The 115,343-nt window shown below is 42.2% G+C and carries 118 protein-coding genes, 1 pseudogene and 1 riboswitch (1 of these 120 cut by a window edge); of the genes and pseudogenes, 52 read left to right on the forward strand and 67 right to left on the reverse strand.

Features of this window, described 5'->3' with window-relative positions; all coding sequences use genetic code 11:
* Window positions 1-83 precede the first annotated feature (83 nt).
* From ABXS85_RS10795 to ABXS85_RS10810, 4 genes and pseudogenes are all read right to left on the reverse strand, one after another.
* Window positions 84-197: pseudogene (locus ABXS85_RS10795) on the reverse strand (Type I secretion system protein TolC); the annotation flags it as partial.
* A 71-nt stretch (window positions 198-268) separates the two neighbouring features.
* Window positions 269-472, reverse strand: a complete 204-nt coding sequence (locus ABXS85_RS10800) for a hypothetical protein (RefSeq protein ID WP_353666539.1) — start codon at window positions 470-472, stop codon at window positions 269-271.
* 31 nt (window positions 473-503) lie between these two features.
* Entirely contained in the window at window positions 504-803 is a 300-nt protein-coding gene (locus ABXS85_RS10805) for a hypothetical protein (RefSeq protein ID WP_353666540.1), read from the reverse strand.
* 5 nt (window positions 804-808) lie between these two features.
* Window positions 809-1,237 carry a hypothetical protein gene (locus tag ABXS85_RS10810; protein WP_353666541.1) on the reverse strand — a complete coding sequence of 143 codons (429 nt, stop codon included), beginning with the start codon at window positions 1,235-1,237 and terminating at the stop codon, window positions 809-811.
* Window positions 1,238-1,332: 95 nt separating this feature from the next.
* On the opposite strand from ABXS85_RS10810, the gene ABXS85_RS10815 reads away from it, so the two are divergent.
* Window positions 1,333-1,488: a hypothetical protein gene (locus ABXS85_RS10815; protein WP_353666542.1), complete on the forward strand. Its 156-nt coding sequence runs from the start codon at window positions 1,333-1,335 to the stop codon at window positions 1,486-1,488.
* 31 nt (window positions 1,489-1,519) lie between these two features.
* Here the strand turns inward: ABXS85_RS10815 and ABXS85_RS10820 are convergent, their stop codons facing one another.
* The 19 genes from ABXS85_RS10820 to ABXS85_RS10910 form a co-directional block, all read right to left on the reverse strand.
* On the reverse strand, window positions 1,520-2,320 hold the full coding sequence (locus ABXS85_RS10820; RefSeq protein ID WP_353666543.1) for a hypothetical protein: 801 nt from the start codon (window positions 2,318-2,320) through the stop codon (window positions 1,520-1,522).
* 452 nt (window positions 2,321-2,772) lie between these two features.
* Entirely contained in the window at window positions 2,773-3,060 is a 288-nt protein-coding gene (locus ABXS85_RS10825) for a hypothetical protein (RefSeq protein ID WP_353666544.1), read from the reverse strand.
* Complete coding sequence (locus tag ABXS85_RS10830; protein ID WP_353666545.1) at window positions 3,044-3,454, reverse strand: SMI1/KNR4 family protein; 411 nt, start codon at window positions 3,452-3,454, stop codon at window positions 3,044-3,046. The genes ABXS85_RS10825 and ABXS85_RS10830 overlap by 17 nt, the downstream gene beginning before the upstream one ends.
* A 211-nt stretch (window positions 3,455-3,665) precedes the next feature.
* Window positions 3,666-4,202 (reverse strand): hypothetical protein, encoded by a 537-nt coding sequence (locus ABXS85_RS10835; protein WP_353666546.1) that lies wholly within the window; start codon window positions 4,200-4,202, stop codon window positions 3,666-3,668.
* A gap of 65 nt (window positions 4,203-4,267) precedes the next feature.
* Entirely contained in the window at window positions 4,268-4,663 is a 396-nt protein-coding gene (locus ABXS85_RS10840) for a hypothetical protein (protein ID WP_353666547.1), read from the reverse strand.
* A gap of 546 nt (window positions 4,664-5,209) precedes the next feature.
* Window positions 5,210-5,986: a hypothetical protein gene (locus tag ABXS85_RS10845; RefSeq protein ID WP_353666548.1), complete on the reverse strand. Its 777-nt coding sequence runs from the start codon at window positions 5,984-5,986 to the stop codon at window positions 5,210-5,212.
* On the reverse strand, window positions 5,987-6,469 hold the full coding sequence (locus ABXS85_RS10850) for a hypothetical protein (RefSeq protein ID WP_353666549.1): 483 nt from the start codon (window positions 6,467-6,469) through the stop codon (window positions 5,987-5,989).
* Window positions 6,459-6,731 carry a hypothetical protein gene (locus tag ABXS85_RS10855; protein WP_353666550.1) on the reverse strand — a complete coding sequence of 91 codons (273 nt, stop codon included), beginning with the start codon at window positions 6,729-6,731 and terminating at the stop codon, window positions 6,459-6,461. The genes ABXS85_RS10850 and ABXS85_RS10855 overlap by 11 nt, the downstream gene beginning before the upstream one ends.
* A gap of 31 nt (window positions 6,732-6,762) precedes the next feature.
* Window positions 6,763-7,062 carry a hypothetical protein gene (locus ABXS85_RS10860; RefSeq protein WP_353666551.1) on the reverse strand — a complete coding sequence of 100 codons (300 nt, stop codon included), beginning with the start codon at window positions 7,060-7,062 and terminating at the stop codon, window positions 6,763-6,765.
* A 926-nt stretch (window positions 7,063-7,988) separates the two neighbouring features.
* A complete protein-coding gene (locus tag ABXS85_RS10865; protein WP_353666552.1) occupies window positions 7,989-8,285 on the reverse strand; it encodes a hypothetical protein in 297 nt (98 codons plus the stop codon).
* 138 nt (window positions 8,286-8,423) lie between these two features.
* Window positions 8,424-8,822 (reverse strand): hypothetical protein, encoded by a 399-nt coding sequence (locus tag ABXS85_RS10870; protein WP_353666553.1) that lies wholly within the window; start codon window positions 8,820-8,822, stop codon window positions 8,424-8,426.
* Between the two features lie 116 nt (window positions 8,823-8,938).
* Window positions 8,939-9,283, reverse strand: coding sequence for a hypothetical protein (locus ABXS85_RS10875; RefSeq protein WP_353666554.1), 345 nt, complete (start codon window positions 9,281-9,283; stop codon window positions 8,939-8,941).
* Complete coding sequence (locus tag ABXS85_RS10880) at window positions 9,276-9,599, reverse strand: colicin E5-related ribonuclease (protein ID WP_353666555.1); 324 nt, start codon at window positions 9,597-9,599, stop codon at window positions 9,276-9,278. The genes ABXS85_RS10875 and ABXS85_RS10880 overlap by 8 nt, the downstream gene beginning before the upstream one ends.
* 43 nt (window positions 9,600-9,642) lie before the next feature.
* A complete protein-coding gene (locus tag ABXS85_RS10885) occupies window positions 9,643-9,792 on the reverse strand; it encodes a transposase (protein WP_353666556.1) in 150 nt (49 codons plus the stop codon).
* A 76-nt stretch (window positions 9,793-9,868) separates the two neighbouring features.
* Window positions 9,869-10,360, reverse strand: coding sequence for a hypothetical protein (locus tag ABXS85_RS10890; RefSeq protein WP_353666557.1), 492 nt, complete (start codon window positions 10,358-10,360; stop codon window positions 9,869-9,871).
* The gene (locus ABXS85_RS10895) at window positions 10,360-10,602 is read right to left on the reverse strand and encodes a hypothetical protein (RefSeq protein WP_353666558.1); all 243 of its coding nucleotides are present in this window, start codon (window positions 10,600-10,602) and stop codon (window positions 10,360-10,362) included. The genes ABXS85_RS10890 and ABXS85_RS10895 overlap by 1 nt, the downstream gene beginning before the upstream one ends.
* A gap of 156 nt (window positions 10,603-10,758) precedes the next feature.
* Window positions 10,759-10,932: a hypothetical protein gene (locus tag ABXS85_RS10900; RefSeq protein WP_353666559.1), complete on the reverse strand. Its 174-nt coding sequence runs from the start codon at window positions 10,930-10,932 to the stop codon at window positions 10,759-10,761.
* Between the two features lie 409 nt (window positions 10,933-11,341).
* On the reverse strand, window positions 11,342-11,788 hold the full coding sequence (locus tag ABXS85_RS10905) for a TM2 domain-containing protein (RefSeq protein ID WP_353666560.1): 447 nt from the start codon (window positions 11,786-11,788) through the stop codon (window positions 11,342-11,344).
* 124 nt (window positions 11,789-11,912) lie between these two features.
* Window positions 11,913-12,926: a hypothetical protein gene (locus ABXS85_RS10910; protein WP_353666561.1), complete on the reverse strand. Its 1,014-nt coding sequence runs from the start codon at window positions 12,924-12,926 to the stop codon at window positions 11,913-11,915.
* Window positions 12,927-13,645: 719 nt separating this feature from the next.
* Here ABXS85_RS10910 and ABXS85_RS10915 point away from each other — a divergent pair.
* The 5 genes from ABXS85_RS10915 to ABXS85_RS10935 all read left to right on the forward strand — a co-directional run bounded on the left by ABXS85_RS10915 (window position 13,646) and on the right by ABXS85_RS10935 (window position 19,759).
* Window positions 13,646-16,588 (forward strand): response regulator, encoded by a 2,943-nt coding sequence (locus tag ABXS85_RS10915; protein WP_353666562.1) that lies wholly within the window; start codon window positions 13,646-13,648, stop codon window positions 16,586-16,588.
* Window positions 16,589-16,821: 233 nt separating this feature from the next.
* A complete protein-coding gene (gene ahpC / locus ABXS85_RS10920) occupies window positions 16,822-17,379 on the forward strand; it encodes an alkyl hydroperoxide reductase subunit C (RefSeq protein WP_353666563.1) in 558 nt (185 codons plus the stop codon).
* 175 nt (window positions 17,380-17,554) lie between these two features.
* Window positions 17,555-19,102, forward strand: a complete 1,548-nt coding sequence (gene ahpF, locus ABXS85_RS10925; protein ID WP_353666564.1) for an alkyl hydroperoxide reductase subunit F — start codon at window positions 17,555-17,557, stop codon at window positions 19,100-19,102.
* A gap of 151 nt (window positions 19,103-19,253) precedes the next feature.
* The gene (locus ABXS85_RS10930; protein ID WP_353666565.1) at window positions 19,254-19,508 is read left to right on the forward strand and encodes a type II toxin-antitoxin system prevent-host-death family antitoxin; all 255 of its coding nucleotides are present in this window, start codon (window positions 19,254-19,256) and stop codon (window positions 19,506-19,508) included.
* Entirely contained in the window at window positions 19,505-19,759 is a 255-nt protein-coding gene (locus tag ABXS85_RS10935) for a Txe/YoeB family addiction module toxin (RefSeq protein WP_353666566.1), read from the forward strand. The genes ABXS85_RS10930 and ABXS85_RS10935 overlap by 4 nt, the downstream gene beginning before the upstream one ends.
* A 254-nt stretch (window positions 19,760-20,013) precedes the next feature.
* Here ABXS85_RS10935 and ABXS85_RS10940 read toward each other — a convergent pair whose 3' ends face one another.
* The 3 genes from ABXS85_RS10940 to ABXS85_RS10950 all read right to left on the reverse strand — a co-directional run bounded on the left by ABXS85_RS10940 (window position 20,014) and on the right by ABXS85_RS10950 (window position 22,849).
* Window positions 20,014-20,874 carry a delta-class carbonic anhydrase gene (locus tag ABXS85_RS10940; RefSeq protein ID WP_353666567.1) on the reverse strand — a complete coding sequence of 287 codons (861 nt, stop codon included), beginning with the start codon at window positions 20,872-20,874 and terminating at the stop codon, window positions 20,014-20,016.
* A 400-nt stretch (window positions 20,875-21,274) separates the two neighbouring features.
* Window positions 21,275-21,835, reverse strand: a complete 561-nt coding sequence (locus ABXS85_RS10945) for a DUF308 domain-containing protein (RefSeq protein WP_353666568.1) — start codon at window positions 21,833-21,835, stop codon at window positions 21,275-21,277.
* A 165-nt stretch (window positions 21,836-22,000) separates the two neighbouring features.
* The gene (locus tag ABXS85_RS10950; protein ID WP_353666569.1) at window positions 22,001-22,849 is read right to left on the reverse strand and encodes a LysR substrate-binding domain-containing protein; all 849 of its coding nucleotides are present in this window, start codon (window positions 22,847-22,849) and stop codon (window positions 22,001-22,003) included.
* Window positions 22,850-22,975: 126 nt separating this feature from the next.
* Between ABXS85_RS10950 and ABXS85_RS10955 the strand changes: the two genes are divergently transcribed.
* On the forward strand, window positions 22,976-23,887 hold the full coding sequence (locus ABXS85_RS10955) for a DMT family transporter (protein ID WP_353666570.1): 912 nt from the start codon (window positions 22,976-22,978) through the stop codon (window positions 23,885-23,887).
* Window positions 23,888-24,259: 372 nt separating this feature from the next.
* Here the strand turns inward: ABXS85_RS10955 and ABXS85_RS10960 are convergent, their stop codons facing one another.
* Window positions 24,260-24,739 carry an Lrp/AsnC family transcriptional regulator gene (locus tag ABXS85_RS10960; RefSeq protein WP_353666571.1) on the reverse strand — a complete coding sequence of 160 codons (480 nt, stop codon included), beginning with the start codon at window positions 24,737-24,739 and terminating at the stop codon, window positions 24,260-24,262.
* Between the two features lie 138 nt (window positions 24,740-24,877).
* On the opposite strand from ABXS85_RS10960, the gene ABXS85_RS10965 reads away from it, so the two are divergent.
* Window positions 24,878-25,918 carry a zinc-dependent alcohol dehydrogenase family protein gene (locus tag ABXS85_RS10965; RefSeq protein ID WP_353669770.1) on the forward strand — a complete coding sequence of 347 codons (1,041 nt, stop codon included), beginning with the start codon at window positions 24,878-24,880 and terminating at the stop codon, window positions 25,916-25,918.
* A gap of 60 nt (window positions 25,919-25,978) precedes the next feature.
* On the opposite strand, the gene ABXS85_RS10970 is transcribed toward ABXS85_RS10965, so the two are convergent.
* Window positions 25,979-26,293: a helix-turn-helix domain-containing protein gene (locus ABXS85_RS10970; RefSeq protein WP_353666572.1), complete on the reverse strand. Its 315-nt coding sequence runs from the start codon at window positions 26,291-26,293 to the stop codon at window positions 25,979-25,981.
* Window positions 26,294-26,429: 136 nt separating this feature from the next.
* On the reverse strand, window positions 26,430-26,771 hold the full coding sequence (locus ABXS85_RS10975; protein WP_353666573.1) for a zinc ribbon domain-containing protein YjdM: 342 nt from the start codon (window positions 26,769-26,771) through the stop codon (window positions 26,430-26,432).
* Window positions 26,772-26,930: 159 nt separating this feature from the next.
* Here ABXS85_RS10975 and ABXS85_RS10980 point away from each other — a divergent pair, with 159 nt between their 5' ends.
* From ABXS85_RS10980 to ABXS85_RS11000, 5 genes are all read left to right on the forward strand, one after another.
* Complete coding sequence (locus tag ABXS85_RS10980) at window positions 26,931-28,250, forward strand: DASH family cryptochrome (protein WP_353666574.1); 1,320 nt, start codon at window positions 26,931-26,933, stop codon at window positions 28,248-28,250.
* The gene (locus ABXS85_RS10985) at window positions 28,192-29,778 is read left to right on the forward strand and encodes a deoxyribodipyrimidine photo-lyase (RefSeq protein WP_353666575.1); all 1,587 of its coding nucleotides are present in this window, start codon (window positions 28,192-28,194) and stop codon (window positions 29,776-29,778) included. The genes ABXS85_RS10980 and ABXS85_RS10985 overlap by 59 nt, the downstream gene beginning before the upstream one ends.
* Window positions 29,778-31,328, forward strand: a complete 1,551-nt coding sequence (locus ABXS85_RS10990; RefSeq protein WP_353666576.1) for a cryptochrome/photolyase family protein — start codon at window positions 29,778-29,780, stop codon at window positions 31,326-31,328. The genes ABXS85_RS10985 and ABXS85_RS10990 overlap by 1 nt, the downstream gene beginning before the upstream one ends.
* 87 nt (window positions 31,329-31,415) lie before the next feature.
* A complete protein-coding gene (locus ABXS85_RS10995) occupies window positions 31,416-32,246 on the forward strand; it encodes an AraC family transcriptional regulator (protein WP_353666577.1) in 831 nt (276 codons plus the stop codon).
* Between the two features lie 51 nt (window positions 32,247-32,297).
* On the forward strand, window positions 32,298-32,876 hold the full coding sequence (locus tag ABXS85_RS11000) for a LysE family transporter (protein ID WP_353666578.1): 579 nt from the start codon (window positions 32,298-32,300) through the stop codon (window positions 32,874-32,876).
* A gap of 42 nt (window positions 32,877-32,918) precedes the next feature.
* On the opposite strand, the gene ABXS85_RS11005 is transcribed toward ABXS85_RS11000, so the two are convergent.
* Complete coding sequence (locus ABXS85_RS11005) at window positions 32,919-33,437, reverse strand: ACT domain-containing protein (protein WP_353666579.1); 519 nt, start codon at window positions 33,435-33,437, stop codon at window positions 32,919-32,921.
* Window positions 33,438-33,507: 70 nt separating this feature from the next.
* The gene (locus tag ABXS85_RS11010) at window positions 33,508-34,734 is read right to left on the reverse strand and encodes an MFS transporter (RefSeq protein WP_353666580.1); all 1,227 of its coding nucleotides are present in this window, start codon (window positions 34,732-34,734) and stop codon (window positions 33,508-33,510) included.
* Window positions 34,735-34,977: 243 nt separating this feature from the next.
* Between ABXS85_RS11010 and ABXS85_RS11015 the strand changes: the two genes are divergently transcribed.
* On the forward strand, window positions 34,978-35,616 hold the full coding sequence (locus tag ABXS85_RS11015; RefSeq protein ID WP_353666581.1) for an NAD(P)H-dependent oxidoreductase: 639 nt from the start codon (window positions 34,978-34,980) through the stop codon (window positions 35,614-35,616).
* Window positions 35,617-35,796: 180 nt separating this feature from the next.
* Window positions 35,797-36,336, forward strand: a complete 540-nt coding sequence (locus ABXS85_RS11020; protein ID WP_353666582.1) for a DUF3750 domain-containing protein — start codon at window positions 35,797-35,799, stop codon at window positions 36,334-36,336.
* A 48-nt stretch (window positions 36,337-36,384) separates the two neighbouring features.
* On the opposite strand, the gene ABXS85_RS11025 is transcribed toward ABXS85_RS11020, so the two are convergent.
* Together ABXS85_RS11025 and prlC are read right to left on the reverse strand one after the other, a co-directional pair.
* A complete protein-coding gene (locus tag ABXS85_RS11025; RefSeq protein WP_353666583.1) occupies window positions 36,385-36,645 on the reverse strand; it encodes a YheV family putative zinc ribbon protein in 261 nt (86 codons plus the stop codon).
* A gap of 65 nt (window positions 36,646-36,710) precedes the next feature.
* Entirely contained in the window at window positions 36,711-38,738 is a 2,028-nt protein-coding gene (gene prlC / locus ABXS85_RS11030) for an oligopeptidase A (protein WP_353666584.1), read from the reverse strand.
* A gap of 177 nt (window positions 38,739-38,915) precedes the next feature.
* Between prlC and ABXS85_RS11035 the strand changes: the two genes are divergently transcribed.
* From ABXS85_RS11035 to ABXS85_RS11065, 7 genes are all read left to right on the forward strand, one after another.
* The gene (locus tag ABXS85_RS11035; protein ID WP_353666585.1) at window positions 38,916-39,473 is read left to right on the forward strand and encodes a gamma carbonic anhydrase family protein; all 558 of its coding nucleotides are present in this window, start codon (window positions 38,916-38,918) and stop codon (window positions 39,471-39,473) included.
* Between the two features lie 65 nt (window positions 39,474-39,538).
* Window positions 39,539-40,171 carry an RNA polymerase factor sigma-70 gene (locus ABXS85_RS11040; RefSeq protein ID WP_353666586.1) on the forward strand — a complete coding sequence of 211 codons (633 nt, stop codon included), beginning with the start codon at window positions 39,539-39,541 and terminating at the stop codon, window positions 40,169-40,171.
* The gene (locus ABXS85_RS11045) at window positions 40,171-40,365 is read left to right on the forward strand and encodes a zf-HC2 domain-containing protein (RefSeq protein ID WP_353666587.1); all 195 of its coding nucleotides are present in this window, start codon (window positions 40,171-40,173) and stop codon (window positions 40,363-40,365) included. Before ABXS85_RS11040 ends, ABXS85_RS11045 begins: the two co-directional genes overlap by 1 nt.
* Window positions 40,366-40,465: 100 nt before the next feature.
* Window positions 40,466-40,741, forward strand: coding sequence for a DUF2282 domain-containing protein (locus ABXS85_RS11050; RefSeq protein ID WP_353666588.1), 276 nt, complete (start codon window positions 40,466-40,468; stop codon window positions 40,739-40,741).
* 11 nt (window positions 40,742-40,752) lie between these two features.
* Window positions 40,753-41,661: a DUF692 domain-containing protein gene (locus tag ABXS85_RS11055; RefSeq protein ID WP_353666589.1), complete on the forward strand. Its 909-nt coding sequence runs from the start codon at window positions 40,753-40,755 to the stop codon at window positions 41,659-41,661.
* The gene (locus ABXS85_RS11060) at window positions 41,651-42,400 is read left to right on the forward strand and encodes a DNA-binding domain-containing protein (RefSeq protein ID WP_353666590.1); all 750 of its coding nucleotides are present in this window, start codon (window positions 41,651-41,653) and stop codon (window positions 42,398-42,400) included. The genes ABXS85_RS11055 and ABXS85_RS11060 overlap by 11 nt, the downstream gene beginning before the upstream one ends.
* 13 nt (window positions 42,401-42,413) lie before the next feature.
* Window positions 42,414-42,881, forward strand: coding sequence for a DoxX family protein (locus ABXS85_RS11065; RefSeq protein ID WP_353666591.1), 468 nt, complete (start codon window positions 42,414-42,416; stop codon window positions 42,879-42,881).
* Window positions 42,882-42,948: 67 nt separating this feature from the next.
* Here ABXS85_RS11065 and ABXS85_RS11070 read toward each other — a convergent pair whose 3' ends face one another.
* The 9 genes from ABXS85_RS11070 to ABXS85_RS11110 form a co-directional block, all read right to left on the reverse strand.
* Window positions 42,949-44,838: a methyl-accepting chemotaxis protein gene (locus tag ABXS85_RS11070; RefSeq protein ID WP_353666592.1), complete on the reverse strand. Its 1,890-nt coding sequence runs from the start codon at window positions 44,836-44,838 to the stop codon at window positions 42,949-42,951.
* A gap of 175 nt (window positions 44,839-45,013) precedes the next feature.
* Window positions 45,014-46,642, reverse strand: coding sequence for a methyl-accepting chemotaxis protein (locus tag ABXS85_RS11075; protein ID WP_353666593.1), 1,629 nt, complete (start codon window positions 46,640-46,642; stop codon window positions 45,014-45,016).
* 133 nt (window positions 46,643-46,775) lie between these two features.
* A complete protein-coding gene (gene znuB / locus ABXS85_RS11080) occupies window positions 46,776-47,573 on the reverse strand; it encodes a zinc ABC transporter permease subunit ZnuB (RefSeq protein WP_353666594.1) in 798 nt (265 codons plus the stop codon).
* 46 nt (window positions 47,574-47,619) lie between these two features.
* Window positions 47,620-48,387 carry a zinc ABC transporter ATP-binding protein ZnuC gene (znuC, locus tag ABXS85_RS11085; RefSeq protein ID WP_353666595.1) on the reverse strand — a complete coding sequence of 256 codons (768 nt, stop codon included), beginning with the start codon at window positions 48,385-48,387 and terminating at the stop codon, window positions 47,620-47,622.
* A complete protein-coding gene (locus ABXS85_RS11090; RefSeq protein WP_353666596.1) occupies window positions 48,384-48,869 on the reverse strand; it encodes a Fur family transcriptional regulator in 486 nt (161 codons plus the stop codon). Before ABXS85_RS11090 ends, znuC begins: the two co-directional genes overlap by 4 nt.
* A complete protein-coding gene (locus ABXS85_RS11095) occupies window positions 48,869-49,843 on the reverse strand; it encodes a nickel/cobalt transporter (protein WP_353666597.1) in 975 nt (324 codons plus the stop codon). The genes ABXS85_RS11090 and ABXS85_RS11095 overlap by 1 nt, the downstream gene beginning before the upstream one ends.
* A 345-nt stretch (window positions 49,844-50,188) precedes the next feature.
* A complete protein-coding gene (locus ABXS85_RS11100; protein ID WP_353666598.1) occupies window positions 50,189-50,821 on the reverse strand; it encodes a LysE family translocator in 633 nt (210 codons plus the stop codon).
* A 22-nt stretch (window positions 50,822-50,843) separates the two neighbouring features.
* Window positions 50,844-51,407: a DUF1007 family protein gene (locus ABXS85_RS11105; protein ID WP_353666599.1), complete on the reverse strand. Its 564-nt coding sequence runs from the start codon at window positions 51,405-51,407 to the stop codon at window positions 50,844-50,846.
* A complete protein-coding gene (locus ABXS85_RS11110) occupies window positions 51,407-52,366 on the reverse strand; it encodes a homoserine kinase (protein ID WP_353666600.1) in 960 nt (319 codons plus the stop codon). Before ABXS85_RS11110 ends, ABXS85_RS11105 begins: the two co-directional genes overlap by 1 nt.
* A 747-nt stretch (window positions 52,367-53,113) precedes the next feature.
* Between ABXS85_RS11110 and ABXS85_RS11115 the strand changes: the two genes are divergently transcribed.
* The 3 genes from ABXS85_RS11115 to ABXS85_RS11125 all read left to right on the forward strand — a co-directional run bounded on the left by ABXS85_RS11115 (window position 53,114) and on the right by ABXS85_RS11125 (window position 57,762).
* Complete coding sequence (locus tag ABXS85_RS11115) at window positions 53,114-53,929, forward strand: GGDEF domain-containing protein (protein WP_353666601.1); 816 nt, start codon at window positions 53,114-53,116, stop codon at window positions 53,927-53,929.
* 114 nt (window positions 53,930-54,043) lie between these two features.
* Entirely contained in the window at window positions 54,044-56,779 is a 2,736-nt protein-coding gene (polA, locus tag ABXS85_RS11120; RefSeq protein WP_353669771.1) for a DNA polymerase I, read from the forward strand.
* A gap of 59 nt (window positions 56,780-56,838) precedes the next feature.
* Entirely contained in the window at window positions 56,839-57,762 is a 924-nt protein-coding gene (locus ABXS85_RS11125; RefSeq protein WP_353666602.1) for a nucleotide-binding protein, read from the forward strand.
* Window positions 57,763-57,811: 49 nt separating this feature from the next.
* On the opposite strand, the gene ABXS85_RS11130 is transcribed toward ABXS85_RS11125, so the two are convergent.
* The gene (locus ABXS85_RS11130; protein WP_353666603.1) at window positions 57,812-58,303 is read right to left on the reverse strand and encodes a hypothetical protein; all 492 of its coding nucleotides are present in this window, start codon (window positions 58,301-58,303) and stop codon (window positions 57,812-57,814) included.
* Window positions 58,304-58,941: 638 nt separating this feature from the next.
* Window positions 58,942-59,952 (reverse strand): NYN domain-containing protein, encoded by a 1,011-nt coding sequence (locus ABXS85_RS11135; RefSeq protein WP_353666604.1) that lies wholly within the window; start codon window positions 59,950-59,952, stop codon window positions 58,942-58,944.
* Between the two features lie 326 nt (window positions 59,953-60,278).
* Between ABXS85_RS11135 and ABXS85_RS11140 the strand changes: the two genes are divergently transcribed.
* The 6 genes from ABXS85_RS11140 (at window position 60,279) to ABXS85_RS11165 (ending at window position 65,155) form a co-directional block, all read left to right on the forward strand.
* Window positions 60,279-60,404 carry a hypothetical protein gene (locus ABXS85_RS11140; RefSeq protein ID WP_353666605.1) on the forward strand — a complete coding sequence of 42 codons (126 nt, stop codon included), beginning with the start codon at window positions 60,279-60,281 and terminating at the stop codon, window positions 60,402-60,404.
* Between the two features lie 93 nt (window positions 60,405-60,497).
* Window positions 60,498-60,644: a DUF2256 domain-containing protein gene (locus tag ABXS85_RS11145; protein ID WP_353666606.1), complete on the forward strand. Its 147-nt coding sequence runs from the start codon at window positions 60,498-60,500 to the stop codon at window positions 60,642-60,644.
* Between the two features lie 102 nt (window positions 60,645-60,746).
* The gene (gene mtgA, locus ABXS85_RS11150) at window positions 60,747-61,538 is read left to right on the forward strand and encodes a monofunctional biosynthetic peptidoglycan transglycosylase (protein WP_353666607.1); all 792 of its coding nucleotides are present in this window, start codon (window positions 60,747-60,749) and stop codon (window positions 61,536-61,538) included.
* Between the two features lie 164 nt (window positions 61,539-61,702).
* Window positions 61,703-63,343 (forward strand): diacylglycerol kinase family protein, encoded by a 1,641-nt coding sequence (locus ABXS85_RS11155; RefSeq protein ID WP_353666608.1) that lies wholly within the window; start codon window positions 61,703-61,705, stop codon window positions 63,341-63,343.
* Window positions 63,344-63,482: 139 nt separating this feature from the next.
* Window positions 63,483-64,697, forward strand: a complete 1,215-nt coding sequence (locus tag ABXS85_RS11160) for a multidrug effflux MFS transporter (RefSeq protein WP_353666609.1) — start codon at window positions 63,483-63,485, stop codon at window positions 64,695-64,697.
* A 50-nt stretch (window positions 64,698-64,747) separates the two neighbouring features.
* Window positions 64,748-65,155, forward strand: coding sequence for a GFA family protein (locus ABXS85_RS11165; RefSeq protein ID WP_353666610.1), 408 nt, complete (start codon window positions 64,748-64,750; stop codon window positions 65,153-65,155).
* 12 nt (window positions 65,156-65,167) lie between these two features.
* Here ABXS85_RS11165 and ABXS85_RS11170 read toward each other — a convergent pair whose 3' ends face one another.
* Window positions 65,168-66,313: a methionine aminotransferase gene (locus tag ABXS85_RS11170; protein ID WP_353666611.1), complete on the reverse strand. Its 1,146-nt coding sequence runs from the start codon at window positions 66,311-66,313 to the stop codon at window positions 65,168-65,170.
* 162 nt (window positions 66,314-66,475) lie between these two features.
* Window positions 66,476-67,552, reverse strand: a complete 1,077-nt coding sequence (locus ABXS85_RS11175; RefSeq protein WP_353666612.1) for an alkene reductase — start codon at window positions 67,550-67,552, stop codon at window positions 66,476-66,478.
* Between the two features lie 636 nt (window positions 67,553-68,188).
* On the opposite strand from ABXS85_RS11175, the gene ABXS85_RS11180 reads away from it, so the two are divergent.
* Together ABXS85_RS11180 and ABXS85_RS11185 are read left to right on the forward strand one after the other, a co-directional pair.
* A complete protein-coding gene (locus ABXS85_RS11180; protein WP_353666613.1) occupies window positions 68,189-69,262 on the forward strand; it encodes a GGDEF domain-containing protein in 1,074 nt (357 codons plus the stop codon).
* A gap of 82 nt (window positions 69,263-69,344) precedes the next feature.
* The gene (locus tag ABXS85_RS11185) at window positions 69,345-70,250 is read left to right on the forward strand and encodes a hypothetical protein (RefSeq protein ID WP_353666614.1); all 906 of its coding nucleotides are present in this window, start codon (window positions 69,345-69,347) and stop codon (window positions 70,248-70,250) included.
* A gap of 181 nt (window positions 70,251-70,431) precedes the next feature.
* Here the strand turns inward: ABXS85_RS11185 and ABXS85_RS11190 are convergent, their stop codons facing one another.
* On the reverse strand, window positions 70,432-72,837 hold the full coding sequence (locus ABXS85_RS11190; RefSeq protein WP_353666615.1) for a methyl-accepting chemotaxis protein: 2,406 nt from the start codon (window positions 72,835-72,837) through the stop codon (window positions 70,432-70,434).
* 414 nt (window positions 72,838-73,251) lie between these two features.
* Between ABXS85_RS11190 and ABXS85_RS11195 the strand changes: the two genes are divergently transcribed.
* Window positions 73,252-73,923 (forward strand): 7-cyano-7-deazaguanine/7-aminomethyl-7-deazaguanine transporter, encoded by a 672-nt coding sequence (locus ABXS85_RS11195; RefSeq protein ID WP_353666616.1) that lies wholly within the window; start codon window positions 73,252-73,254, stop codon window positions 73,921-73,923.
* A 75-nt stretch (window positions 73,924-73,998) separates the two neighbouring features.
* Here the strand turns inward: ABXS85_RS11195 and ABXS85_RS11200 are convergent, their stop codons facing one another.
* The 3 genes from ABXS85_RS11200 to ABXS85_RS11210 form a co-directional block, all read right to left on the reverse strand.
* On the reverse strand, window positions 73,999-74,733 hold the full coding sequence (locus ABXS85_RS11200; protein WP_353666617.1) for an oligogalacturonate-specific porin KdgM family protein: 735 nt from the start codon (window positions 74,731-74,733) through the stop codon (window positions 73,999-74,001).
* 192 nt (window positions 74,734-74,925) lie between these two features.
* On the reverse strand, window positions 74,926-76,323 hold the full coding sequence (locus ABXS85_RS11205) for a sensor domain-containing diguanylate cyclase (protein WP_353666618.1): 1,398 nt from the start codon (window positions 76,321-76,323) through the stop codon (window positions 74,926-74,928).
* Window positions 76,324-76,518: 195 nt separating this feature from the next.
* On the reverse strand, window positions 76,519-77,244 hold the full coding sequence (locus tag ABXS85_RS11210; protein WP_353666619.1) for a sulfite exporter TauE/SafE family protein: 726 nt from the start codon (window positions 77,242-77,244) through the stop codon (window positions 76,519-76,521).
* Window positions 77,245-77,368: 124 nt separating this feature from the next.
* Here ABXS85_RS11210 and ABXS85_RS11215 point away from each other — a divergent pair, with 124 nt between their 5' ends.
* From ABXS85_RS11215 to ABXS85_RS11230, 4 genes are all read left to right on the forward strand, one after another.
* Window positions 77,369-78,265: a LysR family transcriptional regulator gene (locus ABXS85_RS11215; protein ID WP_353666620.1), complete on the forward strand. Its 897-nt coding sequence runs from the start codon at window positions 77,369-77,371 to the stop codon at window positions 78,263-78,265.
* Between the two features lie 598 nt (window positions 78,266-78,863).
* Window positions 78,864-79,901, forward strand: coding sequence for a TRAP transporter substrate-binding protein (locus ABXS85_RS11220; protein WP_353666621.1), 1,038 nt, complete (start codon window positions 78,864-78,866; stop codon window positions 79,899-79,901).
* A 63-nt stretch (window positions 79,902-79,964) separates the two neighbouring features.
* Window positions 79,965-80,495, forward strand: coding sequence for a TRAP transporter small permease subunit (locus tag ABXS85_RS11225; protein WP_353666622.1), 531 nt, complete (start codon window positions 79,965-79,967; stop codon window positions 80,493-80,495).
* A gap of 3 nt (window positions 80,496-80,498) precedes the next feature.
* Entirely contained in the window at window positions 80,499-81,839 is a 1,341-nt protein-coding gene (locus ABXS85_RS11230) for a TRAP transporter large permease subunit (RefSeq protein WP_353666623.1), read from the forward strand.
* A 12-nt stretch (window positions 81,840-81,851) separates the two neighbouring features.
* Here ABXS85_RS11230 and ABXS85_RS11235 read toward each other — a convergent pair whose 3' ends face one another.
* The 4 genes from ABXS85_RS11235 to ABXS85_RS11250 form a co-directional block, all read right to left on the reverse strand.
* Entirely contained in the window at window positions 81,852-82,655 is an 804-nt protein-coding gene (locus ABXS85_RS11235) for a DUF547 domain-containing protein (protein ID WP_353666624.1), read from the reverse strand.
* 3 nt (window positions 82,656-82,658) lie between these two features.
* The gene (locus ABXS85_RS11240; RefSeq protein ID WP_353666625.1) at window positions 82,659-84,809 is read right to left on the reverse strand and encodes an FAD-dependent oxidoreductase; all 2,151 of its coding nucleotides are present in this window, start codon (window positions 84,807-84,809) and stop codon (window positions 82,659-82,661) included.
* A gap of 173 nt (window positions 84,810-84,982) precedes the next feature.
* A complete protein-coding gene (locus ABXS85_RS11245; protein ID WP_353666626.1) occupies window positions 84,983-86,185 on the reverse strand; it encodes an MFS transporter in 1,203 nt (400 codons plus the stop codon).
* A 191-nt stretch (window positions 86,186-86,376) separates the two neighbouring features.
* Window positions 86,377-87,444 (reverse strand): DMT family transporter, encoded by a 1,068-nt coding sequence (locus ABXS85_RS11250; RefSeq protein ID WP_353666627.1) that lies wholly within the window; start codon window positions 87,442-87,444, stop codon window positions 86,377-86,379.
* Window positions 87,429-87,586: riboswitch (FMN riboswitch) on the reverse strand. Its footprint overlaps the gene before it by 16 nt.
* A 184-nt stretch (window positions 87,587-87,770) precedes the next feature.
* On the opposite strand from ABXS85_RS11250, the gene rarD reads away from it, so the two are divergent.
* Window positions 87,771-88,682 carry an EamA family transporter RarD gene (gene rarD, locus ABXS85_RS11255; RefSeq protein ID WP_353666628.1) on the forward strand — a complete coding sequence of 304 codons (912 nt, stop codon included), beginning with the start codon at window positions 87,771-87,773 and terminating at the stop codon, window positions 88,680-88,682.
* Window positions 88,683-88,705: 23 nt separating this feature from the next.
* On the opposite strand, the gene ABXS85_RS11260 is transcribed toward rarD, so the two are convergent.
* The 6 genes from ABXS85_RS11260 to ABXS85_RS11285 all read right to left on the reverse strand — a co-directional run bounded on the left by ABXS85_RS11260 (window position 88,706) and on the right by ABXS85_RS11285 (window position 94,816).
* Window positions 88,706-89,161, reverse strand: coding sequence for a hypothetical protein (locus tag ABXS85_RS11260; protein ID WP_353666629.1), 456 nt, complete (start codon window positions 89,159-89,161; stop codon window positions 88,706-88,708).
* A gap of 218 nt (window positions 89,162-89,379) precedes the next feature.
* The gene (locus tag ABXS85_RS11265) at window positions 89,380-89,646 is read right to left on the reverse strand and encodes an amphi-Trp domain-containing protein (RefSeq protein WP_353666630.1); all 267 of its coding nucleotides are present in this window, start codon (window positions 89,644-89,646) and stop codon (window positions 89,380-89,382) included.
* A gap of 3 nt (window positions 89,647-89,649) precedes the next feature.
* Window positions 89,650-90,993 (reverse strand): metallophosphoesterase, encoded by a 1,344-nt coding sequence (locus ABXS85_RS11270; RefSeq protein ID WP_353666631.1) that lies wholly within the window; start codon window positions 90,991-90,993, stop codon window positions 89,650-89,652.
* Window positions 90,994-91,183: 190 nt separating this feature from the next.
* The gene (locus ABXS85_RS11275) at window positions 91,184-92,290 is read right to left on the reverse strand and encodes an HprK-related kinase B (protein WP_353666632.1); all 1,107 of its coding nucleotides are present in this window, start codon (window positions 92,288-92,290) and stop codon (window positions 91,184-91,186) included.
* Window positions 92,287-93,180 carry a GAK system ATP-grasp enzyme gene (locus ABXS85_RS11280; RefSeq protein WP_353666633.1) on the reverse strand — a complete coding sequence of 298 codons (894 nt, stop codon included), beginning with the start codon at window positions 93,178-93,180 and terminating at the stop codon, window positions 92,287-92,289. Before ABXS85_RS11280 ends, ABXS85_RS11275 begins: the two co-directional genes overlap by 4 nt.
* Window positions 93,173-94,816 (reverse strand): phosphotransferase, encoded by a 1,644-nt coding sequence (locus tag ABXS85_RS11285; RefSeq protein WP_353666634.1) that lies wholly within the window; start codon window positions 94,814-94,816, stop codon window positions 93,173-93,175. The genes ABXS85_RS11280 and ABXS85_RS11285 overlap by 8 nt, the downstream gene beginning before the upstream one ends.
* A gap of 249 nt (window positions 94,817-95,065) precedes the next feature.
* On the opposite strand from ABXS85_RS11285, the gene dgt reads away from it, so the two are divergent.
* Entirely contained in the window at window positions 95,066-96,589 is a 1,524-nt protein-coding gene (dgt, locus tag ABXS85_RS11290; RefSeq protein ID WP_353666635.1) for a dGTPase, read from the forward strand.
* Window positions 96,586-97,167: a DNA-3-methyladenine glycosylase I gene (locus tag ABXS85_RS11295; protein ID WP_353666636.1), complete on the forward strand. Its 582-nt coding sequence runs from the start codon at window positions 96,586-96,588 to the stop codon at window positions 97,165-97,167. Before dgt ends, ABXS85_RS11295 begins: the two co-directional genes overlap by 4 nt.
* An 84-nt stretch (window positions 97,168-97,251) precedes the next feature.
* On the opposite strand, the gene ABXS85_RS11300 is transcribed toward ABXS85_RS11295, so the two are convergent.
* Complete coding sequence (locus ABXS85_RS11300) at window positions 97,252-97,818, reverse strand: hypothetical protein (protein ID WP_353666637.1); 567 nt, start codon at window positions 97,816-97,818, stop codon at window positions 97,252-97,254.
* Between the two features lie 23 nt (window positions 97,819-97,841).
* A complete protein-coding gene (locus ABXS85_RS11305; protein ID WP_353666638.1) occupies window positions 97,842-98,357 on the reverse strand; it encodes a hypothetical protein in 516 nt (171 codons plus the stop codon).
* Between the two features lie 181 nt (window positions 98,358-98,538).
* Between ABXS85_RS11305 and ABXS85_RS11310 the strand changes: the two genes are divergently transcribed.
* The 7 genes from ABXS85_RS11310 (at window position 98,539) to ugpC (ending at window position 106,282) form a co-directional block, all read left to right on the forward strand.
* Window positions 98,539-99,357, forward strand: a complete 819-nt coding sequence (locus tag ABXS85_RS11310) for a DUF6502 family protein (RefSeq protein ID WP_353666639.1) — start codon at window positions 98,539-98,541, stop codon at window positions 99,355-99,357.
* Window positions 99,350-100,399 carry a DUF5666 domain-containing protein gene (locus ABXS85_RS11315; RefSeq protein WP_353666640.1) on the forward strand — a complete coding sequence of 350 codons (1,050 nt, stop codon included), beginning with the start codon at window positions 99,350-99,352 and terminating at the stop codon, window positions 100,397-100,399. The genes ABXS85_RS11310 and ABXS85_RS11315 overlap by 8 nt, the downstream gene beginning before the upstream one ends.
* 212 nt (window positions 100,400-100,611) lie before the next feature.
* A complete protein-coding gene (locus ABXS85_RS11320; RefSeq protein ID WP_353666641.1) occupies window positions 100,612-101,610 on the forward strand; it encodes a LacI family DNA-binding transcriptional regulator in 999 nt (332 codons plus the stop codon).
* 35 nt (window positions 101,611-101,645) lie between these two features.
* On the forward strand, window positions 101,646-103,001 hold the full coding sequence (locus tag ABXS85_RS11325) for an extracellular solute-binding protein (protein WP_353666642.1): 1,356 nt from the start codon (window positions 101,646-101,648) through the stop codon (window positions 102,999-103,001).
* 125 nt (window positions 103,002-103,126) lie between these two features.
* Complete coding sequence (locus ABXS85_RS11330) at window positions 103,127-103,993, forward strand: sugar ABC transporter permease (protein WP_353666643.1); 867 nt, start codon at window positions 103,127-103,129, stop codon at window positions 103,991-103,993.
* Window positions 103,994-103,998: 5 nt separating this feature from the next.
* The gene (locus tag ABXS85_RS11335; protein ID WP_353666644.1) at window positions 103,999-104,958 is read left to right on the forward strand and encodes a carbohydrate ABC transporter permease; all 960 of its coding nucleotides are present in this window, start codon (window positions 103,999-104,001) and stop codon (window positions 104,956-104,958) included.
* Between the two features lie 193 nt (window positions 104,959-105,151).
* Window positions 105,152-106,282 carry a sn-glycerol-3-phosphate ABC transporter ATP-binding protein UgpC gene (gene ugpC, locus ABXS85_RS11340; protein ID WP_353666645.1) on the forward strand — a complete coding sequence of 377 codons (1,131 nt, stop codon included), beginning with the start codon at window positions 105,152-105,154 and terminating at the stop codon, window positions 106,280-106,282.
* Between the two features lie 291 nt (window positions 106,283-106,573).
* Here the strand turns inward: ugpC and ABXS85_RS11345 are convergent, their stop codons facing one another.
* The gene (locus tag ABXS85_RS11345) at window positions 106,574-106,774 is read right to left on the reverse strand and encodes a hypothetical protein (protein WP_353666646.1); all 201 of its coding nucleotides are present in this window, start codon (window positions 106,772-106,774) and stop codon (window positions 106,574-106,576) included.
* A 177-nt stretch (window positions 106,775-106,951) separates the two neighbouring features.
* On the opposite strand from ABXS85_RS11345, the gene ABXS85_RS11350 reads away from it, so the two are divergent.
* Window positions 106,952-108,040 carry a linear amide C-N hydrolase gene (locus ABXS85_RS11350; RefSeq protein WP_353666647.1) on the forward strand — a complete coding sequence of 363 codons (1,089 nt, stop codon included), beginning with the start codon at window positions 106,952-106,954 and terminating at the stop codon, window positions 108,038-108,040.
* A gap of 14 nt (window positions 108,041-108,054) precedes the next feature.
* On the opposite strand, the gene ABXS85_RS11355 is transcribed toward ABXS85_RS11350, so the two are convergent.
* From ABXS85_RS11355 to ABXS85_RS11365, 3 genes are all read right to left on the reverse strand, one after another.
* Entirely contained in the window at window positions 108,055-109,089 is a 1,035-nt protein-coding gene (locus tag ABXS85_RS11355; protein WP_353666648.1) for a GGDEF domain-containing protein, read from the reverse strand.
* A 300-nt stretch (window positions 109,090-109,389) separates the two neighbouring features.
* Window positions 109,390-110,871: a PbsX family transcriptional regulator gene (locus tag ABXS85_RS11360; protein WP_353666649.1), complete on the reverse strand. Its 1,482-nt coding sequence runs from the start codon at window positions 110,869-110,871 to the stop codon at window positions 109,390-109,392.
* 155 nt (window positions 110,872-111,026) lie between these two features.
* Window positions 111,027-111,785, reverse strand: coding sequence for a sulfite exporter TauE/SafE family protein (locus ABXS85_RS11365; RefSeq protein WP_353669772.1), 759 nt, complete (start codon window positions 111,783-111,785; stop codon window positions 111,027-111,029).
* A 146-nt stretch (window positions 111,786-111,931) separates the two neighbouring features.
* Between ABXS85_RS11365 and ABXS85_RS11370 the strand changes: the two genes are divergently transcribed.
* Together ABXS85_RS11370 and ABXS85_RS11375 are read left to right on the forward strand one after the other, a co-directional pair.
* On the forward strand, window positions 111,932-112,984 hold the full coding sequence (locus ABXS85_RS11370; RefSeq protein WP_353666650.1) for a methylated-DNA--[protein]-cysteine S-methyltransferase: 1,053 nt from the start codon (window positions 111,932-111,934) through the stop codon (window positions 112,982-112,984).
* Window positions 112,985-113,143: 159 nt separating this feature from the next.
* Window positions 113,144-113,584, forward strand: coding sequence for a gamma-glutamylcyclotransferase family protein (locus ABXS85_RS11375; protein WP_353666651.1), 441 nt, complete (start codon window positions 113,144-113,146; stop codon window positions 113,582-113,584).
* Here the strand turns inward: ABXS85_RS11375 and ABXS85_RS11380 are convergent.
* Window positions 113,559-114,713, reverse strand: coding sequence for an aldose 1-epimerase family protein (locus tag ABXS85_RS11380; RefSeq protein WP_353666652.1), 1,155 nt, complete (start codon window positions 114,711-114,713; stop codon window positions 113,559-113,561). The two genes, ABXS85_RS11375 and ABXS85_RS11380, sit on opposite strands and share 26 nt — an antisense overlap.
* 219 nt (window positions 114,714-114,932) lie before the next feature.
* Here ABXS85_RS11380 and ABXS85_RS11385 point away from each other — a divergent pair, with 219 nt between their 5' ends.
* Window positions 114,933-115,343, forward strand: partial view of a methyl-accepting chemotaxis protein gene (locus ABXS85_RS11385; RefSeq protein WP_353666653.1) — the beginning only. The gene runs 1,575 nt beyond the window's last position; only the first 411 of its 1,986 coding nucleotides appear in the window; it begins with the start codon at window positions 114,933-114,935; its stop codon lies beyond the right edge, outside the window.

A 115,343-nucleotide genomic window follows, 5' to 3' on the forward strand; every position in this document is an offset into this window, starting at 1 on the left:
GGCATGACAAAACCTCTTTTCCATAAGAAATATTCTCTATAAAGAAAAGTCGTCAAATTATGTTGGGTGTCCTACTGAATTCGCTTACCGCTAACGGAATCTTCACCACAAAGAAAGGCTCGACGCACACATCGAGAAATGCAGTGATAGTAAGGGGTGCTGTCTAAACTGATTTGTTGATATCGGGCTCTAGGCATTTGGAAACTCCTTTTCCAACGTGAAATATACTGGATAAAATTACAGTGTATTTTTTAGCCAGTCAACTAAGTTATGCCTTTCCTGTAGTATTCATTACTGTGCCAGCTTCCCAGTGACTTTGGCCAGGATGACTCCTATCAAGTGTTTGTTGTTGGACTGATTTTATTTGAGTTCCACCACCAGGCTTAAAAACTTCATATTGATATTCGCGACCTGATGCATTTCTAGATTGCGAAATGGGCTGTTGGCTGGTTGGAATCTCTTGCTCTTTCATAACCTGTTTTCTGGCTGCGTTCTCTGTAACATCAAATCTGGCTAGATAACTTAGCTACCACTTCCTCAAAAGGCTTTTCCTGCCCGAGCACACTTTCGATATCAAAGCTTTCATCCATGACAGTTTCTTCACTATCACCATTCAATATCTCGATGTGCCCTTGGCCCGAATCCCAAAAAGTAAGCCGACAGAAATAACTGTTAAAGTCGAAATCAACCGTAATGCTCTGCGTGTCTGCGTGCTCAGGTGCACGCATAATTTCAAATATACAACCGAGCATCGTAAATACATTTACGTCAGAGTTAAGCCAATCTAAAACTTTCTGAAGCATCATAATCACCTTATTTTTGTCGCTTTGTGGACTATGTTTTCTGCATCCGGCATTTGTGGAACTGGATTCCCTTTTCTAGCAGCAAACCTACCCGTGGCAGAATTCGGACCTACAATCTGTGCCCAATCCTTATTAGTTTTCTTCAAAGAGGATGCCGGTACATCAAACTCGGCATACACATTTCCAACTTTGGTTTGTTTTATAAATGCTTCAGGATTAGCAGGGTCAGCAACATGCGTCGTACCAGAATAACTTTCCTGCGCTTTCCCCGTCTTTTTCATCTTGGCCAATTCATCAGGAGACATCCAACGACCGACTGTCTTCTTTGTAACCTTAGACTTACCAAATAAACCAGACCATGTTTGCGGTTTCTTAAATAGGGAGGTGAGCAAACCAATCCCGATCCAATTTTCTGGTTCGCTTGCTGCATCCAATAAAGCAATTGAACTTGGTACTCTATTATCTATTTTTTCTAAATCATTTCCATTCCACTAAGTTATGCCTGTCCTGTATTATTATCGGAGTCAGCGTGGATAAACTGATAGGGCTTAAGGATACCTCAGCTAAGCGAGGGCCAATGCCCAAGCTTCAGCGGCAAATTGAACAGGTCGCCTTGTTACCCAAGGCTAAACAGAAGTTTGTCAGTGAGATGTTAGAGACGGTGATACAGCAAGCTACACATTAAAAAGCCCGCGTTTGCGGGCTTAAATTATCACTTAATCAATCTTCAATAACGGATAGAAGGCTACACCCTTAACCTTGTTCTGCTTTAACACAGAATATAAATCCTTAGTTATAAGAACTGGCTTATGTGATTCTGCACCACTACCAAAGTTATCCTTCACTTTAAAAATTGGCGTTTTTACAACTCCTGTCAATGCAGGAAAAAATCCACGCACAATAGGCAAATATTTCGTTACTGAACATTTGGCACATACCTGACCAGGAGTGTCCGTTTTTAATGAAAGGGATACATCCTCTTCAGGCACAATTAATTGAACGACAGTCTCTAGTGGTTTTCCTGACTTAGCATGAAGCACCTCTCGACATTCAACACCTAAAGGCTTAAACAAATTCTCCCAGGTATCAGGTCGAACAAAAAACTCATCAAAAACCCAATTCAATTGCAATATATCTTTAGTGCCCCACTTCGGTTCCTTAGAGAACTTAAAAGGACTCTTCTGGATCAAACCACTGCCACATTCAGAGCAATATTTATCCAAGCAATAAACTTCGGACAAATAACCAAAGTCTTCTGAAGGCTCAGGGTAGCCATGATGCCAATCACCAACTAGACGCAAATAATCAGAATCATTTAGTTCTTTCGCTGAAAAATCGGTTTTTGCTGTATCAACCGCCTCCAGAGACCTAGCCAATACATCAACTTCAGCCCAACGCGGATCCGATTCGTCAATCTTAAAACTAGAAAAACCAACATTTAACTGAATGCCCAACGCTTCAAATTTTTGTTTTGCGCTTTCATCAACTGAAAGCGCAATATTATGTGTAATTTTCATGCCAGACCTTATAAGCCCAATGATTTCAAAATATCGGGGTGGTCTTTATAGATCTGTTTGGCGGCATTCATAACTTGGTCACGCGTAGCAAGTAGACGATACAAGACACCCAATTAAAGGGAAGACTAGCAAGCTATCCGCCTCATTTCTATTTGTTATTGAAAAACTCATGGAAACTCGTATCAGTGAAATATTTCTAAGTAGACTGAGCGGTTTTGATTTGGAAAACGCGTTTTTCAGGCGAGTTGGTACAACTAAGTTATGCCTGTCCTGTATTATTTTCATGTCCTGTATTATTTTCAGGAAAGTGCCCGCTTCGATGCTGCCAGCATTGGCGCAGCTCTTCGGGGTCAGCGTGGATGAACTGGTGGGACTTAAAGATACCGCGACTAAGAGAGGGCCAATGCCCAAACTTCAACGTCAGATTGAACAAGTCGCCTTGCTGCCCAAGGCTAAACAGAAATTTGTGAGTGAGATGCTAGATACTGTGATTCAACAAACGGCACATTAAAAAGCCCGCGAATGCGGGCTTGATTAATCTTTTTATTTTTTTGATCGCGAAGTTCTTTGATCGTTTTGTTCCAATAACGACATGCTTCTATATGCTGCTCACGTGTTAAGGCTGTTTTGTTTTCAGGATCAGTAGGACTGCCGCCAACAATGATAGGAGTAATCTCAAATATTTCTAAGCCTCTGAGCTGCTTTCTATTTTGCTTTCTGGTATCAGAGTAGCGAGCCATCAGAATCTCTCATTCTTTCTAGCAAGTGAGTGAAGTTATCAGCTACTGGTGTAGCATGTTGCAGATCCATTCCAATAAAAGGAATCTCAACAACCTTATAGGGTTTACTTCGAGTATCAAACCCAAAACCTTCCCCACCACCATTAGAGCCAAATAGAAATATCCCTGGCGCGTATTTTTCAGCTTCATATTCCTTGTTGAACGGAATTAACTCTTCAGCCTTCCAGAGGATTAAATACACCTCACCAACAAAGCCTTCTCCACCATTTAATTCAGAAAAAACAGATAAATAATCATTTGATAACGATAATTCAGCCAACTCGGCAAGAGCGTCGCTAGACGCTCCTCCCTCAAAAGAAAAATCATCAAGCAGATCCTTTAAATTTTCGTCCACAGCAATTTAACTTCCAACGTCTTTTTGTAATTTGTACCACCATGGGGTTACTTGTTTTCTGTGCAAGCTTCTATCGATGATTACCTTATTCGCTGGATCGGTCGTCGAACCACCGAACTTCAACGGTTGAACTTCATGCACATCGACTGGTTCAACTAAGTTATGCCTGTCCTGTATTAGCTCTAAGAGCCCGCGAAAGCGGGCGTGAGATTTAACGGGTTAGATCATAATCAACCGGCGATTTAATATTGGCTGTTAACCTATAACCTTCATCTAGCTTTTTGGCTGCTTCATCACCAACATAAAAAGATTTTATTTTTGTAAACCTTTTTTTAATTGATGAGACAATGCCCTTATATAAGGCTATTGACCATTCATCATCCGATACTGTTCCTACCTGGCCAGCAATAATACAAGACGAATCATTAAGCAGTCCTCCCGCTCTAAAAGATACACTTCTTGGATGAGACATTTGGTCATAAAATCTTTTAATGTCTCCATTTCTCTGTTCTACAGATCTTGCTTTTGGCTCATCGCCTGGCGCTATCAACAAATACAACTCTGATTGATTTTGATCACCCACAGAAATAAATCCTAAATCTTCTATCTCTTCAGGTGATTCGTAAACGCTAGGTTCCTCGCTTTTTTCCTGAAAAGAAAAAACGTAAGGAACCTTAAGTCGAACATCGTTTAAAACTAACAACAAATCATTTTGCGTCGCAAAAAATGAAATTTGATTCTTTGCCATGGGTGACCTTTATGATTTTCTTTGCCATGGGTGACCTTTATGATTTTCTTTGCCATGGGTGACCTTTATGGTTTTGGTATCAACAACAAATGGTCACCTGGGGTTTGCGATCTGATTCTAGCCGCGTTTGTTGCTTCACGAATAGTTGGGGTTATGCCATCTGCTCGGGTATCAACTGTGTTGACTCGAACTGTACGTCCATTTTTGGTGGCTGTGATATCTGGAAACGAAGAGCCTTTTCGACCACCGCCAGGTCCTGGCAAATACTCTTCTGGAAGCCGATTAACTCTGCCAGTAATCGTAAAGCCTCTATTCTCCATTTCAGTAGCAACATCATCTATATGCTGTCTGGTACTAGGCTTTCCTAATCGGCCTCCTGGGTTAGGTACACTCTTTGTAACCTTAGACTTACCAAATAAACCAGACCATGTTTGCGGTTTCTTAAATAGGGAGGTGAGCACACCAATCCCGATCCAAGAACTAAGTTATGCCTGTCCTGTATTATTCCGTAATTAACATTGACTTGAGCCTGTAGTCCCAAATAATCGAACAACAAACCCGATAAAATATATGACAATTATAAATATGAAAATGAAACACAATTGGATTGTATTGAATATGAAGAATATAATCCCTTCAAGTCCAGTACCTCCTGAGTCCACTTGCCCATAATAAAGAACATTAAAAGGCAAAACACTGCAAGAAATTACTGATGCCAAATTAACTAACCAGCGTTTTATATTAGAAAAGCCAAGAAAAATCACTATACATCCACCTATAATATATGAAGATGTGACCCAAAGGTTCATAATAAACCAGCTCAGTGAAAAAAATGACGTTGAGGCAAAACTAAACTCAGTATATCCTGCATAATAAATCGCCACTATGTATAGGCTATACAAACATAAAAATATGATTTTCGTCTTAGTAAAATGTCTGTATACCATTAATCTATATTCTCCTATTGTGGATCTGACAGTATCAAGCGTTCCACTTCGTTAAGCATTTCATCTGCAACACTCCACTATCAATAACGAATTTTCTTTTATCGCCGTTCTGGCATCCTCTATCTGAGATTGCGGAACACTCCAACAGTACACCTTGTCCGATAATGGCTTTAGCGACCCGACTTTATTTTCTTCAATCCATCTAGCTAAAGTCATTCCTTCAATCAATGAATTAACATGATTCTGAGATAATATGTTCACTGAATAAATGTCTCTAAAATGCCCTTTCAAATGACGATTTAAAGCTATCCTTTCGTTCATCCAAGCTCCAATGCTGTCAGCTTCTTTCATTTCTTCTTCGCTATAGCCAAGACCAGAAGACATTCCGTATGCATACATATCAGGCCCTTTTGAAAAGGGGCGCTCATATACTATTCCATAGACTTGCGCACTAGTTCTTGTGACTTTAGCAATAATCTCATCTAACAAATCCTGACAAGAGCCATCCAATTCTTTATCAAAACAAAACATCATTGTTTTAGTTTGGTAAGAATTAATTGAAGCGAAAACCGACCAACCAAATGCTAATTGCTTAAAACCTGGAATTGTTAGGAATAGCTCCACTACTTTAGGTAGAGATTTGCCAATTGAAACTTTTTTCTCTAACTCTTCAATTGACGAAGCTTTGGTCTTATCTGGTTGACTCCCAAGCAATACATGATCTGGAAGAACTCCCAATAATTGGAAGAATTTGAAAGCTATTGCGAGCCAATCTTTGAGGCTATATTCACCTTCCCAATCATAAAAAACTATGCACTTAGCTGAACCTTTTCTCATTTAATATTTTACGTTAGGCCAATTTAATCCCTGAGCTTCTACCTCAACAACCTTGTTACCGTTAGGATCAATAGAAAAATCTAAAAGCAACTTGTCTTTCAAATCAGCTGATAAAAACACTATTATTCCTTCATCATTAAGCCCAAAAGGAAATGAAAAGTTAACATCTTTTATACTGCCAACTTTATACAAACCACAAATATTTGTTTTACTAGTCCAGAGATATACTTGCTCATTATTAGTGTCATATAAACCTTGAATATAGCTACCAAACCGAATATCATCTTTTTCAGAAAAATCTACCTTAAATTTTTCGGCAGGTAAATTTACTAGATTCGATGTTCCAGCCCGAACTTCATCTACTTTGTCTACAGACGATAACTCATCCTTACTCACGGTTTTATTTGCAGGTATTCCAAGCTCTAACAGATAAGAAGCAATTTTGCTTAAATATTCACGCTTATTCTTAACGTTAGTTATCATAGTCTACCTTAGACTTATCATTACCCAATTTAGGTCGACCATAGTCATTCATTCGGACTTGGCCAGTAAGCGGATCTGTTTTTACTGTGCCAGCTTCCCAGTGACTTTGGCCTGGATAACTCCTATCAAGAGTTTGTTGTTGGACTGATTTTATTTGAGTTCCACCACCAGGCTTAAAAACTTCATATTGATATTCGCGACCTGATGCATTTCTAGATTGCGAAATGGGCTGTTGGCTGGTTGGAATCTCTTGCTCTTTCATAACCTGTTTTCTGGCTGCGTTCTCTGTAACATCAAATCTGGCTAGATAACTTAGCTACCACTTCCTCAAAAGGCTTTTCCTGCCCGAGCACACTTTCGATATCAAAGCTTTCATCCATGACAGTTTCTTCACTATCACCATTCAATATCTCGATGTGCCCTTGGCCCGAATCCCAAAAAGTAAGCCGACAGAAATAACTGTTAAAGTCGAAATCAACCGTAATGCTCTGCGTGTCTGCGTGCTCAGGTGCACGCATAATTTCAAATATACAACCGAGCATCGTAAATACATTTGCGTCAGAGTTAAGCCAATCTAAAACTTTCTGAAGCATCATAATCACCTTATTTTTGTCGCTTTGTGGACTATGTTTTCTGCATCCGGTATTTGTGGAACTGGATTCCCTTTTCTAGCAGCAAGCCTACCCGTGGCAGAATTCGGACCTACAATCTGTGCCCAACCCTCATTAGTTATCTTCAAAGAGGGTGCCGGTATATCAAACTCGGCATACACATTTCCAACTTTGGTTTGTTTTATAAAATGCTTCAGGATTAGCAGGGTCAGCAACATGCGTCTTACCAGAATAACTTTCCTGCGCTTTCCCCGTCTTTTTCATCTTGGCCAATTCATCAGAAGACATCCAACGACCGACTGTCTTCTTCGTAACCTTAGACTTATCAAATAAGCCAGACCATGTTTGCGGTTTCTTAAATAGGGAGGTGAGCAAACCAATCCCGATCCAATTTTCTGGTTCGCTTGCTGCATCCAATAAAACAATTGAACTTGGTACTCTATTATCTATTTTTTCTAAATCATTTCCATTCCACTAAGTTATGCCTGTCCTGTATTATTGGTCTCCCAATCATAAAAAACTATGCACTTAGCTGAACCTTTTCTCATAATAATACACCTTAAAAGTTATTGTATGGGTGCAATTCGGACATTTCCTCTCATACTTGATGGCAATTGTTGCATAGCATCTAAATTACGCTGATAGAGGAAAGCAGGGTTATCAGTTTTGATGGAAACTCAACGGAATCGATAAGACCATCAGTCCTTCTCCCTATAACGTCCGGTAAACGCCGTGGGGATGTTTTCACCCCTGAGGTCGTACTGTAAGGCGCACCTTCTCATATTGGCCAGACTTGGCCATTCTTACCGCTTCTCTGTAGCTTCTGAATTGATGTCCGGGAGTTCCGGTTTTCTGAGCTTTCCCTTCTATTATGTTTTTCCAGGATTTATCTACATTGTGTATAACATTTAAGTTTCAGAGTCTGAGAAAATTTTTTTAACGATTCCGGCACCTATCTTTTTGCCTTCCCAAAGAGAGATCTCATCTTCTTCATTTAAGTGGCTGAGAACATTCTCAGGATTAAGAAATTTAACAGCTATGTCATATTCCATGCCAAGTTCAAAAACCGTAGTTCCATCCAAGATGAATCGACAATCAAACGCCTGAGTATCATCAATCATCAAAAGGCAACCAATCGAGGATTGGCGACCACCTTCAGCGGCACTAAGAAAACGAACAAGTATAGTTGCTTCTTTCTTCATCATTTTGGTATCGCCATAGAGTTTAAAATTTCAGGCCTTAGACCATTTAAGGATTGGTTTGGTAAAACATAAGCGGGTATCCCTCCATCAACACTCACAAGTTTTGGTAATGTGGTTTTTTGAATTTTTTTCGAATGTTCCCTAGATTTCCTTACTGCATTCACATAAGGAAACAAGAACCCCTGAATATACAATAAGTGGTACCATTAACTCATATAAACCAGAAGAACACTTCAAAATCATAGGTATCAATTGAAAATAATTACCTGTCCGAGATGCCTCTGAATATTTATCCAAAGTTAAAGAACTTTCTACCAAATTAATATCATCATATGTAATCTTAAGTTCTTTGGCTGAATCAGCACTTTCAGATTTATAGTAAAGTCCTTTCGTATAAAGACACAAAGTAATGGAAAACCTATCACACAAGAACACTCCATAACCTAACTCAGTATCTTTTTTGTTTTCTTCCAACCATTTGCCATGCTCACCATAGACAACAGTCTTTAAACTATCTCTGATAATTTCAATCGTATCCATTATCTCAAACTCTTGATAAAGTCTTGTAATCCTTCTTTTGTTGCAGGAAAAAACTTAAGATGGGTGTCATGTTAAATGTTGTTTGTAACATTAAAACTTTACAAAAATCGCTAACTTCACGAGTTCGTCAATATAAAACAATAACCATCGCTTTTTCCAATAGAGTTCATATGCACTACGAAACGATTAGCAGCCTCAAAACAGGCTTCAATGTACTCGCCGAGCCTATCCCCATTTTTGATATCAGAAAAGTCTGCAATCTCGTCTAGATTGGGTTTCACGCTTCCATCTTTTAGCAAGTAGAAACCTTCAATCCCTATAACCGCAAAGCCAGCAGATTTGCTAGCCTGTAAAAAAGCTGCACAATGTGCCTTATACACAATGAATTCACCATCGCAAAAAACACCTTTACCATTAAATGGTTTTAATAAGTCAACTTCCATCATATCCATGTCACTCAAAAGGAGGTTTCCAGTCCGCTTTGTTTACATTTGAAATCTGGACAATCGTACCGTCATTATCATTACGCACAACATAGTGTCCATCCTCAGGGATATAAGCTGTAGCGGGCTCATCACTGTTCCATCGTGTATCTCTTGTCGAAACAGTTTTATTTGGGTTCTCAATCGTACTGTTAACGCTGTCCTTATCCCAATCTCGCTTACCCATTTGCTTCTCGATTTTCTTTTCAAATTGAGTTGTTACTTCCTTTGTAACCTTAGACTTACCAAATAAACCAGACCATGTTTGCGGTTTCTTAAATAGGGAGGTGAGCACACCAATCCCGATCCAAGAACTAAGTTATGCCTGTCCTGTATTATTACTCTTTCCACTTATAAAGTTGGTTTCGCCTTAGCCCAAGTTCTCTAGCGACATCCGCAGCTGGTTTATCAGATGTTTCCATTAAGCGAATCGCTTCCAACTTAAACTCTTTGGTATAGGCATTATAAGGTTTACGTTTTGTTGTCATAAGAACACTCCTAAAGGACTTATTGTCCCTGATTAAAAATGTCCATTAAACTGTAGCAGGTTCAGGGTGACCCCAATTATTCTTCCAAAAAAACAGACTTTCTAACAGATTCTTTTGACGGCAATGATTTAAGATAATCACCACAATCAATATATCCCTTCACATCGTCGTAAGCATAAATATTCTGAATTTTCACTAATGCTTTTACCACACACGCTAACAAAACTTGATCGATTTCTTGCCACCCATCATCTAACTCAAGAGCCACTAAAAAACAATTCTTATTATTAACAGTTAAGCGCAGTTGATTTTCATCCAAAAATTCTCTAACTCGTTCGTCACGATATGTCTCAACCCTAATCCAAGGCTCCTGTTCTTGCATCTCAGACCACTTACCGTTTGCCTCCCATTTGTTCACCTTAAGATCTAAATAAGAGGCATCATTTAATACCTCCGCATCCTGAACAAAGGAAACTGGAATACTTTCTCCCCAAGCATCATTAACTATAGATGCACGACTAGGAAGAGGGACTTTGTTATCTATCAGTACAATATATTTAGAATACACTACATATTTCCTGTTTCTTGGAGGCGCTTTAAGCCTTTTTCAGCATTTTTAATCAATTGATCTCTAGAGGATTTCGGTAGACGCTTGAATGCCTTATTAATTTGAGGAGCTAAGGGCTTTGATAAATCTGGACTAAAATCAACGATCGATCCCTTCCCACTACCAGACTGTATTTGCAGCTTTCCATTAGGTTCGATATCAACTCTTAAAAGTCTTTTTTTTAGTCCCGATAACGGCTTCAACAGGTAGTCCTATGGTTTCACTAGACTTGATTACTCCTTTTGTAACATCACCATGTTCTTCACTATACACCAAGCGAAGACCCAATAGATCAGTATCTGCTGGCTGATAACCGTCTGAAATCAGATCTATTTCTATTTTGCTTCCATCCAATCCAGTTAGAATAGAATAATCGCACCCGTTTCTTCGTTAATTGGAAACGCTGTACTCTGGTCTTCTGTAGCCAAAGGCGAGTCTGCTGGAGAAATAAGAATATTATCCTCTGGGTTAACATCATGTATCTGCTTTCCACCTGAATCTAGTACACCATTTTGCGAATATGTAACAAACAAAGCTATCATCTGTATTTTCAATGAATCACTCATTTCTTGGCATTCAGGTGAGTCTTTAAGTATCTCTATTTGATCTTGTAATGTGGTAGCTGCTGAAGTAGTTCCAATTATGGCTAATGCTCTAGTTAATAAAGTTTCTGTGACAATTCCAAGTACTAGGCTTAATAAGGTGGGTAGTTTGTTAAATTATGCGTCCAAAGGAGAGTCTTAACTTATTGAAAAATGAATGTCATAGGCTGGGTGCCTTGCTAAATTGCCTGTCCTGCTACATCAACTTTCATTAAAAAGCCAATCACTTAATATGATTGGCTTCGAGAGGTGGGTGGCACGTTAAATCCTAGTTAAATCCAGCCAATTTTTATAAAATTTGAAAAAGATACATTTAATTATCTATTAAATTCATTGAAATTTAAAACCATCCTCTATTATTTAATATATAAGTTTCCTCAAAGCTTTCATTAGATTTAAATATGTATATCACACATTCAATAAATGCAATAACCATCATTATCAGTGTTGGAATTCCAATAAAAACATAACCAATAATTGACGTTAATAACATTATAACGCCTTGCATTTTATAGCCAAGATAAAATTTATGAGCACCAAATGCACCTAAAAGAAATGCAAAAAGTATTGCGCCCATTTTTTTAGAAGAGCTTTTTTTAGATGGATTAGTATTTGGATTAATGGTTGTTGCAAAACTCTCATTAATTATAAAATCAACCCTCATATCCACGCTAGGAAATGATTTTATTCTCCATTGTTCTATATCGAATTCATAGCGTTTACCGTCATCTCCGGAAATAATACCTGTACGACTTGAATCATCAAATAATAATATTTTTCCTTTCATTAATTATCTCCTCTAAAGTGAAAAAAATAGATCTACAAAACAATGCTCAAGCATTGAAAAAAACATAAGTCTTAGGTCAAACAGAACAAAACAATCCAACTAAATAAAAAACTGAAAAGTAAAATTAATTTTTATTGAGAAATGAATTTAACATTAATTTTTGATACTCAAGGAATTTTGGATTAATCTCTCTATCTTGATTTATTACAGAAAGAAATAGCGAAATGTAATGATCAGAATTTAATTCATCTTGCTTTTTGGCTTCCTTAAAAGAAGCATATTCTTCTAATATAATCGAATAATATTGATCTACACTTTTACCAACCTCATATTTCAATGCATTCATTCTATCTTTCAATGCATTCATTCTATCCTCATAATCTTTATTATTTTTTTTATTTTGAAATTCCATAATTAGCATATAGCCTGCCATAATATTAAAATCTTTTTCCAATCTGTTTTTTTGTTTTACTAACACCTCATCATCAAACTCTATATCACCAATATTTCCATTTTGAACATCTTCAAATAATATATAAACCATATTATAATAGAAATGCATCAATTTTATATGTTCAACCATTGATAGCTTAATAAAACTACCTTGATAAGAGTTGTATTCAAAAGCATATAATGAGGACATTAATTCTGTATAAGCGACAAAAAAATCAACTGCCACATTCTCTTTATGCGCATCTTTACCACTACCCAAAAATTTGCTTTCAAATGCGGCAATATAATCATATAATTTCCTTCTGCACACTCTGGCTTTTTCTTCAAGCGCCGACATAATTTTTTCATTATATATTGGTGAAAATAATGGCCGAGAAAAGCTCACCTCACTAGAAAGGATTTCTTTATATTTCGTTGTAATACTCTCAACATTATCAACAAGATTTCCTTTATTTTTTGAAAATCCAATTTCACCACTGTAATTTAAAAACACCTTTCCACAAGAAATCCTTAACTTCTCAGAATAAAAATAAAGGCTCATCTGCTCCTTAAAATTCATCGAATATTTATTATTTATAATCGCCTTCTTTGTCAAATCCTCCTCATTTGAAATGGAGCTGTCCACCGAACGAGATGTACATGCAGAGACTAAAATTACGGCACATAATATCAAAACAACTCTCAATCTCTAACCTCCTAATTTACTTGCCTTTGCTTAAAAAGATACACCTAAGACTCGATTATGCGTATGTGAACCTTAACAACTAAACCAATACGATTTTTCAAGAAACCACACTATCACTTAATTTACAATAAGTGAACATACGTCATATTGAATAAACTCACACTAAGAGCAATCAATAAGTCTTTTTTTGATTGTAAAAATCATTTTTCATTTGGGGGGGAATTGATATAAATATCCTACTAATATCTACTAAAAATTATAAAACTTAAACCGCAGGTATAAGTTCAAGATGCATTACAGATTCCAAAAACAGTCACGGTTTTATTTCCGGTCTACCAAACTATTCATAGCAATCAAAAAACAATAATCATTAGGACGCTCTAGTGGTACAAACCAATCCAATCTTCAACTCCATTGCTCTCATCGCAGTCGATCATGCTGAAGAGAAAAATCACCTCCTAATGCCTCGATGTAACAATGATGCTAACTAAAGGCCATCCTCTTTTGCTTTTTTACATTCCGTATCAGCTGGGTAAAAGTGCGCAACATTCCGTCGGTCAATCTTACACATCATGACACATCTCCGTCTGAGTTTTACTCGGCTTTCAATTAACCTTATCCCAATATTGAATGAGGTGAGTTGTTCCTAAGTTAATCACGTTAAGGCTTTTGCTCCCTCTTTACTGTGTTTGATTTCGATTGTTGATCAGGTTATGAATATGCAAATAGAGAAGCGCTTTAAAAATACGAGTTCACTGTTAGTCTGGATAATGACTGGTGTTATTCTGTTGGCCACTGTGGTTAGTGCATTCATTATGATGAGCACCATGTCTAAGTTGCGAGTTCAGCAACAAAGCCTAACGGAACAGCAAAACATCATATTGCGTTCCACTGCACATCTAGGAGACATAGTCCCTGACAAATATAATGACATTCAGCAGCACCTTGTTGATAAAGACTACGCACACGAGCTGGACAACCAAGCTTGGTTAAAAGAATACCAGATCACTGTCGATAATCTGTTGGCAAACGCGACTCAATATGAAGACATTCTTGCACTTGGACAACAACTTCAACAGCAAGGGATGAACACGGAAAGCTTGCTTCAGAAGATTGAAAATTGGCACCAAAGACAGGGGAATTTTGTTTCTCAAAGTCAGTTCCAAAGCTTAGTTGAAAAAGCTCAACTCAAAATAGACGCCTTGCGCAGCTTAGCAAATGCTCTCAATAATCAATATCGCCAAACAGCAGCCAGCGAACTTTATACATCGAGCGATACTGCTACGAATCCACAGGATGGCTTACTTCAATATTATAAAAGTTTACGCAACAGCCCACTAGATACGGCCTTGGTCATAGCGTTAGAAAGCATTGCTATGCTGGATTCCAGTGTATTTGCCTTGCTGTATAGTGAGCAAAAAATGGCAATAGACGAAATCAGTGATAATCTGGTTACACCATCCATATTGATGCTTCAAGACGCCATTACCACCATTCAAACCGAGTACCCAGCGTATGCTGACAGCCTTGTTCGTCAGTTAGAGGAATTAAAGACTCTACTCTATGGCAATGCGTATCAGTATTCTCAGGACGACATGAGTTTTGTCTTTACGCCACAAAGTTTGATGGGCGAGTTGTATCAACAAATGTCATTTACACAAGAAACCCAATTATTGGGTGAGGCCTTAGACAATACCCTTTTGCCGATTGAAAACTATCTTGATCAAATAACTAAGCAAGTACAACAAGCCTCGCATCGTTTCAAACAGCAAGCAGATCAAGAGTGGCAAGCTGCGACCAAGCAAATTGGCGTTATTTGTCTGGTGGCTTTATTGATCATCTTCGTTCTTGCTTGGCTCATTACTCGTAACCTTTGGAAACAAAGCAAACAGGCCGTAGAAAGCGAGGACAGATTCCGCTCTATGTTTGACATGACGCCAGACCCTGCTTGGATCATGATCAATGAACGTATTGTGGAAAGTAACCAAGCGGCTGCAAGCAAGTTCAAAGCCCTACACACTAGTTTAAATGGTCAATCCATTGCCAGCTTATCGCCTTCCATTCAAGCTAATGGCAAAGCTACCTTGGATGAACACTACGCCTTGTTGGATGCCGTCAAAGAAACTGGTAGAGGTAAAACTGAGTGGCTTTTCAAAGGCGAACAACACAAGCCAGTTTATGCTGATATGGCATTGGTTACCGTGACCTATCAGAATCAAGAAGCCATTCTGTGCATCTGGCGTGACATTACCAAGCGTCAACCAACACAAGCGCCTTCGCCTTCTTATCCAATCCCATTAGAGCAAGCAGTCAAAGCTTCAGGGTCAGAACAACAGCAAAGCAAAGAAGCCACTGAAAGTGCTTATCAGACCTCAGAACAAAGTAATAGCAAGCGTGTGTTGCTAGTTAATAACAATAACGCCACACGAGACATGCTGATTGCCGATGTGAATACCCTTGGTTTGGGCTGCGATGCTGTTAAAAATGTCCATCAAGCCATTGATAAAATACGCAAAGCAGAGCAACAAGGTCAGACTTATCAACTGATTCTTATTGACTGGCAGCTGTCTGCAACTGATGGTGTAGAAGCCAGCCGTCAAATTTTATCAAGCATAGCCGAAGCGCCACCTGTGATCATCATGGCACCAACTCACAGAATGAATAGTGTTAAAGCTAATGCGGCGGAGAAAGATCTAAATATTACAGGCTTTCTAACCAAACCTGTGACCTTACCCAGTTTATTTGATGCCATTGCTTTGTCTCACCGAGACACCAACGGCAATCCTGTCACCATTAGTGATGAGGAATATTTGGCAACCGATTACCCCTATCTGTACGGTGCAAAAGTCCTATTGGTTGAGGACAACGATATCAATCGCGAATTGGCAGCGGAACTGCTGAGAAAACATCAAGTCGATCTGAGTCTAGCCACCAATGGCGCAGAAGCGCTAGAGAAGATAGCAGAACAAGCCTTCGATTTGGTGCTGATGGACTGTCAAATGCCGATCATGGATGGCTATCAAGCCACACAAATCATTCGCCAAGACAATCAGTTCGATCAGCTACCCATCATTGCGTTAACTGGCAATGCGTTTAATAAGGATATGGATAAGGTGCATAAAGCAGGTATGAATGATCACATTACTAAGCCAATCGACATTCATTCTATGTTCAACACCATGTCAAAATGGCTATCCTCGGATACATCCATGTCTCATACTTTGTCTTTACCGACAAGAAATGCTGCATTAATCAGTGAATTCAACGCTTATCCTTTACCGGACATGCCTCAACTGGATACTTATATCGGCTTAAAGCACGCATTGAGTCACCATTTATATATCCGCATGTTGCAGCGTTTTACAGAGAAACAACAAGACTTTATAGGACTCTTTGAACAAGCCGTTGCTAAAGGGGCCATGGAAGACGCTCGACGTCATTGCCACACTCTGAAGTCCATCGCGGCAACATTGGGTATGCATTATTTAAGCGAATTGGCCAAACAACTGGAAGAAAATTGCACTCAGCAGGAAGCTAAAATCGCCTTACAAAGCGAACTGGATACCATACTAAGTGGCTTACTGATTTGGCAAAGAGGCATTTTTGGTCCTACAGAAAGTACCGATCCACAAATTCATAAGGATAAACCTTCTGCAAATTAATGGGCGAGGCCATGAATTATCATGGCCTCAAAGCCTGAATGGCTAAATCAAAACAGCGCATACATTAAATAGAAGGCCATAAAGAAAGCAGTTACAAAACGAAATAGGAAGCTCTTTCTATACCGACTATAGCTTTTTTAAATCGACATACTAAATAATAACAATTTTATTAATTTCTCATTCTCTCCTAATATGCCCCCTGTTGGTAACGCAAACACATTAGGAGATAGATAATGATCAACACTCAAATCAAACCTTTCACTGCAACGGCTTTCAAAGAAGGCGAGTTCGTAGAAGTAACTGAAAAGAATGTACTAGGTAAATGGGCAGTATTTTTCTTCTACCCAGCTGACTTCACATTTGTATGCCCAACTGAGCTTGGTGATGTGGCTGACAAATACGAAGAGCTACAAAAGCTAGGCGTAGAAGTATTCTCTGTTTCTACAGACACACACTTCACTCACAAAGCATGGCACGACAGCTCTGACACTATCGGTAAAATCAACTACTACATGCTAGGCGACCAAAATGGCAGCATCACTAATAACTTCGGTGTAATGCGTGAAGGCCAAGGTCTTGCTGACCGTGCGACTTTCTTGATCGATCCAGAAGGTACTATCCAAGCAATGGAAATCACTGCAGAAGGCATCGGCCGTGACGCAGACGATCTAATGCGTAAAGTTAAAGCCGCTCAGTACGTTGCTGCTCACCCAGGTGAAGTATGCCCAGCTAAGTGGAAAGAAGGTGAAGCGACATTGGCGCCATCTCTAGACCTAGTCGGTAAAATCTAAGACGACTCTCCTAATGGTTGGGCGCGCCGCGTCCAACCTTGGGCTTAGCCAGTCTTGGTATTTGGCCCTCAACACAAACATTTCGGATGCAATCGCCTCAAGACGAGCTTGTTAGGCATGGATTTCTGCGCCCGAATTTTACAGTAATCCTCAAGGTTAAAACGGATTAAACACTATGTTAGACGCAAATATGAAACAACAGTTGGGCACGTACCTTCAAAATATCGTTAATCCGATTGAGATTACTGTGTCCTCAAATGGCAATGACAAATCAGCAGAGTTAATCTCGCTTGCTCAAGAAATTGAAGCATTAAATACAGGAAAAATTGGTCTAACTATTGATGAAAACCCGAACGGTCGTGCGCCTCAAATGGCCATTGCACCAAAAGGCGAAACGCCTCGTGTTCGCTTCGCAGGCATTCCAATGGGCCATGAATTTACTTCTCTTGTGTTGGCTTTGTTACAAGCGGGTGGCCATCCATCTAAAGCAGCACAAGAGACCCTAGAACAAATTAAAGGATTAGACGCTGAACTGAACTTCGAGGTGTACATTTCCCTCTCATGTCACAACTGCCCTGACGTGGTTCAAGCGGTCAACCTTATGGCAGTACTGAATCCGAAGATCACTGCCACCATGATAGATGGCGCTTTGTTCCAGAGCGAAGTAGATGAGCGCAACATCATGGCCGTTCCAGCGGTTTTCCTAAATGGTGAACACTTTGGTCAAGGCCGTATGACCTTAGACGAAATTCTAAACAAAGTAGACACAGGTGCCGCGGATAAACAAGCAGCCGCTTTGTCTGAAAAAGACCCATACGATGTTTTGGTAGTGGGTGGTGGTCCTGCTGGCGCTTCCGCTGCCATTTATGCAGCGCGTAAAGGCATTCGCACTGGTGTAGTAGCCGAGCGTTTCGGTGGTCAAGTAGCCGATACCATGGCCATTGAAAACTTCATTTCTGTCAAAGCCACCGATGGTCCAAAACTGGTTACCGGTTTGGAACAACACGTATTAGATTATGATGTTGATGTCATGAAGACACAAAAAGCCGTGCGCCTAGAGAAAAAAGACCTAATCGAAGTGGAAATGGAGAATGGCGCGGTTTTAAAAAGTAAATCCGTCGTTCTAGCAACGGGTGCTCGCTGGAGAGAAATGAACGTACCGGGCGAACAAGAATATCGTGGTAAGGGTGTTGCTTACTGCCCACACTGTGACGGCCCCTTGTTCAAAGGCAAGAAAACTGCTGTTATTGGTGGTGGTAACTCAGGTATCGAAGCCGCTATTGATCTTGCAGGTATTGTTGAGCATGTCACTGTGCTGGAATTTGGCGACACACTTCGTGCCGACGATGTGTTAGTGAAAAAGGCTGAGTCTCTCGCCAATGTCACCATCATCAAAAATGCCATGACCACTGAGGTCTTAGGCGATGGTGAACGCGTGATTGGTTTGAAATACACTGATCGTAAGACTGACGAGGTTCATCTAGTGGATGTGGCAGGTATCTTCGTACAAATCGGCTTGGTACCAAACAGTGAATTCCTCGAAAATACCTTGGAATTGACCAATCGTGGCGAGATTGTGGTAAACGGACACGGCGAGACATCAATGCCTGGAGTCTTTGCCGCTGGAGATGTGACCACTGCGCCTTATAAGCAAATCATCATTTCCATGGGATCGGGTGCAACCGCTGCCTTGGGTGCATTCGATTACCTAATCCGCAACTAAGCGGACTACTAGAAGCCATATAAACCGCCATCTTGCTTAGCGAGATGGCGGTTTTTTTATCGCAAAATTCTGTTAGCACTCCAGAAACAAACTGTTTCGTACAAAAATAAGTACAAGTACAATTTTAGCTACTCAGTTGGAGGAGTAGCTTATGGATACATTAAGTTATTCAGCCTTTAGAACCAATCTGGCCAGTACACTTGATAAAGTGAATGACGACCATAAACCTGTTCTCATTACTCTTCAGGGCGGCAAACCTGCTGTACTTATTAGCTTAGAAGATTTTCAAGCATATGAAGAAACAGCTTATTTGATGGCAAGCCCAAAAAACGCTTCCCGCTTGAACGAAGCCATTGCCGAAATAGAAGCAGGTAATGCAGCAAAAAGAAATCTAATTGAAGAATGATCTTAGCTTGGGCTGAACACGCATGGGAAGATTATCTTTATTGGCAGCTAAAAGATAAAAAGACCCTTAAGCGGATTAATACGTTAATTAAAGCTATTTCACCTCAGCCCTTTGAAGAGGTAGGCGACCCGGAGCCATTAAAGCATAACTGGTCTGGCTATTGGTCACGCTGTATTGATCGAGAGCGCAGACTTGTCTATAAAGTAGAAGGTAATCAGCTATTTATCGTTCAGTGTCGTTATCACTACTAACAGCAGCCCTTGCTGACTATTTCCGCAATGACGCCAACAAATGTCAAAAAACTTCTCTTTCAATCAGCTAGATAATCTGGAATCTAATTGGCGCGGTAACTCAATACTCATTATATCTGGACTATGTAAATTATATCTGGACTATGTAAATTGAGAGAGGTTACAGCCGAGTATTAGTGACCATGCTCTCTGTAAACCAATTAACATGCCATTAAAGCTCTCATCCTAAGAGCTTTAATGGCATTCTGATCAATTTAGTGAGACATGTTGGATAACAAGTCTGGATTCGTGACCAAGTTTCTCACCCCATGGGCGTGGTCTTCTTTGAAGACATTGTCACTGTCACACCAGTCACCAACTGTGGAGATGCTAACTTTCTGGACTTTAGGACGAACATTCCATGTAACTTGATAAGGCGATGCCTTTTCATTGTAACCAGGTCCTGTGGTAGAACCAGCGTAGCTTATAGGTTTTCCAGTATTGCTCGGAATATCCGTGGCTTGATAAAAACCATTACGCTCACCATAAGCTGTCAACTTTCCAAAATCCAATGCATTATCGTCATTAACAACAACGTACACTTGCGCTTCAACACGTAGCTGCGGGTTTTTAATTTCCTCGCTGATACAAGATCCTAAGGTCGGACCAGGTTTTACTTGCGCTGAAGAATAAACATAGTGAACTTCGATGGTATCGCCTGGTGAGACTTTACTGTGCTTACTTTTACACACAGAACCACCTTTAATCGGCCGCAACTCTTGAGCCGTTAACTTGCCATTGTATAGGTAACCAGTTTGGTAGCCTTCACCATCACCATTGCCAGCATAGGTAGTAAATTCTCCACCTTTGTGCTCCGCGTTTTTATGGAAATGAATATTACAAAGGTTCATCTTGGTAACAACAGGGGCTTCGCCAAAGGTCAGAATATTTCGCCCAAACTTACGTTCAATATCCCTTGGGGCTTGAGGCCCATAACCTTTACCATAACTACTTTCAGCCAATTTACTACGCTGTTCGCTAATGACTTCGTCTGAAACGACATTCGACTCACTCGCAAAAACACAACTGGTAAACAGGCTTATACCCACAATACTCATTAGATTAGTTACTTTCATTCACTCTTTCCTATTTTCCCAATTGATGATCTCAATAAGATCTTTAAGTATGACTGTAAACACCAATATCCTGAATAAACTCAAGATATTCGTGTTTGATACTATCAACCGCTTTTCTTCGAAATGTTAAAAATTACGCTTTTTCCATTTATTTCCATGCTTCTTTCACAAAATGTATCTATTTGCCTTATTCCCATAAGATAAATAGGTGTGCGCAAGAAGTGTGATTTAGATGGGTCACTGTTACCAAGCAAGACTGAATCACTTTGCCTTCTCTAAAAAGTAATGCAGAAGTTTTAGGCATAAGTGCTGAGCGTACCTTTTGCTCTTTTAGTGGTAAAAAAAAACGGTGCTCAACTCATGAGAGTCGAAAGTACCGCTTGGATTGGAATCAAGGAGATTAACGAAAGGCTTTCACAAGGGCCAATAAGCCAAAGCCATTCAGAATAAGATTAATACCAACAATCACACTCAGAAAAATCGGTGCTGCCGTTGGCAAATCCCACAACATCAACAGGGCAATCACAATCGACAACAAAGCCGAGAGAGCTAGAGCGACTTGGTAGCTGGTGTTCAGTTCGCCTTTAAACACTCGAATGCCTTTCATTACGCCATCAAAGCCAAATAAGACGGCCATAATAAGACCTAAACTCATGACGCCACTTAATGGATTGCTGAGCAGGATAAAAGCCACCAGCGCAAGGATCAGTCCGTTTAATAAATCAAACGCAACACCTTGCCAGCGACGCATTAAAAACGCATGGGCAAAGTAGGTTACTGCGGCGAAGAACAGGGTCCAACCAAGCACTTTCTCGATACCCAACGCAAAAGTAGTGGGGGCAATGAGGGCATAAATGCCTAATGCAATAAAGACAAAGCCTATGATGTTTAAAAGTTTCCCCTGTTTTTGTACTGCTTGCTGTAAAAGTTCCTTCGCGGATTGACGGTCAAAAGAAGACATAAAAATCCCTCTTTTTAATGACAAATGAATGAGTTAGCTATTTCAGACTTATATGAAACTCTATCATCAAAAATTGGATTCGGGATACGCTCAATCATTCAATCAATGTGAAGTTTCATGACTTAAGTGTTCACAAAACTATCATAAAGGACAACAAGCTACAGACTAAACTGTCGTTGCTAACTCCACAAAAGCACTGATGGCACTGGCAGGATTGTCTTTGCGTGCCACTAAATAAATAGTGGCTTGCGCAATATCCTTGTCCACTTGACGGTTGGCTAAACCATCGGTTTGGTGAAGTGATAACAGAGATTTCGGCACCATGCCTATACCCATGCCAGCCACCACACAAGCCAACATGGTGTAATGGCTAGGAATTTCAATGACGCGTTCACATCTTACATCATGTCGTTTTAGCCAGGTTTCCAATCTTTGACGATAGGAACAACCTTTGTTGTAACTCACCATGGTCAATGGTGATGGTAAGCTTTGTTCATCTTGCCAAACTTGCGGCATGATGAGCACCAACTCTTCTTCACAAAAAGGGGAGCATAACAGTCTCGCATCATTCGGTGGATCAGAGGTCATCACTAAGTCCAGCTCGCCCTTTAATACTTTATCAATCAAGGGCTCTGATGCAGCAGTCATCAGCTCCACCTGCACATCGGGATAGCGAACATGATACTTAGATAATAAAGAAGGCAAGTAGGATGCCGCACTGCTTTCCATGGAACCTAGCCTTAATAAGCCCGAAGGTTCAGATTGCGTTAATTCTGCAATAGCGTTTTTTTGTAGTTGCAAAATTTGCTGAGTGTATTCCAGTAGCCGAAGACCCGCTGACGTCACCACAAGGCGATTATGCTCACGGATAAATAAGTCTATGTTCAGCTCAGCTTCTAATTTCTTAATTCGTGCCGTAATGTTCGAAGGCACGCGATGCAAAGCTTCTGCGGCCCGTGTTACCCCTTTATGCTCTACCACTGCTTTAAAAACAATCAAGTCAGAAATTTCCATAGCAAGCCCCCCAATTACACCAGCAATAATTCATTTAAAATGAACGATATATTCTTAATTATTCATTTTTAATGAAGTCTAATATAGTCTAAACTGATTAAAAGTTAAACAAATGAGGATACCAAAATGACACAAGATACTTTGCCGCTAAAAGGCCTCGCCTATGCCTTGGCCGCTGTGGCGATTTGGACAGGGTTTATATTGGTATCCAAAGCAGGTAGTTTGGCTTCATTAGCCCTACCAGACATGATGATGGTGCGTTTTGGAACCGCCTTCGTATTATTTTCTCCTTTTATTTGGCAACACAGAGCCGCGATTCTGCAATGGCGCATGTTGGTGCTTGGTTTAATTGGTGGATTAGCCTACGCCTTATCAGTATTTAATGGCTTTGCTAATGCCCCAGCAACCCATGCTGCTTTGTTACTTCCGGGCTTAATGCCTATTATGATTGCCGTGTTTGCTTATTTTGTCGCAGGGGAGCGCCACTCAAGAGCGTCATGGCTGGGCATTTTTCTTAGCAGTTTAGGCATCATGGCGTTATTAATAGAAACCTTTACGTCTGGCAGTCAATATTGGTTAGGGGACAGTAGCTTTGTACTGGCTTGTATTTTCTGGGGCATTTTCACCGTATTACTAAGACGTTGGAAATTTGCTCCTTGGCAAGCCACTCTGGGCATCATTGCGGTGACTTTTAGCCTATTCGCTCCTGTCTATGTGCTTTTTTTGCCACATCATATTCTGGACGCTACGTGGCAAATGGTAGGCCTGCAAGCTTTCTATCAAGGTGTCATGGCAACCACCATACAAATGGTATGTTACGGTCGCGCTGTTCATTTAATTGGTGCAACACGAATGGGCAGCTTGATGGCGTTAGTCCCGGTATTTGCCAGCAGCTTAGCCGTACCTTTATTTAATGAAGCTTGGAGCCTAGGACTAACGATTGCTCTAGTGAGCATATTGCTTGGCACTCTCATAGGTAATCTGCCTATCAGCAGAATTCTATATCGTATATCGTCTACACCGTATTACTACAAGTAAATGTTATACTAATTTCGCTCACCTGAAGCATAAGGCAAACCTTTATATTCTGTCATGGCCTGTGGCAAAGACAAAGAATATGCCCACCATCAGTCCCCCTATTGACTGTTTTCTGAAGAAAGCAGTCAATGTCATATGTACTCCTGCAATTAACTTCCCGATAGATAAAAAAACGAATCTTACTGCTTAAAAGTAAAAGCAATACGAATTTTTCACTCTAAATACAGAACAAGTCGTTACTAAATCAAACCCAACGAACTCAATCGGATAATAGATAAAATAATCGCCTAAACAGCCTATAAACATCTTATTTTTACTATGAAAATCTACTAAAATTCACCATGAATAACTACACAAAACATTACACAGTAGTTATTCATAAGTGGAGAAATCTATAGGGAGACGACTCGATGACTTCACCTCACGCAATGAAATGTTAGAGCGAATCGCAGATACGCCGGGAAGTTTGCGCAAACTCTGCTCTACGAAACGACTGTAATCGTCTAAATCTTTCGCCACTACTTGCAACATAAAATCCGCTTCCCCTGTGGTGTTATGGCAAGCCAAAACGTATTCAGAGTTCGCAATTATTCGCTCAAATTCAAGGGTGCTTTCTTCATCGTGACTAGTACAAGAAATTTGTACAAAAGCCATGACGCCAAACCCCATACGACGCCGATCTAAGTTTGCTTGATAACTGGTAATAATCTGTTCTTCTTCAAGCCGTTTTAAGCGACGCCAGCAAGGTGTTTCACTCATAGAAACAGCATTGGCTAACTTGGCATTGGATATGCGCCCATTCTGCTGTATGAGAGACAATATTTGTTTATCAACTTTGTCGAGCTTCGCCAAAAGAAAGATCCTTTTTAAAATTAATAAATACTTAAAAGAAACTGCTAATAAAGTGCCAAATCGATACACAAATAGCAAAGCAATTTCCTCATTTGAGTCTAGACTGTTTCTCAAATACTTTATTCAGAGGGTGTAATGATGAAAGCAGTGGTGATCGAGAAATTTTCTTCTTTACCTAGTATCCAGCAGGTTGCTGATCCAATCCCAGCCTCACATGGCGTGGTCATTAAAGTCGAAGCCACTGGTGTATGTCGTAGTGATTGGCATTGTTGGCAAGGACACGACACTGATGTCGTTTTACCACACGTACCAGGTCATGAATTTGCTGGCATTATCGCGGAAGTAGGCAAAGATGTTACCCGCTTTAAAGTCGGCGACAGGGTGACGGTTCCTTTCATCAATGCTTGTGGTAGTTGTGCGGAATGTCACTCAGGCAATCACCAAGTATGTGGAAACCAAACTCAGCCGGGCTTCACTCATTGGGGATCTTTTGCTGAATACACTAGGGTAGACCACGCCGATATCAACCTAGTGGCACTACCAGAACACTTAGATTTTGCCACTGCGGCTAGCCTAGGCTGCCGGTTTGTCACCTCTTTTAGGGCAGTGGTAGATCAAGGAAAAGTCAGCGCAGGCCAATGGGTAGCAGTACATGGCTGCGGCGGTGTTGGTTTATCCGCCATCATGATAGCCAATGCACTAGGAGCCAATGTTATTGCAGTAGATATTGATCAAGGCAAACTGGAATTGGCTCGCACTTTAGGTGCGGTCGCCGTCATCAATGCCAACCAAGTCGCCGATGTGGCGGAGGCCATTATCGAGATCACCAAAGGCGGCGCACACGTTTCACTGGACGCTCTAGGTCATTCACTTACCGCGTTCAATTCTGTACGCAGCTTGCGTAAATTAGGCAAGCACATTCAGGTGGGTCTGTTGCTGGCCGATCATGCCACTCCGCCTATGCCAATGGCAAAAGTCATCGCGGATGAGTTAGAAATTATAGGCAGTCATGGTATGCAAGCGTATCGCTACGACGCCATGCTAAGCATGATGCTATCAGGGAAGTTGGCACCAGAAAAGCTCTTGGGGCGCACCATCAGCTTAGCAGAATCCATTAACGCATTAATCAGCATGGACACGACAAATACACCAGGCGTTACGGTAGTCACTCAATTTTAGAGAAGTCCTAATGTGGCGGGCATTTGTACATCAAATTAGCGCCATAGGTGTAAATATCAGTCATTGACTTTGCCCCTTACCCACAAACAAATAACACGCCAGCATCGGATCCGCCGGTGCTAAGCTGGTTTTAATGCCAAAAGGGGCAAACACCTTATTGACGATTGCTTGGGCTGGACTGCCTTTGTCTTGCTCTAGGTCACTCAAAGTTCGACGACTGACACCCACCAGCACGGCGAATTGCCCCTGATTCATGTGCAGAAATTGTTTGCGTAAATACTTGAGTAACTGGCCCTGAGTTAATTCCTCTAGCATATGCTGCCGTATTAAATCGATGAGTAAATTCTGCTGAGAAGGGGTGAATGAGTCGGTCATTTTTGCTCCTTTTGCGCAATATTATGCTCAAATATAGACATAAATATCGAGAAATGAGAAAAATTTTGCACAAAATTATTACAGGCAATAAAAATGAGCATAAATATGCTCATTTTTATTGCCTTGAGCTGTCGATTTAAGCGGAGGCTTTTTTCACAAACTGAGACTTCAACATCATGTCGCCCGCCCCATCCACTTTGCAATCAATATCGTGATCACCATCTACTAGGCGTTTGATGGTCGCTTTAGTACCAATTTTCAGTACTTGAGATGAGCCTTTCACTTTTAAGTCTTTTGCCAAGGTCACTTTATCGCCTTCGTGAAGTTGTTTGCCTGTGGCATCTTTTATGATCAAAGCATCTTCGTCCACTTCCACTTCATGCGGATTCCATTCATAGGCACATTCTGGACAGATCAACATAGCTTGATCTTCATACACGTATTCAGAATGACATTTTGGGCAATTTGGCAGACTCATTTTGGCTAAAACCTTTACTTAATTCGTATTAGAAAGGGCGCATTATAACCCTAAACTCCATAAGGTTTTACTCTTGTGAAAACTCTTTTTTATTGCTTCCAAGAATCCAAACAATCAGCTGTTGCGTAAATTTTTTTATACTAAAAAAGGAGATGGACAATGAAAATGGGCTTAGTGTGGTTTGACAAGGATTTACGCTGCGCAGACCAAAAAATGTTGTGGCGAGCCGCACAAGAAGTAGATCAATTGGTTTGCCTGTACTGTGATGCACCTGAACATAAACGCCCCTCACGTTATGCCACCCAAGGCATGTCTAAACTGCGCCGTACCTTTTTATTACAAGGCTTAGACAATTTAGCTCAAGAGTTAGATGCCCTTGGGCAAATTCTCTACGTTAGTCAATTGGATCCGGTAAACAGCCTGACCCTGATACTCAATGAACTTCCCATTTCCCACGTTTTTTTAAATCATTGCGGCGGATGGAATGAACAAACCAGTTTACGCCATCTAGAAAAGGCTTTTTCAGATGTGCATTTCCATACCAGTTATGCTCAAACACTATTCGAACCATGGCAATTTCCTTTCTCTATCGCCGATCTACCTTCTACTTTCTCGAAATTTCGGCGCATTGTTGAAACCATGGAGATTGCCGAACCCATGCCCAAATTAAAGGATTTGCCCAGCGCGGTAATCTTTAGTCTGGCTCAAATCCAGCCTTGGCAAGCAACAAGTATATTATCACAAGGACCTTTTATAGGAGGCGAAGACGCTGCTAAGCAGCAACTAACAGACTACTTCACCACAGATTTGCCCAAACATTACAAAGAAGTTCGTAATGCCTTATCGGGTTGGGAAAACTCCACCAAGTTTTCCGCTTGGTTAGCACAAGGCAGCGTATCCCCTAAACAAGTGCTGGCGGCGTTACGCCAGTATGAGGCAGACCGTGGTTCCAACGAATCAAGCTACTGGATATTCTTTGAACTGTTGTGGCGCGAATATTTCCATTGGTATGCCGCATGCCACGGCAAGCATTTGTTTATGCCAAATGGGGTGACCAAACAGGCTCCTAAGTTGTCCTATTACCCAGAACGCTTTCGTAAATGGTGCCAAGGCAATACACCTTACCCCATAGTCAATGCCTGCATGAAGCAACTTAATCAAACGGGCTTTATGAGTAATCGTGGACGTCAATTGGTTGCCAGTTGTTTGATTTATGAATTGGGTGTGGACTGGCGTTATGGTGCGGCCTATTTTGAGCAACAACTCATTGATTATGATGTTGGCTCAAACTGGGGAAACTGGCAGTACATTGCAGGAGTCGGGGCCGACCCGCGCGGAGGCCGCCGATTTAACCTCGATAAACAAACCGCACAATACGATCCTGATGGTACTTTTATTCGTCTATGGAAAGGTGACGAATTTGATCATCAGTTGGATTCTGTGGACGCGGCAGATTGGCCTCTCTATCCAACACCTTAGTCGCTGTTTTATGACCCAAGCCTGCTTACCTGAAACGTCTTTAGCGCCCGTAGTGGTTTGGTTTAAACGTGACTTGCGTTTAACCGATCATGAGCCTTTACAACAGGCCATCAACAGCCAGCGTCCGGTCATTTTATTTTATGTGTTTGAACCAAGCTTGGTCGCTGACGAACACTATGATGAACGTCACTGGCGCTTTGTATGGCAGTCCTTAATGGACATGCAAACTCAGCTAACACCTTACCAAGCCAAGCTCTACATTGATTATCAAGAAGCGTTAGCAGCCTTAACAAGCCTTCACCAAACAACCTCCTTTCAGGCGTTATACAGCAGTGAAGAAATTGGCTTAGGACTAACTTTTGAACGGGATATTGCCATAAAAAAATGGTGCCAAAAAGCGCAAATAAGCTGGCATGAATTTCCAACCGGTGCTGTGATTCGAGGGTTGAAGAATCGGGATACTTGGGATCAAGCTTGGCAACAAGTCATGCGCCAACCCATTGCCGAAACGGCACTAGAAAAAGCCTCTTGGCACCAGATGACTCCACCTAATATTGCTATCCCAAAACCTTGGCAAACGAGTCAAAAAGGCTTGCAAACCGGTGGCAGCACACTTGCTTGGAAAACTCTGACCAGCTTCTATGAGGAACGTGGGCAATATTATTATTCCTCCTTATCCAGCCCGCTAACCAGCCGCTCCGCCTGCACCAGACTTTCGCCCTATTTGGCATGGGGCAACATCAGCTTGCGAGAAGTGTATCAAGACCTATTAACTCGCTGGCACACCAAAGGCTGGCGACGCACCTTGATTGCTTTGAGTTCACGATTGCATTGGCATTGCCACTTTATGCAGAAGTTTGAAAGCGAGTGCCGCATGGAATATCAACCCGTCAATCAGGCTTATCACGCTTTTCCCTATCGCAATGACGAACAAATTTGGCCGGACTTTGAACGCTGGTATCTCGGTAAAACAGGCTACCCTATGATAGATGCTTGTATGCGCGCCTTACATGCCACGGGCTACATCAACTTTCGTATGCGTGCCATGCTGGTGAGTTTTCTTTGTCACCATATGAATCTGGATTGGCGCATGGGCGTGAAGCCGCTCGCTAGGCTCTTTCTCGACTTTGAGCCCGGCATTCACTACCCACAGTTTCAAATGCAGGCCTCGGTGACGGGCACTAATACCATTCGCATCTATAATCCGGTGAAACAGTCACAAGACCAAGATCCTGAGGGGGACTTTATCCGTCGCTGGGTGCCAGAATTAAATCAGCTACCTGCCCCACTGATCCATACGCCTTGGCACATGTCCCCAATGGAGGAAGCCCTCTATGACTGTCAACTTGGCAATGACTATCCGCATCCTATACTCAACTTAGAAGAGGCGGCCAAATCCGCTCGTGAACGTTTATGGGGATTTCGAAAGCGGCCTGAAGTAAGCGCAGAAAAACAACGAATATTAGCCACCCATGTTCGTTCACCTAATAGTAAAACCAAGAGCAAAACTCAAAATAAGAGGTCTTAATGAGCCAATTTCACACCCTTCGTTTGATATTGGGCGATCAGCTCAACGCCAGCCACTCTTGGTTTAAACAGACCGATTCTGGTGTGTTGTATCTGATTGCCGAATTGCACTCTGAAGCCCACTATGTGAAACACCACATCCAAAAGATCACCGCCTTCTTTTTGGCCATGCAAGGTTTTGCTAATGCCTTGCAACAAGCAGGACATAAGGTCTGCCATCTCACTTTGGACGATACAAAAGGGCTCAGCCTAAGCGACTTACTAACCCAGCAAGCAGACAAAATAGGTGCTCAGACTATTCAGTATCAAAGACCGGATGAATATCGCTTACTCAGACAATTGGAGGATTATCAAAACACCTCTTCTGTTCCAGTAGAGAGCTTTGATACTGAGCACTTTTTATTACCATTTGCGGAAATTCCCCATCATTTCAAAGCCAAACACACTGTACGCATGGAGCACTTTTACCGAAAAATGCGCCAACGCTTTGATATTTTAATGACGGCAGAAGGCCAACCAGAAGGTGGCAAATGGAACTATGACGCCAATAATCGCAACAAGTTAAAAAAACAGGATTTAGCCGACATACCAGAGCCATTGTGTTTTCAGCACCCTGTTGACGATATTGTGGCGCGCCTCAAACAACACCAGATACCTTGTTTTGGGCAAATAGGATCGTACCTCAGTTGGCCTGTAACACGTCGTGAGGCCCATCAATTATTGGATTATTTTTGCCAACATCTGTTGCCCAATTTTGGACGTTTTCAAGATGCCATGACTGACCAATCCGAACATGCATGGAGCCTGTATCATTCGCGCCTATCTTTTGCGCTCAACAGTAAATTGATTCACCCTATGAACGTCATACAAGCCGCTATAGGGCAATTTCGCCAAAACCCTAAAATAGATTTATCGCAAATCGAAGGTTTTGTCAGACAGATCCTTGGCTGGCGAGAATATGTACGCGGCATGTATTGGATAAACATGCCAGACTATCGCCAACAAAATGCCCTCGATGCTCAACGAGACTTGCCTGAGTATTTTTGGACAGGGGAGACCAAGATGAATTGTTTATCGCAAGCCATTCATCAGTCCCTCGAATTTGCCTACGCACATCACATCCAACGCCTCATGGTGACAGGTAATTTTTGTCTGCTGACAGGCATTGAGCCCCAGCAAGTAGACGATTGGTATTTGGGCATTTACATCGATGCCATCGAATGGGTGGAATTACCGAACACTCGTGGTATGAGTCAATTTGCCGACGGCGGTTGGATTGCCTCTAAACCTTACGCAGCAAGTGGCAGCTACACGCATAAAATGAGTGACTATTGCTCCTCATGCCATTACCAAGTGAAAGAAAAGATCAGCGAGCAAGCTTGCCCACTCAACAGTTTGTATTGGCGTTTTATGGTCAAACATCGAGACTGGCTGAGTAAGAACCCGCGCATTGGCATGATATATGGCAATTGGGATAAGCAAACAACCGATCAGCAACAGGCTGTGTTAGACAAGGCTGATTGGTGTTTGCAACATATTGAGCAGCTGTGACGCCCTAATTGCGCAATTTTGTCCAATACATATCCCGTTAAAGAGAATAAGCTAGACTCTATTCAGTACTAAACTAAGGTAAATAGAATGGCAGCAACCAATAATCACTTCCAATTTGCGAAAAGCCAATTGAACGATGAAGTTATTTTGCTGAGCGCCGCGATGAATGATTTCTCCTACGGCACTCACGCCCATGAAGAGTTTTCCTTTGGTATTACTCTTTCCGGTCGCCAAGACTTTTTTGCTTTAGGTGAACATCATAAAAGCCACCCAGGTAATGTCATTGTATTCAATCCAGATGACGCACACGACGGCCACTCAGGCGGCGATGAAACACTGCACTATAAAATGCTTTATATCCACCCTGATCAACTAACACCTATGTTAGAGAGCGCTGGCGTTCCTTATGCAAAGCACTTTCGCATCAAACAATGCGTACAAAATAATCAACCACTAAGACATCAGATTCTGCATTTGTCTCACTTGGTCGAAGCCAAAAACACCTCTACCATCCAATACAAATCGGCTCTGTATGACTTTGCTGAGTTGCTTGCTCAACAGCAAGGAATAGAAAAAAATAAAGGTCTACATAGAAAAGACGCTTTGTTTGAGCAGGTAAGAGACTACCTTCATAGTCACTTGACGGGAGACATTTCATTAGACGAGCTAAGCAAAATGGTGCATCTTTCCAAATACCATTTTCTTCGTTGTTTCCGTGATTATTTTGGTATGACGCCCCATAAGTACTGGCAAAATTATCGCCTTAACCAAGCTAGAAAAGCTATTGCATCGGGAATGCCAATTGCCGATGCCATGTATCATTTTGGTTTTAGTGATTTAAGCTACTTCAATCGCTGCTTCAAACCAAGCTTTGGCACAACGCCGTCACGCTACCGGAACAATTTGCTCGCCAATTAACCGGTTTCCAACTTCATTTCTTTTTTATCAAAGTCAATTTGAGGGTTTCTTATGCTCGAAATACTCGTTTTCGCCTTCACTATTATGTACACACCTGGGCCAGTAAACTTTATTGCACTTTTTGCCGGAGTCAATAATCAAGGATGGCAAGCATTTCGCTTTTGTCTGGGCGTAGGCTTAGCCATGTTTTTCCTATTTCTCACGCTAGGTTACTTAGGCAGTGAACTCGTTACACCCACAATACAAAAAATTATCGCAGTTTCTGGCGGCCTCTACATAGCGTATTTGGCACTCAAAATTCTCTACGCGAGTCGTCATTTTAATCTAGAAGCACAAGATGCTAACCGACTGAATTTTAAGATGGGCTTTGTCTTACAAGCGTGCAATCCAAAGGCATTAGTAGTCATTGTCCCCATTACCACAGTACTGTTTCCTCAAGCCAACATCACAGGCAATGCCATCCTTATTTGGAGTATGATTCTCGCAAGCATGGCATGCGGTGCCTCCAGTTTATACTTACTAATAGGCTCTAAAATGAAAAGCGTCGCCACTGCCCCTAAACGTATGAATTGGATCAATCGCCTTATGGCATTGTTACTCTTAATCGTCGCTGTTGATTTTATTTTTTAGACCATCAGCAAGATAAAATTGAAAAAGAGGGATTCGCCGTCATTAACCAAACTGATTTACCGACAACTCCACCATTAAGTCACTGCTGATGTTTTCCAATGCCGCTTCCAATTCGGATAAGGGCAAACTCGCGGGAACAGACAACACCATTTCGGCTTTGAATAACATTTCAGAACTCATTGGCGCGGGCTCACAACTTGTGGTCAATTCATTCACATTGACCAATAAGGAATGCAAAACTTGCGAGACTTCTTTAATAATACCGGGACGATCATTGCCCACTACCGAAAGCGATAAAGTAGAAGATTCTGAACCACTGGCTTGCGCAGTTTCCACGCGTACATACAAGCCAACTTGTTGAAGACTTTGTAACGCCGAAATCATATTATCTTGCTCAGCCAATGGCACAGAAACCGTAAGAATACCGGCAAACTTATCCGCTAAATGCGCCATGCGGCTTTCTAACCAATTGCCCTGATGTCGAGCGATCACTTCTGATAAACGTTCAACAATACCAGGCTTATCTTCACCAATAAAACTTAATACAAGATGTTGCGACATAATGGTCTCCAAATAAACTAACCCTGCTCATTCAGCCCTTATAGAATAGGTAAAAATCTGAATTACGCTATTATTTTGCTGGTTTGTTAGCACTTCGATGATAATAACAAGCACCTATCCCTACCGCCAACACACCCGATATTCCACATAGAGCGATTGCCGCTCTGGCGCCAAATTGGTCCGCCACAAACCCCATTATAGGGCCACCTAGCGCAGTGCCACCAATGGCAATGGCCAATACCACCGACATAACACGTCCACGATAAATCTTTGCTGTCGCCAACTGCATGAAAGACGCAGTGGATGTGGTAAAGAGTTGCGTCCCCAAACCTAAACAAATTAGCAGCACAGCAAAGGACCAAAAAGTTGGACTTAAGGCAACTGCAAAACAACTCAATGCATAAAAACCCGCCACATAAATCATCGAATAAAAAGACGGTGACGATTTTCTGCTGGCGGTCACTATGGCACCGGTTATAGAACCAATGGCCATCATAGACAGCAACAAACCGTATTGATCCGATTGCCCTTCAAACACATGCACAGTCATGGACGATAAATACACAGAAAAATTCATACCAAAACAGCAAATGAGAAAAGACATAATGCAAATCACGGTCATTTCACCGTGGCGACCTATATAACGGAAACCATCCAAAAAATTAGACAAATTAGGCCTTCTATCCATATTTGACTCAGCCGTTATTGCCAAGCGCGGTTTCATTAAGATTAAAGCGACTAACAAAGGAAGGAAAGACACAAAATTAATTATGAATACCCAGCCGCTCCCCACCAAAGCAATCAAAACTCCCGCGATTGCAGGGCCAATTAAGCGCGCACTATTGAAAGAAACTGCATTCAAACCAACCGCATTCGATAATGCTTTTTCACTGACCAAATCCGATACAAATGCATGTCTTGCAGGCGCATCAAACGCTGCCACACAGCCTAACCCCAATGCACACAAACACACTTGCCATAACGCAACATTTCCAGATAACACCAACAAACCCAGCAGCAACGCCAAGAATGCCATTAATGTCTGAGTAATCAGTAATAATTTACGTCTGTTCATACGATCAGCCGTCCATCCGGTAATGGGTAGCAAGAATATTTGCGGTGCAAATTGCAGGAACACCACTAAGCCAACAGCGGAGGCATTTTTATCAGACAATTCTGCAATTACTAACCAATCTTGTGCAGTACGTTGCAACCAGCCACCAATATTCGAAATCACTGCGCCACAAAACCACAAACGATAATTTGGATTGGCAAGAGAGCGAAAAGTATTGACCAAGCATGACTCCTTAGTTGGTCATTCATTAAGAAAAAAGAGATTGATTAGCAGATCATACTCCTCTGAATAAAAAAAGAAGCCACCAATCTTTGTAAGGGTTTCGGTTTCCTTAACAGAATACGTGACAGCGATAGCCGAATGATGGATGAGACTTCCACAATTTGTTCATAAAGCGCATCTTGCAGTTTCGCCAGTTTGGACCCATATCTTTTGTATTCAAACCTCTATTAATAAGGATTCATGATGTCACACCTATTAGATAAATTAAACTGGCGCTATGCGACCAAAAAAATGGACCCAAGCAAAGCAGTTGAGCAAGAAAAAGTCGATCGCATTTTGGAAGCCATTCGTCTCACAGCAACCTCAAGCGGGCTGCAACCATATGAAGTCATAGTGGTCACAAATAAAGCATTGCGCGAGCAAATTTTGCCACATGCCTGGAACCAAGCTCAGATCACCGATGGTTCTCATCTTTTGGTTTTCGCCGCTTGGGACAATTACACAGAAGAACGTATCAACACTATGTTTGATCTAGTAAACGATGAACGTGGCTTCAAGAACGAAGGCTGGGAAAACTATCGTCAAATGTTACTAAGCAATTACCCCCCACGTGATGCAGAAACCAACTATCAACACGCTGCTCGCCAAGCCTATATTGGCCTAGGTACTGCCTTGATTGCAGCAGCAGAAGAAGGTGTCGACAGCACACCTATGGAAGGTTTCGACCCAGCTAAAGTGGATGAGATTCTGGGCCTAACAGAGCGCGGCCTTCGCTCTGTCGTCTTGTTACCATTAGGCTACCGTGCCGCAGAAGGTGACTGGCTAAAAGATCTGAAAAAAGTACGTCGTGCAAAACAAGACTTCGTTACGGAAATGAACTAATTCGCTATTTCAAACGTAAATAAAGCGCCTTATTACAAGGCGGCTGTTCTACCACGCCGACCAATGAGTCGGCGTTTTTGTTGCTATTTTTGTTTTTTTATAACACCCATTATTCAGGGAACTCTGCCCTAGGGAACCGCTCTATTAACAAGCAACTCGACGCATTTCAAGGAGACAATTATGATGAAGCAATTTGGTTTATTAGTGCTCGCCAGCTTGGTCAGCGCCTGTTCCAATGACAGTTGGCGTACTGCCAGTCGTGAGCCAGCCGGCATTGCACCTTCTCCAGAAATCCAAAAAGACGCCGTCATCGAAGTTTATGCCGCCGATGCTTATAGCTGGAGAGGGTGGTTTGCGGTGCATACTTGGATTGCGACGAAAGAACAAGATGCTGACCGCTACAAGGTGTATGAAGTTGTAGGATGGCGAGTGAATCGTGGTTTACCCGCACTCTCCGAATACCAAACTTCGACACCAGATCGCTATTGGTTTGGCGCCAAACCTGAAAAACTCTTATCGATTCAAGGCGAGCAAGCACGCACTCTTATCCCTCAAGTTGCTCAAGCGGTAAAGGCTTATCCTTGGAAAGACGAATACAAGGTATTTCCGGGCCCAAACAGCAATACCTTTCCTGCTTGGATTGGCCAACAAGTTCCTGAGCTTGGGCTCAAGCTACCCTTTAGTGCCATTGGTAGAGGATACGCAGACAATGCCCCATAAAAAATGGACTCAATAGAGTCCATTTTTATCACCTTAGCAGAGCCATTATCAGTGCTTAGTATCGCCCGGATTGGGAATGAAGTTAATCACCATTTCTTCTGCCTGTGGTGCACTGCTGTGTGGTTTATTCACTCGCGTAGGTAATTCTGGCGCTTGCGCCTGTACATTAGTGGATTGCTCATCCTGATAACCGCAAGCCACACATTCTCTATGTTGCTTCTCTGCAACATCATCACGCCAAGCGCGAATTTTATCCATTTCATTGCAGCGTGGGCAAACGGCCCCTGCAATAAAGCGTTTTACTGTCATCTTATATCCTCATTGGAGTCGCCAAAGCCATCACTCAAGCGACTCAATGCTGCATTATTTAACGGTTACGCGGCAATCCCACTGTGGCGCAGCAAAGCCTCTGTGCTGGGTTCACGACCTCGGAAAGCAGCAAACAATTCCGCTGCGGGCCGCGAGCCACCATTAGCCAATATGGTATCACGGAAGTGTGCGCCCGTATCTTGGTTAAAGATGCCGTCTTCTTCAAATTTCGAGAAAGCATCGGCCGACAGGACTTCTGCCCATTTGTAGCTGTAATAACCTGCCGCATAACCACCCGCAAAGATATGCGAGAAACTGTTTTGGAAGCGGTTAAATTCAGGCGGAATCACTACGGCAACAGCGTCGCGCACTTGATTCAATACGGATTGAACAGAGACACCTGCCTGGTAGTCTTTGTGCAATGTAAAATCAAACAGTGAAAACTCCAACTGACGCACCATTTGCATGGCCGATTGAAAGTTTTTCGCCGCTAACATTTTATCCAACAAATCTTGCGGTAGTGGTTCACCTGTTTCATGATGACCCGCAATGTAGGCTAGTGCCTCTGGTTCATAACACCAGTTCTCCATAAATTGGCTAGGCAATTCCACCGCATCCCACGCCACACCATTAATACCTGATACGGCTGATTCTTCCACTTGGGTCAGCATGTGATGCAAACCATGACCAAATTCATGGAACAAGGTAGTAACTTCATCATGCGTAAGCAAAGCGGGCTGTTCACCAATTGGTGGCGTGAAGTTACATACCAAGTAGGCAACAGGTAATTGCAAACGCGTATCACTCAAGCGACGACGAGTACGACAAGCATCCATCCAAGCACCACCACGTTTGCCTTCACGGGCATACGGATCCAAGTAGAAACGCGCGATATCAGTACCTTCTTTGCTAATGGTAAAGAGTTTGACGTCTTGGTGATAACGGTCAAACTCTTGTTCTTCACGAATGTCCACTGCGAATAAAGTTTGTGCCACGTGAAACAATCCGGACAAGACTTTGTTCATTGGAAAATAAGGACGCAACGCCTCTTGAGAAATACTGTACTTATGCTGACGCAGTTTTTCTGCGTAATACATCATGTCCCAAGCGTTTAATGTCTCTACGCCTTTCTCTTCTTTAGCAAAGGCTTTTAGGTTCGCTAAATCCTGCTCCGCAGCCGGTTTAGATTTTTTGGCCAAGTCCTGCAAGAAGTCGATTACTTGCTGACCATTGTCTGCCATCTTGGTGGCAACCGACAATTCTGCGTAATTTTCAAAGCCTAAGATTTCCGCCATTTCATGACGTAAAGCCAGAATTTCATCGATCAATGGTGCGTTATCATAACTTGCATCCGCTTGATCCGATGCTCGTGTCGAAAAGGCGCGATACATTTCTTCGCGCAAAGCGGCATTGTCTGAATAACTCATGACAGGTAAGTAGGAAGGAAAATCTAAAGTAAATAGCCAGCCTTCTTGCTCTTTAGCCTGCGCCATTTGTTTGGCTTGCGCTAAAGCAGATTCAGGCAAGCCCGCCAACTCAGCTTCGTCGGTAATGAGTTTACTCCAAGCTTGAGTGGCATCTAATACGTTTTCACTGAACTGGCTACTCAGCTCAGACAGGCGCTGACTAATCTCGCCATAACGTTTTTTTGCTTTGCCTTCGAGTCCCACACCTGACAATTCGAAATCGCGTACCGCTTGTTTTAATGTTTCTTGCTGAGCGACAGACAAATTAGCTGCTTCAGGACTGTCTGCTAACGTTTTGTAAGCTTGATATAAGGCCTTGTTTTGACCCAATTCTGTGTAGTATTGGGTTAATTTTGGCAGACAAGCATTGTAAGCGGCACGTAATTCTGGGGTATTTTGCACGGCATTCAAGTGACTGATTGGCGACCAAAAGTTACTCAAATCATCGTCTAGTTGATCCAGAGGCAATACCATATTTTGCCAAGTTGGCTGGCTGTTTCCGGCAACACATGCCGCTATTTGAGTTCGGTTGTTCTCTAGAATGGCATCTAGCTCGGCTTCTATTCGACTTACCTCTACCGCAGAAAAGTTCGGTAAGCTGGTCGCATCCCACACAGATTGTGACATATCGTGGTATCCTTTTTGACAATAAATTAACGACTTGGCGTTCTGATCGATATTGGTCGCCAAGCCAAAATAAAAGACTACCTACTAAGATAAGTGGTCTTTGCAGTTTTTCAATGCATGAAAGACTATTGTCTTAATAGTTACCTTTATAAAAGGGAAATCATCAGGAGAGTCAGCATGGTAATGAAGTCATTTCGTGGTCATACACCACAATTTGGGGAAGGCGTTTGGGTCGATGATCAAGCCGTTATTATTGGCGATGTGTTTATCGATGATGACAGTTCTGTGTGGCCTTTGGTGGCAATTCGTGGTGACATGCACCGCATCCGTATTGGTAAGCGCACCAGCATTCAAGACAATTCCTGCCTACACATTACCCATGCCAGTACTTACAAACCAGAAGGTTATCCACTTACCATTGGTGACGATGTTACCGTTGGTCATATGGCCATGTTACACGGTTGCACTATTGGTAATCGAGTCTTGGTGGGGATGGGCACCACCATTTTAGATGGTGCTGTCATTGAAGACGAAGTCATTATTGGCGCAGGTTCTCTGGTTCCTCCCGGGAAACGTTTGGAATCAGGCTATATGTACATGGGATCACCGGCGAAACAAATTCGTCCTCTCAATGTCAAAGAAATAGAATATTTCCAATACGCGTGCTTAAACTACGTTAAATTAAAAGACGAATATTTAGCCGAAGCGCAACAAGAAGCGAAAAAAATCGATTGATAATACCGCTAAACTTGTAAGAAATATGAACTCACTAGGTCTAATAATAGGGAAAAGAGGTTGAAATGATTGAGGCAAATCCTTCGTTAAGTGCATCTGAGGCGCCAAATGCCGCCTTGTTTTATGACCCAGAATTCATGGAAGCTTTACGTAGCCAAATGCTAAAGTTCGCTAGATTACAGGTTCAGGATGCACAGTTAGCAGAAGACGCAGTGCAAGAAGCCATGCTGTCTGCTTACCTAAATATCGACAAATTTGGTCGGCAGGCCGCATTGAAAACCTGGGTATTTTCTATTCTAAAAAACAAACTTATTGATCTGTTGCGCAAAGAAAAACGTATTACTGCCGCCAGTCAACTTGAGAGCGGGCCAAACTTGCATGGTGATGCACTCATGGATCATTTGTTCAAAGAAAATGGGCATTGGCAAAAAAGTGAACGTCCGCAGAAATGGGATGACCCGGATCATGACGTGGAAAATGAACATTTTTGGCGAATATTTGATGCCTGTCTAACGGCACTGCCAGAAAAATACGGGCGATTTTTTATGATGCGCGAGTTTTTAGAAATGGAAACACCAGAAATCTGCCATAATGAAGACATTAGTGTCTCCAGTCTCAATGTTACTTTATACCGTGCTCGCTTACGCTTGCGTGAGTGTTTAGAAGATAATTGGTATCAGACAAAGGAGTCTGGATAATGATGAATTGCAAAGAGGCGACACAGCTTTTGTCGGAAAAGCTTGATCGTCCATTAGGCACCAAAGAAAAAGTCATGCTGGGTGTTCATACCGCTATGTGCTCGTCCTGCAAGGAATTTGGTAAACAGATGCAAGACATTCGTAGCCTAGCTAAACAGTACTCTAAAGGCCACTCAAGCGAAGAAAAAAAATAATTTTGTGTTTTGACTGTAAGAAATGAAAAGCCGTCTACGTCAAAACCCTGTAACCCAAAGACAATATGTCTTTTTAATCCAAACCAATGAGGCTTTAACAATGAAAAATTCAACTGCTACTCTATCCGTTGCTCTAGGCACTGCAATTGCATTATCTACTGTGGCTATGCCAGCACAAGCAGCTAGTAAGGAAAAATGCTACGGCGTAGCACTTGCAGGACAAAATGACTGTGCTGCTGGACCTGGCACCTCTTGCGCAGGCACTTCTAAAACGGATTATCAATCTGATGCTTGGAAATTAGTACCTGCTGGAACCTGCACAGAAATGTCATCTAAAACATCGCCAACCGGTTTCGGTCAATTGAAAGCGTTTTAATCGCTTCAATCATGTCACATTTCTTATCCAATAAGACCAAAGCAAAACAAGAAGCCGACAGCACGGCTGCTTGTTTTGCTTCTCTGACTGGTATCAGCCTAAAGCCCGCATACTATCAAGCTATTCTGCAACAACATCCAGAAATCGGCTTTTTTGAAATTCATGCGGAAAATTACCTGAGTAAAGGTGGTCCTGCTGCCTATTATTTACGTCAGATACGCCAAGATTACGATATTACGGTACATGGTGTCGGTTTATCGATTGGCGGCGAGCAAAAGCTTGATCTTTGCCATTTAGACAAGGTGGCGAATCTCGTAGATGACATTCAACCAGTCTATTTTTCTGAGCATTTAGCCTGGTCCAGTCATCAGCAAAATTTTTATAATGATTTGCTGCCAGTTCGTTATGACACAGCCAGTTTGCATAGAGTTTGCCAACACATAGAGGAAGTACAAGAACGTATGCAAAGGCAAATTCTTATTGAAAATCCCTCTAGCTATTTAATGTTTGCAGGCAATGAATATAGCGAAATAGACTTCATAAAAAGCATGGTAAAGCGAAGCGGATGCGGTTTATTGCTAGACATAAACAATGTTGAGGTGTCCTGTTTCAATCAAAGCAGCTCTCCATTTGATTATCTTGATGCTTTTCCAATGGAAGCGGTCAAACAAATTCATTTGGCTGGCCATACCTTAGACGATAATCCCCAAGTACCGCTAAAAATTGACAGTCATGATGAAGCCGTAAGTAATGATGTCTGGTCTCTGTATCAGTACGCTTTACAAGGCATGGGAGACTGCCCAACTCTAATCGAACGTGATGGTAACTTACCTGAACTAACGGAACTGATCGCGGAAGCCCAATTTGCCGATCATATTCGCTCTCGCCTTAGCAAAGAGGAGAAGAGTCATGCAAGCTGACTTCATTCAGGCAATTTTGACGCAAGATGCTAACTCACTTCAGCCCTATTTGCGTGGCAATCAAGAAGACAACGCGATACGTTTTAAGGTATATCAAAATAACATCATTGTTTCCTTGCAAGATGCATTAAGTGACATTTTCCCACTAACACTTAAATTGGTCGGTACCGACTTTTTCCGTGCTATGGCGAGGGCCTACTTACTAAAATACCCTCCAAATACACCTATTATCAGTGAGTATGGCGCTTCGTTTGCAGAATTTATTTCGGATTTTGAGCCTGCAAAAAATTTGGGTTTCTTGGCTCCAATGGCAAGCTTAGAGTATCAATTATTACAACTCACCAATGCCGAAGAGTGTGCGCCACTCGACCACCAAACCCTTACCACTTTCTTAGAACAAACTGTCCATCCCGAACAAATTTGCATTGAGTTAACCGTCAACACCCAACTCCTGCATGCACCGTTCGCACTCGGCTCTCTTTTTCTTGCTTGTCAGCAAGATACTCCGTTAAATACCTTAGAGATGGATAAAAGTGAGTATTTACTTCTTCACAAGTCTTTTATTTACGCTAAGATGAATATCATTAGCTATGAAGAAGCTAATTTTATTAAGGCGTTACAAAATAAGTTACCCTTATCACAAGCCATACCTGAATCAAACGACTTTGACTTAGGCCAAACACTTGCCAAGCTGATTGAATGGCAATTAATTACCAAACTCACTTTGAACACCAACTAAAAGAGGCACTGCAATGCTATCAAGAATTATGGACTCCCTAGATGGGGTATTTAGAAAGATACCTGAATCTCTTATCTTGTTCGTTGCACGATTTTCTCTCGCGGCGGTATTTTGGTTATCGGCACAAACCAAAGTAGATAACTTCGCCATCAATCTGATTAATATGACTTTTCATCTAGATTGGCCAAAAATTACTAATGCAACCTATTTCTTATTCGAATACGAATACAATTTGCCTATACTACCTCCGGACATCGCTGCGATACTGGCCACTTTTGCCGAACACATCTTGGCCGTTTTAATTTTAATAGGTTTACTCACCCGTTATGCCGCTTTTGGCCTCGCTATCATGACACTAGTAATTCAGATTTTTGTTTATCCAGACGCTTACGCCACCCATGGTGTTTGGCTCGCCATCTGTTTGCTACTAATGAGCAAAGGCGCTGGTAACTTGTCAGTAGATCATTTGATTGGACGCTAAAAAAGCGCCCTTAATAGCTATTATTAAGGGCGCCAGATTTGCCTCATCTTGCAAAGACTAAGGTCGTTTAAACTTTAAAATAGGACAAGGAGCGTTTTTGTGTTTCTGCTAACTCAGATAATTCGCTCGATGCTTGCATCGTCTCATTGATGGAGGACATATTTTGACTCACAGATTGATAGGTCTGATCCGTAATGCGAGCAATGTCTTCAGTCACGCTTAATTGTTCATGAGATGCTGCCGCCACTAAAGTATTCACGTCAGAAATAGACTGAACCGCAGCAGAAATGTCTTCAAAGGATTCTTTCACCTGAGTAGCCAGGTCAACGGACTCTTGAATCAAGTTTACGTTACTGCCCATGTTATTATTGGCACGCTCAGATTGTGATTGAAGTTTCTCGATGATCTCCTGAATGTTAACTGTCGATTCCTGAGTTTTTGAAGCCAAGTTACGTACTTCATCCGCTACCACAGCAAAACCACGACCCTGCTCACCAGCACGCGCCGCTTCTATCGCCGCATTTAATGCCAACAAATTAGTTTGTTCTGAAATACCACTGATGACCTCCGTCACTGACCCTATCTCAATAGCAAATTGACGTAATTCATCAACAATTTGTGCTGTCTCAGAGAATGAAGCATTAATTCGATCGGTCAGTTCAATATTTCTGTCTAACGTTAGTTGGCCACTGGCCGCATTTTCTTGCGCACGTTTAGCTTCTTCTTCTGCAACAACCGCTTTTTCACTGACCTCCTGAGAAGCAGAATTCAGCTCTTTTAAGGATGATGTAATTTGCTCAATTTGCGATAACTCACCTTGTGCGTTGGATTGAGTATTCTCCATAACGGAATTCAACTGCAAAGAGGCGGCTGCAACGTTTTCAGAGATCCCGTGAGAAGCTTTAATCAAGTTAGTCAGTTGTTCAGACAAATCCACAAAAGACAAATAAATACCCGTTTCTTTACCTGTTTTTACAAAGGTCTTCGTTAAATCCCCATTTGCCATGCCTTCAATCAATTGTGCAATTTCTTGTGGCGTGCCGCCTACGGGTTTGAGCACCAACTTATTTATCACCACATATAAAATGCACAGGGCAATCAAGATACTGACTAGGCCTAATACCAATGCAAATATCAGTTGCTGGTTGACCTTAGCGTAAATATTATCGTCTTCTTCTAATACAACAAATTGCCAACCGACCGTTTCCAATTCGCCCCAAAATCCAGTTAATGACACATCACGACCCAAGCTCTCAACAAACGCAGTGTATTGAAGTTCACGATTATCTTTATTTAAATCTTTGTATATTGGCCGTAATTCAAAAAGATTTTTGCCTACATTTGCAGGGTTAGGAGAGACCAATAAAGTACCATCTGATGTATAAAGATACATACCAGAGCGATCAGCGTATTGCTCCAAAACCGCATTCACTAAGACAGTGGAAACAACCGCAAAGTCGTCATTGACTTTTTGTGCCATAGCGATAATTTCATTACCTGTTAATGCGGATATAAAAGGCTTTGATATATACTCAGTTTTCCCTTCACGGAACAAGGCATTATAAAATGGGCGGTTAAGTTCCTTGGCATTAAAGTTGAAGATCTTACCTTCTGGCCCACCATACAACTCACCTTCTTTGTTCAATATGGCAATAGAATCTGTAATGCCTTGCTGAGAACGAGTAAGCGCATTAAGTTGCGTCAATCCACTAGCAGATAATTGATTTCCTTGAATATCATCATAATTAAGTTGAATTGAGGTCAGCATCTTCTGATAACCTTTGACTCTAGCGGTCAGCTCAGCAGCAATAGTCTGATTTTGCGCCTCAAGTATGGCTTTATTCAGTTCCACAGACTCACTTCTAAAAGAGACATAGTTAACGGCTGTAAACAAGCCAACAATGACCACAATAATGGCACCCAGGGTGCCAAAAATTTGTTTTTGAAATAGATTCATCTACTTTAATACCTTCCTGCTTTTAAAATTCCATTTAAATAAGCAACCGAACGACTGCTCTGCCCTTAATGCCATTGCCTAAATAAATAGTTGAAATGCATCAAATTTATAGCAAAAAAGGCATTTAAAGACAGTTAAAATGTGTGAGAAAAATGTAAGCTTCAATAACTAATGCTTAATTTTTTAGATTGAAGCTAGAGGTTACCTCGTAGGTTTGTTCCGCTGCCCCTGATAAATCCCCCGTTAACGCTCCCAGCTTGACTGAAGTCGCGTCGTTATTGGTCGATACTTTGACAATCTGATCCACATGTTGGGCAATGCCAGTAGCTTCTTCCGCCTGTTTAGCAACCAATTCCACTAAGCCTTCCAAACGCTGCTTAGCTGTTTCAGCGTCAACCTCAAGCTGGCTAAGAGGTGTCACTACCTCTTCAATTTGCTTTACACCCAAGCGCATTTTTTCCTGCCCTTGCGACATTTCAGTCGAGATTTGTGTGGATAAGCCACTGATTTGGGTGATGATAGTATCAATAGAACTGGTCACTTCTGCTGTATTGGTAGCCAAATTACGTACTTCGTCGGCCACCACGGCAAAACCTCGGCCACTCTCACCTGCACGAGCGGCTTCAATCGACGCATTCAATGCCAACAAGTTAGTTTGTTCGGCAATATCACGAATACTGTTTACGAATCCCGTTACCTGAGCAGAGCTTTCATTTAATTTGGCAACCGAACGTGCTGTCTCTTCAATATAAGCAGCCACCTCGGTGATGTCTGTTGAAGCTTGAGTAATAACACTCTTACCATGTTTGGCAAGATCGTGTGCTGATTCCGCTTGTTGACGTGAGACATTGGCATGCTCCACCATAATACCTGCACCTGTGGACAAAACTCCTACCGCGTTTTGGATATCCGCTGCCATTTCCATTTGTGAAGACGCCCCCTGTTGCACATCGCCTACGCTGCCACGAATATCATCCACTGCCAGCACCACAGTTTTGGCACTAGAATCAATTTTTCGTACCAGATCCGCTAAACTGGTACGCATACGATTTAAACTGGCAACAAGGTGGCCCAGTTCACCCGTATAGGATTGGGTAAATTCATTAGATAAATCACCACGGGCCACTTTATCGAGAAAAGCAATGATATGATCCAACGGATTAACAATGCTGCGGGTCATGAGAGTCGACATAACACCGCCTACCAACAAAGCCACCAAGCCTAAACCTATGATCAAGTAAATCGCCAGCTCAGAATCCGTAAGAACACTTTGCTGGCGTGTTTGCATTTCGCTACGTTGACGCTCAGCCAACGTATCGGCGGCATTCAAGAAGGTTTGTAATTGCGTTCGAGTGTTGCCCGCCATTAAGGCTTTAGCTTGTGCCAATTCACCAAACTCAAGGGCTTCTACTGTTTCTTGTAAGGCATTTTGATAAACCACTTTTTGTTCTTTTAATGCATCAATCAATGCCATGTCTTGTTCAGTTCGAACCAATCCGGTCATGATGTCTAAATTGTCATCGAGACTTTTATTACGCGCATCAATTTCTTGGTAAATAGCCACCCTTGCGTCTCTTTCTTCCAATACAAACAAGAGCAAAAGACGGCTCGCCAAACTTTCCGCATCCAGATTCAATTCACCACTGAGTTCAACCAATGCTGCATTTTCATCAACGATACTGCGAATATTGCCAGATACCGCCTGAAAACGAGTCACAGATAAGAGTACAACAAGCGCAAGCAAAGCCAGCAATACCAAGAAGCTAGTTCTAAGCCGCCCTTTGATGGTTGCAAATCCCAGCATAAAAAAGTCTCCAAAAAATTCTCACACATTACGACAAGACCATGGCCAGTCGGTTTTTAAGATTAGACGTTGATGATGAGATTTTCTTACAAAAAAGCCAACATATTTTTATGTTGGCTTTTAAAAGGGATGATTACGCTTTGGGAAAGCGTTTAAACGGTAAGGTATAAGCGATTAAAAACAATAAAGCGGCACAAACTACCACACTGGGCCCAGTGGGCGTATCCCAGCGATAAGAGCTCCATAATCCACTGCACACCGCCAGACAACCAATAATGCTGGCAATGCAAGCCATTTGTACAGGTGTTTTGGACAATTTACGTGCCGTTGCCGCCGGGATAATCATTAATGATGTGATCAAGAGCACTCCAACGATTTTCATTGCAACTGCTATCACCAAGGCCACCAGCAGCATCAAAAGTAAACGAATGGATTCCACTGGGTAACCTTCCACTTTGGCCAATTCTTCATTTACTGTTACGGCTAATAAAGGTTTCCAAAAAACGACCAATAAAGCAATGACCGCCAAGCCACCGCCATAAATCCAGTATACATCCAGCTGGCTAATGGCCAACAAGTCACCAAACAAATAGGCCATCAAGTCGATGCGCACGTCATCCAAAAAACTCACCGCCACCAAACCAAGTGACAGAGAAGAATGCGCTAAAATACCCAGTAAGGTGTCTGTCGCAATGATATGTTTCTTTTGTAAGGTCACTAAGACAGCTGCGAGCCCAACACATAAGACGATAATAGCGAGGTTAAGATTAATGTCTAATAACAAACCTAATGCCACACCCAACAACGCCGAGTGTGCCAGAGTATCACCAAAATAAGCCATGCGACGCCATACCACAAAAGCCCCAAGAGGTCCTGCAACCGAAGCCACTCCCAAACCACCAATCAAGGCTCTGAACAAAAAATCTAACATGTAATATTATTTCTCCGAAAAGCGAAAAACTCTGTATTTTTGGTGATCAATGATGGCAATTTGCGTGATTGTCTCGCTCAAGTATATCGCCGTGATCGTCATGAACATGATCATGATGGTGAGAGTAGATTGCAATCGACTCATCCGCACCAGGCACACCAAACAAGGCCTGATAAGCAGGGTGTCCTGTCACATGTTGAGGGGTACCAGAACAACAAACATGTTGGTTAATGCACACCACGGTATCCGTCTTCGCCATGACCAAGTGAAGATCGTGAGAGACCATGAGTACACCACAGCCTAGTTCGTCACGAATATTTTCAATTAGGTTATAAAGCTCAACTTGACCATTTACATCCACCCCTTGTACAGGTTCATCCAAGACCAGTAAATTGGGGCGATTCAATAAAGCGCGAGCCAACAATACCCGCTGTGTTTCACCGCCAGACAATACTTGTACTTGAGACTGCAGCAAGTGATCAATACCCAGTTTTTCCAAGGTGGGCATAATGGCTTTTTTATCAACACCACGCACCAAAGCTAGAAAGTGCTTTACCGTCAAAGGCAAAGTCGGATCAACATGCAATTTCTGCGGCATATAACCAATGCGCAAACTCTCATCAAGCATCACACGACCACTTGTGGCTCTTTGCAAACCTAATAAAGTACGAATTAAAGTACTTTTACCACTGCCATTTGGACCTATTAACGTAACGATTTCCCCTTCGTTAATAGTCATACTGATCTTGTCTAATAAGATACGACCATCAAATTCAATTCCTATGTCGGTAAATTGGACTAAAGGTTTGGTCATACTCTTACCTCTGTTTGGGCATTACGACAGTCCGCACATAAGCCAGTTAACTCAATGGTCTCTGATCTTAGCTCAAAGCCATGTTGAGCAGCCTTCGCGACTAGAGAGGCATGAATGTCTTGATAATCAAACTCCATGACGTTATGACATTCATCACAAATCAAAAAATACCCTTTATGCTCTTTATCAGCATGAGCGCAACCCAAATAAGCATTCATGGATTCTACTTTATGAATCAAACCGGCATTCAATAAAAAATCCAATGCACGATAAACCGTTGGCGGTGCCGAATTAAAACCTTCTTCCGCCAATTTGGCCAACAACTGATAAGCGCCTAGTGGACGATGACTCTCCCAAATCAACTCCAAAGCGCGACGACGCACCTTGGTTAAACGCTGACCTTGTTCCAAGCATAAAGCTTCTGCCGTTGCTAAAGCGGTGTTGATGCAATCACTATGGTTATGAGATGTGTTTTCACTCATTAAAAAGCCCTGCTAGCATTACTTAGGTAGCTCCATATCATTGAGCTACTGATTAATATCAAAGCCAAAGCCGCGATAAAGCCAAACACTTTAGACACCCGCTGACGCCAAACACTTTGCCCTCGACTCAAAAGAAAACCGGTATCTCGAATCAACACACTCACCGCCGCCAAACCCGCGACCGTAATAGCGGTACCCAAGGACATGGCAATGGTTGCTGCCAAGCCCCACTGAAAAATACCCGCACTCATGGAAAACAAAAGCACCAGCACCGCCCCAGTGCAAGGACGAATACCGACAGCCAGAATCATCGCCCACACGCTTCGCTGAGCCACTTTTGCTTCTTCTTTCGCGTCATGATGCTCATGATGATGTTCACAACCACATGCTTGCTCGCTCTGTTTATCCTGATGATCATGATCATGAGCATGAGCATGAGCATGAGCATGAGCATGATGATCTTGCGAATGATCGTGTCCACAACTGGATTTACCACGCATTAAACGTGACAAAATCCACACACCAATTAACCCCACCGCAGCAAAACTGGCGATTTCAAAAAAGCGAGAAATCTGCATCGCCCGACCGGCCAAAGAAAAAACTTGACCTAACACTAAAATCAAAGCGACCGCCATCAAGCCCTGCACAGCAGCACACAAAAAGGCGATAATAATTCCCTTACGCATAGAAGCACGACTGGCCAACATATAGGAGGAAATCACCGCCTTACCGTGTCCTGGGCCCGCCGCATGAAACACTCCATACAAAAAGCTAACCGAGACCAAGCTCCACAATAAAGCGGTACTGCCGCCTTTGCTGATAGCTCGTACAAGCGACACCAGTTCACGGTGAAAATTGGCCTGCTGCGCGATAACCCATTGAATAAAATCCTGATACAAGGAAAAATCCGCTGCATACAAAGGTGAGGTCAAACAGAAGAAAGACAAAAAAACGATTACAACATGCTTCGCCATACTGGCACTCACTTAAAGGTTAAACTGATTTTGTTATGGTATAACAAGTCTTACCTTAGGAGAAGTCGTTACATGAAATCGTCACACTATGGAATTGACTGCACCATAACCTTTGTTAAATAACCCCTGACACTAGATTAGAACAGAGTCTAACATGACCCTCACCAAGATAATGGTGACTTTAGCAAGCAAACTGATTAGGTGATGCCTATAGATTCACCACGAGCTAGTGCGAAAACATAGATAACATAAAGAAAGGAATACAAGTCTCATCCAAAAGGGATGAATAAACTCAAGCAGGCTTAGCAAAAAACACTAGGGAAGGTACGAACAAGCTCACTGACTTCAGCGTTGGCTTAATGCGAGCTTTACACCGAACCCCACCAGTAATATACCAGTGACGCCATCCATAACTTGCGCCACTCTTGGTCGCGCCAGCCAAACTCGCGCTTTGTGAATCATTAGTGCCAGAAACATTTGCCATACCATAGCAATAATAAAGTGGAGGCTAGCCATGAAAAGCGATTGAACCAAAGCCGAATGAAGGGGATCTATAAATTGTGGCAAAAATGCCATGTAAAAAATAATGGGCTTCGGATTCAACACATTAGATAAGATGCCTTGTCGGAAACTTCCCCAATAACCAGATATTGCCTTCCCCTTAACACTAAAACTCAAGCCTACAGGATGAGCAGCACTGCGTAATGCTTGTATCCCCAAATACACAAGATACCCTGCACCCAATAATTTAAAGGCAGTAAATAATCCGGCCGACCCCAGCAAAATAACAGACAAACCCAGCGCCGAGACAGTGGCATGAGCAAATAGCCCAAGACAAATGCCTAAGCTAGTAAGAAATCCTAAACGCCAACCGCCCAGAGCGGTGTTGCGCATTACCAAAATAGTATCGACGCCTGGACTCATGGTTAACGCACTAATCGCCAATAAAAAAGGCAACCATTGAAAATGCTCTAACATAGAATCCCCTCAAAATGAGCAATTAAGGCTGGCAGGTTACATCCACCCAATAGGCAACAGAGATTATTTCTGCATCACGCTCAACTGGGGTGCAAATCTCTGCCATGGTGCCAGTCAAACGTACAAGACCTTCTTCCATTGGCTCCATAGCGAAATAGAGTTCGTCATCACCAAATGCCAAACTCAGTGTGGAGGTTTGCAAATCCACTTTTTCAGGCAAATCAATGACCATACGCATCCATAACATTTGGTCACGAATACGTACATCCATTACTTGAACCTTCTTTTGTACAAAATCGACGCCATCACGCTTCATTTTGATGAAAAAACCATAGTTTTCGAAGCTTTTTAAGACTTCCAGCATATCAAGTTTTTCTTGCCCTTCTAGCTCACCATTGGCATCAATATCGTATTCTGCAATTAAGCTCGTAGAAGTAAATAAGTCCAAGCTCCAAGTGGCTTCTAAACGGTCAATTTGCGTGGAATCGACTTTCACACGATATTGTGTGTCTACCCAAACATGTGGGTGAGCAAGAGCCACCATAGTGAAGAAAGACAACAAACAGCTAATGGCAAAACGTAACATCACAACTCCGTAATAGCAGGCACAAAACGAACCCGCGCTTCCAATATACGTTGAAATTCCTGTGGATCATGTTGTTGTGCTAAACGCTCAGGATCATGCTTGGCCCCATGCCAAGCTTCCAAACGTGATAACCAAAAACGTAACGCAGCGATTCGCAACATATGAGGCCAAGCTGTAATCTCATCCGCATTAGGCTCACGCTCATAACAATAGGCTTTCATCAGAGCACGATACTTGTCCATGTCCAGTTCACCCGTACTCAAGTCTGAACACCAGTCATTTACCACAATAGCCAGATCGTACATCACCCAAGAGTAGCAGGCATTATAAAAATCAATAATGGCCGATAAATTTTCACCATCAAACAGGGTATTGTTATAAAACAAGTCACCATGAATGGTGGTTTTAGGCAAGGCATCATACTCTACAATAAAGTCATCAAAGGCAGCGATTTGTGATTGTAAAAGTTCGGCTTGTTTTGAATCCAATTCAGGTAACAAACTTGCACTCGTAGCATGCCACCATGCCATGCCTCGATGACTTTCGCGCTGCTCCGGAAAATCCTCTCCAGCAATATGTAATTTGGCTAAAGCAGAACCCATTTGACGACAGGTTTTAACGCTGGTTTGCTCAAGACCTTCTCCGGGAAAACAATCAACAATAATGGCTGGCCTGCCTTTGACAACACGTAAACGTTCACCATGAATGTCAATCAAGGCCGCCGGCACGTTAAAGCCTTTGTGCTTTAAATGAGCCACCACATCCAAAAAATAAGGCACTTCATCGAATTCAAATTCTTCAAACAAAGTCAGCACATACTTTCCTGTGGAGGTAGTTAAAAAGTAGTTTGTGTTTTCGACACCACCGGAAATTCCTTGAAATGACACTAACTCACCTAAGTAATAATCTGCGACCAAAGCTCGCATGTCAGAGTCAGTAAGGGATGTGTATACAGCCAAGTTATGTTACCTATCGATAATCAGAAATTGAAGCAAGATGAAACCGCCTATGCTCCACAATAAGGGCTAAAAGGTCAAATGAGTTCTTGTTCAAAATAGCAAGAAAGCCACTTATCTCCCTATTAATATTCAATAAAAAGACATTTTGATACTAAGATACAACAGAGTTTTACTTTGGCGGGGTATAAAATTGATAAAGCTCAATAGAAAGATGATTGTCTGTTTTTGCCATTTCAGCCTATTCAAATACCATCTTGCTGAGCAATATTAGGTTTTTCGTTGTAAAGTACTCATAAGACAAGCTGTAAGCTTATTGAGGTCGAAGAGGTCTTAAGGAAGATCGAACACATCCACATAGGATGTCAGCTTGTAGATATTTCTCTCTTATTCACACCTTCCTTAACCAATACCAAACTTTCATTATCAAACCAACTGAGCGTATTAAATTTGATAAACGATAAGCATCATAAAATTAACATTCTCATACCAGCGACTTATCGGCTACTTATCGTGACGATAATCTCGAGCTTAATTTTTATTACGCTATTTACTCACATTTCAACGCCTTTTGAACTACATGCTTTTCAGCCTATTAGTATCTTTCTGACCAACAGCTTTCTACTGATTTATTTGCGCTTCGATCCCAAAAAAAGAGTTAATCAAGTCATTAAAATTTATGGCTACATTTTGCTTATCGTGTCTGTGCTCAACACACTGTATTACACAACAAGAGCTTGGCAAGGCGAGATGTCTTTTATTGAAAATTTCCCTCCTATTTCAGGTATGACCATTTTGACCATGACCTTAATCATGCTGATGATTCCTGAAAAACTAAATAAACTCATTATTCTAACCTGGACCCTAAACGCACTGCCTGTTTTGTTACTGTTAGCTACGCATCCTGAAGAATTGCAAACCCCACGCGGTTACGATCTGTTATTTTTATTCGGCCCAGCTAGCCTATTAGTACTGCTGATTATTCCTTATCAACGCAGTCTGAAAAGTCACATGGATAAAATCCACTTTGATCTAAAAAACTCTCGGGAAGAAGCTGACCGAGATTTTTTAACCGATGTATTTAACAGAAGGGGACTCAATAGCTGGCTAAATGAATTAGAAGACAACAGCCAAATAAGCATAATGCTAATCGATATTGATCATTTTAAAAGCATCAATGATAAGTTTGGACATGACATAGGCGACCATGTATTGATCGAGTTTGCGTCTCGGTTACGCACCGTTTACCATGGCACGCACGCTCTTGCTCGCTGGGGGGGTGAGGAGTTTATTGTGGTTATAGTCAATTCCACTAGGGATAAAATACAAATCGTTAGTGAGATGTTTAGAACCGCACTCAGTCAATTGCCCTATAAAGAAGTAGGAAAAATAACCGCCAGCATTGGCGTCTCCCAAGTGAATTCCATCGATGGCTTTTCTACCATGGTAAAAGAAGCCGATACCGCCCTGTACATAGCTAAAAATCATGGCCGAGATCAAGTCGTCATGTACACCGGCTCATTAACGAAAGATCTGCTTTCAGACCTTGCCCCCGAAAAAAATTAATTTCTCACAACACGACAGTGTAAAAATTATTCCAAGCGCTTAAAATAAACCCTCTTTGCCATTTAATACAGAGGTTTCATTTTGGCTACGGATTCTGCACAACAAAACACGCCCATGATCTTAGTAGATGGCTCATCTTATTTATATCGAGCTTTCCATGCGATTCCCCCACTGACCACCAGCCAAGGCCAACCTACCAATGCCGCTCGCGGTGTGATCAGCATGATTCGTAGCCTAATCAAAAATTACCCAAGTTCACCTATCGTGGTGATTTTTGATGCCAAAGGGAAAACCTTTCGCGACGAGATTTACAGCGAATACAAAGCACAACGTCCTCCTATGCCAGACGAATTGCGTCTGCAAATTGAGCCGATTCATCGCATGATTGAAGCCATGGGACTGCCACTTATCATCATTGACGGCGTCGAAGCCGATGACGTAATTGGCACCATCGCCAAACAAGTCGGTGAGACAGGGCGCGACGTGATTGTCTCCACGGGGGATAAAGACATGGCGCAGCTGGTCACCGACAAAGTCACCTTGGTAAACACCATGACAGACACAGTCATGGACATCCAAGGGGTGAAAGACAAATTCGGCATTCCACCTGAATTAATCATAGATTATCTGGCACTCATGGGCGATAAGGTAGATAACATTCCTGGCGTACCGGGCGTTGGCGAGAAAACGGCCCTTGCCTTGTTACAAGGCCTTGGCAGCATAGATGACATTTATCAGCGTTTGGATGAGATCGCTGCGCTTGGTTTCCGTGGTTCAAAAACCATGAAGCAAAAAATGCTCGACAACAAAGACATGGCGGAACTGTCTTACACCCTCGCCACCATCAAGTGTGATGTTGAACTGCCGTTCAATGCCCTAGAATTAACCAATAATCAGGCAGACAAAGAAGCCTTGCGTGAATGGTTCACCAAACTGGAATTCAAAACCTGGTTAAAAGACTTAGATAAAGCGCCTAGCGTTGACAATCCAGACGACACAGTGGGTAATCTGGACGGCCAAGCCACCGCCAGCAAATCTGACATCCAAGTGCAGTACGATACCATTTTAGACAAAGCCAGCTTCACAAGCTGGTTTGAAGCCATTCAACAAGCCGATTTAGTGGCGTTTGATACCGAAACCACCAGCTTGAATTACATGGCCGCCGAGTTAGTTGGTGTGTCTTTTTCTATTGAAGCCGGCAAAGCCGCCTATCTGCCACTTGCCCACGACTATGAAGGCGCACCAGAGCAACTGGATCGTGATTGGGTACTAGAGCAGCTTAAACCTTGGCTGGAAGACGAAACGGCAGCAAAAGTTGGTCAGCATTTAAAATATGATGCCAATGTGTTGAATAATTATGGCATTCGTCTAGGTGGCATTATTTACGACACCATGTTGGAATCTTACGTCTTTAACTCGGTCAGTTCTCGCCATGATATGGGCAGCTTGGCCGAAAAGTTCCTCGACCATAAATGCGTCAGCTTTGAAGACATTGCCGGCAAAGGTGCAAAGCAAAAGACCTTCAACCAGATCGACTTAGAACAAGCGGCTTTTTATGCAGCGGAAGACGCAGATATTACACTGCGCTTGCATCAAGCCATTTGGCCACAGTTAGAGAAAACACCTGAGCTGGTGAGTATTTTCAAAGACATCGAATGTCCATTAGTGCCCGTATTGGCCAAGATGGAACAAACTGGCGCACTGATTGACCCTGAATTATTGCACGCGCAAAGCAGTGAAATTGCCACCAAACTTCAAGAATTGGAAATCAAAGCCCATGAAGAAGCCGGGGAAAGTTTTAACCTGAGCTCACCAAAGCAGCTACAAGTCATCTTATTTGAAAAGCTGGAATTGCCCATTATCAAGAAGACACCAAAAGGTCAGCCTTCCACTGCTGAACCGATTTTGCAGGAGCTGGCCGAAAACTACGAATTGCCTCGTATCATTATGGAACACCGCAGTTTGTCTAAGCTCAAATCCACCTACACAGACAAACTGCCCGAAATGCTACAAAAGACAGGTCGTATTCATACTTCTTACCATCAAGCGGTGACCGCTACTGGGCGTTTGTCTTCTACCGATCCGAACTTACAGAACATTCCGATTCGTACCGCCGAAGGTCGTCGCATTAGACAGGCCTTTATTGCACCAGAAGGCTATAAACTGGTGGCAGCAGACTATTCGCAAATCGAACTACGTATTATGGCGCACTTATCACAGGACAAAGGCTTACTGGACGCGTTTGCCAACAACGCAGATGTACACAGAGCCACCGCTGCAGAAGTGTTTGAAAGCACAGCTGAAGAAGTCACGACGGAACAACGTCGTCGTGCCAAAGCCATCAACTTTGGCTTGATTTACGGCATGTCAGCCTTTGGTTTAGCCAAACAACTTGGCATCGCTCGTCCAGAAGCGCAAAAATACGTACAACGCTACTTTGAACGTTATCCCGGCGTGCGTACCTACATGGATAACACACGTGAACAAGCCAAAGAAAAAGGCTTCGTGGAAACCATCTATGGTCGTCGTTTGTACTTGCCCGATATCAAGGCGAAAAACGCCATGATGCGCCAAGCCGCTGAACGCACCGCCATCAACGCGCCTATGCAAGGCTCTGCTGCCGACATCATCAAACGCGCCATGATCCAAATGCACAACTGGCTTGCCGACACCGACCTAGATGTACGTATGATCATGCAAGTACATGATGAACTCATCTTTGAAGTGGCCGAAAAAGACCTAGCGGCAGCGCAAGAAAAGATTGTCGAGATCATGCAGAATAGCAGCAAGATCGACGTGCCTTTGCTTGTGGAAGCAGGCGTAGGGGATAACTGGGACGAGGCGCATTAGTGCGCTTCTTATTAAGGAATTCTCAATTCAAATCTTTAAATCTCTAGGAAGAGGTAATAATGGAATTAGACAATATAGATAAGTCTCATATTGAGCGTTACTTCGATATGCAAAGTGGATATGTCCTCCACTATTCAAATCGAACTTTTGAAGACCTTTTCCATTCCTTTGGAATATCTATATATGATGAGATGTATTCAGACTTAGGCACATCAAAGGCCAAAAGACTAAGATCATTCATTCAGAAAAATCACCATGACCTTGTAAAGGCTGTTCTCCTGAAAATGGTTGAGGAATATGATTCTCATTCGACATTTCAATATATGAGTTCAGATGATAAGGTAAAAATTGCTGAGAATAGAAGCAAGTGTATACAAGCGATAAACAATATCGGGACTATCTCTCACCATATTAGCTCACCAACTAATATTACACCCCCTATTCTAATAACTGAGAGCAACACACATACTCACCACTCAACTAAGTTCCAGTCATCCAAAGGTGGCAACATGCCTGATCAAACTACACCCCATACTTTCCAATCAGTTCAAAAGCATAAGGTTTTTATCGTACATGGACACGACGAACATTTGCTTTTAGAAGTAGAGAACCTTTGCCGAAAACTAAACTTAGAACCTATAGTTTTAAAAGATCAATCAAGTGGTGGGGCAACAATTATAGAGAAGCTTGAGAAGCACAGTGATGTTACTTATGCAATTGTCTTGTATACAGAATGTGATGAAGGGCGAAGAGTTGGTACGGAGACAGTTCGTAAACGCGCTAGACAAAACGTCATTTTTGAACATGGCTATTTTATTGGCACTTTGGGACGAGATAAAGTTTCATCAATAATTAAAGGTGATATTGAAATTCAAGGAGACGTAAGTGGAGTGGTATATATAATGCATTCTCAGGATTGGAAATACCAAATCGCTAGAGAAATGAAGGATTCTGGATTAACTATAGATCTCAACTACTTATAATGAAGCTGTCAGATAAAGGAATACTTATCTGACAACACAAAAAAAGCTATTAAGATTTAATAATTGTCATATCAAAGCCTTTACAACCTACGTATCCTTCTGGCTGCCATACTCTTCCAGTAGCAGATATAAATTCAGAATCTATTTGACCTACCAAACCAATAGTGGAGTAGCTTTCTTTAGGTTTAATAATAAATTCATGAGGACCTAGTGGCTTTAACTCAAAGTTTCGAGTACCTCTATTTAGAATACCTCTTAATTCAAAAGCCCCATTATTTATCGTTTCGCCATCGAATCTATCGACTTCAGTGAACGCAGCCAATGCATTTATTTTTATTTCATCTGAATAATAATCTAGCTCTTTAATTCTAATATTTAACAATGCTTTATGATTATTACAACTATAGTTAGCTTTCCATACATCCTCTGTATGAATATTTTCATTCAAATTCGCACTATCGACAGTAATATAAATCGTAATAACCGCCGAAATTAAACTGATACCTGCAACAATCTTTCTTCTAAGCCAATGTAATTTCATTTATTCTCCACTATCTAAAAAGAAATAAAAAAAGCAAAAAACACAAAACTGGATAAAAACACAGTACTGAATAAAAACACAGTATCATTTATTTAGCAAGAAAAGAATCTCTGACTTAACAGACCGCCCACGATAAAAAGTGATTTGGCATTCACCACAATCAGTCCGCTTTAGACAGAACTGAACCTTTCTACTTCGTTGCTATCAATATCCTAGATGTCGTCGAGTAATTAACGATTTTAGGCGGACTGTACTCTTACTAAATCAGGCAATATGGGATGAAAAGGGAGTTAGAGTTTACTAGGCGAATAAATGTTTTGCTTTGCCTATTTTCGATCGGCGTTTGTAGCCAGCATTCTGGCTGTAGTGAGATAAGATCAGCTCTGTGCCAACTGCTCAGAGGGTAATTCTCGTTGTGCCGCTGCCACCGAGCTTTCTTGGCGTCACTAGCCTACCTGTTAGCTTCTCGACCTCCTCTTTAAAACGTTCGTTTCCCAGTGCCATGTCTAAATGTCTAGCGGATCGAATCCGTCCTAGTTCTTCTGGGATATGGTGTTTGAATAAAGCTCGATATAAAGTTCATGTGATTGCCACGGAGCAATTGGGTTCAGAAGAAAATACATCACATAGGTATGCAATCAACTTCGCTTTTTGTAGTCCGCATAGGCTTGCGCATGTTGATGGATGATGTCTAAGGCAATTTCGTCATCCATCAAGTCAGCAGGAACGCCTTCAATATTTGCTAAACCACTTGCTGGGTGTAATGGTCGCTCTAGCCATTTCCACGCTTTTGGTACACTGCCTTCAACACTTTTCTGGCTTAGGATATTCAGAATTTCTTGGACTTTTTCTGGATATTTAAACCAACTAACAGGCTTTATGGCAGATTTCGCCCCAGGGACACGGCATGGTAGCTGTGACATTTGCAGTTCTTCTTCGTGTATATACTTGATCGTCCAATCGGCATAATCTTTTAAGGACTGATTTCCCTTCCGTTCTGAATCACTTTTTCTCATAGGAATAATCAATCCTATTTTGACGGGAGAGCGTTGTTTCAAGGCATTATGAGACTGAATTTTTCGTAGTGCTGGGATGATATCGGTGTCGTTGGTCACAAAAACAATGTGCTCAAGTGTTAAATCTGTCACGGCGTCATAGACTGCTTCCAAAGCCACATTAACATCGCTTTGCTTCTCTTCCATTTTCCATATTTTCACCCGCTCAGAAAACTTAGGCTCTTTTTCTTTCCCTCTCTCGTCTAACTCAACTTTTGGAAATTTAGTTTTATCAATTGAGTAGTTACCCTTGACGATTTGCAATCTACCTTGGCGGTAATTATGTAGTGCGAGATGATAAGCGCGCTGATCATTCAAAGAGCTACTATCCGAGGACGCGCGTTCAGATATTTCAGCGGTAAAAAACTTAACCGCCAGTTCATCAAGAGCAGATTCAGGGGCTCCAGAACGCACCAATAAAGTTTCAACAAGAGAAACAGGATCCAACCATTTATATGGCGAGCCTTTTAAGCAACCAAAGTAGAAGTTGTAACCATCAATGTAAACTCTCGTTTTTATGCTAGGTGTAGGCTTTTTGGAGAATCTTACTGATTGATAAGCTTTACATAAAAGCTCAGAGAAAAGGTGAAACATGAATTTCCATATCCATATTTGTAAATGGCCTTCCGAGGCCTAAATGTGAAAAAACCGACACTAGGCCGGCTTATTCGTCCAACTCCAGGGGTCTGTATGTCGCCACGCGTGGAAGAAGGATAAGTTGTGTTCACAATATAGCCAAGTAAAGTTTACATTGCAATCTCTATATCGTTAAGAGTTAAAGAATCGTTAGGAGAGGAACAATTGGGGACAGATAAATAAGTATTCCTCAGCACTAATGGCACAAGATTTCAGTCGGTGCGCCAGTTTTTTGCTAGGTGTCCTTGAAGTAACGAACATAGTACGATGAACTCATTTTCGAAGTGGCCGAAAAAGACCTAGCGGCAGCGCAAGAAAAGATAGTCGAGATCATGCAGAATAGCAGCAAGATTGATGTGCCTTTGCTTGTGGAAGCAGGCGTAGGGGATAACTGGGACGAGGCGCATTAATAAATATATTTTGGAAAGTAAGTACTAATACAATGCTTACTTTCCATTTATGTTGATATGATCTTGTCGCTATCTTTATACGTAGTAGTAAGCATGGCTCACAAGAAACCTCACTTACCCGAAAAAATCTGCTTAGCTTGTCAACGCCCTTTTAAATGGCGAAAGAAGTGGAAACGAGATTGGCAAGATGTAAAATACTGCTCTGTTCGCTGTAGGAAACAAGGTATCGAGATCAAGTAGTAAGCTGTAGGTTAATCTCGAAACTAAGATGACTCCATCCTTCGCATATGCTTTACTTTGTACACAGCAGTGGATGCCTCAAGTGGTAGGAAGTAAGCATTAATGCCAAAAAATAACTCTCAATCTAAGGCTAATCCTAAACCTAAGACCAAGTCGCAATCTAAAAATAAGTCTAAGTCGCAATCTAAAGTCCAACCCAAACGCAGTGTATTAAGACGATTATGGCTTGGGCTGGTAAAAAAGCTTTGGTATGTGTTTTGGCGTGTTACTTTGGTTTTTATCTTACTCTTATTACTGTTTCGATTTGTCCCTCTGCCCACCACGGCTTTTATGCTACAGAGTGATTATCCTGTCGAATACGATTGGATCAGTATTGATAAGTTACCAGATCATGTGGCCTTGGCCATGGTAGCTTCTGAGGATCAACGCTTTCCTGTCCATAATGGCGTAGACTTCTCTGCTATACGTAAAGCTTTAGCACAATTTCTTAATGGCAAAGGTCTTCGTGGCGCCAGTACCATCTCTCAGCAAACTGCTAAAAATATCTTTCTTTGGCCGCAGCAGAGTTTCTTTCGCAAAGGAATGGAAGCCTTGTTAGCACTAAGCTTAGAAACCCTGTGGGGGAAGAAACGCATACTTGAAGTCTATTTGAACGTTGCCGAATTTGGCAAAGGTATTTATGGCGTTGAAGCCGCCAGCCAACATTACTTTGGCCGTTCTGCAAGACGTTTAACCAAAGATCAAGCCGCCCGTTTGGCCGTACTTTTACCCAGCCCTCGTACCAGAGACCCAGTTAATCTCACCCGCTATTTACGTAAGCGCGCCGCCTGGGTAGAGCTGCAAATGCGTCAACTGGGCAACAACTATTTAGCTTCCGTTCTAAATAAAGAATAATCGCTCTAGGATAATTACAAAAATCTGAGTCTATCTTTTACTTTACCGCGATTAATATTTCAGTAAGAAATAACTGATTGATTATATGAATATAATTTGTACCTTTTCGCTGGCTAAGATTTACGCTAACCTTTAACCACAGATCGCGGGCTAGGAGAGCTGATTTGTTTAAACCAAACTATTTTTTATTGGTCACTGCCGTTTTTGTATTGCTGGCTTTCGTCACCAGTCATATCTATTTCAAGTTGGCTTGGGCTTGGTTTGCCTTATCGTTTTTTACCGTCAGTTTGGCATATTTGCTAAACAAACCCACTATTTTCCGCAAACGTTCTGATGGCACCGTGCCCTTTTATATTCGCTGGGTTTTCATGCCATTTTTATGGAGTACTCAGTTCTATAATAGCTGGGCTCGCAGTAACGATCCCGTACCAGCTCTGCAAAAGATAGACGATGGTATTTATCTGGCCCGACGTCTCTTCCCTTCAGATATCCATGCCATTAAAGATGAAGACATTAGCGGCGTACTGGACGTAACCGCAGAATTTAGCTCATTAAACTGGACATCTTTGCAAGCCAATATCGACTACTTAAACATTCCAATATTGGATCATTCCGTGCCAACGGACACACAAATACAACGTGCCCTAAACTGGATACACACTCACAAAAAGAACGGTCGTTCGGTTGTCGTACATTGCGCTCTTGGTCGTGGGCGTTCGGTTTTCATGGTGGCAGCCTATTTATTGAGCCAATACCCAGATGCCAAGCCAAAAGAAATCATGAATAAAATTCGTGAGATTCGCTCTACTGTCAGACTCAATAATAAACAGTTCAAACACCTCAACCAAGCGTTTGAAAATAAGCGCCTAGTAGTGCATAACAGCGCTTGGATTATTGCTAATCCGGTGGCAGGCAAACGCCAGTGGGAAGAGGAAAAAGACAGCATATTGAAGCTGTTATCTGGTTATTACAACCTCACGGTGAAAACCACCACACCCGACGTCAATGGTACAGAGTTAGCCAAACAAGCCCTTGAAATGTCACCCGATATCATCATAGCTTGTGGAGGCGATGGTACAGTCACTGAAGTGGCCAGTGCCTTGGTTGGTACGAACATTAAACTGGGCATTATTCCCTTTGGAACGGCCAATGCACTCAGCCATGTATTATGCGGCAGCTTGTCAAAAATCGCTTCGACCGAAACCATTTGTCTCAACATTATTGATGGTTGCGAACGCCGCATTGACACAGCCACCTGCAATGATGAACTGATGCTCCTGCTAGCAGGGGTAGGCTTTGAACAGCAAATGATTGAGAAAGCGGATCGAGATAAAAAGAACAGCAGCGGTCAAATGGCTTACCTACAAGGTTTGTGGGAAGCCATTAGTCAAAACGAAGTACATGAGTTTACTATCACGCTGGATGATGAAGACAGTTTTGTTATTAAAACCCCAAGCTTAACCATTGCCAATTCGGCACCAGTAACCACGCTGTTAGCGCAAGGAAAAGGCCTACCTGACATTGAAGACGGTGAATTGGATTTAACTTGGCTGGATCCGGAACGCGCGCCAATACTTAATCTAGTTGAACTCGCTAGGTTGGGATTAAGCAGTAACGAAATCGACGAAAGCAATACGCCAAAAGATTCTGGAATTTTCCATAAAAGGGCTGCTAAAGTTCGCGTGGACATTAGCCAAATTGGCCATTATGTGGTGGATGGCGAAAACCGTGAGGCAGACTATTTGGAAGTAGAGGTACAGCCCAAATCATTGAGTGTTGTTGTACCTGAAACCGTTTTAAAATGAATTCTAAAGTAGGATTTCTATTTATTCTTAACCTTAAACGGATTGCTCAAAAAAACTCTGCAAAAAAACTTCAATGTCCTTATTTTTAAATCCCAAAACAAGGTTACAATGACGACCTTTAAATTTTCTAGGAACGAAAATGCACACCTCAGATCGTCAATTAGGATTTTATAAAATAGCTATTATTCTGGGTCTATTGTCTGCGATTGGCCCATTTGCTATTGATATGTATCTACCGGCTTTGCCACAAATCAGCCAGTTTTATCAGGTGGGCGTTGCAGAAGTACAATTCAGTTTAACGGTATTCCTCATCGCACAAAGTGTGTCACAGCTTTTTTACGGCCCGCTATCGGATAAATTTGGTCGTAAACCGCCCCTGTTTTTTGGTATGGGTATTTTCTTTGTTGCTACAATTGGTTGTATTTTTGCCTCATCATTGGATGAGCTCATCTTTTATCGTTTCTTTCAAGGAATAGGCGCGGCGGCTGGGATAGTCATAGCTCGAGCTATTGTGCGTGATCTTTATACTGGTGTGATGGCAACGAAATTGATGTCATTACTGATGCTGGTATTTGGCATTTCTCCGATTCTCGCCCCTTTGGTTGGCAGTACCATTCTCACCTTAACGGATTGGCGTGGGATTTTTGTTTTAGTGGCCATTTGTGCCGGTCTTGGCTTGTTACTGATTCAATTCGGCTTGCGTGAAAGCCAATCTTTAGAGGAACGCTTACACACTCGATCGCAAGGCAGCAGTGTGAAAGCCTATTTTGTGCTTTTAAAAGACAAGCATTACATGGGATTGGTGTTTGCTTGTAGCTTCGCTTTGGCCAATTTTTTCATTTATCTAGCAAACTCACCTTTTGTATTGATCGAACATTACGGACTTAACGAAACTCAATACGGTTTGGCCTTTGGATTAAATGCCATGTGTTTTTTCTTAGCCGCTCAGTTTAATGGTCGCTTATGCTCGCTTTACGGAATTGAGAATGTCATTCGAGTGGGTAAGTGGATTTGTGCTCTTGCTATGTGTTGTATGACTAGCCTTTACCTTGTCGGATTCGATTCTTTGTATTTGTTTATGGGATGTTACCTAATCGCCAGTGCCGGAGTTGGTTTAGTGATTCCCACAACCTCGATTCTTGCCATGGAAAATCACGGTCGTATTGCTGGAACCGCCTCCGCCTTATTAGGCACAATGCAAATGGCAATTGGGCCAATTTTCATTGCCATTCTAAGCCCATTCATGAACAAAGAACCTTTGCCTATGATACTTGGCATGACCTGTTGTTCGCTGATTGCTTTATTATTTGTTTCCTTCACCTTGGCAAAAAAAATACCTTTCGTTAAAGCCTAAATTTGCTATAAAGAAAGTACGACAAAATCATAATAAAAACGGAGGGGGAAATGTCACAACATCATACAGGTTCTTGTTTATGTGGACAGGTTAGTTACGAGCTAATGGGAGAATTTAAAAAATTTTTCTTGTGCCACTGCAGTCGCTGTCGTAAAACCTCTGGTACTTCACACTGTGCTAACCTTTTTGCTCCTGGAGCAGAACTTAACTGGTTAAGTGGCGCAGATAAAATCAGCTTATATCGCCATCCTGACAGCAATTTTGCACGCGCATTTTGCCAAACCTGTGGCTCAAATGTTCCGGTCGATGCGAAGGCCAGAGGTCTGGTCGTCGTACCTGCGGGCAGTTTAGATTGTGACCTTGATATGAAAGCTCAAGCCAATATTTTTATGGGCAGCAAAGGCAACTGGGACGTGGATCTTAATCAGGCCCCTTGTTTTGATGCCATGCCAAGCTAACCTCATCTCTCCTTAGAGTTGAGCTAATTTCTGCGCTGCAGCAAGCAGGGTAGTTTCGTCTTTAGCAAAACATAAACGGATGAGTCGTTGTTCTACCGGTGGATTTTGATAAAAAACACTGATAGGAATAGCGGCCACACCTATCTCTTTGACCAAATAATGGCAAAATGCCACATCGTCTAAATCGCTAATCTCACTGTAATCCAATAATTGGAAATAGGTGCCTTGGCAGGGTAGAAGTTGAAAGCGACTAGCAGCCAAGGCAGAACGTAAAATATCTCGTTTGTTTTGGTAGAAGGGTGAGAGTTCACCACTGGCCCGTGGTGTATCTAATAGATGCTCGCCAATCGCTTGTTGAAATGGGGTGGCCGTACTAAAGGTAATGTATTGATGAAGCTTTCTAAGCTCACGAGTGATGATTTCTGGTGCAACCACATAACCTACTTTCCAACCAGTAAGGTGAAAACTCTTACCAAAAGAAGACACCACCATACTGCGCTGCGCTAATTGATCATGACGATGCACACTGACACTTTGAGTTTGATAATGAATAAATTCATACACTTCATCGGATAAGACATTAATGTTTTTGTCTTTTATCACTTGCCAAAGCTGCTCCAAATCTTCTGTCTGCCAACAGGTTCCAGTAGGGTTGTGTGGGGTATTTATTAACACTAAACGGGTTTTATTTGTCACCAAAGCAGCAAACTGAGACCAGTCTGGTCGAAAGTCTGGCGCAGTTAATACCACACGTTTGCAAACACCACCGGCTAGCATCACCGCAGGTTCGTATAAGTCATAAGCAGGATCAAACAATATCACTTCATCATCCGGTCTCACCAAGGCAGTAATACCATCAAAAATGGCTTCTGATGCACCACTGGTCACGGTAATTTCTTTCTCTACATCGACCTGTCGGCCGTAATAACGAGCAATAAGATTTTGAATGGCTTCACGTAATATTGGTAAGCCAATCATAGGTGCATATTGATTATTACCATGCAAGATAGCGTGAGAAGCACGCTCCAAAAGTGCATGATCTGCTGAAAAATCCGGAAAGCCTTGAGATAAATTAATCGCTTCATATTGCGCCGCAAGGGACGACATTTGCGTAAAGATAGTGGTGCCAACTTGAGGTAATTTGGAAGTTAATGTCACGAGTAAAACCTTAAAGTAAGAAGCGATAAGCGGATACGTTAAAAGACCTACACAAGCAGGGTCAACCTTTCTTTTTCAACAAGGCCAAAATCCTCAACATGAGACAAAAAAGCCAAGGCAATTGGCCTTGGCTTTCTCTGTTACAAAATTTTGCTAACGCAATTAGCTTGCTTGTAAGCTTGGATAATCCGTATAACCTTCCGCACCAGGTGTGTAGAAAGTGTCAGGATTAGGTTGATTCAAATCTGCACCTTGTTGAACACGAACAACAAAATCCGGGTTCGCTAAAATGCCGGTTCCGAAAGCAACACTGTCTGCTTGTTTATCAGCAATAACTTGCGCCGCTTCTTCAGGAGAGTAACCCATATTTACCATCAAGTGACCTTGGTAGACTTCACGAACCGCTGACACAACGTCTGCTTGCTGTAAACCAAAGAAGTCAGCACGCATTAAGTGTAAATACGCCAAGTTATAAGAGTTCAAGGCTTTAGCAAGGTAAGTAACCAAACCTACTGGATCACTGTCTTTCATACTTTGGAAACTGTTCAAAGGCGACAAGCGAACCCCAACTCGGCCGTTGCCCATCACTTGTGTTACAGCATCTAGTACTTCCATCAAGAAGCGCGAACGGTTTTCGAAAGAACCGCCGTATTCGTCATCACGTTGATTCGAACTGTCTCTTAAGAATTGATCAATCAAATAACCGTTTGCTGCATGTACTTCTACACCATCGAAACCCGCTTCTTTGGCATTGATCGCAGCCTGTTTGAAATCCTGCACAATATCCGCAATTTCTGATTTCGTCAGTGCTCTTGGCACTGTATAGGCTTTTTTACCTTCTGGCGTGTGAGTATCACCTTCGATGGCAATGGCACTCGGCGCAACCGCTTCTTTACCACCATTTAAGAGAGGATGGGCAGCACGTCCGGCATGCCATATCTGCATAAAAATACGTCCATCCGCTTTATGAACCGCTTCCGTTGTTAACTTCCAACCTTGAATTTGTTCAGCAGAATAAATACCTGGATCGCTACCAAAAGCCGACGTCGCGTCACTCACCATTGTGCACTCAGTAATCACTAAGCCAGTAGCAGCACGCTGTGAATAGTATTCTGCCATCAGCTCATTAGGCTGATGCTGTGGCGCACGGCAGCGAGTCAAAGGTGCCATTGCAAAGCGATTTGGCAATTCAAGATCACCAAGAGTAACAGGAGTAAATAACGAACTTAGGTTAGACATTTTGTTCTCCAAGATAGGATTTTTTTAAAGATAACCGTTTTATGAGTATGGAAAGCACTTTTTCAACGTTTTACACGATATTTGCTAATTAATATAAACGAATCGAACTATATGATTCTTACTTATCTTGTCTAAAAAATGAGATAGAGAAATAGACAACACACGATAAAAACAATAAAATCACGAAACATACTACCATGTAGTACAATTATTTAGGCTCTATTTTATCGAAAAATAGTTAACTATGACTCTTTTGACGCAAGACCTACTTACTCACCTTTCTGCATGAAATGACATACATAACTTTCAATCCTCCTATTATAGGTAGCCTTCAGGTCTTTCTGATAAAAGTCTTCTCTAGATTAAAACACGCTTACATTCCTGCTTACTCTGTTTTGATAGAAGCTGACTTTGATAGAAGCTGACTTTGATAGGGCCCATGTTAAGATGGCTTATTCCGGTAATCCCGCCTATATTAATTTTTTACTAATTGGTCAAAATCTTTTATTGATCGTTTATTTAAAGAACAATGAGAATTATGATTAGTTTCAGGTCGGAGCGAGTCCTGGACGGAAACCAGCTAAGATTCAGGACAAGTTATTTGTTTTGTCGTATTAAATCGAGCAAGCTATTTAAATGAATGATTCTAGTCAGCAAGACACTTCTATAAGATCGCAAGTCATGGAGCCAAAGCTCTTTCGTCGTTTGTTGATTCTTGCTTGTGTATGCTTTGCTTTAGTTTGGATAATTGATGAATTAAGCGGCATCATTTCTGAATTTGATGCAACCGCTTACCCTATTTGTATTATGGCTTTTGCTCTCATGTATGTCTTGAGTAGAGCATCAAAACATCATAATCAAAGTAATTTACACCTGCTAACTTACTTGGTTGTTGCTGGCTATTTGATCAGCACCAGCATTTGGCATCATATGGGCAGCAATGCTTTATTCTCAAACGCCGCTCAGTGGTTAGGTCTTAATTATGTCATCGCCTATTTATTTCTTGAGATTAGACGAGCTGTTCCAACCACTATGCTGGTTCTGGGCGCTACACTAATTGGTCATTTTCTAGTGTTAATCAAACATCACAGCTTAGACGATACGCTTGGCGTAGTGTTGAATATAGCGGTTGCTCATAGTGTTTACATTGTTTTGCTATGGACTGTCATTCGACTCAGAATCCAATCTTCTCTAGCCAATACTCGTATGAACTTGCTGGAAAACTACGCTTATGTTGATTTATTGACGGGATTATTAAATCGTCGAGGATTAGAAAAGGTCTTTACCGAACTAGAGATCGATCAGATCAATACAAACACTAAAAACTATGCCTTACTACTGATCGATATCGATTATTTTACCCAAGTTAATGATCAATACGGACACACAATGGGTGACAAAGTATTGAGAAAAGTCGCCGCAAATTTAAACCGCACCATAGCACCAGAAGATGTTATTGGACGCTGGGGAGGAGAAGAGTTTATTATTTTGACATTAGATCGCAGTCCTCAACAGGTTCTCGACATGGCCGAACAGCTTCGCAGTATCATTAATCAAATGGAAGTTGATGACATTACTGGAGTCACCATCAGCATCGGAATAGGCTTCTCAAATTTGGCCAAAACACGTCAAGAAGTCTTCAATATTGCCGACAGTAATCTATATGAAGCTAAACAATCTGGACGCAACAGTGTTCGCTGTAGCATATAAACTGATTGTCGCACTGAGACTTACGACAAACGCTACACTGTAGTAAGATTAGGACATCAGTATACTAACGAAAGGAATTAAAATGTTCAGAAGTAATGTTGATGTTGAAATACTAGAGGCTCATTCAGACAGGGAATGTGCTTTTTACGCTGATTACTTAGTACAACAAATTCGCGGCACCGCTATAAAAAATCTACAAGGTAGAAATGTAGAAGAAAGAATTAAAAACATCAATGCGGAACTGGACTTATTGATTCGCAAGAAAAAAGCACCGAAAAATTTCGCTGCTCAAATGACAACCGCCTTTAACAGCACCCAGTTACCACATAGCTATTTTCGTTGGGTCGACAAAAATGATACTCGACTCTGTAATTGGCTTTGGTGCTATTTGAAAAAACACACTAATTCCAACTCACAAGATACTGAAACTCAACATATTCCTCATCCATTATTGAGTCGTTTATCAAGCCAGCCCTTCCTCATAGAGAAAGACAACAATACAGATCGTTATGCCGATATTCTTAATGCCTTTTACTTTGGGGAGTTAACCGCAAAACATCAGCAAGACGTGCTCGAGTTTTTGAAAAGCCTATGGTTTGAAGTCGAAGCGGACACGTCAGTGACAGACTGGTTAGGAGACAGTAATGTTATTCAATGGCAATGGGCATACTCTTATCTACAGAATGTCAAAACTCGCCCTTTACCAATGGCATGGACCAGTCACCGAGACAACGAAAAGCGAGAAATTGTAATTACAACGATTGATTTAGCGGACAATCTTGATCGTAAGGCATTATTAATCGATAAAATGAAAAAGGCTTGGAGTCAAAAGAAATTCCGTGAAAAATCTAATGGCAAAAAGCCATACAGTATTAGTATGACGCAAAACACCAAACAAAAACTTAATGCCCTCGCTGAAGAGCATGAAATGAAAATCAATGAGATGATTGAATTACTGATTCAGAACGAATACAACAAGCGCGCTTAAGGAAGGTGCGATTAAGTCGGCCAAGGGTAACTGTCAGATCAAGTCTGAGCTAGTACATCTCAGCCGCTTAATCGCACATTTCTACCCAATTCATTTATTGAATGTTGTAACTCAAATTGGTCTCGAAAAGAGGCCTCCCCATACAATATAAAAAGGTTATGACCTCATTCTCTTGTGCGTTTTACTTCCCTTTTTCTGGCTTTTTATCAATATCTCCTCGCATTTCCTTTCTTCTAGCCTCAGAAAAATCATCATCCGTTACTTTGAAATCTTGGATGTAGCCAGCAATCACCTTACCCAATTTTAAAACATCGTCGTTGACTTTAGATGAATCACTTGAATAGCTGCTCACCATATTAAAACTGTCGTTGATTTTGCTAAAACTGGCTTTTAATTCTTTAAAAGTAGACTGTTGTAAATCAATGGACTCATTAATTCGCCCAACCTTTTCTGCAATAGAATGCATTGCATGAGTAATATGCTCTAATGCATCAGTACTGTCCGCTACTTGTGAAACCGATGCTGTGGCACTAGATTCACAAGAAGACATCAAATCTGCCACATCAGATGTACTGCTTTGAATGGCACCGACCATGCCAGCAACTTCGCTTGTGGATTCTCGAGTCTTGGACGCCAACGACCTTACTTCATCTGCAACCACGGCAAATCCCCGTCCAGCTTCCCCAGCCCTTGCCGCTTCAATAGCGGCATTTAACGCCAACAAATTCGTTTGTTCGGCAATCCCGTTAATAACATCTATGACCCCGGTGATCTTATCGGTATCAGTTTTCAACTGATTTAATGCTTGAATCGCGCCTTGTATATCGCTCGACATGACTTCCATAGTTTTGGCGACGCCTTTTACCTTTTTACCGCTTTCCGATACTGTTCCTAAACCCTCTTTGGTCGAAACGTCTATTATATTCAGTTCCGTTAATACGGCTTCTGAAGCGGAATTAGTATGCTCAAGACCTTCATTCACCAATTTTGCTTCTTCTAATTGTTTGGCATTGGCTGAATTTAGATTTGATACGACTTCCGCCATATCCTGAGAAATCGGAACCAGCCTGACTACAGATTTCAAAACGGTCGATAAGGTTTGATCTAAATATTGAATAAAGGAATTTACGCCTATAGCAAGTTGGGCAAATTCATCTTTACCCGTCACCGCTAATCGGCGTGTTAAATCGCCCTTACCATTACCTAAATCTTTTGTCAGTTTGACTATTTTTTTAATTGGACGTGTAAAATAAACCGCTAAGAAATAGCCAAACATTGCACCTAGGATTAACGCACCTAGACTGAAAATGATGAGGTTACGATAAACCGTTTCTTGTAGGGAATAGATAGAAGAGAGGGCTTCATCCACTGACAACTCTGTCAATAACACCCAATTTAGCCCCAAAATATTCAATGGACGATAGGCACTCACGGTTGACTGTCCTAAGAAACTATCTTTTATCAGCACACCTGTATTGCCAGATAGCCCATCGTCGACCGCTCTGGAATCCACGGATAACAGACCAATTGTACTTCCTTTGGCTTTTATATCCGCCACAATGGCATCATCAACCTGCTTACTTTCTAAACTTTGAAAAAATGCATCAGAATTATCAAATAAAGGTCGGATGTTGGTTCTCAGTAATTTGTCATCACCCACCAAATAACTAAAACCCGTTTGCTCCAATCCAACCTCACCCCATTTCTGATAGTGATTAATCACATCATTAATCCTTTCAACTGGCATCTGAAAAATCAAAACACCTATCTGTTCATCTTCGGCATAAATAGGGCTAGATATAAATGAGGCTTGGCCCTCATAGGAGGGTGTATAAGGTGCAAAATCCGTTATAAAGGTTGAACCTTTGTCCGCTTGTTGGGCCATTTTAAAGGCCGCTGCAATACCTGAATCCGCATATGGCCCATCCAGCAAGGAGGTGGCAAAATCAAGCTCTTTAAAAACACTGTAAATAACATTCCCAGTTTCAGAATCAACGATGAAAACATCATAATAGCCAAATTCCGTCTGAAACTTTCTGAATGCTGAGTGAAATTTTGAATGCACTTGATCATAGGTACTGCCATCTCCCGAGGTAATCAATTGATCTTTTTCACCTAATGCAGCCGGGTTATTAGATATGTACTTAGCTTGCAAAAGCACAGCAACATCATCTAATTGGTTTAACAAGTCATTGGGTGAGGAGGAGGTATTTTGGTTTAGCTGTTTATATTGCGCGTCAAACTCATCAACATAATACCCTTGCAAGCTTGTTTTGCTCGCGGATACATTGCTTGTGCTTTCAGCTTCAAACTCTCGAAAAGCACGAGTAAATAGAGTGGTAGCTTCTTCAACCGCTTGGTCTGATGCCATGGTAATGGCTTGCCTATTTATAATATCGAAATACGATACTACTGACTCTGCGGTGATCTCGGTAACAGCCACTAAGCGATTCTTCGCGCTATCTGTTAATGAAGCGGATCCCTCCTGTAAGGCCTGATTACTAAGAATCAAACCAATAATTAAAGAAGGGAGGAAGGCTAGTGCTGTTCCTAAAAGCGTCATTTTCGCTTTTATACTTAAGGACATATTCTACAACCTCGCTAACAATAAATTCCTATTAAAGCTCGCTAACAATAAATTCCTATTAAAGCTCGCTAACAATAAATTCCTATTAAAGCTCGCTAACAATAAATTCCTATTAAAGCTCGCTAACAATAAATTCCTATTAAAGAAGGTGCGAATAAGTCTTCTGAGCGTCAGTGAACTTGTTCATACCCCACTTAAATAAATATAGAATAGAATGGTGTAAGCGCCAGTTAACAGATTGTTTAAATACATAATTTTAGAAGTTGAAGCCGCCACATCACTGTTCATAATTTGCACAAAAGTATTGCACTGCTAAATGACTTGGTTATAATGCCGCTGCACATTTGACCTCTAGGTCAAATTATTTAAATCCATTTGGGTTCCCTCACCCCAATTAAACGAAAAAGGTACAATATGAGCACATTTACCCCTGCACAACAGAGCAAAGCGTTGGGCTATCTAGCTTTGTTCCATTTATTGATTATTGCTTCAAGCAATTATTTGGTACAAATCCCCTTTACTATTTTTGGCTTCCATACCACATGGGGCGCTTTCACATTTCCATTAATCTTTGTCGCTACAGACTTAACGGTAAGAATTTTTGGTGCTTCCTTGGCAAGGAGCATCATCTTTACCGTCATGATTCCATCATTATTTGTCTCGTATTTGGTATCAGTCATATTTGCACAAGGCAGCTTCCAAGGTTTCGCTGCTTTATTAAACTTCGACACTTTCGTTGCGCGCATTGCCTTTGCGAGTTTGATGGCGTATTTATTAGGACAAGCATTAGACATTCAGGTATTCAATCGCTTACGCCAGCTAAGACAGTGGTGGGTGGCGCCTATGGCGTCAACATTGGTAGGCAATGGCTTGGATACTTTGGCTTTCTTTGGTATTGCCTTCTATAAAAGTCCTGATGACTATATGGCAACTCACTGGCCTGAAATTGCCCTAGTTGACTTCGCCTTCAAACTCATCATTAGCTTAGCTTTGTTTGTCCCCATGTACGGAGTGCTGCTGAACTATTTGGCTAAAAAGCTCACGCAGATTCAACCAGACTTTAGCCTCATAAGCTCTGCAAGATAACGAAAAAAGGCCTATTTCATTGAGATAGGCCTTTGTTTATAAAGGAGAGTCACACTTTACGAGTTATCAAGGGGATTAATAACTGTATTTTACGCCTAATCGATAACGAGGGCGCCATTTGTCATTCGCAGTGACATCTTCGCCATTAAAACGATAAGTCTCACCAGACTTATATGGCTTCAAACCAAACTCCACAAATGGGCTCCAGCCATTCTTAAGGCCAGTGTATTCACCTTTAAAGTTCACATCTGAAAACCAAGACTGTTTATCTTCCCACCGCGGCCCAGAGGCTTCAGGATTAAATGTATAGTCTATAGCAGAACTTAGTGACCAGTTCTCAACGCCTTTATAGCCAGCTGAGAAGGTCCAACGGTTGTAGTGGGAATTATCACTTCCTACCTTGGCTTCATAGTTATAGCGATGTCTAAAACCAACGGACCAATCGCTACTTACCTTGTAACCAAAGCTAAAATTAAACTGATGGCTTAGTTTGTCTGAACCCGATTCCCACTTATATTGAGGGGTGAAAGTTAAATCGTCAGATAACTTAATACGATAGCTAATATTACTCTGCTGACCGTTACCTGATAACTCTCCAAAAGCATCTTCATTATTACTTTTCCATTTGGCTTCAACACCAAAGCCAATGCCATTCGAAAAACGATGGCCAACTTCAATACGATCTGAATGACTGGCAGATTCACCATCGTGCTCAGGCACAAATTCATGCCGAAGATTGATGCTCGTAGCCTGCACAGACGCACTCATTAACCCTAAAGCAATAACACCTGTAATTATTTTCAAATTCATATGAAACACCTTTTTATTATTATTGATAGGACTTTTCAATATAAACCTTAAACACAAAATTTCAACATTTTATGAAACATATAAGTCTAAAATTTAAAAACAGTGTTTCTTTAAATCCCTAGGGACGAAATTAAACTCAACAATATCAGTTGGTTAAAATGATAAGATGGGATTTTTTGGCGAGAAGAATATTTACAATAAAATGGGTAAGCTAGAGGAATATTGTGCTGTTACGCAGTTACGACCTGAAGCCTTTGATTGATACAAGGCTTTATCAGCACAACTGAGTAACTCATCGACGGAACAATAGCCTTCCGTTTTATGAGCTACACCAATGGAAACAGTAACAAATACTTTTTGCTTTTCCGCACTCAGCACCCAACTTTTTTCCATTATTTTGCGTAAGGCTTCTGCTTTGTTTTCAGCTTGCAGAGGAGAAACATTTGGCATTAAAACGACAAACTCTTCACCTCCAATACGAGCAAAAACGTCTTCATTGGAGAAAATGCTTGAGCCATTTTGCGCCAAGGTTTGTAACACTAAATCCCCGGTTTTATGTCCATATAAATCATTTACGGATTTAAAATGATCCACGTCCATCATCACTAAGGAAACCGAGTCAGCAGCACCTGTAGAAGAATCCAGTATGCTTTCACACTGCTCAAAAAAATAACCTCGGTTAATCAAACCCGTTAAATGATCAAAATAGGCACGTTTTTCTAACTCTTCCTGTGCAAGAAAACTTTCAACGACAATACTGGCCAGATTACTAGCAAAATTAATCACTTTTAAATCTTTATACGAAGGTCGAGAAGGCTTTCTTAGATAGATGGCAAAGGTGCCAAGCAATTCGCCTTTCGAAGACAGAATAGGATCTGACCAACAAGCAGAGACTTCGGCCATCCTAGCGAGGTCCCTGTATTTTATCCAATAGGGGTGAGAAAAAATGTCTTCCACAATGACACGCTCTTGCAAAAAAGCAGCAGTACCACAAGAGCCAACATTCATGCCGATTTTTACCCCATCAATCGCACTATTATATTCATGAGGAAGGTCTGGAGCGGCTCCCAGCATCAGAGCTTTAGCGTCTTTATCGTAAAGCAATACACTGCAAATGGACTCGGGCATTTCGTACTGCACTTGCCTTACCAAAATTTCTAAAATGTCTTCCAAGGCAGAACTTTTCGCAACCATTTCCAACATTTCACTGCGCGCATTCAAACGTCGTTCGGTAATACCGTATTCCGTAATATTACGGAAATACCAAATTTCTTTATCTGCTAATACCTCATAACTTAGCTTGACCTGTAACCTATTACCCAAATCTGTTGATAAACATAAGCTCAACTCAGATGCTGTTCTTTGCTCACGTAGCGGCTTTATGTTTTGCTGAAAAACACCCTGTTTAAGTTTGGATTTTAGCCAGTCATATACACTCGAGTAAGTTTCTAACGACTCTTCAAACAAGGTCGTAAATGTGGTGTTGATGTAAATGATTTGGCCCGTTTCTAACTCACAACAAACTGCTGCAACAGGAGTGGCTTCTAATATTTCATTCAATGCCACTAATTGGTGGTTTTCTTGCTTCATATCCAGATCCGCAAAAGCAGTACAAAAACGCAAAGAAATTGCTTTGCGATAATATAAGTAACGCTCAAAGAAGATTCAGAAACAAGCGGGTGGCGACAGTCTTTTGTATGCTTTTTGTACGTTTTTGCCGATTATTGTCGAGAGATTCCAGTATTTTTTGTTTTAAAGCAAGCAATGAATTGTTATATGTCCGTGTTAGGAAAATAAGAAAAGTTTACATGCTGCTATGGTCGACATGATCCGAATCAACCATTTAAATTGAACTGGATTTACCTTTTTCAGAAAGTGGTAACCAATAAAGGAACCAACTAATAAACCAGGCACTGCATACAAAGTAGTTTGCGCACTGTGCGTCGTTAACAAACCCAAACCTATGTAAAATGGCAATTTCACTAGATTAACAATGAAGAATGCCCAAGCTCGCGTACTAACATAAGTCGTTTTGTCCAACTTTTGTTCCAACAAAAACAAACTAAATAATGGCCCTGCGGCATTAGCAACCATGCTCACCACACCGCCAAAAAAACCCATTGAATAAGCCGCCAAGGGACGTCGCATAAAAGACGCCGGGCGCATATCTAGGTAAAGCCCCAATAGAATCATGGCAACAATTGTCACACCTAAAAAGCAAATAAACTGATCGGCGTTAATATTAGCGAGAAAATGACTGGCCACCAGCACTCCGACAAAAGCCAAAGGTAGAAACCTTGCCAATACTGACCAAGCAATTTTACTTTTATAACTGCATACAGCCATTAAATCGGTAATGATATACAGAGGCAAAAGTACACCAAGAGCTTCAGGGCCGGGAAAAGCAATCATCACGATAGGTAAGACTAAAAGCCCCATACCGCCTACCGAAAATTTGGAAAAGCCAGTAATCAAACCAGCTAAAAATAAAACGATTATGGATGTCTCCATATAAACCTCCTAAACACTTATCAAATCAGCGTTTTTATGGGCTTATAATAAATCATCAGATGAAAAATAAATAATCTCGTTTTATTATTATAATGATATGAAAATCTTATCATCTGGCAAATCTATGAAAATCGATCAAATTAAAGCATTCATCGCGGTAGTAGAAACTGGCAGTTTTCGTTCTGCCGCCGACACCATTCATAAAACTCAGCCCAGTATCAGTGCGGCTGTGAAGGCATTAGAGCAGCAGTACAAGATTACCCTGTTCGATCGCAACAACTATCGACCCAGCCTCACCGCAGAAGGCCATGCATTTTTTCGTCAAGCGAAGAAACTTATGTCACAAGCCACGCAATTAGAGTCTCTGGGTCACGAGTTAGCGAAAGGTGTAAGCACTTCTCCGCTACACCTTTGCTTAAGCCAGATCAGCGTCAACCAGGACTGTTTGAATCGTATACAAGCTTTTCAAACTCAACATAACGACATTGATTTGAATCTTTCGACAGACCACCTCTATGGTCTACAAGACAGACTCGCAAAAGGTAAAGCTGAAATAGCCATTGGCCCACGTTATGGCTTAGATGATCGTCACTCTATGCTAGAACTCTATAAAATGGAGATGATTACTGTCTTGAGTCCAAATTTATTGGCGAAATTGCATGCCACCAGCAATAAACTCAAACAATCGGCTCTACATAACCTACCTCAAATTCTTGTCGCCAATACATCAAGTAACGATTCCAGTCATGGTCATCGACATGTTCTAGCCACCGGCAAACGCTGGTATGTAAATGATTTTCAAGTGAAAAAAAGCTTACTTTTGAGTGGACTAGGCTGGGCGAGAATGCCCAAGCACATGATTTTGACCGAGCTGGAAGCAGGGCAATTGCTGCCAGTCGAGGTGGAAAACTTCATCTCACATAATGACGTCGCTATCTACATGGTGCGTTTACGACAACAAACGCATAGCTATCAAGTAAATCTTTTCTGGGAAATGATGCGTCACTATCAAAGTTCGTAGACTGCTCATGCTTGTGTTGAATTTATTAACTAAAATAACAGAAGCTCCGCACACTTTGCCCCCTAATAATAGACTAAGCAAGGCGCCTGAATGGCAAGTAATAGTCAATTGCCTAGCAGTCTAAGATACGAGACATTAGTCAAAGCTTAAACAATAACACTGAAGAGAAAATCCGTTAGCTTAAAAGACTTCTTGAAGTGCTTTTCAGCAACCTTCCCTAGATCTTGTGTCAAATTAGAGCACACAACTCAAAAAAGCACTTTAATAATTCTTTTATTTACTAAAAATGGATATTACATTTTTCTTCTATAAAGCCACTCCTTTCCCCCAATAAAATACAACACTTTGTTATTAAATAGATAATTAATATTTTTAGTTATTTCCATTTAATAAAAAACTTATGGCATACTTATTGAATAGATGAATTTTCAAGTAAAAATTCATCTATTCAATGCACAGCGATTTTCAAGCATTATCGCTTAATGCAACTTTATATAAACAAGATCCGGATGTACTGAATTAGAGCTGATATCACTTTAGAACAATTAGCTATGCCTTCATTGTTATGGATGAATGCATACCAATATAGGAGAACACCATGTCTCGTAAGTCTATTATAGCCAGTCTTTTTTCTTCAATTGCCATGCTTGGCGCAGCCAACTCCATCGCCAGTCCTGTTCGACTTGATATTCAAAGCGCTTGGCCACTTTCCTTACCTGCCAGCGGCCAAAGTGCTCAACACTTCACAGACAAAATCAAAGAAACGGCAGGGGATGAACTGAGAGTAAAACTCTACTCTGCAGGTAAATTAGTGCCTTCACTTGAAATTTTCGATGCTGTACAGCAAGGAAGTCTTGACGCAGGTTACACCTCACCGCTTTATGTTGCTGGACGTTTTCCCGCTTTACAACTGTTTGGCGGTGTACCATTCGGCCCTAGTGCATTGAGCTATTTAGACTGGGTATATAATGGCGGCGGTTTAGACATTTGGCGAGATATTTATGCCAAGCAAGGTGTCATGACTCTTCCTTGTGGCCTCATGGACAGTGAAGCTGGCGGTTGGTACAACTTTGAAATCAATTCAGTAGATGACTTAAAAGGGAAAAAAATTCGATTTGCAGGGTTAGCTGGAGAAGTCATGAAAAAATCAGGCGCCTCCGTAGTTTTATTAAGTGGTGGTGACATTTACCCCAACTTAGAACGAGGCGTGATTGATGGTACAGAATTCTCCATGCCAGCCATTGATGCAGCCATGGGGTTTGAAAAAGTAGCTAAATACTACTATCTACCAGGCTGGCATCAGCCAGCAGCCATCACCGAGTTGATCATCAACAAACGTAAATGGGATAGCATGACAAAAACTCAGCAAACACTGATTGAGGATACTTGCAAAGAAACCCAACTTTGGACTGTTATGTCAACCACACAAGATAATGCTCTTGCCATTGAGAAATTCAAAGCCGCAGGCACACAAATCAAATCCTTCCCTCCTGCCGTGCTAGAGGCCTTTAAAGCTTCAACAAAAGAAGTCATGGATGAGCAAGCAAATAAAGATGCCGACTTTAAACGAACTCTAGAGTCTCTTCGAACTTATCAAGAAAAAACCGCTCTTTGGAGCGAATACCGCGGCAGCTAAATCTTGAGGGAGCCGTGACCTTTGCTGCTCCCTTCATTCTCTTTGAAACATTAGGTACAACCTATGACAGGTATTTTTGTGTCACTCAAAATTGAGCAGTTATCTCGTACGGTTGGTAAAGTCGGATCGTTATTTCTTCCTTTACTCATTCTCACCATATTGCTCAATGTCGTTTTACGCTATGTATTTAATATAGGCTTAGTAGAACTAGAAGAAGTACAGTGGCACTTAAATGCCATTGTGGTCATGTCCTGCTTAGCATATACCTACCAATCAGATGAGCATGTTCGTGTTGACCTAATTCGTAACCGCCTCAGTCCAAAAAAACTAGCCATTGTTGAAATACTCGGCATTGTCTTTTTGTTACTCCCTTTTGTGTATTTGGTTGCTTGGCACGCTTGGGGCAACGCCGCCTATTCCTGGTCATTAAGAGAAGGTTCACCTATGCCATCAGGTTTACCTGCCCGATATATTATTAAAGCCATCATGGCGCTTGGCCTAAGTTTACTAGCACTACAAGCCTTCGCCATGTTGATAAAAAGCCTTTCTATTCTCTTTTCAAATGGCCATTCCGACGCAAAAGATCAGGTATAACACATGAGCGCTTTATTCGTTTTTTTATTGTTTGCAAGCTTTATGCTTATTCTTTTCTCAGGGTATCCTGTTGCTTTTGTACTTGGCGGCGTGGGCGTTTTATTTGCCGTTTTGGGCAGCTTTCTCGCGGATTTTGGGTATTATGATGTTGCAGAGTTAAGAAGCATTTCCTTTGTGGCTAACCGTCTGTTTGCCACCATCTCCAGCTACTCATTGATTCCCATGTCGATGTTTATCTTTATGGGCTACATGTTAGATCGTTCGGGCATTGCTGAGCGCTTAATCATTGCTATGCGTAAAATATTCGGCAATACACCGGGAGGCCTTGCCATAGCTGTGGTCATTATCGGTGTTGTTTTAGCCGCTTCGACAGGCATTATTGGCGCTTCCGTTGTTCTGCTATCCACCATTGCTTTACCCACCATGTTTCAAGCTGGCTATGCACGTTGGATAAGCGCAGGAACGGTAGGAGCAACAGGTTGTCTAGGGATACTCGTGCCGCCATCAATTATGTTGGTTGTCATGGGCGATCAATTGCGCATTCCCGTTGGGGACTTGTTTATGGGTGCCATCATACCGGGGCTATTATTAGCCAGCTGCTTTATTATATTTTTGTTAGTCTTTGCTCTACTCTTCCCCAAAGCCATGCCAGCTTTTCAGTCAGCACAAGAAAGCAAGCTGTCAACTTTGGCGGTCGTCAAAGAAATTTTCTTCGCTTTGCTCGCGCCTTTGGCATTGGTAATTGCTGTTCTTGGCTCCATCATTGCTGGCATTGCATCACCTACCGAAGCGTCAGGCATAGGCGCTGCCGGTGCGACACTCCTAGCAGTGAGTTCAGGAAAACTTAACTGGGAAGACTTGCGACAAGTATGTTACAAAACAGGTCGATCCGTCGCCTTTTTATACGCTCTCATCTTTGGCGCATCATGTTTTTCCGTTGTATTAAGAGGTTATGGCGGGGATGAAGTCATCGAAAGCGCGTTGCATGCCTTACCATTAAGTCCCGAAGGTATTCTCTTCTTGGTGATTTTTTTAGTGTTTTTACTCGGTTTTTTCTTAGACTGGATGGAAATCGTATTAATTATTGCGCCATTGGTCATGCCAATTTTGATTAACTTTGGCTTTGACCCAGTTTGGGTTGCGATACTGATGGCGCTTTGTCTGCAAACCTCCTTCCTCACCCCCCCAGTTGGCATGGCACTATTTTATACCCAAAGTGCAGCGCCCTCTTTGCGTATGAGAGAAATTTACAAAGGAGCCATTCCTTTTGTCAGTTTACAGCTCCTGGTGCTACTGATCGTGGCTTGGCACCCCTTTTTGGTTACCTGGCTACTCGACAGATGATTGCTATTAACCTTAGGGGGTTCGATTCAAGCCCCAATCGTAATCCAGATAGGTGATGTCCATTTCACCATCTTGTAAGGCTTGCACAGCTTGTGGGGTGAGAGATAAAGCGTCTTTGTAGGCTAATAGGAATTTCTCTAATGAGTCATAGCCCAGCCAGCCTTTAGCAAAGTCCTGCTTATACCATTTAAAGATAGAGGATAATTGCAGCTCATCTTCTACCAAACGGTTACGCGTTTTATCCGCCAAAAACAATCGTGTTTGCTGCTCTAACTGCCAATCCAATAACTCACCTTGGTAAGCTTCAGCACGCAAAGCAGGGCAACCTATACTGGCACAATTGACGGCGAAATGAATGCGTGGCTCTTGATACCGATCAGAGCCACGAATCATGTCATGTTCAATATTATCTAAAGTAACCTGCTTACCAAATAATGAGGCTATGTCTTTCGACCAAGGCGAGCGGAACAAGCTGCCCAAATCTTTAATAGAGTCCAGCTCGGGCCACTCTGTAAGAATTAGCTCAACCGTCCATGCATTGTAAGCATTGATTAAGAAAGCCAATTGCTCATCTTTTGAGAAGGCATCAAATTCGACTTTATCAACAGCAGATAGGGCTGCTAAATAGGCTTTCAGCGCTGATCTTTGTTCCGTAAAGCCTTGATAATCCACTTGTGTGATTTTGCCATCTTGCAGCACACGGACATGTTGCTTTAGTAAAGCGTCCCAAGCGGTATGATCAAAACCTTCCTTAGCGGCTGTGGTTTGCCCTAACACCGCCAATATCAATACCAAACTCATTAACCAATGTTTCATTGCTTAACCTCGACGCCAAGTATGGTATTTTTCCAGCCAATTCAACACTTTCTCCGGTGCATGGGCGCGTTTCCATTCCCCCGCTGCATATTTGTTCGCCTCGGCCCAAGTAGGATAAGTATGTATGGTACCTAATATTTTGTTCAGACCTAAGCCATGTTTCATGGCTAAAACAAATTCTGCTAACAAGTCACCCGCGTGTTCCCCTACTATGGTCACCCCCAAAATTTTGTCTTTGCCGGGCACGGTTAATACTTTGACAAAACCTTGGCCAGCACTGTCCGCAATAGCACGATCCAAATCATCAATTCCATAACGCACTACTTCATAGGCCACACCTTTGTCTTGCGCCTCTTGCTCACTCAAACCAACGCGAGCCACTTCAGGATCGATAAAGGTAGTCCAAGGAATAACTCGATAATCGACCTTGAAGCGCTTCAGAGAGCCAAATAAGGCGTTCACCGCGGCATACCATGCTTGATGAGCCGCGACATGCGTAAATTGATAAGGCCCAGCCACGTCACCAGCGGCATAGATATTAGGGAATAAGGTTTCCAGATAGTCATTTGTCACTATGGTGCCCTTGGTTTCAATACCCAGTTCTTCTAAACCGTAACCTTCCAATCGGGCCTGACGACCCACCGCACAAATGACATCGTCAAACTCTAATGCCCTTTGCTCACCATTGTGTTCAACTATGATGCGCTTAGTATCACCTTCTTGTTCAAAACGCACTGCATTGTGCTGAGTTAAGACATCCACACCGTTTGCTCTTAAAGTCGCTTCTGCTAACTCAGACACATCCTTATCTTCTCTGGCCATAAGACGAGCAGAGCGCTCAATCTGCGTGACACTGGAACCCAATCGAGCGAAACTCTGCGCCAATTCACAACCAATTGGCCCACCACCGAGAATCACTAAGCGTTTAGGTGGCTCATCCCGTTCCACAAACGCTTGCCATAAGGTGTCTGAAGTTAAATACCCCACCTCGTCTAAGCCAGGTAAATCCGGTACAAAGGGCCGTGCTCCCGTCGCCAAGACAATACTGCGCGCGGTCATGCGTTTTGTGCCACCTTCATGCAAATCAATTTCCACCGTCCAAGGATCGATGATCTTGGCGTATCCTTGAACCACATCCACGCCCAACCCAGTGTAACGCTCCACACTATCGTGCGGCTCCACCTGACGAATCACCTTCTGTACTCGCTGCATCACCTGCTTGAAAGAGAAACTAGGTTCGCTGCTTTGTAATCCGTATTGTTCCGCATGACGCATTTGATTGGCCACTTTGGCACTCTTAATCAACGCCTTACTAGGCACACAGCCATAATTCAAGCAATCGCCACCCATTTTATGTGCTTCAATCAAGGTCACTTTGGCCTTAACCGTTGCCGCGATGTAAGCACTTACCAAGCCACCAGCACCTGCGCCTATAACAATCATGTTGCGATCAAATTGCTTAGGTTTAGTATAACCTTGATATACTCGACGTGCTTTCAGCCAATCGAGAATTTTCTTCGATGCTAAAGGAAATACGCCTAACAAAACGAAAGACAACAACAAAGAGGGCGACAAGATACCTGATAAACTATCAATTTGACCAAGCTGAGTCCCTGCATTGACGTACACGAAAGTCCCAGCCAACATGCCAAGCTGACTGACCCAGTAAAAAGTGAAAGCGCGAATTCGAGTTAACCCCATCAACAAATTAATCAAGAAAAAAGGGAAAACCGGCACTAGGCGCAAGGTAAAAAGATAAAAGGCTCCTTCCTTTTCGATACCTTGGTTAATGGCTGCAAGACGGTCACCGAATTTAGATTGCACCGTCGCCTGCAATAAGTAACGCGATACCAAGAAAGCCAAGGTGGCACCAATGGAACTGGCAAAAGAAACGATCAATAAACCCCATCCTAAACCGAACAAGGCCCCAGCCGCTAGGGTCATAATTGCCGCTCCGGGCAATGATAAGGCAGTGACCAAGACATACAGCAGCAAAAAGCCACCACCGACCAAAATTGGGCTATCATTTCGCCAAGCTTCAAATTGCACTAAGCCGTCTTTCAAGCCGGTTAATGTCAACAGCTGGTGCAGATCAAAATAAAAAAAGCCCGTCGCCAGTAGTGCAATCAGTAACAACAGTCCTATCTTCTTCATTCAATACCTCATAACACAGATTGGCGCATTTATATAATGGGTTGTTTGCTATTAGACTGATCATAAAGCCCGTTTCTTACAGCATAATAGAAAATGCATGATAAGAAAGGGATAAACAGCAAGAATAGCAATAAGATAGACAAACTTACTGCGTGCTGCAGCATAGAAGAAAATTACGTAATTGCCTTGAGACGTGCGGCAAGCAGGCTAAACAAGACACCGAAGAAACATATCAATAGCACTAAACCAACAATGCCAAACAAACCAAACAGAGTCATCAGCGCCGCGTAGCTGGGTGGTCCAATGGTCGCTCCCAAATTACCGAATTGCGCCAACAAGCCATAACCCTCAGCTTGTTCTTTAGGGTTGCGTGCAAGGTAGGGAATCATCGCCAAGGAAGCACCTGGAATCATACCAAGACACAGTACTAAGCCTCCCAACACGAAGGAAAGCAACCAAGGGGAATGAGAAACAAACACTAAACTCATTGCCGCCAGCGCCACGCCAAAATACGCCAACAAAGCCACACGCTGCGGCCGCATCACATATTGTGCAATGGCACCCGCAAGAAATGTCCCACTGGTACTTAACAATGGCAGTATTATCAACATACTCTTATGCAATGCCTTGTCATTGATTAACCCCGGAACATAAGTAAGAATCGATACCAAGGTACAGGTATAAAACAAAAACACCAAACTTGGCAGTAGAGCCCGAGGATTTTTATAAATGCGTATCATCTGAGCAAGTATGCTGCCTTGATCACCCACCACAGGCAATAAAATCAGCAGCGGATTGTTTCTCAATATGAAGAACAAAATAATGCCTATGCCACTGATCAAGATGCCATGACTCAATAGCAAAGCACTTAATCCATGAATTTCTAAAATACTTTTACCCAAACCACCACATACCGCAAAAGCAACGCCAAAAAAAGTGCCCCAAATCCCCATAGTCAAGGATCTATGTTGTGGCGCACTGAATTTGGCAATAAGAGTAGGTGCTGCTACCACTACACCTAATTGAGAGAAACCTTCTAACAAACGTGTCACCATCAGCAAGTTAAATGGCGGTAAAATGGATTGCACCATAGACAAGGCACCGCCCAGTAACAAGGCTCCAATTAGCACTCGTAAATAGCCAAAACGACTGGCAATCATGCCTGCAGACACACCAAATATTAACCCTGCAATACCGACAATCGATAAGGACATCCCAGTTAAGGTCGCGCTTTGTTGGTAGTAGGCCAACAAAGCATCAAACGATACGGAAAACTTGGCAAATTGCATGGCCGCAGAAACACCCGCCAGCCAGAGTAAAATCACTTCGAGCCATTGAGTTTGAGATACAGTGTCTGGTGTTTGAGTGAGAGGCATGAATAATCCTTTGCAAGTCAACAATAATCCTGACTCTTTGTTCAAATTGCTGGCGCTATTCTATTACAAGGTGTGATTAAAAAGATAAACAAGCACAGATTATTCTTACAGATAATAAGGAAAGGGGAGGTTAGAACAAAGAACAGTATCGACCAAAGCTTAGCGAACAGGCTAAGCTTTGGCCAATATTATCAAGCGCTCTGCGACCAGGTATTCAATTCTGCTTTACGCAGCTCTTTGATACGTAAACCAATGTTCCCTAAGATCAACATTAGCCCACCAATAATCTGATAAAAAGTTAATCCCATTTCTAAGAAGTACCAGTTAATCACAGCAGCAAACACCGGGAAGGACAATTCTGCCAAGGTTGCCATCTGGGCAGGTACGGTTTTCAAGCCTTGATAGTAAAACCACATGCCGATAAAACCACTTAATAAGGCCATTACAATGACTAGCCCTATATCAGTGATTTGCATCGCCACTAAACTATCGGCCTGCATAAAGGCCAATGGTGCTAACACCATCAAACCGGCGACAAAGCGCCCTGACATAATGGCATTTGCTGGTACATTTTGCTTTGACAAGTATTTTCCACATACCGTTGCCGCGCCCCATGCGCAAACCGCCACCAAGGTAAAACCATAACCTTTTAAAATACTCATTTGATCATTTGAATAATGCCACTGAGCGTCACCTAACTGACGAAGATCCGGCCACATCATGACAAAACTGCCCAACAGAATGACGCCAGCCCAACGTACAAATCCCCCTTCAATTTGTTCTTTTAAGAACCAATAGGCCAGCAAGATAGCCACGATAGGCTGTAATTTTTGCAATAAAATCACCACAGTCGGGTTCAAGTATTGGAAGGCTTCTGTAAAGGCCAAAGTACCGACCGCCGAACCTATACCGCCAATGAAAAACAAGCAACACAAACTTATTCTAGACAAATGACGATAAACATGACGATAACGCCACAACATAGGGGCGACAAACAGAATCAAGGTAAGGTGTTCGATCAGAACGATTTGTAATGTGGAATAGCCAGCGCCTAACAATGGGTAACGAATTAAAGTATCCAGTGCCCAAGTAAAGCACGCTATCATGATAAAAAATGTTCCTGCCATCTTTGCTTTCTCCAAAAAATAAGATGCACAGGGGTGATGAAAACGAATACACCAAGCGGCGCGAAAAACACGCAACAGCCAATCTGCTTCTGAAATACAGAAACACATTGGCCTTGGTCGATCTTCTATCATCCGGACTATCACCGTCGGCTCTGGAATCACACCAGATCTGCTGACCTTAAAGCTTATTGCTTTAAGCGCTCGCGGGCTGTTTAAAAGACACACTTTTAAAGTCACCGCCGGTGGGGAATTTCGCCCCGCCCCGAAGTTCGATGTTTATGAAATTTCTATACCAACTCTAACCTTATCCCTCTAGATAGGCAATATGGCTTTTCTATTGCTTATCTATGCATGGCGCTATTTTGTTAAATTTCCAAGAAATACTAAGAACAAGACTAGGGAAGTCTTTTATATTCCGCTACACTCACCTGCTCGCTAATAGGAATGGGAAGAACAATATGCCTGCCTCATCAAAAAATGGACTTCTACTTGCTTTCACGGCATTTTTTTTATGGGCTATTGCTCCTATTTACTTTAAGGAGATGTCCTTTGTTCCCGCACAAGAAGTATTGGCTCATCGAGTTATTTGGTCCTGCGTACTCGTTTGCTCTCTCATCATTATTCTCAAATATGGTAGCGCATTAAAAGCCGTTGTTACTTCCAAACGCGCCATGCTGGGTCTACTCATTTCAACTCTGTTGATCGGGGTAAACTGGGGCACCTTTATCTGGGCCGTACAGAATAATCAGATGTTGAGTGCCAGCCTAGGTTATTACATTAATCCTCTTATCAGCATCATGCTCGGTGTTATTTTCTTCAAAGAAAAACTCGACCCTATCCGTCGCCTTGGCGTCGCATTATGCTTTTGTGCTGTGGTATTTGAAGTGGTGCAATTTGGTTCATTGCCTTGGGTTGCCTTAGTGCTTGCGATCACTTTTGGCATTTATGGTTTGGTACGCAAGAAAATTGCTGTTGACAGTTTTACGGGCATGGCAGTGGAAACTGGGCTGATGCTCCCCATTGCTGCATTGTATTTGATGCAAAGCCCTTCGCCAACGGCCAACTTTTTCGCCAACGACGCCACGACAAATTGGCTGTTATTCGCCTCAGGACCCGTTACTATGGTGCCTTTAATGTGTTTTGCCGCTGCCGCTAATCGCGTTAACATGACCACCTTAGGCTTCATGCAGTATATCGGGCCAACAGGCATGTTTTTACTCGCAGTATTTGTTTATGACGAGCCCCTTAGTACCGAAAAATTCATCACCTTTATCTTAATTTGGTCTGCATTAGGTGCCTTGATTTTTGACTCTGTGCGTCGTTTACGTAAGTCTCGCCGCACCCCCATGCATCCTGTTGAGCCAGTTTAATATGGTATCTATACTAATAGAAACTAGCCTTGCATAAGCTGCAAGGTTTTCGCGATAGGCTGTGCGACTTGAGATGGTTCCGGCATGGCTTTCTCCAAACATCTTTTTAACGCAACAGAGTAGTCACTTGGAATTTTGGTCACACTGTAATGCTGACTTAAGTGTTTAATGAAAGTATTTTTCTGGCGAAAAAAGAGATTCCACATTAGCTGTGCTTGGTCTTTATTGCCCGCATACATTTCCAGCAACTTTTCTCTAATCACATTAAACTTTAGATAATTTGCATACAGGTTCAAACCTTCGCGCATATCATCAATTTGTTGCTGAGAATAGGCTTCTATTTCTAACGAAATTTTTTCATCAAGAAATTCTGTCAACGCTAAGCAGGAATTAACCGCATTCACCGTCGCTGAAGCTGATAACGGAAAAACAGGGCAAAGTATGAATAAAATTATAAGACCTCGCTTCCAAGTGTTCATAGCATCTTCCTTTTTATTTTTTTTTAGGAATTGTACCGACACAATCACAGCTAAAGATTGAATATCTAATCCACCTTCAGTTCATTTAACTGAACAATATGAACAATATGCAAACTAACAAGGACAAAGTCAATGGTCGTAACCATTTAAAATATATAGAAAAAATAATGAGACGAGGTTTTATTTTATTAAACTTAAATAGAACAAAGAGTTAGCTATCAAGCTATATTAGGAGGTACTTTATTCAATTTTTTAGGATGTTTTTCCCAACGCACTTTTACTTCAAATTGCTGGCTATCTTCATCATCTGATGCCGTCACTTTTAAACGTAACAAACCTTTTGGCTCAATATTCAAAGTCACTTCTTTTTCATCACTGAAACTCAATTTACCTTTATGTAGGCCTTTTGAAAGGGCTTTCAAAACATCTTGAACATCATCTGCTTCTAATAATGCTTCGTATTTAAACTCAGTTTTTGACTTCATTTGTTACCCTTCTGCCTGACCTTCTTCATATATGCTCTGCAGTTCCTTCGCAGTCATTACCTTAGCGGTTGGGTAATCACAACTTAATCCCACAATGCCAGTTTCCTTATTGATCAAGGTGGCGCCTATACCATAATCGCTTAAGCCTTCCACTTTGCGGGAATGAGAATCCAAAGTAATATCCGCTTCAACATGAACCAAACCTTTCTTTATGGTAATGCGTTGTCCCTCCTGTCGATTAACATGGCCCTGTACAATCACATGAACCCCTGACTTATGCACGGCTTTTACTCCTCGATAAGTTAAAGGCAAATCCGCATCGCGATACTTGGTACGGAAGGTATTGGCAATGGAACTGTAATAAAAACCGAATAAGTCTTGACGCTTTAAGTTACGATGAAACGCTTTATTGGCGTATTTCGGCCCGCTTTTCAACAACATTTGTCCCATGGTATCGTCTAGCCCAGCATGTAAGAATAAAAACGAACCGCGCTTAGCGACCAGTTCCATCTTACGAAAAAACCAGTTGAACTCGCCTTTTTTATGCAAAAACAACTGCTGACACTTCAAAGAAGCAGCGTACACTTGGCGCAAGCTTAAACCGGAGGCGTGGCAATGCTTTTCAAAACTGTCATTTTTTGATGCCATTTTTCGCACTTCTCGCTCAATACCTTCCATTGTCAAAAAGCCCGCCGCGTGAAAAGGAAAGGCTTTAAACCAATCCTCGCCCGGGAACAATCGCTTGCGACAGGTTTCTTCATCTGGAATGTTCTTTTCCCACTTGCTGTTCACCAAGTACTGATCAAACACTTCGCGAAACAAAGGCACCACTTTCTTTCCCATACGCACAAACAAATGTTGGTTACCAACGTCTTTTTTACGTGCTAAAGCCAGCAAGCCCATTAATAAACGCAAATCATGATTTCCGGCCAATAGGGTGACCCGCGCTTTCAAACGATACAGCTGCTTTACACTGCGCAATAAGTCCAGATTACTGGGGCCCTTATCCAAACAATCTCCACCAATAATGATCTCTGTACGTTTGCCTTTTTTCGTTAATGACAAATGCCCTAAATCTGAATGCGTCTTACGCTCTGCCACGCCCGCTGCAATCAGAGAAGCTTCAAACGCCATAGCGTCCGCATGAGGATCCGAAATAAACACCACAGGGCGCTTCGGCCAACGTAATTTTCGCTGTCTATAATGAGATGGTGTTGCTTCCGCTTGTAACACGTTGCCATTAACAGAGCTCTTGTCTCGAGGCCAACTTGCCCACTCACTTGGCAAGCGAGCAATAATATCAGCATGATGAGGGCGAGGTTTAATAGTGGGTATTGGACTTGGCATAATCTGATTACCTAAATTGTGGACCATAAAACAAGGGCTCAACCCAAAGGAGACAATGGAAAGGCCGCATTATCCAGATGCTTTGTGACATTTTGGTGACGAGCGATCAAATAATGCACAATGTTTTTCATAGGTTTTGAACACTTAAAAAGTGCAATATCAATGCCTATATTGCATATCTTACACGCTTTTACCCTGACACCTTTTCCAACATGTCGCCAATCAGTTGATATGCCCTATCAAAATCCACTTTTCCACCGAGACGGAAGACATTCACATTGCGCAACGCATCCACATAATGAGGAATGGAATCGATGTCATTCAAATCGGCAAATTGTCCTTTAGCATCCTGATAAAAAGGCCCCGGGCGTTTACGTAAGCCTTCAATTGCCTCAGGTTGCTGAGTAAGGTCCACTGGTTCCATAAAGGTTGCGTCATTACTGTCCAAAGACCAATCCAGCATAATCAGGTTTTGCAATTCGCCCTCTAATTGAACACGCTTTGGACCATAATCGTCTTCAATTTGCACATCATATTTCTCTTCTAAAGACCATAGCTCAGCCGTTGACATAGCCAATAAAGCCTGTTGGCGATCATCAGGTAAAATGTGACGCAAGCGCTCAGAATTCAACAAGGTGCCAGGATTCACTCGCGGCAATTTCGCCAAACCTATGGTACGGGTTTGTTTGCCCTCTCGCTTGAGTAGAATACGATCATTTGTCAGAAAATCCCGCGAACTATCCTCTAGACAGCGCAACATAAGAGTCGATTTGCCGCCACCTGAGGCAGCCGCAATTGCGGTTGCTTGTCCCAGAAAAGTGAAAGCTGACGCGTGCCCAAGGGTAAAACCTTGGCGTAAATAATGGTTCAAAAACTGGTTATTTATAAAGTTGATAATTTGCGCTAGGTTGTTCTCACAAGGCCCCAAAGCCACGACATTATTGGGTCGCTGTAAAAAACTCATGCCCGTTTTGAATTTCTTAATCCAACGGCCTCCCGACACATCCAGATAGCCTTCCTTACGACCCAACTTTCCCTCTTCTCGTGGCACTTCCAACCAATCCAGATCATCACCCACAGCAATCTGCTCAATAACATACAACTGCACTTTATGCTGTGTTGTGGCACCAGATGAAAGAGTTAAATAGCTTTTGTAATAGGCTTTTAATGCTAACGCTATATCCGCTTGATTAGTGCGTACCTGAACATGCTGCTCCGCAAATTGGAGGTCCAATGTTTCATGGCAAGTATCACAATCAACAGCCACTTCATTTAAATCCAAGAGATTATTAATCATGATGACAAGAGCTCCTTGATGACATACTCTGCATAGACCTGCGCTGCGTCTACGCCACAACCTTCTAACGCCCCTTTGAACCCACCAAATGCCGATACCTCAAACACCACAGGCCCTTGCTCGGTTAACGCTATATCCACTGTTGTGAAACTTAAGTCATAACAGGCCTGAGCCTTGTAACCCAATGCGATCAAATCCTCATCTGGTGTGTAAGCTTCGTATCGTCCACCGCTGTGAATAGTCGTATTCCAAGAGTCTTTATTACCCACTCGAGCGTAGGTACAAAGATATTGCCCTCCCACAAACACCATGCCCAAATCACGGCCATCTAGATTCACCTTTTGTTGAATATAATAAATGGATTGAGCTTGGCGATATTCCTCTAAGGCATTGCGCACCGCCTCATCGGAATCAAATTGGCTCAACATCATCATGCCTCGAGCCTTAGTAGAATAAAGAGGTTTTAGAATCGCTGAGCCAAACTCACGCACCGTCACAAAAGCCTGATCCACACTCTCTGTAACTCGGGTTTTCGGCATGGGAATCTGCCCTTGCTGTAATGCCAGAGTACCCGCCAAACGGTTAATGAGATTACCGATACTCTGGGTCGGACTAAATAAACGCACACCCGCTTTTTCAGCGAACGCCAACATGCGTAAACGGTCTTCTGTGGCCGGAGAATAGGCTTTGCTAATTTTCTTAATAATTAACCCATCCAATGCCATCAAGTCGATATCTTGAAACATCAATCTTTGGCTATCAAAACAGAGTTCGACTTGACTCATATCTATCACAGCGCGAAAGCCTGTAAGCGCTTCCAGTCGATCCGCCAACACTTCAGTGGACCATTTTCCAGGGATACCAATGACCCCAATTTTCGGTTTATTCAAAATACAGATCCTTTAACGGCAAGGTAAATTTTTCGGCTTGTTGAGGCGACAAAGAAACCAGTTTTTCCAACAAATAACGTGATCTAAGATGCATTCTTGAAGCCAATTTTTTATCAAAAACAAATCGCGTCGAGGTGGCAAAAGAACGTGCTAAACCCGCCGCCAAACGTAACTCAAAATGCGTGTCCTGCTGACGCTTGGCAAAACGACGACCAAAGTGATAAATGTCTTTCGCCGCCGACATCATGCGTTGACGCGTCGCTCCATCCACCACAGGCAAACGATAAATAGACACCATCAACACAGACAAGTCTTGCACATAATCAAAATAGGCGGCACGGTGCAGATCAATAAAGTGAATTCGCTTCTCCACTTCATCGTATATCAAGTTATCGACATTAAAGTCACCGTGGGTCAGCACACAAAAAGGGGCACACCATTGAGCTTCTCGCTCAGCAACCTTTGCCACCAGCTCATCAAAACTGGCTACGCTATGCTGACAAATATGTGTTTGGTGTTTAAAAAACTCGCTGTGAACTTTGCGACAATCTGGAATACGTTTCGCCAATTGCTGCATAAATTGCGGATTACAAACTTCTGTTGTGAGTGTGGTTTTCCAAGTGCCATTGAGTGTTTTGAACAGTCGCTTTAAGGCTTCGAACAAAGTATCTTGATGATTACCGAGTAACAAAGTTTCTAATGTTTTTCCTGGAATATGTTCAATCAGCAAAGAGGATTGTTCTCCCTTACTGACTGCTTGCGATAAAACATTTGGTGCCAGCTTAGGGTTAATTTGCTGCCAATGTTTCACCCCTTCGATTTCTTCTTCAATCTTATGAGGCTCGCCTTCTTTATACACAGCAAGCACTTGCTGACCATCTGCTTTCTTATGAGAAATAGCGGCAATTGCACTGCCTGAGCGAGTTAAAGCTAAGCGGCGTACTTTTAAATCGTCCAAGTCATAATTAAGGCTAGCGGCACTATTCAAAAGATGACTGTAGTTTTGCAAGCTCGCAACTTGCCCCAAGTCAGACTTAATTAAGGCATCTGCCACCTGATTCAATTGCTCTATCAAACGCTTGATACAGGCATTACTTAATAATGCCGCTTTCAGTTCCGCATCCGTTAAAGTGAGCTTGACCGCCAAGGTATCCACTTGCAACTGTTCATAATTCGCTAGCATTTTCGACAGACGTTTGCCCAGTTTGATGCCTGTTCGACGTGGTTCGTCGGTTAATCCAACCTTAACCAAATTCAGAGCTCGTTTGAGCTTTTTCATCAGCTTACTATTCTGATCGGCACTGGGGTGTTGATATCCCTCCGCTAAGGTTGCTTCTTCAACACATTCTAAGCAAGCAGCTGCCATTCCCTCCAATGCGTTTGCTAAGACTCGTAACGCGTTCACTCGAGACACAAAACGACTCTTTGCTTTACGCCTTTGCAATAAACCTAAGGCTTCCGTATCCACTTTTTCCCGCAAGGTTTGCACATAGCCTCGTCGACCACGTATACGCGGCAAGATATCAGGAGAACAAGCTGAATAAAACTGCACTACTAGCTGACAATGTGTCTCTACCTCATTAAGGAGAAAATAAACGTGCTCATGCAGACTGGACAGATTTGTAAGCGAAGGCATAACAACTTTTACCTTAAAATAACCATTTTCACTCTAGCGTTCTCAGGCAACAAGTTAATGACACTAATATGACAACTGTATGACATAGCAAGAAAAACCCGTTAAAAGCGTTCGCCTCTTAATGAGAAGGCTAGCTCCTAGTAGATCATTTTTTTCAGTTCAATCAATAAAATAGACTATTAATGGTACTTTTGCACACAAGCTTATATGTAGTTAGTATCAAGGTTCATATGGTTGGAGCTTATAACAATGGACATTCACTTTACCCAGAAGATTCGCACAGATCGCCTGCACAATACTCGTCCCAATGATGACCTATCTGTCGCACCGCTGAGTGTATTTGAAAGTGATAGAGGACGAATTATTAACTCTGCCGCCATTCGTCGATTGCAACAAAAAACGCAAGTCTTCCCGTTAGAAAGAAATGCTGCTGTTCGCAGTCGTTTGACCCACTCCATGGAAGTCCAACAAGTAGGACGCTTCATCAGCCAAACCATCATCAGGAAACTCGCCGAGCAAGATTTACTGAAACACTATGGTTTAGATCAACATGAGAGACAATTTGAGTCCATTGTCGAGATGGCTTGCTTAATGCACGACGTAGGCAATCCTTCCTTCGGTCATTTTGGCGAAGCCGCCATCAATCAATGGTTTTCAGAACACATTGAAAAGCTGTTTGAACGTAACGATATTACCGATTCACAAGCTTCTCTTAACCCTTTAAAAAGCGATTTATTAAACTTTGAAGGCAATGCACAAGCCCTACGTATTGTGCATTCACTGCAGACCTTAAATCTGACCTACTCGCAATTATCAAGTATCATCAAATACACACGTCGCGGTGATCAATCCAAGCCTGACAGAGATCACCCCAAAGCCTATCTGCAAAAGAAAGTCGGTTTCTATTTAAGCGAAGCATCGATTGTTAACACCATTAACCAGACCCTCAGCACCCAACCGGGTAACCGCTCACCCTTTGCTTATATCATGGAAGCGGCCGACGATATTTCCTATTGCATTGCCGATATTGAAGATGCGGTTGAAAAGGGCATTCTCAAATTCGATGAATTGCTAACGAGGCTAAAAGAAGAGTTTGCTAAGATCGTCAAAGACAAACAAAAGTACTTTAAAATAGAAAAGACGGATATACAAAAAATGTCCGACTTGGTTGACAACAGTCTCTGGCAATACAAAAAAACCGGCATAAAAAGTGACTTTTTTGTGCAGTTCCGCGTCGCCGTCAATACGTTATCGGTTGATTACGCCAGCACGCAATTTATTGACCATATTCAAGCCATATTCGACGGTCACTATAATCAAGCCCTACTGGAAGACGGCAGTCTAGTGCACGCCGTGTTGGACACGCTTAAAGCCGTCGCCTTCAAGTATGTATTTTGCTCAGAAGAGGTTCAGCGACAAGAATTACAAGGCTATCGCATTATTGCTGGTCTGCTAGAGATCTATTTGCCTTTGCTGCAGCTTGATCGAACAACCTTCGAGCAATTATTCCAAGAACAAAGTAAAAAGCCACTTTATCAAAGTCGTCTGTTTAACAAGATAGCCGGCCGCCAATTAGCCGCTTATCAAAAAGCTATGTCGCAACTCACTGAATTCAAAACCGAGTTTGCAGAAGAAACGCTAGGCCAACTTAGTGATAATGCTTGGGAACTGTATTTCCGTTGCCGGCTGATTCAAGACTACATCAGTGGTATGACTGATCAGTTTGCCTATGACCAATATCGAGCCTTGCATGTGATTGAGAGTCGCTCATGACAAAGCATCTCCAGCGCTGCTCTTGGGCTGAAACAGCACCCGATTTTCCTGAATATCACGACAATGAATGGGGGATTCCTGTCGCCGATGACAATAAACTGTTCGAAAAGCTCTGTTTAGAAACCTTTCAGTCTGGTTTGAGTTGGCGCACCATCCTTACCAAACGCGAGGCTTTTCGGCTCGCTTTTGACCAGTTTGACTGTTACCAAATGGCTCAATTTGATGATGATAAAGTCGCGCAATTACTTGCCAACAAGCACATTATTCGTAACCAGCGAAAAATTTTGGCCGTTATTAATAATGCTCAAAGAGCAATTGAATTAATTGAGCAAGAAGGCTCCCTAGCACACTTTTTATGGCGTTATGAACCCACTCCCAGTATCGAGATTCGCACTCAATGCGCTGAATCCGTCGCCTTAGCAAAAGAACTCAAAAAACGTGGTTGGACTTTTCTTGGCCCCACCACTTTATATGCCTTCATGCAATCTATGGGGATGGTGAATGATCATGAAACAGATTGCCATTGCCATGACAAAATTGAGGGCCTAAGAAGTCAGTTTCAACGCCCCAACAATTGAGGATTTGCTTATGAAATATCTAGACTGGGATGCGCAGATTAAATCCTCTCAAGACGCTTTTCTGTCTTGAGAGGCAATGTGAAATTATAAATTGGTCAAGAGTCTTAATTGATAAATAGAGGCTTCTACATCACTGCCGCTATCAAACACACTGCCATCGTAAGCACTGGCTTCACGATAAGCATACTGTAAATCCACTGAGAAATTACCAAAGTTATAACCTAAGCCTACAGGTGCTTGTAACCCACTGGCACTAAAATGACTACCACTGACATTCGAGTCCCAATTCTCACTAAAATATCCCACCCCAGCATAAGCAAAAAAACCCGGCTCCATCATATTAGAGCCAAACAAAAGGTTGAGTTCTAATCCAGAAGTTTCAAATGAAGAAGAGCCAGATGTGTCATTTAAATCAAAGCTACCGCCACCAGATAAGTAATAATTGGTCTCAATTGCAAAATGCTTACTTGGAAGCAAGCGAGCAGAGAACACAGGTGAGCTAAATTTTGCATCGTATACACTGGTATTATTCGTTATATCACTGGCATGCCAACCCGCTCCGATTTGTGCGCTTGTCTCTGCTAAAAGTGGAGTGGTTAATATGCTAGATGCAAAGGCAACCAGCGCCTTATTTGTCATTAATCGATTCATTTTTCTTTCCCTTAAAAAAGTTATTAACGTCTATTTCCGCCACGACGACCTGATGATTCTCGACCAGAAGAACGCCCACTGGCTGAACTTCTATTTCCAGAAGAGCGCCCACTGAATGAATCTCTGCTACCAGAAAAAGAACCAAAACTAGAACGACGATCTCTGTTCTGACCAAAGGAAGAAGAAAAACCACCTGTTGTACGTGCATCGGAAGAACCTCTCACCACACTTTCATCCGATCCACTCGTCCCTTCTTCACTTGTGACCGAGCCACTATTGTTGGAGGAAACGGCGCTTTCATCACTGGAGGAAGACTCCTCTGACACAGCAGAACCAGTGTTAGACGTTGAACTTGCTACGGAATCATCTGAACTGCTGGTTGATTCATTTGCACTGCCACTTGATGTTTCGGAAGACACCACACTGCTGTCACTGGAAGAATTGGTTTCTTCACCCACCACACTTGCCCATGTCTGATGCCATGCAAATAGGCAAAACAACATGCAAAAGACTGTTCTGTATGTTTGTTTTATTTCCATAATAATACTCCTCATTAAAATGTGGGATATTTTCCCACAAAACATGTGAAGATTATCGTGTAATTTTTTCCCACGTCAACCATTTTTTTATATACTTGTTTCACTCATTCAGGATTGCCTATAGCGAATCAAATGAGATACACATACTATTTCTTCATAATGACTAAAAATAAGCTTGTACATGTCGAATACCAACGCCACCAAACAACTCATTGCCAAAGCGATAAAAAAGGTTCTAGCATCCCTTGTTAGACTCATCGTTCGTCACGGCATTACTTTTCCTGAGTTAAACGAATGGCTAAAACAGGCTTATGTTGAAGAAGTAAAAAAAGAGCTAGAGAAACAAGGAGAAAAGAGCACCTTAAGTCGTATCAGTTTGATTAGCGGAGTACATCGTAAAGACGTAAAACGCCTAACAGACCTTTCAGTGGAAGAAGAACAAAGTAAAACCGAGAAAATTTCTTTGACTTCTCGTCTACTCAGTTTATGGATGGGTGACAGTTCGTATCTAGACCATGAGGGCGAGCCTCTGGTGCTTCCTAAAACCGGCACTCCTTCATTTGAATCTTTAGTCATTTCCATCAGCCGTGATGTTCGACCACGCACGGTTCTTGATGATTTAATTCAAAGGGGCATCATTAAAGAAGAGCCACAAGGTTATCGGCTTATCCAAGAAGCCATATTTCCGTCTGATGATCTGGCGACCAAAATGGCATTTTTCGGCCGCAATACGGCGGACCATATCGCTACCTGTGAACACAATATAAGAGGTGACCAACCCTCCCTTCCAGAGCGTTCTGTATTCTATAACCATTTGTCTGCAGCCTCCGTGGAACAACTAAGGGGTTTGGCCGATAAAGAAAGTAAAGCCTTGATCGTCAAGCTAAATAAACAAGCTCAACAATTTGCCAAACAAGATGATCAGCAAGCTTTAAAAGATAGCTATCGTTTCATTTTAGGTACCTATTTTTATCAAACCAAGGATGATTCAGATGAATAAATGGCTTAGCGCAATCCTCATTACATTCACCTGTTTATCCTTAGTGTTAGCCAATGAAGATAGAGGCTTTGGTGGTACCGGAAAATATGATCAATCTGAAGACAGAGGACTGGGTGGTACAGGAAAATCCGCGGAAGAAGATCATGATCGAGGCTTTGGCGGAACAGGGATTGTCGGTACAATCACTGAATTTGGCAGCATTTGGGTCAATGGTGAAGAAATTGAAGTAGATTCGCATACTCAAATCTCATTAGATGGCGTATCGGCACAAGAGAACGCCTTACGTTTAGGTCAGCAGGTCAAAGTACTTGCTCATGAAGTGGATGGTGAATGGTTCGCTCAACAAATTCAGATTGAACATGCTCTTATTGGTCGCATCGAAAAAACCACTTCTGCCATAAAAATTCTTGGTGTGAATATTCATCCTTCTGCAGACTATCCAGGAACATGGCCTGAGTTAAAGAATAACGACTATGTCAAAGTCAGCGGTTTCTTTGTTGCAGACGAATTCTTCGCCACTGATATCAATGTCACTTCAGACGAGGGACGTTGGCAAGTCATTGCTCCGGTGACGTTCCAAACGAACAAAGGCTGGCAAATTGCTGGTCAAGCCTTACCGAAAGACATTATTGACACTAAAGAAGGAGAAGTAATCACCCTAAGAGGTCAATATATTCAAAAAGGCACCCAACTTAATTGGATTCGACATGAACAAGCACTGCCATTCTCAGGCAAAGCAGACAATTACCTAATCGAAAAAAGAAGTCGAAAAGGCAATGAAATAAAACGCTTTTCATCTAAACAATGGCGGTCTTTACAGAAAAAATCCTCCCGTCGTTATCAGAAAAGCCAATCCCGAAAGCAGCAGAAAGGTGTTTTTGATAATTTCTCGAGATCCTCAACTCGAAGCAATTGGAACAGCCGCAGCAACGACTCTCGTAACACCTCATGGCAACGAGACTCACAAAGAAGTGGGTTCTCCTCCGGCTCACAAAGCCGATCTCAAGGCAGGAGTCGATCATCAGGTCGCTCTTATCGATAATGGCTATCTTAGACTGACTCAAACAACCAATCTTGCACCAATAATGAGCAAAAAATAACCTTTGCATCGAAACATTTTCGGTTTTAGGGTGATTATTCGCTGAACACAAAATGCACACTGAATGCTTTAATTGAAAGCTTAAATGATGGAAAGTGTCAGGAAGGCAATAATACAAGCTTCCTCAATAATAAGAATGGTGCAGCGTATAACCTATGTCGATTAAAGAGATTGCGACTCAGCTAGACCTGTCAGTATCTACCGTGTCACGTGCACTGAATGATTACCCTGACATTAGTCCAAGTACTAAAAAGCGAGTGCTCAAAGAAGCCCATCGCCAAGGTTACCAGCTAAAAGACCCTAGCGCTGGACAATGGGTACAGGCTAAACGTGTCATTACGGCCATTGTTCCAAGTCAGCAAAGTCTTTTTATTGACCCCATTCTTGCTAAGGTGTTAGCCGGTGCTCACCAGTTTCTACAACCATTAGGCTACTTATTACAAGTGGTTGCCATTGATACTGGAAAAGATGAATTAAGTGAGTTTGAGCGCCTCGTCAAGGCAGGCGATCAAGATGGCTTTATCCTATTACGTACACGGGTCAATGACCCAAAAGTTCATCGTTTACTCAAGCTCAATGTGCCTTTTGTTTGCTACGGTCGCACTGAACGTGCCAGTCAATTTGCTTGGTTGGATCTGGATAATTATCAAGTAGGGCAGCTGAGTTTGTCCTACTTAGTGCAACAAAAACACAGTCAAATTGGCATTGTTACCTTGAGTGAGCGGTATTTTTTCGCTAAAGAAAGACAACGAGGCATTCAAGATGCAGCCCAAAAATTAGGCATAGCACTGAGTCACGAGCACTTTTTAGAAGTGAGTTTCGATGAGGAACAAAGCTACTTAGCTTGTGCGGAATTCTTACTTCAGCGCCCCAATATAACGGCACTGATTTGTCTAAACAGCGTCAGTGCACGAAGCGCCGCTTTAGCGGTAAAGCGATTGCACACAGATACTTCCAAGGTCTGTGTCATTGGTTGTGATACGCCCGTTGATGAGCTAACCGCCGAAATGGGCATCACTAGTGTTCAACAAGCCGCTCCACAGCATGTTGGCGAGCAGTTGGCTGGCATAATGGTAGAGCGCATCAAGGGAACGCCTGTTAAGGAATTACAGGTTCTATTATCACCAGGAGTAGTAAAAACGAGAATTGATTAGAAAAAGCCATAACAAGAATAAGAGGATACGATAAAATGACTCACTGTAAATCTCTCACTTTAGGTGCTGTCTGGGCAACCAGTAGCCTACTATTCAGTTCATTATCTCAGGCCGCTGAAATTGAATTCTGGACAGCGCAAACTCAGTCAGACCGACTGCAAAACATTGAATTACTTGCCAGTACCTTTGAAGCGCTCAACGATGGCGTCACAGTCAAAGTCATAGGTGTCGATGAAAACGAAATGGCGACCCAAATGGCTGCCGCTGTCGCCGCCGGCACCACACCGCAACTTATTGAAGTCAATTCTGAAATCATCATGGCGTTGGGTGAAGAAGGCATTGTTGATACAGATACCCATCAAGCAGTCATCAATGATATTGGCAAACAGCGCTTTCACGCTGGTGCGTTAACCACACTCACGTCACCCACCGGAAGCTATTACGGCTTACCTTATCATGGCTGGATTCAGGGTATTTGGTATCGTAAAGATTGGTTCGATGAAAAAGGTTTGGCTGCGCCCAATACTTGGCAAAACATCAAAACCGCCGCTAAGGCACTAACCGACAAAGCCAACAACCAATACGGCATCCTAGTCGGTACCAAACAAGACAGTTATACAGAGCAAGTCTTCACTCAGCTGGCTTTATCCAATAATGCCGCTGAATTCAACGCCCAAGGCGAACTCATTTTTAATAGCCCAGCCACCCTAGAAACCATTGAATTCTATAAAGATTTGGCCCAATACAATCCACCTGGGCCACAAAACTGGCGAGCCAGAGATTATTACCTACAAGGTAAAATGGGCATGTTCTTCTACTCTACCTACATAATGGATGATCTCGCCTTAGCGGAAGTGGCAAAAGGTTCTCTTTCCTCGGAAAACTTTGCCGAACTAACAGGCGGCACTTTTGATCCGGAGTTGGTAAAAAATACGGCTTTTGCACCCATTATCACCCATAAAAGCGCGGCCTCTTATGGTACTTTATCGGGTTTAGTAGCACTCAAAACCGCCGACTCTGAGGACCAAAAAGCCACCCAAGATTTTATTGAGTTCCTTTACGATCCAGCCAGTTACATCACCTTTTTGCACATGGCGCCGGGTGGTATGAACCCTATGCTCAAGGGCATTGCTGAAGATCCTGTGTATTTAAATGATCCTAACGGTGTCTTTAAACTCTACGGTGCTGACAAGATGAAGCAAATTGTTTCTGGTTTTGATGACATTCGCTCTTTTTCTGTGGTGGCAGGCAAAACCTTCCCAGCATCTGGCGAAATTTTCGCTAAATCCGTCATACCTCGCATGATTTATGATGTCACTATTCAAGGGAAAGATCCGCAAGCCGCTCTCGATGCAGCGGAAGCGGAAATGAAGGCCATCATGAACGAATAGACCGTCCAGCCTTTTTTGATAAGGGAATGGGGGTTATTGACCTAGCTATGAGGTTTTCTACCCCCTCCCAACTTCCCCTTTGGTAAGGGGGAGGAGCAAGATGGTTAAATGAAAGGGAAGCAATTATGTCTTCGGTTTTAATCAAAAATGAAGCAAGCTTAGGGCTCAAATTGGTGGCACCAGCGGTAGGTATCATAGGTCTGCTGGTGGTTTACCCTATTTTGTTCAACCTGTATTTGAGCTTTTTCGATGTGCAGCTCAACGGCAATAAGACCTTTGTTGGCTTACAAAATTATCAATCCTTATTAAGCAATCCCGACTATTATCATTCGGTTGGTGTTTCCGTACTCTATTTAATTGGCACTGTCATCGGTACCACAGTGTTAGGCTTGGCCGCGGCGATATTAATGAATCAAAGCTTTCGTTTTCGCAATCTGGCACGGGGCTTAATTCTGTTACCTTACTTCGCCCCTGTGATCAGTGTGGTGTTTGGGTGGCAATTTATCTTTGATCCGGTAAATGGCATCTATAACCACATGGTGGTGGATGTTTTGCATTTAACGGACACCCGAGAAAACTTGATTGGTAATCCTGACTCCGCCTTATTAGTGGTGATTTTATTTGATATCTGGAAACACTTCCCAATTGCTTATTTGCTGTTTCTTGCCAAGCTACAAAGCGTCCCTAAAGACTTGTATGAAGCCGCTGCCATTGATGGTCAAAATGCCTGGGGACGTTTTTGGCACGTTACCTTACCTGAACTGCGCTTTGTCATCGCGACTGTAGTGTTGTTGCGGGTAATTTGGAATTTAAACCGCTTTGAAGACGTTTATCTACTCGCTCCTAATGTTGAAACCTTACCCATATTTACCTATTACCAAGCCTTTGCTGGTTTAGTAGACCAAGGCACAGCAGCGACCATCTCCGTCATTCAACTCTTGGTGCTGGTGGCGCTCATTTGGTTGTATGTCCGCAAAGTTCTTAAATGGTGATCATGATGAATAAACGTACTCGCTTACAATCTTTGTTGCTATACACCTTGGTGATCTCATTGGTGGTATTTTGTGTCTTCCCGTTTTTGCAGATTCTCTCCACTTCGCTAAAGCATCCAATTGACTGGGGTAACCCTTCTTTGATCCCAAGGGTATTGCATCTTGACGCTTATAAAGAACTGCTTGGCTTAATGCCGCCCAAAGAAGCCGACATTCCCGCCAGTATTCAACGCTTGCTAGACAATCCCGCGTTATCGGCAGAGAAAAAACAACAACTTCTCGCCAAATTCAGCTCAGGTGGTGATGTCTTTCCCTTTGGTCGCTACATGCTAAATACCTTTGCTATTTCTTTTGTAACGGCAATTTGTTCAACGTTTCTTGCCTCACTAGCAGCCTATGCCATTGCTCGCTTACGCTTTCCAGCGCAATCCTTAATGGCGAACGGCGTCTTGTTTGTTTATATGGTGGGCGGTGTGTTACTCATGGTGCCACTTTATCAAATGAGCGTCAGCGTAGGGTTGGCTTCCAGTGTCGGCGGCACCTTACTAAGTTTGTTTTTAATCTATCTGATTCAAACCTTACCCGTCGCCATGTATATGCTGGGCAACTACTTCCGAACCATCCCTTTTTCTTTAGAGGAAGCGGCGATGATGGATGGTTGCTCACGGGTAGAGGCGTTTTGGCGCATCATAATGCCACTGTCTAAACCCATGCTGTTTACCGTCTTTATTTACTGCTTTGTGATTGCTTGGAATGAGTATCTGTTTGCCTCAGTGTTTTTAAAACAATATCAAGACTTCCACACCTTACCCTTAGCATTACAAACTTTATTCACCTCTAAAAATGCCATTTGGGATCGCATCATGGCGGCTTCCATGCTGACGTTATTGCCCGTCATTATTTGCTTTATGTTAGCGAATAGGCATCTTTCAGGTGGGCTGACCGACGGTGGAGTGAAAGGCTAAACAACTAACAAAATTAAAAACGTCACGGGCGAAGATCAGACAAGGAAAAAGTAAGCGAAAAAGCGGACACCTACAAGGACGTAGGTGTTAGGGCGACGCAGGATGCCAAAGCCGCATTTATAGTTATAAATGAGCATTTTGAGCGAGCTTTTGACGCAGTATCATCGAGCGCAGTCGTTTTGAGGAGTACAAAATGAGTTCTGTGATTTTAAGAAACGTCAACAAATCCTATGGCAACTTGCCCATAGTGAAGAACCTAAATCTGGACGTCAAAGACGGCGAATTTGTTGTCTTAGTAGGTCCAAGCGGCTGCGGTAAAAGTACCACTTTGCGTATGGTCGCCGGTTTGGAAGACATTACTCAAGGCGACATTCAGGTCGGCAACAAAACCATTAATGATTTACCGCCCCATAAACGCAACATTGCCATGGTGTTCCAGAACTACGCCTTATATCCCCACATGTCGGTTCGTGACAACATAGTATTTGGCCTGAAAAAATCGGGAGCCGATGCAAACACCATTCGCACTCGCTTAAAAGACGTGGCCGAGATGCTGAAAATTACCGAATACCTGGATCGAAAACCGGCGGATTTGTCTGGCGGACAAAGACAACGCGTGGCCATGGGGCGTGCCTTAGCGCGAGATGCGGATGTCTATTTATTTGACGAGCCCTTATCCAATCTGGATGCCAAACTTCGTCATCACATGCGCACCGAAATGGCTCGTATCCAGCATCAATACAATATGACAGCAATTTACGTCACCCATGATCAGATCGAAGCCATGACCCTAGGGGATCGCGTGGTGGTAATGCGCGACGGCATAGTAGAGCAGGTGGGAACCCCTATGGAAATTTACCTACAACCCGCTAATACCTTTGTCGCCACCTTTATTGGTTCCCCCGCCATGAATCTGATTGAAGCTAAAGTGGAAGAGGATCATCTGGTATTTGATCAATACCGCATTCCAGCTAAGTCTATTCCCAACCTAGACAAAGCGACACTGGCCTCACACCAGAGTGTATTGATTGGCATCCGACCGGATTTCTTTGAAGACAGCCAGCTCCTTTCCAACCCGCTAAACGCAAGCCAAAACCCACTATTTGAATTCCAAGACATACAAGTGGATCTAGTAGAGAACCTAGGCTTTGACAAAGAAATCCTGTTTAAATTGGCTGGCGAAGACGCCAAAGCCCGTTTGGATTTACGCTCTGAAACGCAGCGAAAACAGCGTATTTCCCTATCTGTCGATTTAAATAGAGTGCTGATATTCGACACCAGCACACAAGGTATGTTGCTGAATGCAGGAGAAAACCTTTATTAATAATCCTTTGATAGATGGGGGAGTTATGTATGAAGCTTTTTTCCATTAGGATGGACGTTGAGCGGTTAAAACCAGCATGCGCGGTTTCTGCAATATTAACAAAAGCCAAACGCGCAATAGTGATGATTTTCTGTCAATTCAATTCGAGGCGTAACTTTTTCTGCTCAATGACGTAACCTTCAGTCACCTGATATAGCTTTCATCCAATACCCTGTTCTTGTTGATCTTCAGAAACAGCAAATTTACCCATATATAGACAATCTCTTCGAGTCTTCGCAAACTAACAATCGACTAACTTGTCATTTGAGATAAGCAAGTAAAATCGTTTCTTCTTTGGCCTTTTGCACGAGAACAACGGCACCCATACGCCTCTAAAGATGAAGGAGGACCAATACCTTCTTTTAGATAAGCACAAGAACCGCATAACAATTGATACAAAGATTCCCAGTCAAGAAAACTGTCATCTGCAAATAACATTGTTATTGCCATCATAAAACATTCCTTTTAATCCACCGCCCTTCAAAACTCGACCATATTAAATAACCAAAAGTAGCTATTACGTAATGACAATTCACCCATCAAATTTAACCGTTCTCTTCTTTTACGATAGATTAAAATTCATTATTATCAATGTCTTACTAATTTTTCATCCTTTAATGGTATAAATCTATGTGCACTCGTATCGTAAACAACATTGATACTGATTGGGTTACCACAGCTCGAAATTTTGATTGGGAATTTCCCCTATCTAGTTCGATTTTTCGCTCCCCTACCGGCCTTGAAAGAATAGGGCTTAGCACGGCAGAAATTGAAAAATACAATTTACAATCCCATCAAGTTTTAACCTGGCAGGTAAAATACAGTTCGATTTCGATTCTTATTGGTACTGAAGAGGATGGCTATGGCACAACGGACGGAATGAATACAGAAGGCTTAACCGCGAATATTCTATACGATGCCACTACCACACTTAACAACCACATTGCCGAAGGTCAAAAAGCATTAAGTCTCATACGTTGGGGGCAATTTGTTTTGGATGCATTTGCAAGCGTTCAAGAGGTGGTCACCTATTTTAAAACGCAAACCGTCTTCTTCGTAAGTGGAACCGTACCAGGTGATCCCACAGCCGATACGGAATTGTATCTCACAATATCCGATAAAATAGGCGATTCTGCCATCCTTGGGATCAAAGAAGGTAAAATAGAGATACATCATAGCAAACAGTATTCAGTCGCCACCAACCAGCCTGATTATCAAACCCAGCTTAACATGATGAATTACTGGTTGTTTCAATGGAATTTGAAAAGTGCTGGTGCAATAAATAACACCCCCAGTTATACCGTACCAGGTGGTAACACTGCAGTTCAGCGCTTTCAAAGAGCTTGTTATTATCGATTATTAACGGGGGTCGCAAAAGGTTTTGTTGACAGGGTAGCACAGGTGAAAACAATGGTGGGAACTTGCTCCGTGCCTACCCTATGTTCCACATTTGGCTCTATCTCATCCAATAATACAATACACACACAAAGTGAAGATGATATTCCAACGACGTTATGGAGCAGCATTAGCGATGCAGCCAACCTTAAGTATTACTTTTTCGATGAATTGCATGTAGGGGCAGTTTGGTTTGATGTAGCAATCGAGGCAACTGAATGTGCAATTTGGTTAATTAGCGATTCAATAAAAGGCCCAGGTTTTAAAAACAATGGCGATCAAATGCTGAAACCGTGTGATGACATTTACGCGTACTATTGCTGATTACGTATACCAAGCTAGTGAGCGAGACAATAACAATTCTTGCCGCTGGCTTTTGCGTCGTAAAGCGCCTGATCAGCTGAACGCAAACATTCTCGGTGTTGACTAGCAAAATGTACTGCAACACCGATACTGATGGTTACCTTGCGCTGAATACCAAAGTCAGTATTGGCAATACTATGGTTTAATCGCTTCAACCTAATTTGTAGTTTAGATATGTCTGTTTCTTCAAACACTATAATGAATTCCTCGCCACCCCAGCGACCCACTACATCATTCGATCCAACTTGATCCGCTAATAGCTTAGCGAGCTTAACCAAAACCTTATCACCTAGATCATGGCCACATTGGTCATTAATTTTTTTAAAATCATCTACATCCAGCATGGCGATATAATGTTTGCCATCAACACTCAGTAGCCTATCTTCCATAAAGCGTCGATTTCTTAGTTTGGTTAACACGTCAGTAGTAGCTAATTCTTGTAACTGTCGATTCGACTCTTCCATCATTTGATAGGCTTTTCGTCGGCTTGTGTCGTAAAAATAAGACACCATGAACAAGAAAACATAAATAAATGAAAAATGAATCAAGCTGATAGGCAGAAATGGCTCCGGCCGCCAAGAGTCCATTTGCGTTAAGCAGAAATAAAATAAGCCAACAAAATACACGATACTCAATATCGACCCATATCGATAACCCAATAGAAAGATTCCCATGACAGGAGTAAGAAAGGCAAAAATTAGAGCAAACTCTTCATTGCCATTGATCAAGATGAGAATGAAAGTATCAAGAGAGACAACCAGCTGAAGAATGGTCGCAGCGACTTGAGAGCGTTTTTTTACAATGAGAAAATAGCCACCTAGAATACCAAAAAGAAGCGAAACAAAGTTAGCTATTAACATTGGCGGAAAGAAATCGATCACCAGATTGTAATAGGTGAAAAAGGCAAAACTTCCTGAAATACATAACAAAGAGATAAATAAAAAGCTACGAAAGCGAAAATCAGGATGCGTACGCTCCGCCCCAAACCATTTTTCTAATATTGATACCACTCAGCAAACCTCATTTAATAAAAACCAGCAATCCTACATAAAGGTAGCGCGCTTATTTTTTTGCATTGGAGCAGAAAACATATCTACAAGATCGTTTACTCAAGAGAGTAAACGAACTTATTAGAAAAATATATAAGTTTTATGTAACTAATGATTTTAGCTGATAATAAAAACTCATTAACAAAGCCGTTGCATGAGTCAAGATCAACCCTCTTATTTAACAAAATATGCCGACGTCTTTAATGATAAAGACATCGGCATAGCATAAAGTAAGTTCCGATATGTCAGATTAAGGTAACGCTAAAGCTTACCCGCTCCCGCGTTGGCTTTGACGTAATCAATGACCTCACTAACGGGTAACAGGGGGGCAGGGCCATAAAGATACGGCTGCCAACCCACGTCTTTTGATAAAATCTTGCCGCTGACTTTATTGGCTTCCGCAATGATGTCAATCATCTGACCGTTAAACATAGACCCTCGGTCAAACGCCACATCGCCTTTCATATGACCAATGGCATTAGCGGGCGTACCATTCGCAATCTCAAAAACATTCGCTTCAGAGTAAATGGCAGAGTGTTTCCCTGCTCCCAATGCTTGGCGCAAAATATTATGCTTAGGTTTATCCTTTAGGGAATCCACATGACGCTCATAATTGTTAGCCCCCTGACCATCTCCAGAGGCGTCTCCCACAAAATAATTGTTGTAACTGTGTACTTGTCCGTAACGCACTCTTGGCATACGCTGACCCACATTTTTGAAGTAATTACCATGTAGTGTCACTCGTAAATGACCTTCATCTTGCGTCTTTTTATCACTGTTACCGATCAACATGGCTTTATCATGATCATGAAAGTAACTGCTTGATATAGTTATCAAATCTGCCTGATTAATGATGTCGATCAGGCCATCATGATGCTGCACTTTCTGAGTGATTTCATTTTGAGGAAATGGATAAACAGCTGGGAAAAAATAATCAGGTCGATCGCCGTCAGAGAAGCTACAATGATCAATCCAGATGCGTTTTGCCCCATTTATCGAGATCAAATCATACTCGGCGTTCCAACGACCACCACGGCATTTTTGAGGCCCTAAATTGGCATTCACATATTTCGCCTGACAGCCGGGGTAACTGGTGTCTATTTTGAAACTGTCGCCCGGATCCCAACTTGGGAAGTAGTCAAACGCGTCTTCGAAATGAATATTACGGATGATGACATTTTCTACACCAGCGCCAAGATAAAGCATGCCTTTGATAATTTTTGCATCGTCTCCCAGTCCAATCAAACTGGTATTAGAAGGTATGTTCACTACAATTTGTGCTTTTTGTCGGTCCGCTGAAGCTTGTCTGGCTTCTTCTTGCGGGCCAGATAATTTGCGGTTTGGACGTCCTTTGATCAAGGGTTTGATGTTCCATACGCTTGGTGCATAAGCTGCTTTATACAAGTCAAACTGATAGGGTGCAACACGATAATCTTCCTCCTTGAGCTCTCGTCCAGAATCATCAGAAGAGAGATTAATGGTGCCACGAATTTGGATAATGCTTGGTAAGTTACCGGATTGCTCTAATGCCACAACAAACTCTTTGCGATTGGTTACCGTATAGATATGCTGTTCACTAGCTTGTGAACCACCTAATAAAGGGCCTTCTGCGCTAGCCCAGCCGTAATCAGCTGGCATGGCTTGCCGACTAATGCTGTTATGTGAAGACTCTACACCTAGGCTTGAACATCCAGCTATTAAGCCCATCGCGAGACACGATGCGACCATAAGATTTCTATTCATGATTTTCTCCAGCTACACAAAGCCCTCAGGCCTTGTTGTCTTATTGTTATTATTCAGCGTGACAAGAGCACAAATATGCCCTTGCCAGAGATTAAGACTAGCAGAAAGAAAACAAAAAGAAACATTGTTTTATTTTAAAAGAAAAATAATTTTATTTAACTAATTAATGCAGCTAGACTGCCACAAACCGTCATCACAAAGAGAAACCACTTGAGATGATTTGGGTTGGCTTTAACAGCCATTTTTACCGCTAAATGTGACCCTAGCATGGTACCTATGGCTAAAATTAAACCAGGCATCCAAAGAATTTGATCGTTCCAAATAAATACCATTAGAGCCAATAGGGTAAAGCCAAAGGTACAGACCATTTTTAATGCATTAGTACGCACCAGATCATAGCGTAAGGTGCCAGCTAATGCGGCAATCAAAATAAAGCCCACACCAGCTTGAACAAAGCCTCCGTAAATTCCAGCCACAAACAACGCCAGCCAAGCACTGGGTTTGTCTGACACTTTGAAAGGCACTGTCCCTTCTGGTGGTGCCACCAAGGCAGGACGAATAATCATTAATAGGGTCATACCAATCATGGCGCTGAGCAACATAGGCTTAAGCCAACTTACTGGAGCGTAACTGGCGATAAATGCACCGATAATACCGCCCAGTAAAGAAGGCATCACAACAGGCAAAATATCACTATTATCCAGCTTTTTGGCTTTGCGAAAGCCAGCTATGGCAGCCACATTCTGTAAAAACACGCCGACCCGATTGGTGGCATTGGCTATGTCAGCAGGCATGCCCATGACCATTAAGGCAGGCAAGGTTAAATTGGATCCTCCGCCTGCTAAGGTATTTATGATGCCCGCTATGAAACCTGTACCCACCAATAGCGATAGAGTAAAAAAGCTGTATTCCATCATGTGGTTATCCTTATTATGTTGCGATGGTCGGCTATCATAAGGGCTTCATTGAAGAATATCTAAAAATACTTGTTCAATTTTCGGTTGTGAGGTTCAACGAGAAAAAATACTCTGCAATCAGTCATTGAAGGAAAAAGGCCATTATGTTGATCACAGACGAGAAACAAGCAGACGAGTACTATCAAGCCTTAATTAATCGCGACAGTAAGTATGTGGGCTGCTTTTTTGTGGGTGTAAAAACCACGGCGATATTTTGTATCTCCACCTGTCGTGCACGCAAACCAAAACGTGAGAACGTGAATTTTTACACCAGTTTCAAAGATGCTATGGACGCAGGCTTTCGCCCCTGCAAGGTGTGCCGCCCTACCGAAAACGCCAATCAAGCACCATTAGAAGTTCAAGCCGCCATGGACTTAGTACGAGACTGCACCAAGGCTAAAATAACCGATCAAGAATTGCGTGAAGCGGGCATACGTCCTATTTTTGTTCGTCGCTGGTTTAATCAACATTATGGTATGACATTTCAGGCCTTCCAGCGCATGTATCGAATTAATTTCGCCTATCATGAGCTAAAAGGCGGTAAAAGCACCACACATGCTGCATTCGATTCTGGCTATGACTCATTAAGCGGTTTTGGTTACACTTACAAAAAACTCTTGGGGCAATCCCCTTCATTAATACGGGAGCAATCCGTGATTCTAATTGATCGACTTACCACCCCAATTGGCCCTATGTTTGTTTGCGCAACCGAAACCGGTATTTGCCTGTTGGAATTTGTCGATCGGCGCATGCTGGAAACCGAATTTGAAGACCTGCAAAGGCGCTTGAAATCTACCATCATCAATGGTGAAAATGATCATATCAAACAGCTCAAAGTCGAATTACAAGAATACTTTGATGGCACACGCAAAACCTTTGATGTGCCACTGCATACCCCAGGAACCGATTTCCAAAACCGTGTTTGGCAAGTCTTACAGAACATTCCTTTTGCGCAGACAGCAAGTTATCAACAACAAGCCATCAAGCTAGACAATCCCAAAGCCGTTCGTGCTGTCGCCCGAGCCAATGGTATGAATCGCATTGCCATTGTTATTCCTTGCCATAGGGTGATTGGTAAAGATGGCAGTTTGGTCGGTTATGCGGGTGGTTTAGAACGCAAAAAATGGCTACTGGAACACGAACAAAAACACGCTTAATGAGGTTACCATTTGTATCCGACTGCAAGGATAGTGGCGCCCCCTTGCAAGGACATGTCATCACAAGGTAATGATTCAGAAAATACTGACAACTTGTCTTGAATTACCCCGTTATAAGAGCCATGTTTTGGGCTTTTACAGCAAAAATGGAATTCGACTATGTCAACCAACACCTTGTCTACCCACATAATTGCCGTATATGGAAACCTTCGTGAAGGTTTATCTCATCACAACCTAATCGCTAATTGTAAACCCATAGGGTTAGGTTGGCTGACAGGGTTTCGCATGTATAATCTAGGTGATTTTCCTGCCATAGTTCCTACACTGGATGAAAGTGGTCGTATCCGTGTGGAATGGTATCAGGTAAGCGATCCTCTCTTGTCTGAACTCGACAAGCTATTAGAATTCGATAAAAGTGCATTACCAAGTTCAAAACACATACGCAAGCGCATCTTCAGCCCTTATGGCAAAGGTTGGATTTATATTTACAACCAACCTCTGGAGAATGCGCCTTACATGGAAGCGGGCGACTGGACACGCTTCCTAAAAGAACAAACTCCATTGGATCCCGAAGCTAGTCTAGCTGCACAATGGGCTTAGTTAGCACCAAAGCTTGAACCTTGGCTTGTAATGACGCAATGCGCTGTTTGCTATCGTTCACTTGAGACGATTCCGTAAAAAGACCAAAACGCACCACGAACTGCTTACTCTCACCAGCCCCTATGGTTGGCACCAAACCAAGGGGGCGCTGGTGAACGCGGTTATAAGCAAAACTGGTTCCCGGCTCAATACCAACCACATAGCCTTGCTCTAGAGTATCGGTGTTTTTCCAAATGGTTAATACTGGCAGACTGTCGGTTTGATAACTTACCTCTATGCCTTTGTCTCCTGATGCGTTATGCAATAACGCATGAGACATGCCCATGTCATCGCTTAGAGGCCGTACATTAAAGACCATTTCATCAAAGTCTGGCGTAGGAGCAGGCATATTCGCCCAATCTTCTAGCCCTTTAGCGGCATAATCATTGAAAGGGGATAATTCCGCCACAGGCACATACAAACGCGCACCTTCTTGTAGAATAGGTTGGGCAAAATTATTGTGGTAAATAGCCTGATACTCACGTCCATAACTGCCTTTATTGATCAAGGTATCTTTAATTTCTATGAAAGCCTCTTCAGGTGTCAGAGACAATTCAGTGTGTAATTCAAAATTGGTAAATTTAAAGCGCTTTTCATCCACTCTACCGCGTAGCGTTACTCGATAAGGTGGCTCTTGCTCTACTTCTAATATCACGTCGTCTGCAGGCGTGTTTTGAATACGGCCATGCAAAGTTAGAAATTCATCGCCATCCTGCCCTGGATGCCCAGCCCATTGATAACCACAACGCACCAGCATTTCGTTAAAGCCATCCAACCAGCCTAAACCACCCGATGCTTCTTGGTTAATGAAGCTAGGGTGCACCACTTCTTTCACTGGAGAGTCCCAGCCAAAACGAACCTCATCCCGAACGGCATCCAGTATTGCCATACCTCGCGTAGGCACAACACGTACTTTGGTTTTGCCTACGGTAAGACAAATGATACGAGAGCCTGCTTGTTTACCGCCCACCAAACAGCTTTGTTCGACCTTTACCGGAACCTCTTTAGGTAACCCCATTAACTCTGCGGTTAAAGTCAAATTCGCTAGGTCTATTTGCTGTTGTTGACTGAGTAAAACCAGTTGAAACATCGCACTTCTCCAGACAAATTTTGCCCTATGCTAGCCTATGCTAAGAATAAATAGCTACGAAATATTACATGCCATATTGGCTTAATGGCATTATGGTTGCACGAAGATTCAACAAGTGCTTTTTACAATAACAAACATTTAACGATGATTAAAAAGTAAGCAGTCAGCTTACTTTTTGTTATGATTTTCTTTCCACGCAGCTTGAGGATGATGGTTGTTATGAAATCACCGCTTAAAATTCGTCAACAAATTTATCTCGGCTTATTGACCATTTTATTGCTCGCTCTTGCCAGCATTTATCTGGTCATCGAAATAAAAGTTAAGCCTGACTTAACAGCCGAAAGACAAAAACAAATTTCAGCCAATCAAGCCGCTCTCAGTGACCTTTTAGACGCCAAACTAGAAAAAATTCAATTACTCACCAGCACACTTGCGTTAGCAGGTTCAAAACTTCCCAAAGAAGAAGCTTTGTTTAAAAAACTTTTCCCAAGCATCATCAACAACCATAATGACACTAGCATAGCTGGAGGGGGAATCTGGCCAGAGCCCTCATCATTTACCCAAGGCGTTGAACGAAGGAGCTTTTTCTGGGGCAGAGACGGTGCTCAGATGTCTTATTTGGATGATTAC

It is taken from the genome of Marinomonas sp. THO17 (assembly GCF_040436405.1).
Lineage (GTDB): Bacteria > Pseudomonadota > Gammaproteobacteria > Pseudomonadales > Marinomonadaceae > Marinomonas.

What these genes read in the sequence shown, in the direction of transcription:
- ABXS85_RS11105 (WP_353666599.1), bottom strand. Translation starts at nt 51,407, where the DNA reads ATGTTACGTTTTGCCATTAGCTGTTTGTTGTCTTTCTTCACTATGGTG.
- ahpC (WP_353666563.1), top strand. Translation starts at nt 16,822, where the DNA reads ATGATCAACACTCAAATCAAACCTTTCACTGCAACGGCTTTCAAAGAA.
- ABXS85_RS11285 (WP_353666634.1), bottom strand. Translation starts at nt 94,816, where the DNA reads ATGCCTTCGCTTACAAATCTGTCCAGTCTGCATGAGCACGTTTATTTT.
- ABXS85_RS10965 (WP_353669770.1), top strand. Translation starts at nt 24,878, where the DNA reads ATGAAAGCAGTGGTGATCGAGAAATTTTCTTCTTTACCTAGTATCCAG.
- ABXS85_RS11235 (WP_353666624.1), bottom strand. Translation starts at nt 82,655, where the DNA reads ATGAAACATTGGTTAATGAGTTTGGTATTGATATTGGCGGTGTTAGGG.
- ABXS85_RS11190 (WP_353666615.1), bottom strand. Translation starts at nt 72,837, where the DNA reads ATGTCCTTAAGTATAAAAGCGAAAATGACGCTTTTAGGAACAGCACTA.
- dgt (WP_353666635.1), top strand. Translation starts at nt 95,066, where the DNA reads ATGGACATTCACTTTACCCAGAAGATTCGCACAGATCGCCTGCACAAT.
- ABXS85_RS11245 (WP_353666626.1), bottom strand. Translation starts at nt 86,185, where the DNA reads ATGCCTCTCACTCAAACACCAGACACTGTATCTCAAACTCAATGGCTC.
- ABXS85_RS10930 (WP_353666565.1), top strand. Translation starts at nt 19,254, where the DNA reads ATGGATACATTAAGTTATTCAGCCTTTAGAACCAATCTGGCCAGTACA.
- ABXS85_RS11165 (WP_353666610.1), top strand. Translation starts at nt 64,748, where the DNA reads ATGTCACAACATCATACAGGTTCTTGTTTATGTGGACAGGTTAGTTAC.
- ABXS85_RS11130 (WP_353666603.1), bottom strand. Translation starts at nt 58,303, where the DNA reads ATGAAATTACATTGGCTTAGAAGAAAGATTGTTGCAGGTATCAGTTTA.
- ABXS85_RS11350 (WP_353666647.1), top strand. Translation starts at nt 106,952, where the DNA reads ATGTGCACTCGTATCGTAAACAACATTGATACTGATTGGGTTACCACA.
- ABXS85_RS11210 (WP_353666619.1), bottom strand. Translation starts at nt 77,244, where the DNA reads ATGGAGACATCCATAATCGTTTTATTTTTAGCTGGTTTGATTACTGGC.
- ABXS85_RS11370 (WP_353666650.1), top strand. Translation starts at nt 111,932, where the DNA reads ATGTTGATCACAGACGAGAAACAAGCAGACGAGTACTATCAAGCCTTA.
- ABXS85_RS10835 (WP_353666546.1), bottom strand. Translation starts at nt 4,202, where the DNA reads ATGGCAAAGAATCAAATTTCATTTTTTGCGACGCAAAATGATTTGTTG.
- ABXS85_RS10825 (WP_353666544.1), bottom strand. Translation starts at nt 3,060, where the DNA reads ATGGCTCGCTACTCTGATACCAGAAAGCAAAATAGAAAGCAGCTCAGA.
- ABXS85_RS10915 (WP_353666562.1), top strand. Translation starts at nt 13,646, where the DNA reads ATGCAAATAGAGAAGCGCTTTAAAAATACGAGTTCACTGTTAGTCTGG.
- ABXS85_RS10950 (WP_353666569.1), bottom strand. Translation starts at nt 22,849, where the DNA reads ATGGAAATTTCTGACTTGATTGTTTTTAAAGCAGTGGTAGAGCATAAA.
- znuB (WP_353666594.1), bottom strand. Translation starts at nt 47,573, where the DNA reads ATGTTAGATTTTTTGTTCAGAGCCTTGATTGGTGGTTTGGGAGTGGCT.
- ahpF (WP_353666564.1), top strand. Translation starts at nt 17,555, where the DNA reads ATGTTAGACGCAAATATGAAACAACAGTTGGGCACGTACCTTCAAAAT.
- ABXS85_RS11025 (WP_353666583.1), bottom strand. Translation starts at nt 36,645, where the DNA reads ATGACAGTAAAACGCTTTATTGCAGGGGCCGTTTGCCCACGCTGCAAT.
- ABXS85_RS10905 (WP_353666560.1), bottom strand. Translation starts at nt 11,788, where the DNA reads ATGAAAGGAAAAATATTATTATTTGATGATTCAAGTCGTACAGGTATT.
- rarD (WP_353666628.1), top strand. Translation starts at nt 87,771, where the DNA reads ATGCCTGCCTCATCAAAAAATGGACTTCTACTTGCTTTCACGGCATTT.
- ABXS85_RS11265 (WP_353666630.1), bottom strand. Translation starts at nt 89,646, where the DNA reads ATGAAGTCAAAAACTGAGTTTAAATACGAAGCATTATTAGAAGCAGAT.
- ABXS85_RS10865 (WP_353666552.1), bottom strand. Translation starts at nt 8,285, where the DNA reads ATGATGAAGAAAGAAGCAACTATACTTGTTCGTTTTCTTAGTGCCGCT.
- ABXS85_RS11240 (WP_353666625.1), bottom strand. Translation starts at nt 84,809, where the DNA reads ATGAAGAAGATAGGACTGTTGTTACTGATTGCACTACTGGCGACGGGC.
- ABXS85_RS11215 (WP_353666620.1), top strand. Translation starts at nt 77,369, where the DNA reads ATGAAAATCGATCAAATTAAAGCATTCATCGCGGTAGTAGAAACTGGC.
- mtgA (WP_353666607.1), top strand. Translation starts at nt 60,747, where the DNA reads ATGCCAAAAAATAACTCTCAATCTAAGGCTAATCCTAAACCTAAGACC.
- ABXS85_RS11360 (WP_353666649.1), bottom strand. Translation starts at nt 110,871, where the DNA reads ATGAATAGAAATCTTATGGTCGCATCGTGTCTCGCGATGGGCTTAATA.
- ABXS85_RS11220 (WP_353666621.1), top strand. Translation starts at nt 78,864, where the DNA reads ATGTCTCGTAAGTCTATTATAGCCAGTCTTTTTTCTTCAATTGCCATG.
- ABXS85_RS10820 (WP_353666543.1), bottom strand. Translation starts at nt 2,320, where the DNA reads ATGAAAATTACACATAATATTGCGCTTTCAGTTGATGAAAGCGCAAAA.
- ABXS85_RS11345 (WP_353666646.1), bottom strand. Translation starts at nt 106,774, where the DNA reads ATGATGGCAATAACAATGTTATTTGCAGATGACAGTTTTCTTGACTGG.
- ABXS85_RS11185 (WP_353666614.1), top strand. Translation starts at nt 69,345, where the DNA reads ATGTTCAGAAGTAATGTTGATGTTGAAATACTAGAGGCTCATTCAGAC.
- ABXS85_RS11070 (WP_353666592.1), bottom strand. Translation starts at nt 44,838, where the DNA reads ATGAATCTATTTCAAAAACAAATTTTTGGCACCCTGGGTGCCATTATT.
- ABXS85_RS11000 (WP_353666578.1), top strand. Translation starts at nt 32,298, where the DNA reads ATGCTCGAAATACTCGTTTTCGCCTTCACTATTATGTACACACCTGGG.
- ABXS85_RS10850 (WP_353666549.1), bottom strand. Translation starts at nt 6,469, where the DNA reads ATGATAACTAACGTTAAGAATAAGCGTGAATATTTAAGCAAAATTGCT.
- ABXS85_RS11060 (WP_353666590.1), top strand. Translation starts at nt 41,651, where the DNA reads ATGCAAGCTGACTTCATTCAGGCAATTTTGACGCAAGATGCTAACTCA.
- prlC (WP_353666584.1), bottom strand. Translation starts at nt 38,738, where the DNA reads ATGTCACAATCTGTGTGGGATGCGACCAGCTTACCGAACTTTTCTGCG.
- ABXS85_RS11320 (WP_353666641.1), top strand. Translation starts at nt 100,612, where the DNA reads ATGTCGATTAAAGAGATTGCGACTCAGCTAGACCTGTCAGTATCTACC.
- ABXS85_RS11135 (WP_353666604.1), bottom strand. Translation starts at nt 59,952, where the DNA reads ATGTTTCACCTTTTCTCTGAGCTTTTATGTAAAGCTTATCAATCAGTA.
- ABXS85_RS10970 (WP_353666572.1), bottom strand. Translation starts at nt 26,293, where the DNA reads ATGACCGACTCATTCACCCCTTCTCAGCAGAATTTACTCATCGATTTA.
- ABXS85_RS11020 (WP_353666582.1), top strand. Translation starts at nt 35,797, where the DNA reads ATGATGAAGCAATTTGGTTTATTAGTGCTCGCCAGCTTGGTCAGCGCC.
- ABXS85_RS11040 (WP_353666586.1), top strand. Translation starts at nt 39,539, where the DNA reads ATGATTGAGGCAAATCCTTCGTTAAGTGCATCTGAGGCGCCAAATGCC.
- ABXS85_RS10935 (WP_353666566.1), top strand. Translation starts at nt 19,505, where the DNA reads ATGATCTTAGCTTGGGCTGAACACGCATGGGAAGATTATCTTTATTGG.
- ABXS85_RS11365 (WP_353669772.1), bottom strand. Translation starts at nt 111,785, where the DNA reads ATGGAATACAGCTTTTTTACTCTATCGCTATTGGTGGGTACAGGTTTC.
- ABXS85_RS11095 (WP_353666597.1), bottom strand. Translation starts at nt 49,843, where the DNA reads ATGGCGAAGCATGTTGTAATCGTTTTTTTGTCTTTCTTCTGTTTGACC.
- ABXS85_RS11090 (WP_353666596.1), bottom strand. Translation starts at nt 48,869, where the DNA reads ATGAGTGAAAACACATCTCATAACCATAGTGATTGCATCAACACCGCT.
- ABXS85_RS11100 (WP_353666598.1), bottom strand. Translation starts at nt 50,821, where the DNA reads ATGTTAGAGCATTTTCAATGGTTGCCTTTTTTATTGGCGATTAGTGCG.
- ABXS85_RS11380 (WP_353666652.1), bottom strand. Translation starts at nt 114,713, where the DNA reads ATGTTTCAACTGGTTTTACTCAGTCAACAACAGCAAATAGACCTAGCG.
- ABXS85_RS11145 (WP_353666606.1), top strand. Translation starts at nt 60,498, where the DNA reads ATGGCTCACAAGAAACCTCACTTACCCGAAAAAATCTGCTTAGCTTGT.
- ABXS85_RS10845 (WP_353666548.1), bottom strand. Translation starts at nt 5,986, where the DNA reads ATGAGAAAAGGTTCAGCTAAGTGCATAGTTTTTTATGATTGGGAAGGT.
- ABXS85_RS10995 (WP_353666577.1), top strand. Translation starts at nt 31,416, where the DNA reads ATGGCAGCAACCAATAATCACTTCCAATTTGCGAAAAGCCAATTGAAC.
- ABXS85_RS11230 (WP_353666623.1), top strand. Translation starts at nt 80,499, where the DNA reads ATGAGCGCTTTATTCGTTTTTTTATTGTTTGCAAGCTTTATGCTTATT.
- ABXS85_RS10800 (WP_353666539.1), bottom strand. Translation starts at nt 472, where the DNA reads ATGAAAGAGCAAGAGATTCCAACCAGCCAACAGCCCATTTCGCAATCT.
- ABXS85_RS10940 (WP_353666567.1), bottom strand. Translation starts at nt 20,874, where the DNA reads ATGAAAGTAACTAATCTAATGAGTATTGTGGGTATAAGCCTGTTTACC.
- ABXS85_RS11315 (WP_353666640.1), top strand. Translation starts at nt 99,350, where the DNA reads ATGAATAAATGGCTTAGCGCAATCCTCATTACATTCACCTGTTTATCC.
- ABXS85_RS11055 (WP_353666589.1), top strand. Translation starts at nt 40,753, where the DNA reads ATGTCACATTTCTTATCCAATAAGACCAAAGCAAAACAAGAAGCCGAC.
- ABXS85_RS11305 (WP_353666638.1), bottom strand. Translation starts at nt 98,357, where the DNA reads ATGGAAATAAAACAAACATACAGAACAGTCTTTTGCATGTTGTTTTGC.
- ABXS85_RS11300 (WP_353666637.1), bottom strand. Translation starts at nt 97,818, where the DNA reads ATGAATCGATTAATGACAAATAAGGCGCTGGTTGCCTTTGCATCTAGC.
- ABXS85_RS10860 (WP_353666551.1), bottom strand. Translation starts at nt 7,062, where the DNA reads ATGCTTCAGAAAGTTTTAGATTGGCTTAACTCTGACGCAAATGTATTT.
- ugpC (WP_353666645.1), top strand. Translation starts at nt 105,152, where the DNA reads ATGAGTTCTGTGATTTTAAGAAACGTCAACAAATCCTATGGCAACTTG.
- ABXS85_RS11175 (WP_353666612.1), bottom strand. Translation starts at nt 67,552, where the DNA reads ATGTCTAACCTAAGTTCGTTATTTACTCCTGTTACTCTTGGTGATCTT.
- ABXS85_RS10980 (WP_353666574.1), top strand. Translation starts at nt 26,931, where the DNA reads ATGAAAATGGGCTTAGTGTGGTTTGACAAGGATTTACGCTGCGCAGAC.
- znuC (WP_353666595.1), bottom strand. Translation starts at nt 48,387, where the DNA reads ATGACCAAACCTTTAGTCCAATTTACCGACATAGGAATTGAATTTGAT.
- ABXS85_RS11015 (WP_353666581.1), top strand. Translation starts at nt 34,978, where the DNA reads ATGTCACACCTATTAGATAAATTAAACTGGCGCTATGCGACCAAAAAA.
- ABXS85_RS10885 (WP_353666556.1), bottom strand. Translation starts at nt 9,792, where the DNA reads ATGACAACAAAACGTAAACCTTATAATGCCTATACCAAAGAGTTTAAG.
- ABXS85_RS11045 (WP_353666587.1), top strand. Translation starts at nt 40,171, where the DNA reads ATGATGAATTGCAAAGAGGCGACACAGCTTTTGTCGGAAAAGCTTGAT.
- ABXS85_RS11205 (WP_353666618.1), bottom strand. Translation starts at nt 76,323, where the DNA reads ATGAAGCAAGAAAACCACCAATTAGTGGCATTGAATGAAATATTAGAA.
- ABXS85_RS11295 (WP_353666636.1), top strand. Translation starts at nt 96,586, where the DNA reads ATGACAAAGCATCTCCAGCGCTGCTCTTGGGCTGAAACAGCACCCGAT.
- ABXS85_RS11115 (WP_353666601.1), top strand. Translation starts at nt 53,114, where the DNA reads ATGTCTTTTATTGAAAATTTCCCTCCTATTTCAGGTATGACCATTTTG.
- ABXS85_RS11005 (WP_353666579.1), bottom strand. Translation starts at nt 33,437, where the DNA reads ATGTCGCAACATCTTGTATTAAGTTTTATTGGTGAAGATAAGCCTGGT.
- polA (WP_353669771.1), top strand. Translation starts at nt 54,044, where the DNA reads ATGATCTTAGTAGATGGCTCATCTTATTTATATCGAGCTTTCCATGCG.
- ABXS85_RS10805 (WP_353666540.1), bottom strand. Translation starts at nt 803, where the DNA reads ATGCTTCAGAAAGTTTTAGATTGGCTTAACTCTGACGTAAATGTATTT.
- ABXS85_RS11200 (WP_353666617.1), bottom strand. Translation starts at nt 74,733, where the DNA reads ATGAATTTGAAAATAATTACAGGTGTTATTGCTTTAGGGTTAATGAGT.
- ABXS85_RS11075 (WP_353666593.1), bottom strand. Translation starts at nt 46,642, where the DNA reads ATGCTGGGATTTGCAACCATCAAAGGGCGGCTTAGAACTAGCTTCTTG.
- ABXS85_RS11065 (WP_353666591.1), top strand. Translation starts at nt 42,414, where the DNA reads ATGCTATCAAGAATTATGGACTCCCTAGATGGGGTATTTAGAAAGATA.
- ABXS85_RS11330 (WP_353666643.1), top strand. Translation starts at nt 103,127, where the DNA reads ATGTCTTCGGTTTTAATCAAAAATGAAGCAAGCTTAGGGCTCAAATTG.
- ABXS85_RS11335 (WP_353666644.1), top strand. Translation starts at nt 103,999, where the DNA reads ATGAATAAACGTACTCGCTTACAATCTTTGTTGCTATACACCTTGGTG.
- ABXS85_RS10975 (WP_353666573.1), bottom strand. Translation starts at nt 26,771, where the DNA reads ATGAGTCTGCCAAATTGCCCAAAATGTCATTCTGAATACGTGTATGAA.
- ABXS85_RS11160 (WP_353666609.1), top strand. Translation starts at nt 63,483, where the DNA reads ATGCACACCTCAGATCGTCAATTAGGATTTTATAAAATAGCTATTATT.
- ABXS85_RS11275 (WP_353666632.1), bottom strand. Translation starts at nt 92,290, where the DNA reads ATGATTAATAATCTCTTGGATTTAAATGAAGTGGCTGTTGATTGTGAT.
- ABXS85_RS11180 (WP_353666613.1), top strand. Translation starts at nt 68,189, where the DNA reads ATGAATGATTCTAGTCAGCAAGACACTTCTATAAGATCGCAAGTCATG.
- ABXS85_RS11375 (WP_353666651.1), top strand. Translation starts at nt 113,144, where the DNA reads ATGTCAACCAACACCTTGTCTACCCACATAATTGCCGTATATGGAAAC.
- ABXS85_RS11260 (WP_353666629.1), bottom strand. Translation starts at nt 89,161, where the DNA reads ATGAACACTTGGAAGCGAGGTCTTATAATTTTATTCATACTTTGCCCT.
- ABXS85_RS11225 (WP_353666622.1), top strand. Translation starts at nt 79,965, where the DNA reads ATGACAGGTATTTTTGTGTCACTCAAAATTGAGCAGTTATCTCGTACG.
- ABXS85_RS10870 (WP_353666553.1), bottom strand. Translation starts at nt 8,822, where the DNA reads ATGGATACGATTGAAATTATCAGAGATAGTTTAAAGACTGTTGTCTAT.
- ABXS85_RS11270 (WP_353666631.1), bottom strand. Translation starts at nt 90,993, where the DNA reads ATGCCAAGTCCAATACCCACTATTAAACCTCGCCCTCATCATGCTGAT.
- ABXS85_RS10855 (WP_353666550.1), bottom strand. Translation starts at nt 6,731, where the DNA reads ATGAAAGAGCAAGAGATTCCAACCAGCCAACAGCCCATTTCGCAATCT.
- ABXS85_RS11250 (WP_353666627.1), bottom strand. Translation starts at nt 87,444, where the DNA reads ATGATAGAAGATCGACCAAGGCCAATGTGTTTCTGTATTTCAGAAGCA.
- ABXS85_RS11325 (WP_353666642.1), top strand. Translation starts at nt 101,646, where the DNA reads ATGACTCACTGTAAATCTCTCACTTTAGGTGCTGTCTGGGCAACCAGT.
- ABXS85_RS11035 (WP_353666585.1), top strand. Translation starts at nt 38,916, where the DNA reads ATGGTAATGAAGTCATTTCGTGGTCATACACCACAATTTGGGGAAGGC.
- ABXS85_RS11050 (WP_353666588.1), top strand. Translation starts at nt 40,466, where the DNA reads ATGAAAAATTCAACTGCTACTCTATCCGTTGCTCTAGGCACTGCAATT.
- ABXS85_RS10955 (WP_353666570.1), top strand. Translation starts at nt 22,976, where the DNA reads ATGACACAAGATACTTTGCCGCTAAAAGGCCTCGCCTATGCCTTGGCC.
- ABXS85_RS11310 (WP_353666639.1), top strand. Translation starts at nt 98,539, where the DNA reads ATGTCGAATACCAACGCCACCAAACAACTCATTGCCAAAGCGATAAAA.
- ABXS85_RS10945 (WP_353666568.1), bottom strand. Translation starts at nt 21,835, where the DNA reads ATGTCTTCTTTTGACCGTCAATCCGCGAAGGAACTTTTACAGCAAGCA.
- ABXS85_RS10990 (WP_353666576.1), top strand. Translation starts at nt 29,778, where the DNA reads ATGAGCCAATTTCACACCCTTCGTTTGATATTGGGCGATCAGCTCAAC.
- ABXS85_RS11195 (WP_353666616.1), top strand. Translation starts at nt 73,252, where the DNA reads ATGAGCACATTTACCCCTGCACAACAGAGCAAAGCGTTGGGCTATCTA.
- ABXS85_RS11125 (WP_353666602.1), top strand. Translation starts at nt 56,839, where the DNA reads ATGGAATTAGACAATATAGATAAGTCTCATATTGAGCGTTACTTCGAT.